This is a genomic window from Actinoplanes sp. NPDC019969 (assembly GCF_055562375.1).
Genome location: NZ_JBVHFK010000017.1, coordinates 57,672 through 149,006, shown reverse-complemented (window position 1 = coordinate 149,006; position 91,335 = coordinate 57,672). Strand labels below are relative to the sequence as shown.

Sequence of the window (91,335 nt, the reverse complement as noted above, 5' to 3'; positions counted from 1 at the left end):
GTTACATTCCGAACCCGGTAGCTAAGCCCTCCAGCGCCGATGGTACTGCACTCGGGAGGGTGTGGGAGAGTAGGACGCCGCCGGACTCAACGTGATCGGTCGAGGGCCGCCCCACCATGGGGTCGGCCCTCGACTGCGTTTGTGGGCAGATCCCCTAGTAACTTTGTGTGTCGAGAACAGCGTGTGTCGGAGCAGGGCCACTCGGGCCTCGGTAACCCGCCGCCGTACTGGAAGGAATGATCCGTGACTACAGGACCGCAGGACAGCGGCTCCAGCAACCGCGACGACGACCGTCGTTCCGGAGGCGGTCGCGACGGAGGCGGCGAGCGCCGGGGTGACCGTGGCGGCTATCAGGGTGGCGGTGACCGCGGCGGGTTCCGTGGTGGTGACCGGGACCGTGGCGGCTTCCGCAGTGACAGCCGGGGTGGTGACCGCGGCGGGTTCCGTGGTGGCGACCGTGACCGTGGCGGCTATCAGGGCGGTGGCGACCGGGGTGGATTCCGTGGTGGCGACCGCGACCGCGGGGGCTACCAGGGCGGTGGTGACCGCGGCGGATTCCGTGGTGGCGACCGGGACCGTGGCGGCGACCGCGGCGGTTACCAGGGTGGCGGTGACCGCGGTGGGTTCCGCGGTGGCGACCGTCGTCCGGGTGGTGACCGTCCGGGCTACCAGGGTGGCGGTGACCGGGGCGGGTTCCGTGGCGGTGACCGTGGCGTCGAGCGTGGCGGCTACCAGGGCGGTGGCGAGCGGGGCGGCTTCCGTGGTGGCGATCGTCCGCAGGGTGGCGGCTACCAGGGTGGCGGTGACCGCGGTGGGTTCCGTGGTGGCGACCGGGACCGTGGCGGCTACCAGGGCGGCGACCGTCGTCCGAGCGGTGACCGTCCGGGCTACCAGGGTGGCGGCTTCCGCAGTGACGACCGGGGACGCGCCGGCGGTGACCGTCCGGGTTACCAGGGCGGTGGCGACCGCGGCGGGTTCCGTGGTGGTGACCGTGACCGTGGCGGCTACCAGGGCGGCGACCGTCGTCCGAGCGGTGACCGTCCGGGTTATCAGGGTGGCGGTGACCGCGGTGGGTTCCGTGGTGGCGATCGTCCGCAGGGTGGCGGCTACCAGGGTGGCGGCGACCGCGGTGGGTTCCGCGGTGGCGACCGTCGTCCGGGTGGTGACCGTCCGGGTTACCAGGGTGGCGGTGACCGCGGTGGGTTCCGTGGCGGTGACCGTGACCGTGGCGGCTACCAGGGCGGTGGCGACCGGGGCGGCTTCCGTGGTGGCGACCGTCCGCAGGGTGGCGGCTACCAGGGCGGCGACCGTCGGCCGAGCGGTGACCGTCCGGGCTACCAGGGTGGCGGCGACCGCGGCGGGTTCCGCGGTGGCGACCGTCCGGGCTACCAGGGTGGCGGTGACCGCGGTGGGTTCCGTGGCGGTGACCGTGACCGTGGCGGCTACCAGGGCGGTGGCGACCGGGGCGGCTTCCGTGGCGGCGACCGTCCGCAGGGTGGCGGCTACCAGGGCGGCGACCGTCGGCCGAGCGGTGACCGTCCGGGCTACCAGGGTGGCGGCGACCGCGGTGGATTCCGCGGGGGTGACCGTGACCGGGGCGGCTACCAGGGTGGCGGCGACCGCGGCGGGTTCCGTGGTGGCGACCGCGACCGTGGCGGCTACCAGGGCCGTGACGACCGGGGTGGATTCCGCGGTGACAACGGTGAACGGCCGCAGGACCGGGACGACAGCGGGCAGGCGCCGTTCGAGGCTCCGGAGATCCCCGAGGAGATCACCGCGCTCGACCTCGACGAGGAGGTGCGCGGCGAGCTGGTGAGCCTGGCGCGGGACGTCTCCGACAAGGTCGCGCGGCACCTGGTCGCGGCCGGCACGATCATCGACGAGGACTCCGAGCTGGCGCTCAAGCACGCGATCGCGGCGCGGCGGCTCGCCTCGCGGATCGCGGTGGTGCGGGAGGCAGTCGGGCTTGCGGCGTACGCGGCCGGCGACTGGACGACCGCCATCGCGGAACTGCGCACCTACCACCGGATGACCGGACGGCAGACGCACCTGGCCGAGCTGGCCGACTGCGAGCGGGCGCTGGGCCGTCCGGAGCGGGCCATCGACCTGTTCCGTGGCGCGGACGTCGCGAAGCTGGAGAAGGCCGGCGCCATCGAGCTGCTGATCGTGGCGGCGGGCGCCCGGACCGACCTGGGCCAGCACGACGCGGCAGTGGCGATGCTGCAGGTCAAGGAGCTGACCGCGGACGAGGACGCCGAGTGGGCGGCGCGGCTGCGGTACGCGTACGCCGACGCTCTCCTGGCAGCCGGTCGTCGTGAGGAGGCGCGGGAGTGGTTCGCCCGGGCCGCCGCCGCTGACGAGGACCAGGTCACCGACGCGGCCGAGCGGCTGCTCGAGCTCGACGGCGTCACCATCGAGGGCGACGAGCCCGACGAGGACGAGGACGACGACGAGGCGGCCGGGAACGACGCGTCGGCCGAGGCCGGCGACCAGGACGAGGACGACCTCGACGCCGAGGACGACCTCGAGGACGACGAAGACGAGGACGACGAGGACGAGCGGGGTTCGGTGGGTGTCGCGGACACCGACGTGAACACCGACGGGCTCGACGGCGACGAGAAGGACGTCCCGGTGGTCACCGCATCGCCGGCCGCCGACGTCACGGTGGACAGGGACGAGGAGCAGAAGCCGCAGGCATGAGCGATCACCTCGCCGGCGGCTACGACCTGGTCATCTTCGACCTGGACGGTGTCGTCCTCCTGATCGACAAGCCGATCCCGGGTGCGGCGGAGGCGGTGGAGCGGCTGCGGGCCGGTTCGACGCCGATCGCCTACGCGACGAACAACGCGTCCCGCCGGGCCGGCGAGGTGGCCGATCTGCTGAACGGCATGGGTGTGAGCGCGGAACCGGCCGAGGTGCTGACCTCGGCCGGCGCCGCGGCCGCCCTGCTCGCCGAGCGCCTGCCGGCCGGTGCGAAAGTGCTGGTGGTGGGCGCTGCGGCGCTTCGGGACGAGGTCCGCGACGCGGGCCTCGTCCCGGTCACGGAGCTTTCGGACGAGCCGGTCGCGGTGGTCCAGGGGTACGGGCCCGAGGTCGGCTGGAAGATCCTGGCCGAGGCGGCGCTGGCGGTACGGGCCGGGGCGACCTGGTTCGCCACCAACACCGACCGCACCCTGCCGAGCCCGCGCGGCCCGCTGCCGGGTAACGGCTCGCTGGTCGCGGTGCTGCGGACCGCCCTGGACCGGGACCCGGACGTGGTCGTCGGCAAACCGCAGCCGGGACTGTTCCGGACCGCGGCGACCCTCTCCGGAGCCCAGCGGCCGCTCGCCGTCGGGGACCGGCTCGACACCGACATCCAGGGCGCCGTCACCGCCGGTGTCGACAGCCTGCTGGTGCTCACCGGTGTCAGCGGCCCGGCCGACCTGCTGGCCGCGCCCGCGGACCGGCGGCCGACGTTCGTGTCCGCCGACCTGTCCGGGCTGTTCCGCCCGGCCGACGACGCCCGGGTGCCCGCATCCGGTGGTGAGTCCGGCGGCTGGCGGGTCACCCGCGACGGCGACCGGGCGGTTCTCGCCGGCTCCGGTGACCCGGTGACGGCGTTGCGGCTGCTCTGCGCGGTCACCTGGGAGGGTGTGGCGCCGGAAGCGATCACCGGGGACTCCCCGGAGGCCGGTGAACTGCTCCACTCCTGGGGCCTCTGACCCGGAGATAGACGTACGGTGGCGCCGGTCCCTCCTGGTGGAGGGGCCGGCGCCATTGTCGTATCCGGTCGTTATCTTGTCGTTACCCGGATCCGAGAACCACCGCGTCTCCGGCCGCATCGCACCTGATGTCGAAGCGATCGGCCAAGCGGGGGGATCTCATGAAATTCAATGTCAAGGTGCTTGCCGTCGCGGGGGCGGTCGTCTCCTGCGCGTCGTTCCTGCCGGCGCCGGCTCAGGCCGCGGCCACGACGGCCGGGACCGCCCGGGTCGTCGACGGTGACGCGGTGCACTTCACTGCGGCCCGCGGGGTGGTCAACGACCTCGTCGTGACCCGTTCGGGGAAGGTCGTGACGCTCGACGACCGGGTCGCCATCAAGGCCGGCCCCGGATGTGTGGCGGTTCCGGGTGACGTGACCCGGGTGCGATGCACGGCGTCGAAGGCGGCCAGGTTCGCCATTCTTGATCTCTCCGACCGCGACGACCGGTTCGTCAACCGGGCCGGCATGTTCGCCGACGTCCGCGGTGGAGCGGGCAACGACCGGCTCACCGGCGGCGCGGGCTACGACCAGCTGGACGGCGGCAGCGGCAACGACGTCGTGACCGGAGGCGGCGGCAGCGACGCCCTGAGCGGCGGTGTGGGCAACGACTTCCTCGACGGCGGCGCCGGCGACGACAGTCTCAACGCCGACGCCGGCCGGGACGTGCTCCGCGGGGGGACCGGGCGGGACCTGGCCTACTACGGCTCCCGCACCACACCCGTGCACATCGACATGGACGGGGCCAAGGGTGACGACGGCGCCCGTGGCGAGGGGGACAGCGTCAGCGCGGACGTCGAGGACCTCATCGGCGGGCGCGGCGCGGACCGGCTGATCGGCAACGCCGCGGGCAACCGGATCTCCGGCGGGTACGGCAACGACTACATCGCCGGCGGTACGGGCCACGACATCCTCGTCGGCCAGTCCGGCAACGACACGATCCGGGGCGACGCCGGGGACGACCACCTCATCGGGGAGCAGGACCCGCGCGCGTCGGACCCGGAAGGCAACCTGTCCGACAACCCGAAGGCCCGCGACCACCTCCACGGGGGCACGCAGGCGCGGCGGGGCGACATCTGTGACGCCGGCGCCTACAGCAAGCAGGTGGGCTGCGAGATCCGCCGCTGATTCGCACAGGCGGGTGGAGTCCGGCGGGGGCGGCTCACGGCGTACCGGAGAAAGTCTTTGAACGGGGGGATGCGGCCCGGGCCTGTGCGGTCCGGGCCGCGTCGTTTGTCAGCGGTGGTGCATGCGGGTCAGGTCGGCCAGCAGATGGGAGGCGCTGTGGGCGCCGTCGTCCGCCGGATGCGCGGACGTGGGACCGGCCGGGCGCGGCTGATAGTGGCGGCGCTTCGGGAGCGGGGCGTCGCGGTCGATGTGCAGAAGACCGTCGACGAAGGCGAGGACGGGGCCGCTCATCCAGTCGAAGGCGGGTACGGACACCTGCTCGGCGCGCTCGTGCACGTTGGCGGTGGTCAGCGTGGCGTCGAAGCGCGGGAGACCGGGGTGGGCATGCTTCATGATCCCTCCCTGGGAAGGGCCGGCACGACCGCCGGCCGTCGGGTTCCCTCAATCCCATCGTGGCACCGTTCGTGGCGGGAAGGGCTCTCCTCGCGCCTTTTGCCTCACCGGGTCGAGCGGGATCGTTGAACTCTCCGGCCGGTTGTGCCCGTATCCCCGGGCACAACCGGTGACGCCGTCCGTCAGAGGAGCTTGCGGAGCTTGAGCAGATCGAACGGGTTCGCCTTGATGGAGATCTGCCGGGCGGCCAGCGCCCGGGTGATGTCCAGCTCGCCGCGGACCAGGGCGATCAGATTGTCACCGGTGGTGACCAGGGCGATCTTTGCTTTCGGGTCGTCGCCGTCGGCGATGTCGACCAGCCGGCCGCCGGTGATCCGCCCATGGAAGGCGGCGCCGAGATCGGTGATGCGGCAGGCGAGGGTACGGTCCAGATCGAGCTTGCCGCGCGCCTCGGCGTTGGCGTCGAGTTTCGCGGCGAGATCGTGCAGGGCTTGGCGGCAGTCGTCCACGGTGGTGGCCATGTGGCCATCCTCCCTCACGACACCAGCACGGTACCCCAGGAGAATCCCGGAGGTGCCCGGTAGCGTGGCACCCGACGCGGCGAGAGGAGGCGGGACATGCCTGAGGCATGGCGGGCTTATCTGGACCTGGCACTCGGCTTGACGGAGGCCCCCCGGAAGAGGGCGCAGCAGGTCGCCGGGGAGTTGCTGACCCGGGGCGGCGCCACGGCGGCGCAGGTGCAGGGCCTGGTGGAGGACCTGTTGTCGGCGAGCCTGGCGAACCGGGAGGCGCTGACGAACATCGTCCGCTACGAGGTGGACCGGGCGCTCGGGCGGGTGGGACTCGCCACCGCCGACGAGGTGTCCGATCTGACGTCGCGGGTGCACGACCTGGAGCGCCAGCTGCGGGAGGCGCGGTCGGGATCGCCGGCGCCGGCCCCCGTCACGAAGGCGGTGGCGAAGAAGGCCGTCACGCCGAAGCCGAACGCGATGCCGGCGGCGGCGCTCAGCCCGGCCGCCGAGCCGGCGCCGACGGTGGCGCCGGTCAAGCGGGCCCGGGCGAAGCAGGCCGCGGCTCCCGCTAAGAAAGCCCCGGCCCCGGCGGCCAAGAAGGCGCCGGCCTCGGCCGTTGAGCAGGCCCCGGCCACGAAGGCGCCGGCCAAGCGGGCGCCACGGAAGGCAGCCGGTCCGGTCGCGGAGGCGGCGTCTGCGCCGGTCCCCGAGGCTACGGCTCCGGCGAGAACAGCCTCTGCGGAAACGACATCGGCTCCCCTGAAGAAGGCTCCCGTCAAGAAGGCCGCCGTGAAGCAGGCGCCGGTGAAGCGGCCGCCCGTGACGGCTGTGCCGTTCGTCGAGCCGGTGCCGAGCGTGTCGCGGCCGGGCGGGACCGTGCCGGCGCCGAGCGTGTCGCAGCCGGGCGGGACCGTGCCGGCGCCGGTGAGCCCGGTGACCGCTGCCGCCGCCGCGACCGAGCTGCCGCCCGCGCCCCGGAAGACCGCGCCCCGTCGGCGGACCCCGGCGAAGGCCACCGAGCCCGAGCCGCGGAAGGCCACCGGACGGCGGGCCGCACCGCGGAAGACCGCGCAGGTGCCCGCGCAGCCGAAACCGGCCGGCGACAGCGTCAGTACGACCGAGAGCACGGAGGCGTGACGCCGTGACGTTCCCCAGCCCCGGCCCGCGCCCCGGGCCGCCGCCCGGTGGGTTCCGGCCCGCGCCCCCGCCGCCCGGTGGGTTCCGGCCCGGGCCGCCCCCGGAGGCGCCGCGGCCGGCCTACTCGATGGGTGCGGGCGGGGACGGCGAGGGGACCGGGCATCCCGCGGTGGACGCGGTGCTACGGTCGCTCGCCAACGCCGCGCGGCTGGCCCCGGCCGAGCAGATCGCCGAGTTCGAGGCCGCGCACCAGGTGCTCCAGGACACCCTGGCCAGCATCGACCGGTGAGCCGAACAGGCCGCTGAACACCCGTACCGGATAAAAGGATTTTGATGGCCCGCCGTGCGCGTCTCGACGCCGAGCTCGTCCGTCGCAAGCTCGCCCGCTCCCGGGAGCAGGCCGCCACGCTGGTCGCGGCCGGCCGGGTGCAGGTGCGCGGCACCGTCGCCCACAAGGTGGCGGCGATGGTCGACCCGGCCGACCCGATCCTGGTCACCGGGGAGGACCCGCAGACCGAGTACGTGTCGCGCGGCGGCCACAAGCTGGCCGGGGCGCTGGCGGCCTTCCAGCCGAAGGGGCTGACCGTGACCGGGCGGCGGTGTCTGGACGCCGGCGCGTCCACCGGCGGTTTCACCGACGTGCTGCTGCGCGCCGGGGCCCGGCAGGTGGTGGCGGTGGACGTCGGGTACGGGCAGCTGGCCTGGCCGATCCGCACCGACGAGCGGGTGGTGGTGCAGGAGCGCACCAACGTCCGTTCGATCACCGCCGAGTCGATCGGCGGCCCGGTGGACCTGACCGTGGCGGACCTGTCGTTCATCTCGCTGCGGCTGGTGCTGCCGGCGCTGGCCGGGTGCACCGCTGCCGACGGGGATCTGGCACTGATGGTGAAACCGCAGTTCGAGGTCGGCAAGGAGCGGGTCGGCGCGGGCGGGGTGGTCCGGGACTGGCGGCTGCGGGCCGAGGCGGTGCTGGACGTGGCGGCGGCCGCCGCGGAGCTCGGCCTCGGGGTCGCGGACGTGACCGCCAGCCCGCTGCCGGGCCCGAGCGGGAACGTGGAGTTCTTCGTGTGGTTCCGGCGGGACGCCCCGCCGGCTGATCCGGCCCGCGTCGAGGCAGTGGTCGAGGCCGGTCCGCATGCTGTCGAGCTCTTGGAGGAGAAATGACGCGCTCGGCCCTGCTGGTGACGCACACCGGGCGTCGGCAGAGCACGCAGCACGCCCGGGCGGTGGCGCTGGACCTGCTGGCCGCCGGGTTCGACGTGCGGGTGATCGCCGAGGAGGTCGATGACCTGGAGCTGCCGGAGGGTGTGCAGCCGGTGTACGGCCCGGACGCGGCCGAGGGCGCGGAGATCGTGCTGGCGCTCGGCGGTGACGGCACCTTCCTGCGCGCGGCCGAGCTGGCCCGGCCGTCGAAGGCCCCGCTGCTCGGGATCAACCTGGGCAAGGTCGGCTTCCTGGCGGAGGCCGAGATCGATCACATCGACCAGGCGGTCGCCGACGTGGTGGCCGGCGACTACACGGTCGACGAGCGGCTCACCCTGGACGTGCGGGCGGAGTACGACGGCCGCCTGATCGCCGAGTCGTGGGCGCTCAACGAGGTGACCGTGGAGAAGGGGCAGCGGGCGCAGATGCTCGAGCTGCTCGTGGACGTGGACGGGCGGCCGCTGTCCCGGTACGGCTGCGACGGTGTGGTGTGTGCCACACCGACGGGGTCGACGGCGTACGGTTTCTCGGCCGGCGGCCCGGTGGTCTGGCCCGAGGTGGAGGCGCTGATACTGGTGCCGATCAGTGCGCACGCGCTGTTCAGCCGGCCGATCGTGACGGCGCCGACGTCGACGTTCGTGGTGACCGTCGACCCGTACACGTCTTTTGCGGTGTTGTGCTGTGACGGCCGCCGCACCTGGGACCTGCCGCCGGGCTCGACGGTCACGGTGGAACGGGGGCAGCTGCCGGTTCGCCTGGTCCGGCTGGCGCCGCGCCCGTTCACCGACACGCTGGTGGCGAAGTTCGGATTGCCGGTCGTCGGCTGGCGCGGGAATCGACGCTGATCAGACACCCGCCGTTGGGCAATTGTCGGGGGGTCCCGATACTGTCTGGCTGTGCTGGAGGAACTGCGCATCACCGGGCTCGGCGTCATCGACGACACGACGCTTCGGCTCACGTCCGGAATGAATGTGATCACCGGCGAGACCGGAGCCGGCAAGACGATGGTGGTGACCGGCCTCGGGCTGCTGTTCGGCGGCAGGGCCGATGCCGGCCGGGTTCGCGCGGATCCCGGCCGGGCCGTGGTGGAGGGCCGGCTCAAACTGCGCGGCACCCTCGGTGACGCGGTGCGCACCCGGATCACCGACGCCGGTGGCGAGGCCGACGACGACGGCTCGATCCTGCTCAGCCGCACGGTGACGGCCGAGGGCCGGTCCCGGGCGCACGTCGGCGGCCGCAGCATGCCGGTGTCCACGCTGAGCGAGCTGGGCGAGCAGATCCTGGCCGTGCACGGGCAGTCCGACCAGCTGCGCCTGCTGCGCCCGTCGGAGCAGCGGTCCGCGCTCGACCGGTTCGCCGGCCCCGAGCACGAGAAACTGATCGAGACCTACCGGGAGGCGTTCGGCCGGTGGCGCGCGGTGGTCGAGGACCTGGCCGACCGCAAGCGCAACGCCCGGCAGCGCTCGCAGGAGGCCGACCTGCTCAAGCTCGGCCTCGACGAGATCACCCGGGTGGACCCGCAGCCCGGTGAGGACGAGGAGCTGCGCAACGAGGTGCAGCGCCTGGAGCACGCCGAGGGGCTGCGGGTCGCGGCCACCCTGGCGGCGCAGGCGCTGGCCGGTGGCGTCGAGGCGGCGGACGACACCCCGGACGCGACCCAGCTGCTCGGCCTGGCCCGGCGCACGCTGGAGGGCCAGTCGGGCGTCGACGCGTCGCTGGGCGACCTGGCCGCCCGGATCGAGGAGGCCGCGACCCTGGTCGGTGACGTCGCCTCGGAGCTGTCGGCCTACCTGAGCTCGCTGGACGCGGATCCGGCCCGGCTGGAGGCGATCTACGAGCGGCGGGCCGCGCTGCGCGCCCTGACCCGTAAGTACGCCGACGACGTCGACGGCGTGATCGCCTGGGCGGAGAACGCCCGCACCAAGCTGAGCGAGCTGGACACCTCCGACGAACTGCTGGAGGAGCTGGACAAGGAGCGGCAGCGCCTGGCGGCGACGGTCGGCGAGCTGGCCGGGCGGCTGACCGCGGCCCGGCGGGAGGCGGCCGGCCGGTTCTCCGAGGCGGTCAGCGTGGAGCTGGCCGGGCTGGCGATGCCGCACTCCCGGGTCGAGGTGGCGGTGCTGACCCGGGCCCCGTCGCGGGACGAGCCGGCCGTGACGGTCGACGGTGAGACCCTGGCCGCCGGGGCGGACGGGGCCGACGAGGTGGAGCTGCGGCTGCACGCGCACCCGGGCGCGCCGGCGCTGCCCCTGCAGAAGGGCGCCTCCGGTGGTGAGCTGTCCCGGGTGATGCTGGCGATCGAGGTGGTGTTCGCCGGAGCCGGTGGCCCGCCGACCCTGGTGTTCGACGAGGTCGACTCGGGGGTGGGCGGCGCGGCAGCGGTGGAGATCGGGCGGCGGCTGGCACGCTTGGCGCGTACGCATCAGGTGCTGGTCGTCACGCACCTGCCGCAGGTCGCCGCATTCGCCGATCGCCATCTGGTCGTCGCGAAGGACACCGGTGGCGCCATCACCACGAGTGGTGTGCGGATCGTGGAGGAGACCGAGCGGGCCCGGGAATTGTCCCGGATGCTGGCGGGTCTGCCCGATTCGGATCTGGGGATCGCGCATGCCGAGGAGCTACTCTCCGTGGCTGCTCGGGAGAAACGCGCCTGATTAAAGGTGAGCTGGCGCATGTCGCGGGGGGAACGGGTGCGAGGGCGTGTCAGGATGGCCGGGATGCGACTTCCCATTCCCACCCTGCGCCGGGCCAAGGGCACTGAGCCCGGCCCGGTCTCCGGTGTGGCCCGGCTGGACCGGCGCACCAAGCGGCTGACCGGCCGGCTGCGGCCCGGTGAGATCGCGGTCATCGACCACGTCGACCTCGACCGGGTCGCCGCCGACTCGCTGGTGGCGTCCGGGGTGATGGCCGTGCTCAACGCGAAGCCGTCGATCTCCGGCCGCTATCCGAACCTGGGCCCCGAGGTGCTCATCCAGGGCGGGGTGATCCTCGTCGACGACCTCGGCGAGGACGTGTTCGCCGGGCTGCGCGAGGGGCAGACGGTCAGCATCGACGGTGGCACCGTGCTGCTCGACGGCGAGCCGGTCGCGACCGGCGCCCGGCAGGACGCGGAGACCGTCGCCAAGGCGATGGCCGACGCCCGCGAGGGCCTGTCGGTGCAGCTCGAGGCGTTCGCCGCGAACACGATGGACTACCTGAAGCAGGAACGCGACCTCCTGCTCGACGGTGTCGGCGTGCCCGACGTGCAGACCCGCATCGGCGGCCGGCACGTGCTGATCGTGGTCCGGGGCTACGACTACAAGGAGGACCTGGAGGTTCTCCGGCCGTACATCCGGGAGTACAAGCCCGTTCTGATCGGGGTCGACGGCGGCGCCGACGCCCTGGTGGAGAACGGCTACACCCCCGACATGATCATCGGCGACATGGACTCGGTCACCGACGACGTGCTGCGCTGCGGCGCCGAGATCGTCGTGCACGCCTACCCCGACGGCCGCGCGCCCGGCCTCAAGCGGGTGGAGAACCTGGGCGTCGCCGCGCTGACCTTTCCGGCCGCGGCCACCAGCGAGGACCTGGCGATGCTGCTCGCCGACGAGAAGGGCGCGTCCCTGATCGTGGCCGTCGGCACGCACGCCAACCTGGTCGAGTTCCTCGACAAGGGCCGCGGCGGCATGGCGTCGACGTTCCTCACCCGGCTCAAGGTGGGCGGCAAGCTGGTCGACGCGAAAGGGGTGAGCCGGCTCTACCGGCAGAGCATCTCCGGGTCGGCCGTGCTGCTGCTGGTGCTGTCCGCGCTGGCCGCGATGACCGCTGCCGTGGCAGTCAGTACGGTGGGGAAGGCGTACCTCACCGTCGTGTCCGAGTGGTGGGACAATCTGCTCTTCCAGCTCGGCAATCTTTTCTGAGGGTCTCGGCGAGGGCATTGTGATCAACTTCCGGTACCACGTGGTGTCGCTCACCGCGGTCTTCCTCGCGCTCGCGATCGGCCTGGTCGTCGGCACCGCCGCGCTGAACGGCCCGGTCTCCGAGAACCTGCGTAACAACCTGGCCGCGCTCAACAAGGACAACAACGTGCGCCGGGAGCAGGTGAACAAGCTCAACGACGAGGTCAACCGCAACCAGGAGTTCGCCACCCAGATCGCCCCGATGCTGCTCGGCGGCAAACTGGCCGGCCGCAAGCTGGCCGTGGTGTCGCTGCCCGGCGTCGAGGACCCGGCGAAGGGCGTCGTCGACATGCTGACCGTGGCCGGCGCGACGATCACCGCCCGGATCGACGTCGAGGAGAAGTTCTTCGACCCGAACTTCGTCAACGAGCTGCTGGACCTGGCCGACCAGTCGTCGCGGCAGAGCATCCCGTCGGCCGGCCTGCCGATGAACAGCGACGGTGTGGAGACGGCCAGCGCGCTGCTGGCACTGACCCTGCAGCAGGGCGCCGCCACCACCCCGCTGCCGGACGACGTGACGGCGGTGCTGACCGCGTTCGGCAAGGCCGGTTACCTCACCGTCTCCGACGGGGCGACCGGGGGCGCCGAGGCGGTCGTGCTGGTCGCCGGAGTGCCCGCCACCGACAAGGAGGCCGAGCGGAAGAGCCGGTACGCCGTCACCATGGCCGACCAGTTCGGCAAGAACCGGCCGCTCGTGGTCGCCGGGGACGGCGCCGGCGAGGGCAACCTGGTCGCCGCGATCCGCAACGACCCCACCCTGGTGCAGAAGATCTCCACGGTGGACAACGTGAGCACCGTGCAGGGGCAGGTCGCCACCTCGCTGGTGACCGTCGAGCGCCTGGTGCAGAACAAGACCGGGCAGTACGGCCTGGCCGCCGGCGCCTCCTCGATCGTGCCGCCGGCCGCCCCCTAGATAGACTCTGCGCCCATGGCCTACCTCCGTTCCGCCGGTGTCGGCGCCCTGGTCGCGAGGACCGTGCTCGCCTGGATCCGGCAGGACCCGAAGGCGTCCCAGCTGGACCGGACCAACTTCCGCGGCCGGACCGTGACGCTCGCCGGCGGTCCCGCGCTGGCGGCCGGCGCCACGGTCGGCGCGGCGACCGGCGCGCCCACGGCCCGTCTGGCCGCCGCCGCGATCGCCGCGGGCGGGGTCAGCGGCGCGGTCGGCTTCTACGACGACCTGGTCGGCAACCGCCCCGACCAGAAGGCGTTCAAGGGGTTCGCCGGGCACCTCGGCGCGCTCCGCGAGGGCAAGGTCACCAGCGGCTTCCTCAAGATCGCGGGGGTGGGCGCGGCCGGGCTCGCGGCGTCGGCGCTGATCGGAAGCGGCCGCCGGTCCCGGTTCGGCCGGGGCGCGGACGTGCTGCTCGGCGCCGGTGTCATCGCCGGCACCGCCAACCTGCTCAACCTCTTCGACCTGCGGCCCGGCCGGGCGATCAAGGCCGCCGCGATCATCGGGACGCCGCTGGCCGCCGGCCGCAACGCGTCGATGACCGCCGGCACGCTCGGCGCGGGCGCGGCGCTGCTGCCGAGCGACCTGGACGAGGAGATCATGCTCGGCGACGCCGGGGCGAACGCGCTCGGCGCGCTGCTCGGCGTCGCCCTGGTCGCCCGCAGCGGCACGTCCGGCCGGGTGGCGGCGCTCGCGGTGCTGGCGTCGCTGACCGCGGCCAGCGAGAAGGTCAGCTTCACCAAGGTCATCCAGGACACCCCGTGGCTGCGCGCGATCGACGACCTCGGCCGCCGTCCCCGGTGACGAAACCCTTGAGTGGTACGGGCGTCAAGCTCGCCGGCGCCGCCGCGCTGATCTCCCTCCTCACCGTGCTGGCCCGGCTCGCCGGGTTCGGCCGGACCACCGTCTTCTTCTACACGGTCGGCAACGACGGCCTGGCCAGCCTCTACCTCGCCGCCAACCTGGTGCCGAACATCGTCTTCGAGCTGGTCGCCGGCGGCGCGCTGGCCAGCCTGGTGGTGCCGCTGCTGGCCGGGGCGGTCGCGGCCGGCGACCGGGAACGCGCCGGCCGGGTCGCCTCCGCGCTGCTCACCTGGGTGCTCGTGCTGACGGTTCCGCTGGGCGTGGCCGTGCTGCTGCTGGCGGGCCCGATCACCGGCCTGTTCAGCGGCGTGCCGCCGGAGCATCAGGAGGTCGCGGCCCGGATGCTGCGGATCTTCGCCCCGCAGCTCCCGCTGTACGGCATCGGGATCGTGCTGACCGGCGTGCTCCAGGCCCACCACCGGTTCGCCTGGCCGGTGATCGCGCCGCTGCTGTCCAGCGTGACGGTGATGACGGCGTACCTCACCTATGCCGGGATCGACGGCGCCCGCAGCGGTTTCGCCGGGCTCAGCCGGGCCGGTGAACTGACCCTGTCGATCGGCACCACGCTCGGTGTCGTCGCGCTCAGCCTGTGCCTGGTGATCCCGGTGACCCGGCTGCGTCTGCGGTTCCGGCCGGCGCTGACGTTCCCGGGCGGCGAGGGACGGCAGGCGGTACGGCTCGGCTGGGCGGGCGCGGTCACGGTCGGCGCGCAGCAGGCGGTCGCCGGGCTGATCATGGTGCTGGCGTCCCTGCAGATGGCCGCGTACACCGGCGCCCAGACGCTGTTCCTGCTGCCCTGGGCGGTGCTGGCGGTTCCGCTGGCGACCGCCGTCTACCCACGGCTGTCCGCGGCGTTCGCGTCCGGTGACGACACCGGGTACGCGACAGCGCTCGCCGGCACGGCCCGCTCGGTGGTGCTGCTCGCCGGGCTCGGCACCGCCGCGCTGGCCGGGCTCGCCGTGCCGATGGCCTTCCTGATGAACGCCTCCAACGCGGTTCCCGGTGTCGTCGGGTTCGCGCCCGGGCTGCTGGGATACGCGCTGTTCGCGCTGCTGTCCCGGGCTCTCTACGCGCGCGGCGCCACGGTCGCCGCCGCGGTCGCCTCGGCCGTGGGCTGGCTCACCGCCGGAGTCGCCGTGATCGTCGTCACCACGGTCGCTGACGGGGGCCGGGAGGTGTTCGGGCTGGGCCTGGCGAACACGATCGGCATGTCGGTCACCGGCCTGCTGCTGGTGCTGGCGGTCCGGCGGCACGCGGGCGGGGAAGCGCTGGCCGGACTGGGCCGGGCGATGTTCGCCGCGGTGCTGGCCGCGGTGGCCGCCGGGTTCGCCGGGTGGGCGGTGGTGGCGGCGCTGGAATCGGCATTCCGGCCCGTTCCGGGTGTGTTCGGCAGCCTCGTGCAGGGCATCGCCGGTGGGGTGACGGTCGCGGTGGTGTTCGCCGCGGTGGCCTGGGCCCTGGACCGCCGCGACATCACCCCTCTGGCCGCCACCCTGACCCGCCGCCTCCGCCGGTAGGTCCCGCGTTCTGTCCGGCTGGTTCTCAGGGCTGTCTCAACGCCGTCGAGACAGCCCTGAGAACCAGCCGGGGGTGACGGCGACGGCACGCATACCCGCACCCGCCGGTCGGCCGTGAGGCGGCGCCTGCCGGGGGAGCCCGAGGGTGTGTGGATTCGGGGTGCGATAGGCGGCGGAAGTACACACGTTGTCGGTGGGGTGTGCGATCGGTGGGTGGGCGGTGGTGTGACACTTGGCCGCGCGGGATCGGACCAGCGGCCGGGTGGAACGGCCGCCGGAGGAGAGGGGTGCACGGGGTCGTGAGCAGCGACGAGGGATGGCGCGGCTCGGTCGTGCTGGTGGTCGCGTCGAGTACCGGCGGGATCGGGCAGCACGTCGCCTCACTGGCCCGGGGCCTGGTCGCCGGTGGTTGCCGGGTGCTGGTGTGCGGGCCTGCGGCGGTCGACCAGCACTTCGGGTTCTCGGCGTCGGGGCTGGAGTTCGCGATCGTGGAGATCCCGGCCGACCCCGGCCCGCAGGACTCCGGCGCGATCCGTCAGCTGCGCCGCGCGGTCGCCGGGCGGGACGCCGAGGTGATCCACGCGCACGGGCTGCGGGCCGCGTTCGTGGCGTCGGTCGCGCGGACCGGTGTGCCCCTGGTGGTGACCTGGCACAACGCCGTCCTCGCACGCGGGTTGAAAGGCCAGGCCGGTGCCCTGCTGGAGCGGATCGTGGCGCGGAACGCCGCGCTGACCCTGGGCGCCTCGGACGATCTGGTGCAGCGGGCGACGGCGCTGGGCGCCCGCAACGCGCGGCTCGGGCCGGTGGCGGCGCCGCAGCTCGCGCCGCCGAAGCGGAGCCGCACGGCGGTGCGCGCCGAGTTCCAGGTGAAGGGTGACACCCCGCTGATCGTGTCGGTCGGGCGGCTGCACCCGCAGAAGAACTACGACATGCTCGTCGACGCGGCCGGCCGGTGGCGTGACCTGAGGCCGCAGCCGGTGGTGGTGATCGCCGGGTCGGGGCCGAGCTACATGCCGCTGGCGCAGCGGGCGTCCCGGGTGCACGCCCCGGTGCATCTGCTCGGGCACCGGGCCGACGTGCCGGACCTGCTGGCCGGCGCGGACCTCGCGGTGATCACCAGTGACTGGGAGGCGCGGCAGCTGTTCGCGCAGGAGGCGCTGCATGCCGGGGTGCCGTTGATCACCACGGCGGTCGGCGGGCTGCCCGGCCTGGTCGGGGACGCGGCGGTGCAGATTCCGCCGCGCGATCCGGACGCCCTGGACGCGGCGGTGCGGCGGTTGCTGGCCGACCCGGATCTGCGGGCGGACTACGCGGCCCGGGGCCCACGGCAGGCGGCGACCTGGCCGGGCGAGGAGGACGTGGTGGCCGACGTCCGCTCGGCGTACGCGGATGTAGCGGCGGTCCGCAAGTGAGGGCGGTGCGAGAGCTGGTGGACCGGCTGCGGCGGGTGCGGCGGCCCGGCACCCCGCGTGGCCCGATGGCCGCCGCCTGGGTGCCGTTCCTGCTGGTGGCGCTGGTGGTCGCGGCCAGCCTGGCGGCCCTGACGATGCGGCCGGCCGAGCAGAAGCACCGCGGCGAGGCCGACTACGTGGTGATCGCCGCCGCCGCCGGGCTGCGCTGGGAGGACCTGGACCCGGCGCGGACCCCCGCGCTGTGGCAGGAGGCGACCCGCGGGGCGGTGGGCTGGCTGTCGGTGCGGTCGGCGCACGCGGTGACCTGCCCGTCGGACGGCTGGCTGACGCTGGGCGCGGGCAACTACGCGGCCTGGGACACCCGGGCGGTGACCGGCCGCTGCCCGGACGCGGACCCGAAACTGACCCAGCCGGACGGCATCGGCGCGAACCTCACCGATCAGCCCACGGTGGTCCGCAACAATCAGGACCGGCTGCCGTACGGCGCGACGCCCGGCGCCCTGGTCGAGTCGGTGCGCTGCTCGGTGGCGGTCGGGCCGGGCGCCGCGATCGCCGCGGCCCGCCCGTTCGGCCGGGTCGACCGTTACGTGCCGGAGCTGCCGGAGGACCCGTCGGCGCTGCTCGGTGACTGTCTGCTGAGCATCGTCGACCTGGGCACTATCGCCGGGACGGGCGCCGAGCGGGTGGCGGCGGTGGAGGCCGCCGACCGTACCCTCGCCCGGGTCCTCACCGCCCGCCCGCCGAACTCGATGATCCTGATCGCCGGCCTGGCCGACACCGAGACCACCCCGCGCCTGCACGTGGCGATCGCCGAGGGGCCGGGCTGGTCGGGTGGCCGGCTCACCTCGGCCGGCACCGGCCGGGACGGTTACCTGCAACTGGTCGACCTGGCGCCCACGGTGTTGTCGGCGCTCGGCCGGGAGACCCCGGAGAAGCTTTTCGCGGGGTACGCCGCCACGGTCACCCCGGGCCGTCCGGCCGACCCGGCCGAGGCGATGCAGGGCGAACACGACGCCGACCGGCGGGCGATCGCCCAGCGGGGTGTCGCCGAGATCTTCTTCACCGTCCTGGCGATCGTGCAGATGCTGCTGTTCGCCGCGGTGGTGCCGGTGCTGATCCGGGCCCGCCGGCACGCCGGTCCGCTGGGGCCGCCGCTGCCGCCACGTCGTCTGGTGGTGCTGGCCGAGCTGGCGCTGATCGCGGCCGGCCTGGCGATCCCGGCGGCGCTGGTGGCGGACCTGGCGCCGTGGTGGAGCAGCGGGCATCCGGCGTGGACGTTCGGGTTCGCGACGGCGGTGCTGATGACGGCGGGGACGCTGGCGATCCGGCTGATCCCGCGGTACGAGCGGACGCTGTGGCCGATGGCCGCGGTGGCCGGGGTGAACGTGCTGGTGGTGGCGGTGGACCTGGTGACCGGGGCGCGGTTGCAGCTCAACGGCGTGGCCGGGTACTCGGCGATCCATGGGGTCCGGTACGCCGGTCTGGGCAGTGTCGGCCTGGGCGTGTTCGTGGCCGGGCTGCTCCTGCTGGCCGGGTCGCTGTCGCAGTGGGTGAGCCGTCGCTGGCGGCCGGTGATCGTGGTGACGTTCGGCGGGCTGGGTGTGGTCATGGTCGGCAGCCCGTACCTGGGCGCGGACCCGGTCGGCGCGATCGCGGTCACGGCCGGGGTGTGCGTCGCCGCGGTGATCAGCACCGGCGGCTGGCTGACGTTCCCGCGGTTCGCCTGGGCGGCGCTGACCGGGGTCGCGGTGACCATCGCGTTCGCGGTGCTGGACCTGAGCCGGGCGCCGCTGGAACAGGGCACGCTGGGACGGTTCCTGACCGCGCTGGGCGACGGCACGGCCGGCCCGGCGATGCAGCGGGCCGCCGCCGCGAACGGGCAGGCCCTCGTCGACAGCCCGCTGACGCTGCTGGCGGTGGCCGGGGCGGCGATGCTGGTGTTCTGCCAGTTCTCCCCATGGGGCGGCCTGAACCGGGTCTACGGCCTGCATCCGGCGGTCCGGGCCGGGATGGCCGGGACGGTGGTGGCCACGCTGATCGCGGGCATGCTGGGCGGCACGGCGCTGGGCGCGGCGGGCGCGGCGGCGGCAGCGGCGGTGCCGGTGGCGGTGCTGACGGCGTTGCGGGTGCTGCTGCACGCGGCGGACCGGACGCCGCCGCCGGGGGAGACCGACGGTCCCGGCGGCCCGCTGCTCCGCAAATCGGACGACGACCCGGTCCCGGTCCCGTAACCGCCCAAAAGACACGCAGGCCGAGCAGCCCGAACATGGCGGCCCCGGCAATCAGTGTTACGGTGAACTCCCGTGGATGGGGCTTGCCCCGGCCGCAAGAACCGATGAAACGGCGACCACGGGAGCGGGCCTTGGCCTCAACAGTGCGCGAAACGCGGCACATCTTCGTCACCGGGGGCGTCGCCTCCTCGCTGGGCAAGGGCCTCACCGCCTCCAGCCTCGGCAATCTGCTCACCGCCCGCGGCCTCCGTGTCGTGATGCAGAAGCTCGACCCCTACCTGAACGTCGACCCCGGGACGATGAACCCGTTCCAGCACGGTGAGGTCTTCGTCACCGAGGACGGCGCGGAGACCGACCTCGACGTCGGCCACTACGAGCGGTTCCTCGACCGGGACCTCTCCGGCAAGGCGAACGTCACCACCGGCCAGGTCTACTCGGCGGTCATCGCCCGGGAGCGGCGCGGCGAGTACCTGGGCGACACCGTGCAGGTCATCCCGCACATCACCAACGAGATCAAGTCGCGGATCTTCGCGATGGCCGACCCGGACGAGAACGGCAACGTCCCGGACGTGGTGATCACCGAGGTCGGCGGCACCGTCGGCGACATGGAGTCGCTGCCGTTCCTCGAGGCGATCCGCCAGGTCCGGCACGAGGTCGGCCGGGACCACGTCTTCTACCTGCACGTGTCGCTGGTGCCGTACCTGGCCCCGTCGGGTGAGCTGAAGACCAAGCCGACCCAGCACTCGGTGGCCGCGCTGCGCAACATCGGTATCCAGCCGGACGCGCTGATCTGCCGCAGCGACCGGGAGATCCCGGAGAAGATGAAGCACAAGCTGGCGCTGTACTGCGACGTCGACGCCGAGGCCGTCATCGCCTGCCCGGACGCGCCGAGCATCTACGACATCCCGAAGGTGCTGCACGACGAGGGGCTGGACGCGTACGTCGTACGCCGCCTGGGCCTGTCCTTCCGGGACGTCAACTGGAACACCTGGAACGATCTCCTGGAGCGGGTGCACCACCCGAAGCGGACCATCACCATCGCGCTGGTCGGCAAGTACGTGGACCTGCCGGACGCGTACCTCTCGGTCAGTGAGGCGATCCGGGCCGCCGGTTTCGGCAACACCGTGAAGATCAAGCTCCGGTGGGTGCCCAGCGACGACTGCGTGACCCCGGCCGGCGCGGCGGCCGCGCTCAAGGGCGCCGACGGCATCGTGATCCCCGGCGGGTTCGGTGTCCGCGGCATCGAGGGCAAGGTCAACACCTCGCGGTACGCCCGGGAGAACCGGATCCCGATCCTCGGCCTCTGCCTCGGCCTGCAGTGCATGACCATCGACGCGGCCCGCAACCTGGCCGGGCTGACCGGCGCCAACTCGGTCGAGTTCGACGAGAAGGCCACGTACCCGGTCATCTCCACGATGGCCGACCAGGAGGACATCGTCGCCGGTAAGGGCGACCTGGGCGGCACCATGCGGCTCGGGGCGTACCCGGCGAAGCTCAAGGACGGCTCGATCGTCGCCGAGGTGTATGGCGCGACGGAGATCTCCGAGCGGCACCGGCACCGCTACGAGGTGAACAACGACTTCCGCGACAAGCTGTCGCAGTCCGGCCTGGTCTTCTCCGGCACCTCGCCGGACGGGCGGCTGGTCGAGTTCATCGAGCTGGACCGGGAGGTGCACCCGTACTTCGTGGCCACCCAGGCCCACCCGGAGCTGAAGAGCCGCCCGACCCGGCCGCACCCGCTGTTCGACGGCCTCGTCAAGGCGGCCATCGCGTACGCGGCGGCGGACGAGCTGCCGGTCGAGATCGACGTCGAGGCCTGACATGGGGTTCGCCCACGAGACGGTGTCCCGGGCCGAGCGTTTCCACGGCGCGATCTTCTCGGTCTACAGCGACGAGGTGACCATGTCGGACGGCAGCACCGCCGTCCGTGACGTGGTGGAGAACCGGGGCGCCGTCGTCGTGGTCGCCCTCGACGACCGGGACCGGATCGTGCTGATCAAGCAGTACCGGCACGCGGTCGGCAAGCACCTGTGGGAGCTGCCGGCCGGCCTGCGTGACGTCGTCGGCGAGGACGAGGCGATCACCGCGGCCCGGGAGCTGGCCGAGGAGGCCGACCTGACGGCCGGGCGGATGGAGCCGCTGCTCGACCTGCACACCACGCCCGGGTTCGCCGACGAGTTCGTCCGGGTCTTCCTGGCCCGTGACCTCGCCCCGGTCGCCGCGGCGGAGCGGTACGAGCGCACCGGCGAGGAGGCCGACCTGGAGGTCCGCCGGGTTCCCCTGGACGAGGCCGTCGACATGGTGTTCCGCGGTGAGATCACCAACGCGGCCGCGGTCGGTGGCATCCTGGCCGCCGCCCGCGCCCGCGACACCGGTTGGGCCCCGCTGGGCTCCTGAGGTCCGCTGCCCGTCCCGGCCTTCGCGCCGGGGCGGGCTCAGCCCTTCACGTACTGCTTGAAGGCGTCGTAGTACTGCTTCGTGGTCGGGTCGCTGTGCACCACCGGCTTCTCGTTGCCCTTGACGAGCTTGATCAGCGGGCAGGTCTTGTCCGCCCCGTCGATGCGCACGGTGGCGATCTCCGCGCGGGTCCTGGCCTCGCGGAGCTTCACCTCCCAGACCCCGGTCTTCACCGGCGCCGTGACGCCGCTGTCGAACGTGCAGGTCCCGATCTCGGCGCCCTCGCCGACCCGCTCCGCGCAGCCGACGATCCGGACGTCCGCCTTGGCCGGTTCCCAGGCCTTGCGCTCGTTCGCCGGGATGTCCGGGCCGTACATCGGCAGAGCCCGGGCCCTCTCCTCGCCGAGGTCGTAGACGGCGATCGGGTGCGGCGCCTTCCCGCCGGTGTAGGCGGGCGCCTTCGTGTAGTACGTGTCCTCGCAGACCTTCACCAGCTGGTCGTCCAGGCTGACCGCCCAGTCGTTGGCGACGTCCCCGCGGATGGCCTTCCAGGCGAGGTTGCCGCCGTACCAGAGCCCGCCGATGACGAGCGCCAGCAGCAGGATGGTGGTCTGGCAGCCCAGCTTCTTCACGTCGATGTCCTCCCCGTTGATCGAAGTCAGATTATGGACATGTCTGGATCGCAGATGATCACGGCCCTCGGCGACCGGCGCGATCGTCCATAATGGGCGGATGCGAACGAGGGTCCTGACCGTCGCCGGGCTTGCGGTTCTGCTGGCCGCGCCGCTCCTGCTGCTGGCGACCGGGCACAGCCGGGTCAGCGTGTCGGCGGACGACGAGGCCGGGACCGTGCCGGTGGTCGCGGTCGTCACGCCGTACCTCATCGGTCTGCTTCTGATCCGTCTGGTGCCGCCGGTCCTGCCGGTGCTGGAGACGGCCGGGGGTGACGAACGGGCGGGCGTGCGGCGGCAGGCGTACGGGCTGATCGGGGTGGCGCTGCTGTTCGCCGCGATCGCCGTCGCGGTGCAGGCAGCCGGCGGCGGCGCTGTCTATCCGCTGGTCAAGGTGCTGGTGCTGCTCGGTGGTGGCTGGCTGGCGCTACGCCTGGGGCGGGGTCCGAGCCGGCCCGGCCGGGCACACCGCAGGGCGATCCCCCGGCTCTGGTACTGGCTCGGGCCGCTCGTGGTGATCGCGGTCTGGGGCTGGCTGGCGTTCGGGAGCCCGCTCGCCGCGGACACCGACCTGTCCGGTTATGCCGACTGGGGCCGGCTCGAGCTGGCCCTGGTGATGCTCTTCTCGCTGTTCACCGCGAGCATCCTGGAGGAGTACTTCTACCGGATGATGCTGCAGACCCGCCTCGAGCTGCTCTGGGGCCGCTGGCCGGCGATCACCGCGGCGGCGTGGCTGTTCGTGCTCATGCACAGCTACCGGCTGCTGAACGGGCCGGTGTGGGAGACCGCGCTCGCGGTGACCATGTCGACCGGGGCGCTCGGGCTGATGGCGGGGTACCTCTGGTCGCGGTACCGGAACCCGTGGGCGATCTTCGCCGTGCACGGCGCGATCAACGCGGTGCCGGTGTTACCGCTGCTGGTCTGACTGGCGGATCGCCTCGACCAGGTCCTCCGGCGGCGGCATGGCGGCGATCTCGGCGCTGACCTCCTTCGCCGCGGCCGCCACCACCGGGTCGGTGATCAGCCGGGTGAGCAATGCGGGGGAGATGTCCCGCTCGTCGGCGGCGAGCCCGGCGCCGCGGGCCGCCACCAGCTCGGCGTTGAACCGCCGGTCGCCGGCGCCGCGGACGACCAGCTGAGGGACGCCCGCGTGCAGCGCGGACAGCACGGTGCCCGCGCCGCCGTGATGCACGATGGCGGCGCCGGCCGCCAGCGCCGCCGGGATCGGGATCCAGTCCGTCGTCCGGACGTTCGGCGGCAGCCGCTTCGCCGACGAGCGGACCAGCACGAAGTCGGCGTCCACCGACGCGGCCGCCTCGATCAGCCGGGGCGTCAGCCGGTCCCGGCCCGGCTGCGGCAGGGTGCTGTGGCTGACCAGGACGCGGGGCCGGTCCGGCGGCGCGGCGAGCCGGTCCGGCAGCGGCTGGTCACCGCCGTACGGCACCGGCCGCATCGGCAGGTGGGTGCCGCGGCCGGCCACGCTCGCCGGGGCGATCCGGATCACCGCGGCCGGCGGGGCCACCTCGGGACGGCCGCGCATCCGGGTCACCGCGACCAGGGTGGGCCCGTCGAACAGCGAGTTCTCGTGCAGGATGCCGGGGATCCCGAACCGGGCCGCGGCCACCGCTCCGGCCGCCGCGTGCGGCTCGTAGACGATCCGGTCCGGCCGCCACTCCCGCGTGGTCTCCAGGACCGCCTCGAGCATCCGGTCGTTGACCGCGCCGAAGATGTGCCCGACCGCCCGGGTGCCGCCGGTCCCGGCCATCTCGGCGCGGATCAGCGTGGGATGCCGCAGCATGGTGCGCAGCGCCGTCGGCACGAACCGGAAGCCGGGCGCGACATCCCGCACCTCGACGCCGGACGAGGCCACCCGCATCCCGTCGGCGCCGGTCGCCACCAGCACGTCGTGGCCCGCCGCCCGCAGCGCCCGCGCGAGCGGCATCAGCGGGAAGACGTGCCCGACCAGCGGCGCGGCGACGAAGAGGACACGCATCAGCTCACAGTAGGTGGGTATTCATCACCGTCGCCACCCCGCTCGATCAGGAGGTATCGTGACCGTTCCCAGGCTTCAGTCGTTCGTGCTGGACACCACCGACGCGCGCCGGGCCGCCGAGTTCTACCGCGAGCTGCTCGGCCTGGAATACCGCAAGGGCGACGAGCCGCCGCCGGCGGGCGCCGACTACCCGCAGGGCCGCGACTGGCTGGTGCTGCTGCCGCCGGACGGTTCCTGGCGGCTGGCGTTCCAGCAGACCGCGGGGGTACGCCCGACGACCTGGCCCGGCGACGACATCCCCCAGCAGGCCCACCTGGACACCGTCGTCGACTCGATCGAGGAGCTGAACCGTCAGCACGAGCGGGTCCTGGCGCTCGGCGGCACGCTGCGTTTCGACCGCAGCGACGACCCCGAGGAGCCCCTGCGCGTGTACGCCGACCCCGACGGTCACCTGTTCTGCGTGTTCGTGGGTTGACCTCAATTCAGGTTGAGGTTGCAGGGTCGGGGACATGACCTTCACCACGACCGAGATCGATTACCTGACCGGGCAGCGGCTCGGCCGGCTGGCCACCGTGCAGCCGGACGGCACCCTGCAGAACAGCCCGGTGGGCTTCACCTACAACGCGGGGGAGGAGACGATCGACATCACCGGCTGGCACATGGCGGCCAGCCGCAAGTTCCGCAACGTCGCCGACAACGGGCGGGTCGCGTTCGTGGTCGACGACGTGCCGTCGGTGAACCCGTGGCGGGTGCGCTGCCTGGAGATCCGCGGCCGGGCCGAGGCGATCGACGGCCCCGACCCGATGATCCGGATCCACCCGGAACGGATCATCGCCTTCGGCCTGGACGGAACCGACCATTTCGTTGCGAACAAGCGGAACGTCGGCGGTCAGCGCAGCTCGACGTCCACACCCGAGTCGGCGAGATAGCCGAGCAGGTCGTCCATGGTCACGGCCGGCGTCCACCAGCGCCGGTCGTAACCGGGCGTCAGATGCGCCCGGGCCACCTCGGCGTCGTGCCAGACCAGCCGGAAACCGGGGGCCGCGCCCCAGCCGCCGTTGGCGCAGTCGTGCAGCGCGCCCAGGTTCCAGCCGAAGTAGCCGCCGGGGCCGTTGATCGCCTCCCCGATCGCGCAGAAGAACCCCTCCACGTCGGTGACGTGCCGCCCGGCCAGGTGGTACGTCGCGCCGGACGGGCGGTCGGGGCGGTGCTCGTGGTGGGCCAGGGCGACACCGGCCCACTCGTGGCGCAGGTCGGCGTCGTACTCGGCCCACTCGCCGATCACGTCGGGGCGGCCGGCCCGCCAGCGGTGCCACACGGTACGCGCGCCCGCCGGGCGGGGACCACCGATCGCGTCGCCGTACGTCGGCTCGAACGTCACGTCGACCAGGCCGTCGCCGAGCCGGGAGGCACGGACCTCGGCCACCTCGGCGCCCAGCGCCGCGCCCACCATGCCGACCGCCGTGCCGTCCCGGTCCACGCTGAAGATCGACGCCTGCACCCAGCGGCGCCGCCGCGCCCCGCCGCGGGCCAGCACGTCCAGGGCTCGTTGCAGCGGCGGCTCCGGCCGGCAGCCGATCAGGGTGGCGCCACGTGGCGGCGGCGCCGGCCGGGCCCGGAACACGCCGTCCACGTCCCGGCAGACCCCGAGGTCCTCCTCGCCGCGCCCGGTCACGCCGACCAGCCGGTACCCGTCGGCTTCCGGCGCCCGGTCGGCGCCCCGGGCGAACCGGGCCAGCTCCTCGATCCGCAGCCGGCCCTCCAGGGTCACGTCGAGCAGCCGGGGCCCGAGCGCGGACGGCAGCGCCGACAGCACCGTGATGTCCAGCAGCTCCTCGGCGCAGTGCCAGCAGTGCGGCGGATGCTTGGAATACGGCGGGTGGATCGCGTCCAGGCCGACGTTGCCGAGCCAGGCCGGACCGAGTCCGTCGCACGCGTCGAGCAGCCGCCCGGCCGGCTCGCAGCCGAGCAGTGTGTACCGCTCGACCGGCGGCTGCGGCGGGTCCACGAAGAGACCGTCGATTTCGGAGCAGGCGGCGATCACGAGTTCACCGTCGTCGGTGTTCTGGTCCACCAGAAGCCAGGGAAAGCCGCTCATCGGGTGGAACCGTACAGGCCGGACCCTCCGACGCGGGATACCGGTACACGATTCGGTAACTTTCCGCACTTCACCGGGCTCGCCGGACCGCGCCGGCTTTTCGTGAGCCGGGATGGATCAGCAGCTCAGGGGTACTCTCCGGCTATGAAGGTCGGGATTCCCACCGAGGTCAAGAACAACGAGCACCGGGTGGCGATCACCCCGTCCGGTGTCTACGAGTTCACCCGCGACGGTCACCAGGTGTTCGTCCAGTCCGGCGCGGGCGCCGGCTCGTCGATAACCGACGGTGACTACCGGTCCGCCGGGGCGACGATCCTGCCGGACGCCGACGACGTCTGGGCGACGGGCGAGCTGATCCTCAAGGTCAAGGAGCCGATCCCGGAGGAGCACCACCGGATGCGGCCCGGCCAGGTGCTCTTCACCTACCTGCACCTGGCCGCGTCCAAGGAGTGCACGGACGCGCTGCTGGAACGGGAGGTGACCGGCATCGCGTACGAGACGGTCGAGCTGCCGGACCGGTCGCTGCCGCTGCTCGCCCCGATGTCCGAGGTGGCCGGCCGGCTCGCCCCCCAGGTCGGGGCCTACCACCTGATGCGGCAGGGCGGCGGGCGCGGGGTGCTGATGGGCGGCGTCCCCGGGGTGTACGCGGCCAAGGTCGTCGTGATCGGCGCCGGCGTGTCCGGGCTCAACGCGGCCGCGATCGCGCTCGGCATGCAGGCCGAGGTGCTGCTGCTGGACAAGAACGTGGCCCGGCTCCGGGCCGTGGACGCCGACTATCGCGGCCACGTGCAGACGATCGCGTCGAACGCGTACGAGGTGGAGAAAGCCGTCCTCGACGCCGACCTGGTGATCGGCGCGGTCCTGGTGCCCGGCGCGAAAGCGCCGACGCTGATCTCCAACGAGCTGGTGTCCCGGATGAAACCGGGCAGCGTGCTCGTCGACATCTCGATCGACCAGGGCGGCTGCTTCGAGGACTCGCGTCCGACCACCCACGACGACCCGACCTACCGGGTGCACGAGTCGATGTTCTACTGCGTCGCCAACATGCCCGGCGCGGTGCCGCACACCAGCACCTACGCGCTCACCAACGTCACCCTGCCGTACGCTCTCGAACTGGCCGGCCTCGGCTGGCGCGGCGCGATGCGGGCCGACCCGGCGCTCGCGGCCGGCCTCAACACGTTCGGCGGCGACGTCGTCTACGGCCCGGTCGCCGAAGCGCACGGGCTGCGGCCGATACCCGTCACGGAGGTGCTGCACTGAGCCCGGACCACGCGATCAGGAGTTACCTCGACCATCTGAGTGTGGAACGCGGCCTCTCCCGCAACACGCTCGCCTCCTACCGCCGCGACCTGGAGCGGTACGCCGAACGGCTGGCCGCCGCCGGGATCACCGGCCTCGGCGAGGTGCGCGAGGCGGACGTCAGCGGGCACCTGGCCGCGCTGCGCGAGGAGGGCCTGGCGGCGGCGTCGGCGGCGCGGGCCATGTCGGCGGTGCGCGGCCTGCACCGGTTCGCGGTCCGGGAGCGGTTGATCCCGCACGACGTGGCTTCCGGCGTACGGCCACCGGCCCCGCCGCAACGCCTCCCCAAAGCCCTCGACGTGGACCAGGTCGGCCGGCTGCTCGCGGTGCCCGACCCGGACTCGCCGCTCGGGCTGCGCGACCGGGCGCTGCTGGAGTTCCTCTACGGCACCGGCGCCCGGATCTCCGAGGCGGTCGGCGCCGACATCGACGATGTCGATTTTGCTGGGGAGCCCGCCGTCACCCTCCGGGGCAAGGGCGGGAAGACGCGGGTGGTTCCGGTCGGCGGTTACGCGCGGGACGCGTTGCAGGCTTATCTGGTACGGGCCCGGCCCTCGCTGGTCACGCTCGGCAAGGGCACCCCGGCCGTGTTCCTCAACGCCCGTGGCGGCCGGCTGTCCCGGCAGAGCGCCTGGACCGTCCTGCACCGCTGCGCCGTCGCGGTCGGCCTGCCCGCCGACGGCCCGTACGCGGTCAGCCCGCACACCCTGCGTCACTCCTACGCGACGCATCTGCTCGACGGCGGCGCCGACGTGCGGGTGGTGCAAGAACTGCTGGGACACGCCTCGGTCACCACGACGCAGGTGTATACCCTGGTGACCGTCGAACGCCTCCGGGAGGTGTACGCGACCGCACACCCGCGCGCTCGTTAGAAGCTATGGATGCGTAGGTGCGACACGCCGAATGACCGACCCCGGCGTGGCGGCGCGTGTGGCGTACAGTCGAGCATCGGCTCCGGCTGTGAGTCGAAGGGGGGCGAGGTTGATGTCAGGGAACAGCGGGCGTGCAGAGGCCTGGACTTCCACGCTCCGCGAGCAGCAGAACTCCCTGGATCTCGGCGCCGATCTCGGCCCCGCCGACCCGACGGCGTACACGATGCGCCGTCCGATCCCCGAACCCATGCCGACCGACAAGCACGGTCCGGCCCGCATCATCGCCCTGGCGAACCAGAAGGGCGGCGTCGGCAAGACGACGACCACCATCAACCTGGGCGCCGCCCTCGCGGAGTACGGGCGCAAGGTCCTCCTCGTCGACTTCGACCCGCAGGGCGCCTGCTCGGTCGGCCTCGGGGTCAACCCGCACAACCTCGACCTCAGCGTCTACAACCTGCTCATGCAGGACGACGTCGCCACCGAGGACGTCATCATCAAGACCGATGTGGCCGGCCTGCACCTGCTGCCCGCCAACATCGACCTCTCCGCCGCCGAGATCCAGCTGGTCAACGAGGTCGCGCGGGAGATGGCGCTGGCCCGGGCGCTGCGCTCGGTCCGCAAGGAGTACGACTTCATCCTGATCGACTGCCAGCCCTCCCTGGGCCTGCTGGCGATCAACGCGCTCACCATCGCGCACGGCGTGCTCATCCCCCTGGAGTGCGAGTTCTTCTCCCTCCGCGGTGTGGCACTGCTCCTGGACACCATCGACAAGGTGCGCGAGCGGCTCAACTTCGACCTCGAACTCGAGGGCATCCTCGCCACGATGTACGACTCCCGCACCACCCACTGCCGCCAGGTGCTGCAGCGCGTGGTCGAGGCCTTCGGAGACAAGGTCTACCAGACCGTCATCACCAAGACGGTGAAGTTCCCCGAGTCGACCGTCGCCGGCGCTCCGATCACTACGCTGGATCCGGCGTCGTCCGGCGCCCGCAACTATCGGCAGCTCGCTCGCGAGGTCATCGCCTCCCAGACAGAACGGGACTAGGTCCACAACCCGTGCTCTTCGCACTCGGCGAGCCGGTGGCGTTCGTCGCCCTGGTCGTCGCCTTCCTGCTCGGCCTCGCGCTGCGCGCCGTCGCCATGCGTTTCACCGCGCGCGTCGTCGGCCTCGGCGAAAGTCGCGGACCGCTGCGGCCCCGCGAGGAGATCGACCCGTTCGGCGCCGTCTGCGCCGCGATCGGCGGCACCGGGTGGGGCCGCCAGGTCACCGTCGACGAGGTGCCCCGCTGGAAAGGCCGCGGCCGCGCCGCCGCCGTGTTCGCGGCCGGGCCGGTCGCCTGCATCCTCACCGGCGAACTCATCATCGCCGGATACGCCCTGGTCTTCTCCGGCGACTGGCTCGCCATGCTCGGCCCGGGGGTGATCCTGCGGGGATACCTTCCGCTGCCCTATGCCGAGCAGGCCGTTCTGTCGCTCGGTACCGGCCTGCTCGGGTTCGGTCTGCTCGCCCTGATCCCGATCCCACCACTGGACGGCTTCGGGATCCTGTGGCACGCGCTGCGGCGCCCGGGGCCGTCGATGGCGTGGCTGCGGTTGTGGTTCGAGGACAAGAACATCGGGGCGTTGATCCTGTTGATCTGCGCCTTCTTTCCGCTCGGATATCCCCTTCTTCTTCACGTCATCGATCTACTGGGCACCCTCTTTCTACGTATCTGGGCGTGACGGTCGCGGTTTCAGGCTGGGTTGATGCCGGATGCGGCTCAGGCCTTGTAGCGCCGATTGCCGCTCGTAGTGCCGGTTGTTGTGCGTGGGACTGCTCTCGGTGTGCCCGGGCTGCTGTCGGCTTGCCAGGCGGCGGTGTTGGTGGTTGAGGTCTGCCGCGCCTGTAGCGGTCGGCGAGACGTGATGTCGTCGACTGCGGTACCCGCCTCCGGTCTGATCCTGTGCGCTTGGGGGCGGCTTTTTGGGCACAAGATCTGAGGCGGGCCCGATCTTGGGTTTTTGGTACCGGGAAAGAGTCTTCTTCTTGGTTACTCAGATCCGTACCCGCCAGGCCCGAGCGGGTGAGTCCGTACGCACCCTTCACCCTCAGGATCGACGCGCCGCCAACGTTCTTGTGCGATTCGGTCCGGCACCTCCCGCCCAAGATCAATCAGGTTCGCGATCTTGGGCGGGAGGTGCCGGATTTCCGCAGCTCAGCGCACAAGAAGGGGCGGAAGTTGGATCTTGTGCGCTCGGCTCCGGCGTCGGGTCCACAAGATCGGGAACTGGCCCGGGGAGCCCTGGCCGCAGTCGTGACGGCAGCGCCCGGACGAGGGCTTGACCACTCGCCGTCCTGCACCCCAGAAGAAGACTCGAAAGTGGATGTGAACGACCAAGGTTGCCGGCTTTGGCGATCTTGGGTGGAGGTGGCCGGTGGGAAGTGCCCAAGATCGCGCGCGAGGGGACTGCGAGCGGCTGCTGATCCTGAGATCGGGTAGTGGCAGCCGGTGCCTGTGGGGCCTGAAACGGCGAACGGCCTCTCTCCGGGGAGAAAGACCGTGTGGCGGGACTGCCGAGGATCAGCCGGCCTCGGCGGGCCGTTGACTCTGTAGTTTGCGGTTCTGTTCGAGGGCGTCCTCGAGCTGATCCTCGAGGATGATGATGCGGCACGCCGCCTCCAGGGGTGTGCCCTGGTCCACCATCTCCCGGGCCCGGGCGGCGAGGCGCAGCTGGTAACGGGAGTAGCGGCGGTGGCCGCCGGCGGAGCGGAACGGGGTGATGAGTTTCGCCTCGTCGAGCCGCCGCAGGAAGTCCTGCGAGGCGCCGGTGATCTCCGCGGCGCGGCCCATCGTGTAGGCGGGATAGTCTTCGTCGCCGAACATGTCGTCGGGTTGGGCCACTTACACCTCCATGACGAGGGCCCCGGCGCGGATGCGCCGGGGCCCAGGGTAGTGGGTCAAGAACACCATCTGCCGGCAGGTTCGCCGGTTCTCGTATCCGCGCCGGCCGTCATAGACGGCGAATGGCGCGAGGATCGCATAAGCGTGACCGGAGACCACCTCTCTATCGATGGAAACTGCGGTGTCCGCCCGCCAGAGATGTCGAAACGATCTGGCCGCGGGCGATCCAACGGTGCTTTGTCCCTCCCTTTCCTCTTCTTACGGTGTTTCCTGGTGCTGTACCACGACCCGCCGATGGCGGAGCCCCACGCGACTTCATGGCCCCACACATGTGCGACGAGCTGCCCTGACCTGGACTTACGTCAGGGTCTTGCGAAAACTCGGACCTTGGTGCGGTCCGTTGAGCCGAGCGAGCCACGAACGATCCGGGCCCTGCTTGACGCTCGGTCTCTCGTCTGCGTCTTCGGTAGATCTCTTCGTTCGACAGGAGAAACGTTAACCCCCTCCGACAAAAAAGTCTAGTTCTGTGGGACCAGATTTTCTGGGTTCACGCCACGGAGGGTGGCGTCGGCGGAGGCGTCGTCGGCCTGGGTCTGGGCGGCCAGTTCGGCGATGACGCGGGACTCGTAGGCGGTGGCCTCGCGGGCGGCGTCGGCCTCGGACCAGCCCAGGGCCGGGGCGATCAGGGCGGCGGCGGCACGGGCGGCGGTGACGCCGCGGTCGGTGGTCTCGAAGGCGATCCGGGTACGGCGGGCGAGGACGTCGTCGAGGTGCCGGGCGCCCTCGTGGGTGACCGCGTAGACGATCTCGGCGCGCAGGTGGTCGGGGGCGCCGTCCAGGGGCAGGCCGAGGGACGGGTCGGCCTCGATCAGGGCGAGGATCTCGTCGAGCAGGGTGCCGTAGCGGCGCAGCAGGTGTTCGATGCGGGCGACGGTGAGGCCGGAGCGGCGGGCCAGGGCGGCGCGGCGGTTCCAGGCGGCGCGGTAGCCGTCGGCGCCGAGCAGCGGGACCTGGTCGGTGCAGGACTGCGGGACGCGGGCGAACAGTTCGCGGACGGCGGCGTCGACGGCGTCGCGGGCCATCACCCGGTAGGTGGTGTACTTGCCGCCGGCCACCACGATCAGGCCGGGGACGGGGTTGCCGACGGCGTGCTCGCGGGACAGCTTGGCGGTGCTGGCGGCCTCGGCGGACAGCAGCGGGCGCAGGCCGGCATAGACGCCCTGCACGTCGTCGCGGGTCAGCGGGGTGGCGAGGGCCTTGTTGACCTCGTCGAGCAGGTAGTCGACGTCCGTGCCGGATGCGGCCGGGTCGGACTTGTCCAGGTCCCACTTGGTGTCGGTGGTGCCGATGATCCAGTGCTGGTCCCACGGGATGACGAAGAGCACGCTTGTCGCCGTACGCAAGATCATGCCCGTGCTGCCGGCGATCCGGTCGCGCGGCACCACCAGGTGGATCCCCTTGCTCGCGGTGATTCTGAATTCGCCGCGCTCGCCGGTGAGCAGCGCCTGGCTGTCGCCGGTCCACACACCGGTCGCGTTGATCACGGTGCGGGCGCGGATCTCCAGTTCGGCGCCGGTCTCCAGGTCGCGGGCGCGGACGCCGACGACGCGGCGGCCCTCGCGGAGGAAACCGATCACCTCGGTACGGGAGGCGGCGTGCGCCCCGTGCGCCACCGCGGTCCGGACCAGGAACATGGTGTGCCGGGCGTCGTCGACCTGCGCGTCGTAGTAGCGGATCGCGCCGACCAGGCTCTCCGGGCGCAGCGCCGGGAACGCCTTGAGGGCCTCGACGCGGCTGAGGTGCCGGTGTACGGGCACCCCCGCCCCGCCGCCGGAGAGCGCCAGGACGTCGTAGAGGGCGATGCCGGCGCCCACGTAGATCCGCTCCCACGCGCGCTTCTGCAGCGGGTAGAGGAACGGCACCGGGCGTACCAGGTGCGGGGCGAGCTTCTGGATCAGCAGGCCGCGTTCCCGCAGCGCCTCCCGGACCAGGCTGAAGTCGAGCATCTCCAGGTAGCGCAGGCCGCCGTGGATGAGCTTGCTGGATCGGCTGGAGGTGCCGCTGGCGAAGTCGCGGGCCTCCAGGAGGCCGACGGAGAGGCCGCGGGTGGCGGCGTCCAGCGCCGAGCCGGCCCCGACCACCCCGGCGCCGACGACCAGCACGTCCAGTTCCTCGCCGGACGACATGGTTTCCAGGGCCCGGGTCCGGGTCTGGGGTGAGATCACTCCGGTGTTCATCATGGTCCTTCCGTCAGGTCAGCCGACGCTGACCCAGTCGAGGGTGCGGTCGATGGCCGCTCGCCAGCGGGTGATGCCTTCGGTACGCCGGGCCGCCGACCAGGACGGCTGCCAGCGCCGGTCCTCGTGCCGGTTGGCGCGCAGGTCGTCCAGGGAGTCCCAGAAGCCGACCGCGAGCCCGGCCGCGTAGGCGGCGCCGAGCGCGGTGGTCTCGGCGACGGCGGGCCGGCTGACCGGCACGCCGAGGATGTCGGCCTGCAACTGCATGCACAGCGCGTTCGCGGTGACCCCGCCGTCCACCTGCAGGCAGTCCAGGACGGTGCCGGAGTCCTGGGCCATCGCCTCGACCACGTCGCGGGTCTGGTGGCAGATCGCCTCCAGGGCGGCCCGGGTGATGTGGGCGGCGGTGTGGAAGCGGGACAGGCCGACGATGGCGGCGCGGGCGTCCGGCCGCCAGTAGGGCGCGAACAGGCCGGAGAACGCCGGGACGAAGCACACGCCGGCGCTGTCCTCGACCTGCCCGGCCAGGGTCTCGCTGTCGCCCGCGGTGTCCAGGACGCCGAGCTGGTCGCGCAGCCACTGGATGGCGGAGCCGCAGGCGGCGATCGAGCCCTCCAGCGCGAACACCGGCTTCTCGGCCCCGAACCGGTAGCCGACCGTGGTGATCAGCCCGTGCGACGACCGGACCGGGGTGGTGCCGGTGTTCATCAGCAGGAAACCGCCGGTGCCGTACGTGCACTTGGCCTCGCCCGGCTCGAAACACGTCTGCCCGAACAGGGCGGCCTGCTGGTCACCGATGGCCGCGGCGATGGGCACCCCGGGGAGTACGGCCTCCGCGGTCCCGTAGATCTCGGCGGACGATCTGATCTCCGGCAGCATGGCCCGGGGAATGCGGAATGTCCGAAGCAGATCGGGATCCCACTCCAGATCCGACAGATTCATCAGCATCGTACGGCTGGCGTTGGTCACGTCGGTCAGATGCCGGCCACCGGTCAGATTCCAGATCAGCCAGGTGTCGATCGTCCCGAACAGGATCTCCCCGTTCTCCGCCCGTCCCCGGAGCCCGTCGACGTCGTCCAGCAGCCATTGGATCTTCGTGGCCGAGAAGTAGGTGGCAGGCGGCAGCCCGGTCCGGTCCCGCACGAGGTCCGCGTCGATGTCGTGGAGAAGGTAGTCGGTGCGCGTGTCCTGCCAGACGATCGCGGGCGCCACCGGAACGCCGGTGGACCGGTCCCACAGGACGACGGTCTCCCGCTGGTTGGTGATGCCGATGGCGGCCAGGTCGGCCGGGGTAAGGCCGGTGTCGGCAAGCGCGACCCCGATGGTCTTGAGGGTGTTCTCCCAGATCTCCGTCGGGTCGTGCTCGACCCAGCCGGAGCGCGGCTGGATCTGCCGGTGCTCGAGCTGGTGCCGGCCGATCTCCGTACCGGACCGGTCGAAGATCATGAACCGCGTGCTGGTGGTGCCCTGATCGATCGCGCCGACGTACCGCGTCACAAGTGCCTCCTGTCCTCGACGCCGGGGACGTTAGGGGCCGATGTGCCACGCGACAACGTGCAGCGTGCGACAATGTCGCACGTGCCGGGGATGATCCAGTCGATCGAGCGGTCGTCCGCCGTGTTGCGGCTGCTCGCGGCGGATCCGGACCGGCTACGGGTCAAGGAGGTCGCCGACGCCCTCGGCCTGCCCAAGTCCACCGCGCACAGCATCCTGCGGACCCTCGAACACGTCGGCTTCGTCGAGCAGGACCCGCGGACCGCCCGGTACCGGGTCGGGCGCGGGCTGCTCGACCTCGGCAGCGCCGGGATCGACGCGAACGAGCTGCGCGGGCGGGCGCTCAACTGGGCCGACACGCTGGCGTCACGCAGCGGTGCGGAGGTACGCCTCGGCGTGCTCCGCGACGGCCGGGTCCTCGTCGTGCACCACGTGTTCCGGCCGGACGGCTCGGCGCAGGATCTGGACACCGGGGTACGCCTCCCCGCGCACGCCACCGCCCTCGGCAAGGTGCTGCTCGCCCACTCCGCGACGGCGGCCGAGGCGGTGCTGGCGGGTGGGCTGGACGCGTACACCCGAAGGACCGTGACCAGCGGCCCGCCGCTCGCCCGGATGCTCGCCGCGACCCGCGTCCAGGGCTGGGGCCTGTCGGTGGAGGAGTGGCGGCCCGGGCTCGCCGCGATCGCCGCCCCGGTGCGGACCTCCGGCGGCCTGGTCGTCGGCGCGATCGGCATCGCCGGCCCGGTGGAACGCCTCACCGACACCCGGCGCCAGGCCCGGCCCCAGATGGTGGAGCAGGTCGTCGCCGCGGCCCGGTCGATCTCCCGCGAGGTCCAGTCATGAGTTTCGTGCTGGCGATCGATCAGGGGACCACGTCGACGCGGTGCATCCTGTTCGATCGGCGCGCGACGGTGGTGTCGGTGGTGCGCGCCGAGCATCCGCAGTCCTATCCGCGGCCGGGCTGGGTGGAACATGACGCGGCCCGGATCTGGCGGGACGTGCGACGCCTGATGATCAAGGCGTTGCGGGCCGCCGACGTCGAGCCGTCGCAGGTCGCGGCGATCGGGATCGCGAGTCAGCGGGAGACGACGGTGCTGTGGGACCGGGCGACCGGTGTCCCGGTGGCGCCCGCGATCGTCTGGCAGGACACCCGCGCCGACATCGCGGGGTTGGACGCGGACTTCGTGCGAAGCCGGACAGGGTTGCCGCCGGCCACGTACTTCTCCGCGCTCAAGATCCAGTGGCTGCTGGACCACACTCCCGGGCTGCGCGCGAGAGCCGAGAGCGGCGAAGTGCTGTTCGGGACCATGGACTCCTGGCTGATCTGGAATCTGACCGGTGGCCGGCATCTGACCGACGTGACCAACGCCAGCCGTACGATGCTGATGAATCTGTCGGATCTGGAGTGGGATCCCGATCTGCTTCGGACATTCCGCATTCCCCGGGCCATGCTGCCGGAGATCAGATCGTCCGCCGAGATCTACGGGACCGCGGAGGCCGTACTCCCCGGGGTGCCCATCGCCGCGGCTATCGGTGACCAGCAGGCCGCCCTGTTCGGGCAGACGTGTTTCGAGCCGGGCGAGGCCAAGTGCACGTACGGCACCGGCGGTTTCCTGCTGATGAACACCGGCACCACCCCGGTCCGGTCGTCGCACGGGCTGATCACCACGGTCGGCTACCGGATCGGCGCGGAGAAACCGGTGTACGCACTGGAGGGCTCCATCGCGATCGCCGGCTCGCTGGTGCAGTGGGTCCGCGACGGCCTCGGCCTGATCGGCACCGCCTCGGAGATCGAGACCCTGGCCGGGACGGTGGACGACAACGGCGGCTGCTACATCGTCCCGGCGTTCTCCGGCCTGTTCGCGCCCTACTGGCACAGCGAGGCGCGCGGGGTGATCGTCGGGCTGACCTCGTACATCACCAAGGGACATCTGGCCCGCGCCGTCCTGGAGGCGACCGGCTGGCAGACCCGCGACGTGGTGGACGCCATGAACGCCGACTCCGGCCTCGCGCTGACCGCCCTCAACGTCGACGGCGGCATGACCGCCGACAACCTGCTGATGCAGATCGTGGCGGACTTCCTGCAGGTCCCGGTGGTCCGGCCGATGGTCGCCGAGACGGTGTCGCTGGGTGCGGCGTACGCGGCCGGCCTCGCCGTCGGGTACTGGTCGGACCTGCGGGACCTGCGCGCCAACCGGCACCGCGCGGGCAGCTGGAAACCGGCCCTGGACTCGGGCCGGCGCGCCAGCGAATACGCCGACTGGCGCCGTGCCGTCGAGTGCGCCGTCCTGTTCAGTCGCACCTGACGGGATGGTGAACTTCGCGCCAACGACAGATTTCCCATGAGCGATTACAGTCACGTCCACACGCGCGCCGGCCGGATCGCGTGAGTCGACGCGAAAGGAGGCCGACATGGCGAAGACCAAGGAAGCCGTCAAGGTGAAGGCCAAGGACGTCAAGGTCAAGGCCGCCAAGAAGGACGCCAAGAAGACGGCCAAGGCCGAGACCGCCCCCGCCGCGGTGAAGAAGGCGAAGAAGGTCGTCGCCGACGTCACCCCGGTCAAGGTGGAGAAGGTCAAGAAGTCCAAGAAGAAGTGATCGGCCGGGCCGCCGTGCGCGAGTGCGGCGGCCCGTGTCACCCGCCTGTCATGAACAGCAACCCCGCACCGATTGTGACGTTGGTAGGGAGTGCGCTCGGAGCAACTCGTCACAGGCATGGTCTACGGTCGGCACGTGCCTGAAGAGGAGCATGATGCCGCCGCGCTCGTCCCGGCGGAGGCGGAGACCGGCGGGTTCACCGTCCGGCTGGACAATTTCACCGGCCCGTTCGACCTGCTGCTGCAGCTCATCGGCAAGCACAAGCTGGACGTCACCGAGATCGCGCTGCACCAGGTCACCGACGACTTCATCGCCTACATCCGGGCGATGGGCGACGACTGGGACCTCGGCGAGACCAGCGAGTTCCTGCTCGTCGCGGCGACCCTGCTGGACCTCAAGGCGGCCCGGCTGCTGCCCGCCGCCGAGGTCGAGGACGAGGAGGATCTCGCCCTCCTCGAAGCGCGCGACCTGCTGTTCGCCCGGCTCCTGCAGTACAAGGCGTACAAGGAGGCCGCCGCGCACATCGCGGACCTCGAGGCCACCGGGGCTCGCCGCTGGCCGCGGCTGGTCTCCCTGGAGCCGAGGTACGCGGAAGCGCTGCCCGAGCTGGTCCTCGGCGTCGGACCGGAACGGCTGCTGAAACTCGCGCTCAAGAGCTTCCTGCCGAAACCCGGGCCGCCGCAGGTGTCCATCGCCCACATCCACCAGGTGCGGGTCAGCGTCCGGGAACACGCCAACCTGCTGCGCGACCGGTTGCGCCGGGCCGGCACCGCCACGTTCAGCCTGCTCGTCGCCGACTGTGACAACACCCTCGAAGTGGTGGCCCGGTTCCTGGCGCTCCTGGAGCTCTACCGGGAAGGGCTGATCGACTTCGAGCAGCCGGTGTCGCTGGACGAGCTGGTGGTCCGCTGGATCGGCGGGGACGGCGATGTCGAGCTGGATGTGGACGACTACGAGGGCAGCAAACCGGAGCCGGACGGCGCGGATGCCGCCGGTTCGGACGATCCTGCGGCGGCGCGGCTTGACTCACCCGCCCCGGATGGCGATCTTGACACGGGTGACCTGGCACCGGGAGACGGGCCGGCGGCCGTGGAGGAGAGATCGTGAGCAGCGAGGAACGTCCCGATTCACTGGCCGCGCAGGCGGCCTCGTGGGTGCCGCCGTGGGAACGGCGGCGGGAACCGGACCGCGACTTCCAGGAAGCTGCCACGCCGGCGGGCGAGGTTCCGGCGCCTACGGCGGCCGAAATCCACACACCAGAACCCGCCCCGGAAGCGTGTGAAGTTGCGGCGCATATAGCGGCCGAAATCCACACGCCAGAACCCGCCCCGGAGACCGCTCCGGAGACCGGGCCGGCGGCGGTGCCGGCGACCGGGCCGGCGGCGGTGCCGGCGCAGCAGGCACGGCGGGTACGGGAGAAGCCGGAACCCGCCGTCCCCGCCCCGGCGCCGATGGACGACGCGGAACTCGCGGCCGCCCTGGAGTCGATCATGCTGGTGGTCGACGAGCCGACCGGCGAGCTGCAGCTGGCGCAGGTGCTGGAGCAGCCGGTGGAGCGGATCGCGCGGGCGCTGGAGAACATCTCGGCGCGGTACACCGCGGCCGGGCACGGCATCGACCTGCGGCGGGTGGCCGGCGGGTGGCGGCTCTACACCCGCCCGGAGTACGCGGCGTACGTCGAACGCTTCGTCCTCGACGGCCAGTCGGTGCGGCTCACCCAGGCCGCCCTGGAGACACTCGCCGTGGTCGCCTACAAACAACCGGTGACCCGATCGCGCATCTCGGCCATCCGCGGTGTGAACTGTGACGGGGTCATGCGTACGCTGGTCACTCGCGGCCTGATCGAGGAGTGCGGCACCGAGCCGGAGACAGGAGCCCACCTGTACCGGACGACGCCCCTGTTCCTCGAGAAGCTCGGCCTCAACACGGTCGGCCAGCTGCCGCCGCTCGCTCCGTTTTTGCCCGACGATGTGGAAGAAGTGCTCGATGCCTCAGGCTGACACCGCCGAACGCCTCCAGAAAGTCCTGGCCTCTGCCGGTGTTGGATCCCGCCGCGCCTGCGAAGATCTGATCTTCCGGCGGCGCGTGACCGTCAACGGCCGGGTCGCCAAGCTCGGCGACAAGGTCGACCCCGCCACCGCGGAGATCCACGTCGACGGGCAGCGGGTGATCACCAACACCAAGCTCGTCTACGTGGCACTGAACAAGCCGCGGGGCGTCGTCTCCAGCCTCGACGACGAGAAGGGCCGCACCGAGCTGGCCGACTTCCTCGGGGCCAACTTCGAGCAGCGGCTGTTCCACGTGGGCCGGCTCGACGCCGACTCCGAGGGCCTGCTGCTGTTCACCAACGACGGCGGGCTGGCGCACAAGCTGATGCACCCGTCGTACGAGATCAACAAGACCTACCTGGCCGAGGTGGTCGGGCCGCTGCCGCGTACTGTCGGCCGGGCCCTGCAGAAGGGCGTCGAGCTGGAGGACGGCCCGGCGAAGGTGGACTCGTTCCGGCTGGTCGACGCGATCGGCAAGACCGCGCAGGTGGAGATCGTCCTGCACGAGGGCCGCAAGCACATCGTCCGCCGGATGATGGACGCGGTCGGGCACCCGGTCACCCGGCTGATCCGCACGGCGGTGGGCCCGATCCGCCTCGGCGACCTGCGGCCCGGTGGCTTCCGGCACCTGTCGGCGGCCGAGGTCGCCGCGCTGTTCAAGGCCGTCGGCGACTGATCCGGCACGGGCCGGCCGCGATCAGTATTCGCGGCCGGCTGCCAGGGCCGGTCCCGCCGAGTCCTTGTTGAAGACGTTCTTGTCGGACGTGATCCGCTTCTTGACCTCGCCGCCGAAGAACAGGTCGACGACGACGCTCATCAGGTCCTCGCCGATCAGCGGGCTGCACTCGACCACGAAGTTCAGCTTGCCGGCCACCAGCCCGTTCAGGCCGGCCTCGGTGGCGTCCACGGTGACGATCTTGATGTCGGTGCCGGGTTTCAGGCCCTCGGCCGCGAGCACCTCGGCCGCGCCCAGGCCCATGTCGTCGTTCTGGGCGAACACCGCGTCGATCTTCCGGGTGCGCTGCAGCACCTTGCGGATGGCCTGGGCGCCGCCGTCCTTGGTCCAGTCACCCGGCTCGCTGGCGATGATCTTCAGCTTGCCGGTCCGTTTCGCGGTCGCGGCGAAACCCTCGGAGCGCTGCTTGGTCGGGGTGGCGCCGATCGAACCCAGCAGCTCGACGACATTGACCGAGTTCTTCTTGACGTAGTCGTTCTCCAGATAGAGGGCGGCCAGATTGCCCTCGGCGACGAACTCCGCGCCGATCGAGCTGACGTACAGCGAGGGGTCGGAGTCGATCAGCCGGTCGGTGAGGATCACCGGGATGCCGGCGTCCCGGGCCCGCCGCAGCACGTCGTCGTAGCCCTTCTCGACCACCGGCGAGAAGGAGATCGCGGTGACCTTCGCGTCGATGAACGACTGGATGTGCTCGAGCTGCTTCTTCGGGTCTCCGGCGGCGTCCTCGAAGAGCAGCTTCACGCGGTTGCGCTCGGCCGCTCTCTTGATCGACTTGGTGTTGGCGACCCGCCAGCCGCCCTCCGCGCCCACCTGGGAGAAACCGAGCACGATCGGCCCGCTGGGCCGGGCCCGCGGCCCGGCACTGCCCGATTCGCCGCAGCCGGCCAGCGCCGAGGTCAGGCCCGCGGCGCCCAGGACCACGAAAGAACGTCTACGCATCAGCCGACCCCCGTCAGCGGTTCGATCGAATTGATCATTCCGGAACGGGTGTTGACGATAACAATCGACCAGACACCGAGCCACCCCGCAGAACGAATTGGCGGCGCTGATTGGTTACCCGGTGGTTGATATCTTTTCCGACATTGGCCGCAATCGCTCCCCCGATATCGGGTGGAACCCGGGCATCGTCGGCGACGGCTGATCAGCCGTCGCCGACGATGCCCGGGGCGGTCACGCCCGCATCACCGTGGCGATCGGGATCCCGGCGGCGCGCAGGGCCGGGACGAAACCGCCGAGCACGCCCGCGATCAGGCCGGCGATGATCCCGGCCAGCCCGGCGTCCCACGGGAACTGCAGCCCCTGCAGGATCGGCTCCGAGTCGGCGAACAGGGTGACCAGCAGTTTCAGGCCGGCGACGCTGGCGCCGATGGCCAGGCCGGCGGTGAGCAGACCGGTGATCAGCGTCTCGGCGAGGACGATGCCGGCCAGCAGGGCGCGGGGCGTGCCGACGGCCCGGCGCAGCGCGAACTCCTCCACCCGCTCGCCGACCGTGGCCAGTCCGACGTTGAGGATGCCGGCCACGCCGATCAGCAGCACCAGCCCGGCCATCGCGAGGAAGACCATCCGGAGCAGGGCCAGCTCCTTCTCCTGGTCCTTCTTCGAGTTGATCAGCTCGGTGGACGTCTCGACGTTGATCGCCCGGAGCTTCGTCGCCAGCACCTGCTCGACCGGTGTCGACGCGTCCAGCAGGACCTGCACCTCGCCGTAGTTGGGGTCGATCAGTTTGGTGGCCGGCAGCCAGTGGCTCAGCTCGTCGATCCGGACATAGGCCCGGGGCTGCTCCCCACCGTCGTCGACCACCCCGACGATCCGCGGGGTCAGGTGGGCCGACGCCCCGGAGACGCGCATCTCGGCCGGGACCCGGTGCATCTCGAAGCCCTTGGCGGCCTCCTTGTTCAGCACCAGGCCCGGGGCCAGCGCGGGCATCGTGCTGAAGTCCAGCCAGCTCCCGGAGACGTGCCGGTACGGCCGGAACTTGCGGACGTCGCCGGTGACCGCGGTGAGGCGTACCTCGATGGCCTGTCCCAGCGGGCCGGCCTCCTGCGCGGTCTGCTCCCGGCAGTTGCCCAGCGCGTCGCAGACCATCGGCACGTTCGAGCCCCAGGAGCCGTCGAACGGCAGGGCGCCCTCGTTGACCGGCCGGACCCCGGGCTCGCCGATGATCGCCGACATGCCGACCATGGCCATGCCGTCGTCGCGGCCCTTGACCGTGTTCATGATGATCGGCCCGATCTGGGGGGACGCGCCGTTCATGTTCATCACCTTGGTGCCGTCCAGGCCGACCAGCAGCTCCAGGTTCGCCAGCTGGGCGCGTTCGGCGATGCTGGCGCCGGCCTGCACGATCACCACGGCGAGCACGCCGAGGAAGAGGCTCACCATGGACAGCAGCGTGCGCGTCTTGCGGGCCCGGATGCCCTGGATGCCGATGATCAGGGCGGACCGGAACCGGCCGGAGAAGCGGATCATGTGCGCACCTGCTCGGTCAGCACGCCCGCGTCGAGGTGCACGACCCGGCTCATCCGGGCGGCGTGGTCCCGGTCGTGGGTGACCAGGATCAGCGCGCACCCGCGAGCGGTCACCGCGGACAGCGCGTCGATCACCAGGCCGCCGGTCTCGGTGTCCAGGGCGCCGGTCGGCTCGTCGGCCAGCAGGATCCGCGGCTGGCGGACCAGGGCGCGGGCGATCGCCACCCGCTGCTGCTCGCCACCGGACATCCGGGCCGGCCGGTTCTTCGCCAGGTGGGCGATGCCGACCTCCTCCAGCGCCGCCATCACCTTGGCCCGGCGCTGCCGGCGGGGCAGCCAGCCCTGGCCGTTGACCAGGGCCATCGCCACGTTCTGCGCCGCGGTCAGATGCTTGAGCAGGAAGAACCGCTGGAACACGAAACCGAAGTGCGAGCTGCGCAGCTTCGCCGCCCGGCGTTCCGGCAGGCGGCTGATGTCGTCGCCGGACAGCAGGTAACTGCCCTGGTCCGGGCGGTCGAACAGGCCCAGCACGCTGAGCAGGGTGCTCTTGCCGGAACCGGACCGGCCGACGATGGCGATGCTCTCACCGGCGTGCACGTCCAGGTTCACGCCGTCGAGGATGGTCCGCGGCTCCTTCTGGCCCTTGAGGACCTTGGTGATGCCGGCGAGCTGGATCAGGGCCGTCACCCGGTCACCTCGGGCGCCGGAGTCGGCAGGTTCGGCCCGGGCACCGCGATGGTCTCGTTGCCGACCAGGCCCTTCTTGATCTCGACGACCTTGCCGTCCGAGATGCCCAGCTCCACGTCGATCGTCTTGCGCCGCTTGTCCTGGCCGATGACCAGGTCGACCTTGCCCTTGCCCTGCAGCCCGGCGACCGCCTCCACCGGCAGCACCAGCGCGTTCGCCGCCCGGCCGGTGATCACGTCGAGGGTCACGTCGGAGCCGTTGATCAACTTGATCTGCTCCGGGGCGGAACAGACCAGCCGCAGACCGGTCGGCTCCGAGCCGTCGCCGCCGCCCTCGCTGCCCGTGCCCCCGGCCCCGGGGTCGATCTTGGCCGGCGGCGCGGGCGCGCCCGAGGCGCCGGCGGCCGGGGTGGTGGGGGCCGTGGTGGGCTCCGGCTCGGGCAGGGTGCCGGCCGGCAGCGCCGCGATGGTGCCGATCGGCTCGCACGCGAACGGGCCCGGCCCGTTCTTGATCTGCGCCTTCACCGACTCGACCGAGCCGGAGATCCGGTACGCCTGGGCGCTGTCGATGTCCGCCACGATGCCGTAGCCGACCTGCCGCGCCGACACCACCGGCATGCCCTTGGACACCGGCGAGCGGTCGGCCATCAGGCGCCCGGCCAGCACCGAGCCGATCGGGATCTCCACCCGGCGGGCAATGCCGTTCTCGTCCCACACCGACGCGACCCAGGTGCGCCGCTGGACCGGGCGGGTGCTCGGCTTCCGGTTGACGTAGCGGATCTCGCCCTCGGCCGGGGCCACGATCCCGAAGACCGGGTTGATGGTCACCTTGCCGGTCAGGCTGATCTGGTTGGTCAGATCCTGGCGGGCCGGCTGCACGGTGGTGAGCACGGTGCCCCGGGCCTCGAGATCCGGCGTCGTCGCGGGCTCGGCGTCCGACGTACAGCCACTGAGGACCACTGCGACGGCGGTGACCGCCACACCCATGCGTCTCTTCAACTCGGTTCCCGTCTCCGCTTAAGTCGGACATGCCGGCATCGACGTCGATGCGCGCGTGCCGGCGCGACGGAACGGTACCGGATGGTCGCAACCCCGCGACAGGGTCAGGCCCGATAGCCGTGGGCCTTCAGGACGGTCAGCAGCCGCCGGTCCCAGCCGGCCTCGTCGTCGTCGGGCCAGCGGTGGCCGGACGGGCACTGCCAGTGCGGTGGGCGGGTGGGCATGGCGCAGCCGCCCAGGGCCAGGTCACCGTTCTCCGCGGCCTGCCGGGCGGCGGGCACCGGGAGCCCGAAGATCAGCGGGACCCCGGCGGCCCCGCACTCGGGACAGGTACTGATCATGTCCGCACCGTACTCCCGGCCCTGGGGTCCACACCCCGGCTGGTTGTCATGGCTGTCTCAGCTCAGCTGAGACAGCCATCAGGACCAGCTCAGGAAAGCAGGACGGGCTGAGCCAGCATGGCGTCGATGTCGGCGGCCGGGACCGGGCGGGCGAAGAAGTACCCCTGGGCGTAGCGGTAACCCAGGGCGTGCAGGCGTTCGGCCTGGTCCCGGGTCTCCACGCCCTCGGCGACCGCGCGCAGCCCGAGCGTCGCCGCGATGGTGCTCAGCGACGAGGCGATGGCCTCCTGCTCGGCGGTGCCGTTCACGTCGTCGATGAACGACTTGTCCACCTTGAGGGTGGTGACCGGGCAGGTACGCAGCAGCGTGAGCGAGCTGTGCCCGGTGCCGAAGTCGTCCAGCGCCAGGCCGACACCCAGTTCCCGCAGCTCACGGACGGTGTCCAGGGCCGCGCCACCGGCGAAGACAGCGGTCTCGGTGATCTCGATGGTGATCCGGTCCGGGGTGAGTCCGTGCCGGTGCAGCGCCTCGGCGACCATGCCGGGCAGGTCCGGGTCGAGCAGCTGCCGGGCCGAGACGTTGATGTTGACGCGGGGGCCACCGGCGCCGTGCCGGCGCTGCCAGGCGGCCGCGTCCGCGCAGGCCGCGTCGATGATCCAGGCCCCCAGGTCGAGGATCAGGCCGCTGTGCTCGGCGACCGGGATGAACTCGGCCGGCGAGACCACCGGCTGGTCGGCGGGCTGCCAGCGGACCAGCGCCTCGACACCGGTCAGGACGCCGCCGGGCAGTTCCACGATCGGCTGGTACAGCAGCCGGAACTCGCCCCGATCCAGGCCGCGGCGCAGGGCGGCGGCGAGTTCGGCGTGGTGCGCGGCGGTCGCGTCCAGGGCGGTGCTGTGCTCGCGGGCCCGGTCGGCGCCGGTGTACTTGGCGGCCTGCAACGCCACCTCGGCGCGGCGCAGCAGGTCCGGGACCGCCTCGCCGTCACCGGTGGCGACGCCCGCGGTGACGGTCACCAGCAGGTCCCGGGCGTCCACCCGGAGCGGCGCCCGGAACGCCTCGACCAGCTTCTCGGCCAGGCCCGGCACGGCCCCGGGCGCCAGCACGCCGAACTCGTCGCCGAGCAGCCGCGCCACCACGGCGCCGTCGCCGGCGACCGCGCCGACCCGCTCGGCGGCGGCCCGCAGCAGCGCGTCCCCGGCCTCGTCACCGAGCCGGTCGTTGAGCGCGGCGAACCCGTCCAGGTCACAGACGGCGACAGTGCTCAGGGCGGTCCGGCGGGCCAGGGCGGCGGTGAAGAACCGCCGGTTCGGGCACCCGGTCAGGTCGTCGTGGTGGGCCTGGTCATCCAGCCGGTCCAGCAGGGTCGCGTTGTCGCGCAGCGCCAGGTACTGCCGGGTCACCACCAGCACGGTGATCACCACGGAGCCGCCGGCCAGGCCGGGGGAGAGGAAACCGGAGTCCAGGGTGACACCGATCAGCATGGCGGTGGTGACGGCGATGGCCGCGTACGGCACCCCGCTGATCCGGCTCCGGCGCGCGGTGGGCAGCGGCTGCACCGGCGGCGGGGCCAGGTTCGTGTGGGTCTGCAGCCAGACGGCCAGCGCGAACATGACGCCGAGCACCGGGATCACCGAGACCGTGCCGGTGAGGTGCGGCCACTGCCGCAGGACCGGCGCGGCCACCCACGACCCGGGCGCCAGCAGGCCCACCGGCGCGAGCGCCCACAGGGCCCGGCGCAGTGTCCGGCCGGTGCCGGTGATCCCCACCTTGACCAGGGCGACCACCGCCGCGCACGCGGTGACCAGGACGATCACCATCATCACCGCGGTGATCAGGTCGCTGTTCGCCGGCACCGAGGTGGTCCAGAGCAGGTGGCTGACGACCAGAGCGGCGGCGACCCCCACGATCGCGGTGTCCAGCAGCGCGGCGACGGTCGCCCGCCAGGTGCGCCGCCGGGTCGGCAGGCGCAGCAACGCCACCATCGCGACCAGCACCGCCACCATGTAGCAGCCGACGGTCACCGGGTTCAGCCGCACCGACGGGCCGGTGAGCACGACGTCCACCGCCTGGGTGACGGCCCCCGCGGTGACGGCGCCGGTGGCGGTGGTCAGGCGCCGCCAGAACACGCGGACCGGGCCGCTGCCGGTGACGGCCGCGACACGGCAGCCCAGCACCGTGGTCACGGACGCGGCGACGGTGACCGGCCAGAGCAGCCACGGCGGCACCGGGCGCTGCGTCCCGGCGATCCCGAGCACGACGGCGACCACGAGCCAGAACACCGCGACGATCAGGAGCGCGGTGGCGGTACGCGGAGAGGGTCTCGTCACGAGCCGTTCGATCGGCAGGGCCCGGCGCCGAGTTGAGTCATCCGGCGGTGAGCAAACTCTTCTGCACCTTTCCCATCCCGTTGCGCGGCAGGCTGTCCACCAGGTGCACCACCCGGGGCCGCTTGTGCACGGCCAGCCGCTGCGCCACGAAGTCGGTCAGCTCGGCGGGGCTCACCGCCTCGGCGACCACGTACGCCGTGATCTGCTCCCCCAGATCCGGGTGCGCGACACCGACCACCGCCGCCTCTCGCACCGCCGGGTGCAGCAGCAGCGCGTCCTCGACCTCCCCGGCGCCGACCCGGTACCCGCCGGTCTTGATCAGATCGGTGGAGGCGCGGCCGACGATCCGGTGCCAGCCGTCCGGGCCGATCGTGGCGACGTCACCGGTCGGGTACCAGCCGTCGACCAGGTCCGGCCGGCGTACCCCGCCGTCGCGCAGGTAGCCGTCGAGCAGCGTCGGGCCCTGCACCTGGAGGTGGCCGATGGTCGCGCCGTCCTCGGGCAGCGGCGCGCCGGCCTCGTCGACCAGCCGGGTGGTGACACCGGTCAGGGGTATGCCGACGTGGCCGGCACGGCGTTCCCCGCCGGCGCGGGCGCTGACCGTGATCAGGGTCTCGGTCATGCCGTACCGCTCGACCGGGGCCTGCCCGGTGAGATCGGCCAGCCGGTCGAACACCGGGACCGGCAGGGGAGCGCTGCCGGAGACCAGCAGCCGGGCCCCTTGCAGGGCCCGGGCGGCGGCGGGGTCGGCGGCGATCCGCGACCATACGGTGGGCACCCCGAAGTACATGGTTCCGGCCGTTCGGGCGTACGCCGCAGGGGTCGGTCTGTGGGTGTGCACCAGCCGGGAACCGAGCCGCAGCGGCCCGAGCACGCCGAGGACCAGCCCGTGCACGTGGTACAACGGCAGGCCGTGCACCAGGGTGTCGTCAGCGGTCCACCGCCAGGCCTCGGCGAGGGCGTCCAGGTCGGCGGCGATCGCGTCCCGGGAGATCACCACGCCTTTCGGGGCGCCCGTCGTGCCGCTGGTGTAGAGCACCAGCGCCGGCCCGTTCCCCGCGACCGGCGGCGGCACGCTGCCCGCGCGCATCGAGGGCCGGATCAGCGTCGCGCCGGAGTCCCGCAGGATGTGCTCGCGTTCCAGGTCGCCGGCGTCCGGCGGGATCGGCACGATCGGCACCCCGGCCAGCAGCGCCCCGGTCACGGCCACGATCGCCGGCAGCCCCGCCACCGCCTCCACCGCGACGATCGGCGCCCCGGCGATCTCCGCGGCCACCCCGCCGGCCAGGCCGAGCAGCTCGTGACGCGACAGCGTGCCGTCCGGGGTGACCACGGCGCCGGCCAGGTCGGCGGGGTCGTGCAGGGATGCGAGCAGAGGCATGACCGGATCCTACGAAAGGGCGACGGCTGCGCCCCTTGCCGCGCTCGGAACCGTCCCATGGTCATTGCCGCTGCCCGAAATGGGTGCCTACGGTCGGGACCTCCCGTCGAGAGGGGTTGCCATGGCGGATCTGGCCCGGTGGCGGGACCTGCGCCGGCTGACCCGCGGATACCGCCGCTCGATCCTCGGCGCCGCCGGGCTCAGCCTGTTCGGCACGCTGCTGGCGCTGACCCAGCCGCTGCTGGCCCGGGTCGCCGTCGACGGCGCCGCGGCCGGGCGCCTGCCGTGGCCGGTGATCGGGGCGCTGACCGCGCTGTTCACCGCGCAGGCCGCCGCGCTGGCGCTGGCCAGGTACGTGCAGGCGCACACCGGCGAGACGATGACCCGCGACCTGCGGCGGCATCTCACCGGCCATCTGCTGCGGGTCCGGATCGCGGCGCTGGACGCCGGCCGGATCGGCGACCTGATCGCCCGGGCCTGCGGCGACACCGCCGCCGTGAAGACCCTCATCGCGCAGAGCCTCGGCACCGGCCTGGCCGGGACCATCGGGCTGGCCGCCGCGCTGGGACTGCTCGGCTGGCTCGACCCGTGGCTGCTCGGCACGGTGGTGGTCCTGTTCGGCGGCTCGTTCGCGGCGCTGCTGGCGGTGGTACGGCGGGTCCGGACCGAGTCCCGGGCCGCCCAGACCGCCGAAGGGCTGCTCGCCGCCGACCTGGAACGGGCCCTCGGCGGGATCCGGCTGGTCCGGGCCTGCCGTGCCGAGGAGGCCGAGGAGGAGAGGCTGGAGTCGTCGGCGCGGGGCGCGTACCTGGCGAACCTGCGGATGGCCGGGATGGTCGCGCTCAGCGGCCCGGCCAACGACCTGGCGGTCAGCGGCGCGTTCCTGGCGGTGCTGCTGCTCGGCGCGACCCGGGTGTCGGCCGGGGTGATGACGCTCGGTGAGCTGGTCGCGTTCACGCTCGCCATGACGTACCTGGCCGCGCCCGTCTACGAGATCTTCCAGGCGGTCAGCGCGGTGCAGCAGGGCTCCGGCGCGCTGCACCGGATCAACGAGGTGCTGGCGATGCCCGTCGAGAAGGACCGCGCCGTCGGCGTCATCCCGTCCCCGCGTGGCGCCCGGACCGCGCCGGCGCTGGAGTTCCGGGACGTCTGGTTCGGGTACCGCCCGGGGCGCCCGGTGCTGCGCGGCGCCCGGTTCACGGTGCCGGCCCGCGGGCAGGTCGCGCTGGTCGGGCCGTCCGGGGCGGGCAAGTCGACGATCTTCGCGCTGGCCGAGCGGTTCTACGAGCCGGACCGGGGCGCGGTGCTGCTCGGCGGGCGGAATCTGCGGCTCATCCCGTACGGCCGCCTCCGCACCGCCGTCGGCCTCGTCGACCAGGACAGCCGCCTGCTCGCCGGAACGCTGCGGGACAACCTGCTCTACGGCGCCGGGCCCGCCGACGCCACCGAGATCCGCCGGGTGCTGGCGATGACCGGGCTGCACCGGGTGGTCACCGCGCTGCCGGACGGCCTCGACACCCCGGTCGGCGACGCCGGGCGGCGGCTCTCCGGCGGTCAGCGCCAGCGCGTCGCGATCGCCCGTTGCCTGCTGGCCCGCCCGGACGTGATCCTGCTCGACGAACCCACCGCCCACCTGGACCCGGACAGCGAACAGGCCCTGGCGGCGACCCTGCACGAGGTGGCGTCGGAGTGCGCGGTGCTGGTCATCGCCCACCGTTTCTCGACGGTCCGGGCCGCCGACCGGATCATGGTGGTCGACGGCGGCCGCATCACCGCCGACGGAACCCACGACGAGTTGTCCCGGTCCAGCCCTTACTACCAGCGCCTTTCCGACCCCTTCAACGGTACGCACGTGACCGTCCCGCCAACCGTGCCCCGTCCCGCCGGTCACTACGCGAGGTAGGCGGCACTCCCGCCTTCGCCGCCGGATCTCTCAACCGCACTGCCAGCGGGCCTCCAGGTGGTCCCACCAGCAGCGGTCGCATACGGGGTGCCCGCCGCCAAGGCCGGTCGTGTCCTCGCGGCGAACTGCGGCCGCTGGTTGAGTGGTGACTTCCCGGCGGGCCGTGACGTCCGGATGGGCCGGGGCTTTCGGGTGGGCGGCCGGGGTGGCGTCGGCGAAGGACTCCTCGGTGACCCAGGCGGCGTAGTCGTCGCCCATCGCGGCCATCAGCGCCTCGGTCTGGGTGCGCTGGGCGGCCAGGGCGCGGATCTTGCGTGCGAGGGTCGGCGGGTCGAGTTCGAGACGCAGGGCCAGCGCAGACTCCGGGCGCACCACCGGGAAACCGGGCTGGAACACCTCGAACCGGTCGTTGACGGCGCGCCAGCGTTCGGCCCAGTCGCCGGTCACGGCGCTCTGCAGCAGCCGGGTGCCGGCGGGGGCGGCCCAGTCGACGGCGGCGGCGGTCCAGCGGGCGACCGCACGGTGGTCCGGGTGGCCGGTGTTGCCGTCCGGGCCGAAGCTGACGACGGTGTCCGGGCGGATCTCGTCGATCAGCGCGCCGAGCCGGGCGATCGCCCCGCTCGCCGGCACGCTGTCGCAGCGCCCGTCCCGGTAGCCGAGCCAATGGTGTTCCGTGACGCCGAGAATGTGCAGGCAGTCGTCGAGTTCGGTGGCGCGGCGGGCGGCCAGGCGGCCGGGCGGCCAGCGTTCCGGGTCGCCGGTGCCGTGTTCGCCCCGGGTGGCGGTCACGCAGACCACCCGGGAGCCGGCGTCGCGGGCCAGGGCCATCAGGCCGCCGGACAGGTACGCCTCGTCGTCGGGATGCGCCCAGATCCCGAGGATGGTGCCGAGCGCGGCGATGTCCGGTGCTTTCGTCGTGGTGAGCATGCCGCCGACCATGCGGGTGCCCGCTTGCCGCGACCTTGCGGCAGGCTTGCACGCCCGGTCAGCGGGCCGCCCGCGGTTGCGGCCCCGCCGCGGCGGGCTACCGGGCTGCCGGCCGCGCGGGTCGCCGGGCCGCGCGGGTCGCCGGGCCGCGCGGGTCGCCGGGCCGCGCGGGTCGCCGGGTCGCGAGGGTCGCCGGGTCGCGAGGGTCAGCCGGGGAAGGTGGCGAGTTCCTTCACGGCGGTGGCGAGGCGCAGGTCGAAGCCGGTGTGGATCAGTTCGCGGCAGTCGTGGTCGCCGGCGGTGGCCAGGCGGCGGATGTCGTGGATGGCGGCGCTGATCCGGTCCCGGACCTCGCGGACCATGCCGGCGGCGGTGCCGCGCCAGCCGTACGCGTCGAGAAGCAACCGCAACCGTCGCGGACGGTCGGCCAGCGACGTCCAGCCTTCCGCGGCGGCGTCGCCGTGCGCGTTCAGCGGCACCCAGGCGAACGCGGTGAACGCGAGGTCGGCGTCCCGGGTGACGGGCCCGGCGAAGTCCCAGCCGACGAAACCGGTGAGGCGCTGGCCGGAGCGGGTGGCGTTGTACGGCGCCGCGTCGTTGTGCCCGATGATCAGCCCCGGTTCCCAGCTGCCGCCCTTGCGCCAGACCGCGCCGGCCGGCGGGACGAAGTCGGCGACGGCTTCGTGGTACTCCCGGAGCCATTGGGCGACCTGCCAGAGCGTGTCGTCCTCGCGGGCCCACTCCGGCCAGGGCTGGGCCGGTCCGGCCGGGTCGGCGCCGGCCGGTGGCGCGCCGTCGAATCCCGACTGCTCCAGATGCCGCAGCAGGGCCTGGACCGCGGGGGTCCACGGCTCACCCCCCGGGCCGCTGGGTAACTCCGGTTCCAAGTGCATGATCAACCTCCGGGGTGGACGATAGTCCGGAGATCATCAGGCATGCATCGTCCGGGCGTGTGTAGTTCGGGCGGCATACGCGCCCGAACTACACACGCTGAAGGTCACGCGAACGTCTCGCCCGCGTCGGCCTTGGCGAGCAGCAGTGGCGGCGGGGTGAACCGGTCACCGTACCGTTCGGCCAGCCGGCGGGCCCGGGCCACGAAACCGGGCAGGCCGCCCTCGTACTGGTTGATGTACTGCAGGACGCCGCCGGTCCAGCCGGGGTAGCCGATGCCGAGGATCGAGCCGATGTTCGCCTCGGCGACCGAGCCGAGCACCCCCTCGTCCAGGCACTTCACCGTCTCGATCGCCTCGATGAAGAGCATCCGCTCCTTCAGGTCCTCGAACGGGACGTCCACTCCGGGCTTGGCGAACGCGGACAGGCCCGGCCAGAGCCCGGTGCGCTTGCCGTCGGCGTACTCGTAGAAGCCCGCCCCGCCGGACCGGCCCGGCCGCTGGAACTCGTCGACCATCCGGTCGATGACCTCGTCGGCCGGGTGCGCCTCCCAGGACCGGCCCGCGGCCTCGGCCGCCACCCGGTACTCGTTGCGGATCTTGCGCGGCAGGGTGAGGGTCAGCTCGTCCATCAGCTGCAGCACCGGCGCGGGGTAGCCGGCCTGGCTGCTGGCCTGCTCGATGCTGGCCGGCGGGACGCCCTCGGCGAGCATCGCGATGCCCTCGTTGGTGAAGGTGCCGATCACCCGGCTGGTGAAGAAGCCGCGGCTGTCGCTGACCACGATCGGCGTCTTGCGCAGCTTGCGGACCACGTCGAGGGCACGGCGTACGGCGAGCTCTCCGGTCTTCTCGCCCTTGATGATCTCGACCAGGGGCATCTTGTCGACGGGGGAGAAGAAGTGCAGCCCGATGAAGTCGGCCTGGCGGCTCACACCCTCGGCGAGCAGCGTGATCGGCAGCGTCGAGGTGTTCGAGCAGAGCAGCGCGTCCGGCGCGACGATGCCCTCGATCTCGGCGAACACCTTGTGCTTGAGCGCCGGGTCCTCGAAGACGGCCTCGATCACCAGGTCCGCGCCGGCCAGATCGGACACCTGGTCGGTGGCGGTGATCAGGTCGAGCAGGGACTGCCCCTTGGCCTCGGTGATCCGGCCGCGGGCGACGTCCTTGGCGACCAGCTTCTCCGAGTAGCCCTTGCCGCGCCGCGCGCCCTCGAGGCTGACGTCGCGGAGGACGGTGGGAAGACCGGAGCGGGCGCAGACGTACGCGATCGCGGCGCCCATCATGCCGGCGCCGAGCACCGCGACCTTGGTGATCGGCGGGACCTCGCCGATGTCGCGCTGGCCGACCTCGTTGAGGTCGAAGAAGAACGCCTTGATCATGTTCTTCGAGACCGGGCCGGTGACCAGCTCGACGAAGTACCGGGTCTCGATGACGAACGCGGTGTCCACATCGACCTGGGCGCCCTCGACCGCGGCCGACAGGATGTTCTTCGGCGCCGGGTAGTTCGCGCCCTTGAGCTGCTTGCGCAGGTTGGCCGGGAAGGCCGGCAGCATCGCGGCGAGCGTCGGGGTCGACGGGGTGCCGCCGGGGATCCGGTAGCCCTTGGTGTCCCACGGCTGGGCGGCCGACGGGTTCGCCGCGATCCACTCCTTCGCCGCGGTGATCAGCTGCTCGGGAGTGTCCACGATCTCGTCGATCAGGCCGAGCTGCCGGGCTTTGGCGACCTTGTGGCGGGTGCCCTTGAGCAGCACCTCCATCAGCGCGGTGGCCAGGCCGAGCAGCCGGACCGTCCGCACCACGCCGCCGCCGGCCGGCAGCAGCCCGAGGGTGACCTCCGGCAGGCCGACCTCCAGCTTCGGGTTGTTCAGCGCGATCCGCCGGTGGGTGGCCAGCGCCAGCTCCAGGCCGCCGCCGAGGGCCGACCCGTTCAGCGCCGCGACCACCGGCTTGCCGAGCGTCTCCAGCCGGCGCAGCTGGCCCTTGACCTTGGTGGACGTCTCGAACACGTCCTGGCCGCGGTCGGCCGGCACCGAGCCGAGCTGGTCCAGGTCGCCGCCGGCGAACCAGGAGTTCTTCGCCGACGTGATGATCACGCCGGCGATCTCGTCGCGTTCGGCCTCGAGGCGGCTGATCGTCGCCTCCATGCTGGCGACGTACGCGTCGTTCATGGTGTTGGCGCCACGGCTCGGGTCGTCGAGCGTGAGGATGACGATGTTGTCGTCACCGCGGTCGTAACGGATGGTCTCAGACACGTTCGGTTATCCCCTCAGAGCCGTTCGACGATGGTGGCGATGCCCATGCCGCCGCCGATGCAGAGCGTGGCCAGGCCGTACCGGCCGCCGCGCCGCTCGAGCTCGTCGACGAGGGTGCCGAGGATCATGGCGCCGGTGGCGCCCAGCGGGTGGCCCATGGCGATCGCGCCGCCGTTGACGTTGACCTTCTCCGGGTCCAGCTTGAGGTCGTCGATGAAGTGCAGCACGACGGCTGCGAACGCCTCGTTGATCTCGACCAGGTCCAGGTCGTCGACGGTCAGCCCGGCCTTGTCCAGGGCCTTGCGGGCGGCCGGCGCCGGGCCGGTCAGCATGATGGTGGGGTCGGCGCCGCTGAGCGCGGCCGACACGATCCGGGCGCGCGGCCGGATGCCGGCCCGCTCGCCGGCCCGGGCCGAGCCGATCAGCACGAGGGCCGCGCCGTCCACGATGCCGGACGAGTTGCCCGGCGAGTGCACGTGGTTGATCTTCTCGACCCAGTGGTACTTCTGCAGCGCCACGGCGTCGAAACCGCCCTGGTCGCCGATGGCGGCGAAGGAGGCGGGCAGCTTGCCGAGGCTCTCCACCGTGCTGTCCGCGCGGATGTGCTCGTCACGGTCCAGGATCAGCAGGCCGTTGCGGTCGCGGACCGGGACGACCGAGCGGTCGAACCAGCCGTTCTGCCAGGCGCGGGCGGCTTTCTGCTGGGAGGCGACGGCGTACGCGTCGACGTGCTCCCGGCTGAACCCGTCGATCGTGGCGATCAGGTCGGCGCTGATGCCCTGCGGGATGAAGTCGGTGTTCAGCGCGGTCTCCGGGTCCATCGCCCAGGCGCCGCCGTCGGAGCCCATCGGCACCCGCGACATCGACTCCACACCACCGGCGAGGACCAGGTCCTCCCAGCCGGAGCGCACCTTCTGCGCGGCGATGTTGACCGCCTCCAGCCCGGAGCCGCAGAAGCGGTTGAGCTGCACGCCCGCCGTCTCGACCGGCAGGCCGGCGGCGAGCGCGGCGGTCTTGGCGATGTCGGAGCCCTGCTCGCCGATCGGGGACACGACGCCGAGCACCACGTCCTCGATGTCCTGCGGGTCGACGGTCGGGAAACGCCGCCGCAGCTCGTCGATCAGGCCCACCACGAGCGAGATGGGTTTCACCCCGTGCAGGGATCCGGTCTTCTTTCCCCGGCCGCGCGGTGTCCGCACGGCGTCGTACAGATAGGCCTCGGTCGTCATCGACTGCTCCCCTGGATGCGAATTGCGGCTAACTTTTGCCGATGTTTCCGCTAGGTGTCAAGGATACGAAGTCGAACGTCGGGCGAACCACAGATCACCCCTATGCTGGTGCAGGTGAGCATCGCAGCATCTGACGAACCGGCGCCCGCCGCGTTGCGGAAACGGCCGAAGAACCGCAAGGCGCAGCTCGCCCTGGCCGCTGCCGAGATGTTCTGCGAGCGCGGCTATCACGGCGTCAGCCTGGACGAGATCGCCACCGCGGTGGGCATCAGCGGCCCGGCGATCTACCGGCACTTCCCCAACAAGTACGCGATGCTCGTGGACGCCACCCGTCAGCTCGTCGCGACCGTGCTGGCCGCCACCGACCTGCCCCCGGCGGGCAGCCCGGAGCAGCGGCTCGACCGGTTGTTCGGGGTGCTGGCCCGGCTCGCCGTCGAGCACCGCCGAGTGGCCGGGCTCTATCAGTGGGAGTGGCGTTACCTGACGCCCGAGCACCGCGAGGAGTTCCTGGCCCAATTGCGGGTCCTGGCCCTGCGCCTGGCCGCGCCGTTGCGGGAGCTGCGCCCCGAGCTGGCCGCCCGGGACACGCACGCGCTGGTCCGCGCCGCGCTCAGCGTCTTCGGCAGCCTCGGCACGCACCGGGCCGCGATCGCCCGCGGCCGGGCCGAGGCGGTGCTGCGCCGGGTGGCCTGGGCGGTGCTGCGCGACGAGCCGGCCACGCCCCTGGCGCCCGAGCCGGAGTACCCCCGGCCGGAACCGGTCCTCGGCGTGACGGCCCGCCGGGAGATCCTGCTCGCCGAGTCGATCAAGCTGTTCCACCGGCACGGCTACCACGCCGTCGGCGTCGAGGACATCGGCCGGGCCGCGGGGATCAATGCATCGAGCGTCTATCGTTACTTTCCCGGCAAGGCCGACATCCTCGCCGCCGCCTTCTACCGGGCCTCCGAGCGGGTCGCCGAGTCGACGGCGGCCGCGCTGGCCGGCGCCACCGGCGACGAGGACGCGCTGCGCCGGATGGCCGAGTCCTACGTGGAGCTGACCTTCGAGCGCAGCGCGCTGGTCGCGGTCTACCTCGCGGAGAACAACAACCTGCCCGAGGCGGACCGGCATGAGCTGCGCAAGGTGCAGCGGCTGCACGTCGAGGAGTGGGTCAAGCTGCTCGCCCGGATGCGCCCCGGCCTGCCCGTCCCGGAGGCCCGGGTGCTGGTCCACGCCGGTCTCAACCTGGTCACCGACCTGAGCCGGCTGGTCCGTTTCGACCGCCGGTCCGGGATGGACAAGCACCTCGTCCGGCTCACTCTGACCGTCCTGCATGCCTGATCGCGGACGAAAAAGTTAGGCCAGATTCGCACGCCGCCTTCCCAGGAAGTTAGTGCGCGTTTACAGTCGCGCCATAGCCGCCCGTCTTCGGCTCCTTCCAGGAGGCAGCTCATGGATCCCGTTCTCGAACAGCGCTGTGCCGACATAGCCCGCGATCTGACGATTCCCGCACTGCTGCACCGCAACGCCACGGAATTCCCCGACCTTCCCGCGCTCAGCATGCTCGGCTCGCCGGAGACCCTCACCTGGCGGCAGCTGCGCGACGAGGTCACCGCCTACTCCCGCGGCCTCGCCGAGCTGGGCCTGCGCTCCGGCGACCGGATGCTGATCATGATGTCCAGCCGGCCCGAACACTGGCTGGCCGACCTCGCCGCCGTCCACCTCGGCGCGCTGCCGTCCACCGTGTACGCCACCCTCTCCACCGACCAGCTGCGCTACCTGGCCCGGCACAGCGGCGCCACGATCGTGGTGCTGGAGAACGACGCGGCGGTGGAACGCTGGGCGCCGATCCTCGACGACGTGCCGGAGATCAGCCGGGTCGTGGTCGCCGACCGTGACGGCGACACCGACACCGGCCGGATCGTCTCGCTGCGGCACGTGCGGGCCCGGGGCGCCGCCGCCCATCAGGCCGACCCCGGCGCCTTTGAGAAGACCTGGCGGGAGGTACGGCCGGAGCAGCCGGTCACGCTGCTCTACACCTCCGGGACCACCGGCGATCCGAAAGGCGTCGCCCTCACCCACCACAACGTCATCTACCAGACCGTCGTCATGCGGCACACCATCGAGACGCCGGACCACGCCGAATCCCTGGCGTACCTGCCGCTCGCGCACATCGCCGAACGGGTGCTCGGCGTCTACAACCCGATCTACCGGGCCGGGCACGTCGTCATCTGCCCCGACCCCGCGCAGCTCCTCGCCGGGCTCGTCAAGATCCGGCCGGTGTCGTTCTTCGGGGTGCCGCGGATCTGGGAGAAGATGGTCGCCGGTGTGCAGGGACAGCTCGCCGCCGCCGAGCCGCCGGTCAAGGCCGCCGTCGACGCCGCCCGCGAGGTGGCCCTCGAGGCGTACAAGCTGCGCGCCGCGGGAGAGCCGGTCCCGGCCGAGCTGGCAGCGAAGCGGGCCGCGATGGACGCCCAGATCCTCAAGCCGTTGCGGGCCAAGCTCGGCATGGACAACATGCTGTGGGCCGGCAGCGGGGCCGCGCCCATCCCCGTCGAGGTGCTGCTCTACCTCGCCAGCATCGGCATCGACGTGCTCGAGGTGTGGGGGATGACCGAGACCACCGGCACCGCGACGATCAACACCCCGGAATCCTTCCGGACCGGTACGGTCGGCAAGCCCAACGGCGGCATGGAGATCCGGCTCGCCGAGGACGGCGAGATCCTGGTCCGCGGGCCGCTGGTCTGCGCCGGATACCTGCGCGAGGACGGCGGGATCGACCCGGTCACCGACGCCGGCGGGTGGCTGGCGACCGGCGACGTCGGCGTCCTCGACGAGGCGGGCTTCCTGACCATCACCGACCGCAAGAAGGAACTGATCATCAACTCGAGCGGGAAGAACATCTCACCCGCCCAGATCGAGAACCTGCTGCGGGCACACCCGCTGATCGCCCAGGCGGTCGCGATCGGCGACCGGCGCCCGTACGTCACCGCCCTGATCGTCCTCGACGAGGAGATCGCGCCGCTCTGGGCCCGGTCCAAGGGACTGCCGTTCCGCACCGTCGCCGACCTCGCCGGCGACCCGGTGCTGCGCGCGGAGATCGAGGCCGCCGTCGCGGTGGCGAACCGGAAACTGTCCCGGCCCGAGCAGATCAAGACGTTCCGGATCCTGTCCCGCGGCTGGTCGCCGGAGACCGGTGAACTCACACCCACCCTGAAACTGCGCCGCCGGATCATCACCGATCGCTATGCCGAGGAGATCGGCAGCCTTTACCAGAACTGACGGGAACGCCGGCCGGGACGTGGTGTCCCGGCCGGCGTCCGCCGATTCGCTCAGTAGCAGTACTGCCGGTACCCGCGCTCGAATCCCTGACTGAAGCCGCGCTGGTAACCCTTGGCGTAGGCGTCCTCGTTGAACTGGCCGTACGCCTTCGCGCCGTACCCCATCATCTCCTTGCAGTCCCGGCGGGCCTGGTTCCATCCGGCCTGGTAGCCGGCGTCGAATCCGCGCTGGTAGCTCTGCGCGTAACCGCCCTGGCCGGGCGGCTTCGGCCACGGGTAGTAGGGCCCGGGGTTCGGCGGGTACGGCTTCGGCGGATAGGGCTTGGGCGGGTACGGCTTCGGCGGATACGGGTCGTAGTACGGGCCCGGCGGCGGTGGCGACACCGAGTCCGCCACGATCGCGGGATTCTTCTCGGCGGCCGCGGCGGCAGTGGCCGTCAGCGCGATTCCCGACGTCGCCAGAACGAACGCGCCGGCGGCGAGCACACAACGCTTTCCGATGTTCATCAGTGTTCTCTCCCCGTGTCCCCGGGACCCCGGAATGGCGCCCCGGTAATGACCGAAAACTACGCCCGGGAAAAGGGCGCCACCCCGGGAACGGCAGCGGCTGGGCCGATCAGCCAGAGTTACCGGCTTTTCCGGCAATCGTTGTGGCGTGCGTCATCATCCCCGCTGTGAGCTGCTGTTCCATCGGGCCGGCCTGGTGCATGATGGGGCCCGTTTCTCCAGGTTCCCGGTTCGGAAGGGGTGGCTGTCGTCGTGAAGCGCCGTCAGATGCTGACCCTGCTCGCTCTCAGCGGCGTGGCGGGCTGTGGCACCGCGGCGCCCGTTGCCCCGGCCGCCGCGCCGTCCCCGGCGCTCTCCCCGGCGCCGGCGACCGCTGCCGCGACCGCTCGGCTCGGGGCGGCGCCGAGCACCTCAGCCCCGGCCCCGCCCTCTCCGTCGCGCGCCCCGGTCCGCCGGGGCGGCCCGGTTCCGGCTCCGGACGGCACGGTGATGCTCGGGTCGTACCTCGCCCTGGGTGGGAAGACCCTCAAGCAGAGCCTCGCCCTGCGCCGGCGGCAGCTCGGCCGGGACCAGCGGATCGTGCACCGGTTCTACCCGTGGGACGGCTACGTGCCCACCGCCGAACCCGACGTGGCCGACAGCAGCGTCCTGATGGTCTCGTGGCACGGCGCCCCGTACGCCGGCATCCTCGACGGCGGCTCGGACACGAACATCCGCTCGGTCGCCCGCAAGCTCCGGCGCATGGACCGGCCGATCCTGCTCCGCTGGGGCTGGGAGATGAACGGCGACTGGTTCCCGTGGGGTGGCGCGCGGAACGGCCAGGACCCCGCCGATTACGTCACGGTCTGGAAGCGGCTGCACCGCATCTTCGCCGACGAGGGCGCCGGCAACGTGGCCTGGGTGTGGAGCCCCAACTGGAACAGCTCCCCGGACACCGGCTGGAACCGGGTGCAGCGCTATTACCCCGGCGACGACTACGTCGACTGGGTCGGCATCTCCGGCTACAACTTCTACGGCGAGTCCCCGTCGACCCTGTTCGACCCGGTCACGAAGCTCTACGGCGCCCGCAAGCCGATCATCCTGAGCGAGACCGCCGCGGTGCGGGACAAGGCGTCGTACATCAGGCGGTTGCAGACCTGGGTGGAGAAGACGCCGGCCGTGGGCGCCGTCGTCTGGTTCGACACCGACATCCAGGAGGGCACCGACCACGACTTCCGCTTCGACACGGACCCGGCCGCCCTCGCCGCCTACCGCACGATGTCCCGCAGCCCCCAGTTCGCCGGCTGAAGGGCCGATTGCCGTCTCTCAGAGCCAGGTGATCCCGTCCCGGTCCGGGACGTTCCCCGCCACGAGGATCTCGTCGAGGGCTTTGGCCAGGCGGTTCAGGCCGGAAGCCGTACGCGGAAAGCGCCGGCTGGAGACGAGCACCAGCCCGGCATGGGTGGAGCCCTGCTGCGCCAGCCGCATGAAGTCGCTGACGTTCTCGGTGACGACACAGCGATCGTTGCGGGCCGCCCAGGCCAGAACGTCCTCATCGGTCTTCGGGGCCAGGCCGACCTCGACATCCAGGACCGCGACCACGTCGTGACCGGCTGATCTGAGCCGCTCCGCCAGGGACGGCGGGTACATCTCGTCGAGGAGGATGCCCGTCACGGCTCCTGCTTCCGCAGGAGCCTCTGCTGGGCCTCCCACAGCTTCTCTTCGCGCTCGGCGGCCTCCCGGTTGAGGGCGATCCGCTCGTCGATCTCGTCGGGGTAGGCCGCGTAGTAGCGCAGCGCGACGCCGACCTGCACCGCGGTCAGCCCGGTGACCTCACCGAGTTGGGCTAGCAGCGCGGCTTGCTCGATCTGCGGATCCTCCTCGCGGATCGCCGTCAGCGCGCCGATGACCTCCCAGATGTCGGGCCCGCCGGCGAGCGCTGCCCGGCGGCCGGTGGGACCGGGCCGGAAGACGACACCCGGATGCTCATGGGCCCGGAGCGCCTCGTCGATGAACATGTTCGCCACCGACGACGAGGAGGCGCCGGGATGCTCCTTGACATAGCGATCCAGCCGGGCGAGCACCGCCTCGTCGAAACGAACCGAACGTGGAGCAGTCATGACTACATCGTAGTCGCCTGTAGTGACCTCTCGGGCCACCTGAAAATGCGAAGCGGAAAGGAGTATGGGCGGGCAGACTCTGCGGCCATGGACGAGGGGATTCGCAGTGTCGCCGACCTGCAGCGTGCCGTGGCGGAGAAGCAGCGGATCAAGTATCTGTTCTTCTGGGGGCACCAGGACGCCGGGCGTGGCTACCTGAGCCAGTGGTACCCGTCGGTGTTCACCGTCGACGGGGTGCGGTACGAGACGGCCGAGCACTACATGATGTGGCGTAAGGCTGTGCTGTTCGGCGACACCGTGATGGCGGGGAAGATCCTGGCGGCCGGGCATCCGCACGAGGCGAAGAAGCTCGGCGGCCGGGTCGAAGGTTTCGACCAGGAGGTGTGGGACGAGCACCGGATGCCGATCGTGGTCGCCGGGAACCTCGCCAAGTTCGCCGCCGACCCGGACATGCGCGACTACCTCCTCGACAGCGGCGACCGGGTGCTGGTCGAGGCCAGCCCGCTCGACCGGATCTGGGGCATCGGCCTGTCCCGCGACGACGAGCGCGCCGCGGACCCGTACCGCTGGCGTGGTCTCAACCTGCTCGGCTTCGCCCTGATGGAGGTACGCGCCCGGCTGCGGTAGGAGCGAGGCCGGTGTGTGGAGTTCGGGCGCGCATAGCGCCCGAACTCCACACACCGGGAACGGGGTCAGCCGCCGAGGGAGGTGGCCGCGGAGCGGATCGCGGAGGAGAAGTAGCTGACCTGGGTGTAGACGCCCGGCTTGTTCGGGCGGGCGCAGCCGTCGCCCCAGCTCACGATGCCGACCTGGACCCAGCCGGAGGCGCCCTGGCGGAACATCGGGCCGCCGGAGTCGCCCTGGCAGGTGTCGACGCCGCCGGCGGTGTAGCCGGCGCAGATCTCCTCGGCGGCGATCACCCCGCCGCCGTACATGCTGCTGGAGTTGCAGGTGGCGTCGCTGACGAACGGGACGGTCGCCTTGAGCAGGTAGCGCTGCTGTGCGCCGCCCTCACGGTTGGCGCCCCAGCCGGCGATGGTGAACGTGCCGGAGTCGTACGCGGTCGACGTGACGATCGGCAGCGTGGCGATGCCGGTGACCGGGCTGGCCAGGCGGATGAACGCCCAGTCGTCGCCGTTGCCGTTGTAGCCGGGAGCCCGGTAGACGTAGTTGCTCTTGCGGGTGATCCGGCTGGACGACTGCAGGTCGACGGCGCCGAGGGTGGCGGTGATCGACGTGTTCGCGCCGGTCCGGCTGACGCAGTGGGCGGCGGTCAGCACCAGGGTCGGGCTGTACAGGGCGCCGCCGCAGCCCATCGACAGCCGCACCATCCACGGGAACTCGCCCTGCGCGGCGCGGGTGCCGCCGACGACGTACGGGGTGACCGGGTCCCCGGCCGCCGCGGCCGGGTTCGGGGACATCGTGGCCGCCGTGACTGCCGCGGCCAGGATCGCCAGAAGGGTTCGCCATCTGCGCATGTGGGTTCTCCTCGGATCGGGGTGCACCGAGCGTCCCATTGATATCGATGGATATAAACATCCCGGGTGGCTTATATCGTGGTGCCGGTGAGCATTCCCGAGCTGAACCTCCTCCAGGAGTTCCAGGACCGTGACGGCTGGATCTCCTTAGGCTTCGAGCTGGAGGGGTGGAACGACACCACCGGCCTGGAGTCCTGGTCCACGGACCCCGCGTTCCTGTCCCGCCTGATCGCGTTCGCCACGGCCAGCGCAAGCGGTTCGTTCTACGCTTTCTGGCGCATCGACGACCGGGAGGACCTGGCGACCCTCCCGGTCGTGATCTTCGGTGACGAGGGCGGCGAGCTCGTGGTCGGCCGTGACCTGCGGGACCTGCTCCGGTTGCTCACCGCCGGCGGGGAACCGTACGTCTACCGGGGCGAGGTGCACTTCGCCACCGGCGAGGACATCGAACCCAACCTCGAATACCGCGCCTGGCTGGAGGAGAACTTCGGCCTGGCGGCCACCGACGACCCGAATGCGATCGTCAGGGCCGCGCAGGCCGAGTTCGGCGAGCGGTTCGCCGTCTGGAGCAAGCGGTTCTACGAGCAGTAGGTGGCCTGCTTGCCGATCACCTTGTACGGGCAGTCCGCCGCCTCGGCCAGCATCAGCGCCGCCGTCCGGTTGCGGGCCGTCTCGGCCGGGATCACGCTCGCCGGCGGGTAGAAGCCGCCGCCGCCCGAGCTGCCCGGGTACAGCTCGAAGGTGTACGCGAAGATCTTGTGCGTGCCCCACAGCCAGTCGAGCGAGTCACCGTCGGTGATGTAGAGGTCGCTGGACTGCTGCGGCGTGTACCCGTTGGTGGCCGCCATCTGCCGGCCCAGGGTGGCGAAGGTGCTGTTCTGGTCGGCGGTCATGCCGGTCGTGGTGTCCGCGGTGGTGTGCCCGAACGGCCAGAGCACCAGCTTCGAGTACGAGTGGAAGTCGATGGCCACCTTGATCTGCTGCACGCCGCCGACGACCCGGCTGTTCACGAAGTCCCGGATGACCCGGGTCTCCGGTGCGGAGAACGCCGACGGGCCGCGGTACGTGGCCGACGACGTGCTGCCGGACGAGCCACCGCAGCAGCCCCACTTGTAGCCGTAGTTGCGGTTGAGGTCGGTGCCGACGTAGCTGGACCCGCTGTTCGGCTGCCGGTTCTTGCGCCACGACCGGTAGCTGCCGGTCGCGATGTCGTACTCGACGCCGTCCGGGTTCACCATCGGGACGATCCAGATCTCCCGGGTGTCCACGATGTTCTTGACCCGGGAGTCGGACGCGTACGTCTTGGTGAACTGCCCGAGCAGGTACAGCGCCTGCTCCACGGTCAGGTGCTCACGGGCGTGGTGGTTGGCGTCGAACAGCACCTCGGGCTCGGACTCGTCGGTGCCGACGTTGTCGGAGATCTTGACGGCCACGATGTCGCGGCCCTGGTACGACTTGCCGATGACCCGCTTGCTGGCGATCGACGGGTACGCCGCCACCACCGAGTTGATCTCAGCGACCGTCTCGGCGTAGTCGTGGTAGGCCGCGTCGGCCGGCGGGAACGCGAGCGTGCGCAGCGCCGGTTCGACGGTGAAGCCGAGCCGCTTGAGCCGGGCCACCTCGGCGCCGGTGGCGGTGACCGTGGCGACGCCGTGCTCGATGTCGTCGATGGCCACGCCGGTGCGGGCGATGACGTTGCGCTGCGCGACCGTCCGTACGTCGTAGATCTCGTATTCCGCGGCGGCGTCGAACTGTTCCGCGCCGGCGGGGGCGGAGGCGGCGACCGCCGCGGTCACGCAGAGCGCTACCGCGGCGAACACCGAGAAGGACCGTCGTCTCATGAACGACCTCCGGATCTGGGGGAGTCGAGTGCTCACAGCAAACCCCCAGGTATCGAAGGACGGCAATACATCAGGGCATGTCAATATCCTCCGGACCCCGACGTGATGACCGGCGGAGCGCGGCCGGAAGATCGTCCGGCGGGGGAGGGGCGCCCAGGTCGGACGGCTGGAGGCCGCCCGGGTAGCCGGGGTATGTCCGGTTGCGCTTCGACTCGCCGAGGATGGACTTCCGGCGCGGCGGGAAGAATCGCAGCGCGTACGCCCGGGCCTGCAAGCCTTTCGAGGCGGCGGCGCCCACCCAGGCCGGCGCGGGGTCGAAGCCGAAAGCCCTGGTCATCCGCTCGTCGAGCATGCCGCGGACGCCGAGTCGTACAGCGGGCCGCAGTGGCTGGGGAAACCACCCCGCGAACAGGTCGACGGTGTACTGTCCAATCTCACGATTTGTCTCGGTGAAGACGAAATTTCGGACTTCGTAGTCCAGCTTGAAGGCGAGGAAGTCCTGGTAGTTGTCCGGAATGTCCCGGATACCCATTCGCTTTCCGACGGCACGGTAGTAGTGATAAGCCGCCAGCTTCTCGTGGGGATGCAGAGCGCGCCACCCGTAAGCCGACAACCAGTCGATCGGGTCATAGACGAAAGTGGACAACACGTACAGCATGTCGTCATTGCTGATGGCATACCGGCCGTGCGCCCGGTTCACCACCTTCAGCGCCTCCTTGCCGCGCGGCGAGTCGTACCCGTGTGCCGCCATCTCACCCATCAGCAGCGCCGTGTCGTCGTAGCGCCGCTGCGGCCGGTCCCGGAACTCGCCGGTCGCCGCGAGCAGCGTCGAGATGCTCGGCACGCAGTACGTCCGGAACAGCGCGAACTCCAGCGCCCGGGTGTAGTCCCAGGGGAACTCCTGCCCCGACGAGATCTGGTAGATCTCCAGGTGATCCCGCTCCGGATCGAGCGACGCGATCCGTTTCGCCAGGTCGTAACGGCCCATGTCAGCTGATCATCTCCTTGACCTTCGTCAGGTTCCGCACCGGATCATCGATCGGCGCCACGTTGAGCATGGTCACGCCGGCCTCCCGGTACGCGGCGATCCGCTCCCGCACGTACGACTCCGGGCCGATCAGGCTGCTCATCTCCAGCAGCTTCCCGGGCACCGCGGCGGCGGCCTCCGCCTTGCGGCCGGACAGGTAGAGGTCCTGGATGAGGTCGGCCTCGGCGGCGAAACCGTACCGGCTGACCACGTCGTGATAGAAGTTGCGGCCCTTCGCGCCCATCCCGCCGACGTAGAGCGCGACCATCGGGCGGAACAGGTCCCGCAGCCCGGTCACGTCGTCGCCGATGGCCAGAGGGCCGCCCGCCACGATCTCCAGGGGGCCCAGTTCCGGGGGCCGTTTCGCGGCGCCGGCGGCCAGGTCCGCGCCCCAGACGGCGGCGGCGTACTCGGGCACGTACAGGAACGGCAGCCATCCGTCGGCGACCTCGGCGGTCATCCGCACGTTGGCCGCGCCCAGCGCCGCCACGTAGACCGGGATCCGGTCGCGGACCGGATGGGTCAGGATCTTCAGCGGTTTGCCCAGGCCGGTGCCCTGCCCCGGAGGCAGCGGCAGACGGTAGAGGCCGTCCCGCTCGATCACCTCGCGACGCCAGATCGCCCGGCAGATGTCGATGATCTCGCGGGTCCGGCCGACAGGTCTGTCGTACGCGACCCCGTGCCACCCCTCGACCACCTGCGGGCCGGACGCCCCGAGCCCGAGGATCGCCCGCCCGCCGGACATCGCGTCCAGCCCCGCCGCGGTCTGCGCGATCAGCGCCGGAGTACGCGAGTAGATCGGCAGGATCGCCGAGCCGATCTCCACCCGTTCGGTTCTCGCGGCCAGATAGCCCATGATCGTCGGGGCGTCGAAGCCGTACGCCTCCGCCACCCACAGCACGTCGAGGCCGGCCCGTTCCCATCCGGCCACCTCGTCGGCCGTCGCCCGGGGATCACCGGCATACATCAGCGTCGTTGCGAGCCGCATCGGGTCACCTCCTTCTTTTTTGATATTTGATACGGTGACGGCCGATAAAGCGAGAGGTGGAGGGCATGCTTTCCGAGGAGGTCGCCGGCGCTCTGCGCGGTCGGATCATGTCCGGTGAGCTACGTCCCGGCGCCCGCATCCGGCTCGAAGAGGTGGCCGCCGGCCTCGGCGTCAGCATCACCCCGGTCCGCGAGGCGCTGCTCACCCTGCGCGGCGAGGACATGGTCGAACTCGAACCCCGCAAGGGGTACGTGGTGGCGCCGCTCTCCCGTCAGGACATCCTCGACGTGTTCCAGTTGCAGGGCGACATCGCGGGCGAGCTGGCCGCCCGGGTCGCGGCCGCGATCAGCGAGGCCCAGCTGGCCGAGCTGCGGGTGGCGCACAACAAGGTGGCCCGGGCGCGCCGGGCCGCCGACGTCGAGACGTACGAGTACGAGTTCCACCGCGCCGTGAACCGGATGGCCCGTTCCCGCAAACTGAGCTGGTTCCTGCACACCGCCACCCGGTACACCCCGGCGCGGGTCTACTCGGCCGACCCCGGCTGGCGCGACGGCATGCGCGCCGACCACGAGGCGCTGCTCGACGCGTTCGCCGCGGCCGACGCGGACACCGCCCGCACGGCGATGACCAGGCACTTCACCGACGGGGCGGAGCGCTTGGTCAAACACCTCGACGACCTGGGCATCTGGGCCACCTGACGCGTGTTGAGTTCGGCCGTCATGCGCGCCCCAATTCCACACGCCGGGTTCACTGCGGGCGTGTTGAGTTCGGCCGTCATGCGCGCCCCAAATCGACACGCGGGGTCAGCGGCCGTGGCGCAGCCGGAAGACCTTCAGGGCGCGGGCCATCGTGTGCGGGTCGCGGTCCAGGCGCATCAGGTCCATCGGCGGGCTGAACCGCTGCCGGGTCACCGACTGCGCCCGGGCGAACTCACGTAACCCGTCCGCCCCGTGGATCCGGCCGAACCCGCTGTCGCCCACCCCGCCGAACGGCAGCGCCGGCACACTGGCGAACCCGAGCACCGCGTTGATCGACGCCGCCCCGGTCCGCAGCCGCCGGGCGATGCCGGTCGCCGCGTGCGTGTCCCGGGAGAAGATCGAGGCCGCCAATCCGTACTTGGAGGCATTTGCCCGGAAAATAGCTTCTTCTACGTCTTCAACCGGGTTGACGACGAGCGTCGGCCCGAACGTTTCCTCGGTCACCGCGATGCTGTCCTCAGGAACGTCCGCCAGAACGACCGGGGTGATAAATCCGGACATGATGGAATCGGGACCGCCCACCGTGGCGCGCCCGCCCCGGGCCAGAGCATCCTCGACATGGGCTCGCACGATCCCCGGCTGCTCCGGCGTCGTCATCTCGAACGACCCCACCGCCAGCGCGGACAATGTGGACAAGAAGGCGTCGTAAACCTCGCGAACCACATAGACCCGCTCGACCCCGGCACACGTCTGCCCGGCATTCCCGAACCCCCCGAACGCCGCCGCCCGTGCCGCCGCGTCCAGGTCCGCATCCGCCGCCACGATCAGCGCATCCTTGCCCCCACCCTCGACCACCAGCGGCGTCAGCGTCTCCGCACAGATCGCCATCACCTTCCGCGCCGTCGCCGCCGACCCGGTGAACGCGATCTTGTCGAGCCCCGCCCAGACCAGCGCCGCCCCGGTCGACCCGTCGCCGAGAACCGCCTGCAGCACCGGAACCTCCGGCACCGCATGCGACCACGCGTCCGCGAGCCAGGCGCCGGTCTGCGGTGTGTGCTCGCTCGGCTTGAAGACCACAGCGTTGCCGGCGGCGAGGGCGTACGACACCGAGCCGAGCGGCGTGTACACCGGATAGTTCCACGGCCCGATCACTCCGACCACGCCGAGCGGCAGGTACTCCAGGGTGGCCGCGTGGTTGGCGGCGAGCATCCCGGACGGCACCTTGCGGCGCCCGAGCACCTTGGCGGCGTTGCGGGCGGCCCAGTCCAGGTGCTCGACGGCGAGCATCACCTCGAGGGCCGCGTCGTCGTGCGGCTTGCGGGTCTCGGCGGCGATCACGCCGGCCAGCTCCCCGATGTGCCGGGCGATGTGCCGCTTCCAGGCCAGCAGATGAACCTTGCGCTCCTTGAAGCCCAGCCCGCCCCACCAGGTGGCGGCCGGCCGGGCCCGATCGGCGGCTGCGCCGACGACGTCCGTGGCGGTACCCATGACGGCTCCCTTGCCAAGATTTGATATTTGATATGTTACGGTCGCTGTCAATGTAGCGATTCACCTGCAATAACTCCAGGAAGGTGATGACATGAGCATCGATCTCAGCGACGAGCAGAAGGCCTTCGTCGAGGCTGTCGACGACTTCTGCCGCCGCGAGGCCGGCACTCGCGAGCAGCGCGGCGACACCCCGCACCACGCCGGCCTCTACCAGAAGATGGCCGACCTCGGCTGGCTCGGCATCACCGTCCCCGACGAGTACGGCGGTTCCGGCGCCGGCATGCTCGACACCTGCCTCTTCCTGGAGCGGGTCGGCTACGGTCAGGCCCCGGTCGGTGGCTTCACCACCAGCGCGATCGTCGCCGCCGCCGTGGAACGGTCCGGCAGCGAGGAGCAGAAGAAGACGGTCCTCGGCGGGCTCGTCGACGGCCGCGTCTACTCGATCGCGATGAGCGAACCGGAGGCCGGCTCCGACGTCGCCAACCTGTCCTGCCGGGCCGTCCGCACCGGCGACGGCTGGGTGATCAACGGCCAGAAGACGTGGATCTCCAACGCCCACCTCGCCGACACGATCCTGCTCGTCGCCCGGACCAGCGGCAGCGCCGGCGACCACGCCGGCCTCACCATGCTGCTGGTCCCCGCCGACAGCCCGGGCCTGCGGGTCAGCGGCATCGAGACGATGGGCGGCAAGGAGGTCAACGACGTCTACTTCACCGACGTACGGGTTCCCGCTGACGCCGTGGTCGGCGCCGTCGACCGGGGCTGGCAGCAGTTGATGGCCGGCCTCAACGTGGAACGCCTCATCCTCGCCGCCCTGATGCTCGGCACCGCGCAGCGCGCCTTCGACGACGCCCTCGGCTTCATCCGCGAACGCAAGCAGTTCGGCCGCCCGGTCGGCACGTTCCAGGCCCTGCGCCACCGGATCGCCGACCTCGCCACCGAGATCGAGTGTGTCCGCCTGCTGGTCCACCGGGTCGCCACCCTCACCGACCGGGACCCCGGCAAGGTCCTCCCGCGGGAGAGTTCGATGGTGAAACTGAAGGCCACCGAGGTCGCCCGGGAGGTCGCGCTGGCCGGCATGCAGATGATGGGCGGGTACGGCTACGCCACCGAATACGACATGGAACGCCACGTCCGCGCCACCCTGGTCAGCACGATCTACGGCGGCACCAGCGAGATCCAGCGGGACATCATCGGGAAAACCTACGGGCTCTAGCCGTACGGGGCCCCGGTACGCTCCACCTCATGATGATCATCGGGAACGCCCTCGCCGCGGTCGTGGCACTGATCCACGTGTACATCGCGGTCCTGGAGATGTTCCTGTGGACCAAGCCGCAGGGCCGGAAAGCGTTCAACCTGACGCCGGAGTTCGCCGCCCAGACCCGCGTCCTCGGCCTGAACCAGGGCCTCTACAACGGTTTCCTCGCCGCCGGCCTGTTCTGGGGCCTGCTCGGCGGCGGCTTCGCCGTCATCGTCTTCTTCCTGACGTGCGTAGCCGTCGCCGGCGTCGTCGGCGCCCTCACCGCCAGCCGCCGCATCCTCTACGTCCAGACCGTCCCCGCCGTCCTGGCCCTGATCCCGGTCCTGCTCGCCCACTGACTCTTCGCGAGCCGTCGCCCACGCCGGTTCCCAGCCGCCCGAAGGGCGTCTGCGCGACGGCCGGCGAGCTGAGCCGTCGCTCGCGCCGGTTTCCGGCGGCCTGAAGGCTGTCTGGGCGACGGCCGGCGAGCTGAGCCGTCGCCCACGCCGGTTTCCGGCGGCCTGAAGGCTGTCTGCGCGACGGCCGGCGAACTCAGCCGTCGCTCGCGCCGGTTTTCGGGGTCCGAAGGCCGTCTGTGCGACGGCTGGCGGGCGGGAGCTATTTGAGGGCGACGCCGCCGTACATGAACACCGCGGCGTCGTCGACGCCCTCGTCCTCGGCCGTGGGGTGCCAGTGGTGGACCGGGACGACGCCCGGCTCGATCAGGGTGAAACCGGTGAACAGGGCCTCGACGCCGGCGCGCGGCCGGGCGGCGACCGGAACCCCGTTCTGGTTGTACGTGTTGACGGTGCCCTGGCCGGCCTCGTCGTTGTCGATGGTCACCACCGACAGGGCGAGCGCGCTGCCCGCCGGGAACGGGGCCATCAGCTGGCTGATGATGTCGCGCGCCTCGTCGTCGTCGATCACGTGCTGGAGGACGGCGATCAGTGTGACCGCGACCGGCTGCGCCGGGTCGAAGCCCTCACGGACGGCGTCGGACTCCAGGATCGTGCGGGGTTCGCGCAGGTCGGCGTCCAGGTAGGACACGGCGCCGGTGCCGACCGGGGTGAGCAGCGCCCGCGCGTGGGTGAGCACGAGCGGGTCGTTGTCGACGTACACGATCGTCGCGTCGGGGGCCTCGCGCTGGACGACCTCGTGCAGGTTCGGTGACGTGGGCAGGCCGGTCCCGACGTCGAGGAACTGGCGGATGCCGCGCCCGGCGAGATGGGTGACGGCCTTCGCCATGAACCGGCGGTTGGCCTTCATCGAGATCGGCAGCAGCGGCGTGTGCTTGAGGGCCTGTTCGGCGGCGCGCCGGTCGGCCTCGAAGTTGTCCTTGCCGCCCAGCAGGTAGTCGTAGATGCGCGCCGAGTGGGGACGATCGGTCTGCAGGTCGCCGGGTGGCATGGGGGGCTCCTCGAGAACGGTCAGCGGGGCTTCAACATGACACATCGGACACCGTGAGGGCTAGCCCCGGAGGCGTACGGCGTACCGGAAATCGATCTAGCATGGGGTGATGCGGCTGACCGCGAGAGAGCAGAAGATCGCTGGCGAAGCCGGCATCGCCGTGTTCGGGAACCGGCTGATCCTGGGCGCGCAGCCGCCGGTCGACGACGACACGCTGCGTGCGGTGGCCGCCCGCTGCACCGGCGCGCTCCCGCCGGGGCTTGTCGCCCTGTGGAGGACCACTTTCGGGGGCGCGATCGACTACCGGCTGGACGATCAGATCTCGTTCACCGAGCTGTTCTATCCCGATTCCGACGGATATCAGGATCTCTGGGGCTGGATCGATCATGAGGCGGAGATCGGTCGGGCCGAGCGGCTGCGATACCTGCCGTTCGGTGGCTTCGAATACCTGGAACGGGTCTATGTGGACACCGCGGACGGGCCGGCGCACGGCGCCGTCGTCTACTGGCAGCAGGGACTGCCGCCGGGCTGGGAGCTGACCGAGGGTGACCGCGGGGGCGCGCTGGCCGCCGATGTGCCGGAGCTGTTCGGGCGCCTCGCGCTGGAGGACGACCCGTGGGACGGCGACGCGGACACCGGCGCGGAGCTGCGTGACGCCGTCGACGAGCTGGCGGAGGGAGAGCCGGAGGTCGCCGCGAAGCTTCGTGACCTGGTCCGGTCCGCGGTGCTGGACTGGCGCGGCGCCGTGGACGACGGCTCTGTCGCCACCGACCCGAGGTTGCGGCGGCTGGCGATCGACCGGGTCGCCGCGGCCGGGGACACGGGCATGCTGGAGCGTCTCGCCGCGATCGGCTGCGACCTGGCCGAACCGGTGCGCAGTGGGCTGACCGCGATCGACATCGCCCTGCTCGGCACGCGCCTGGACACCGTCGAGTGGCTGCTCGCCCGGAACGTCCCCGTCGTCAACACGCTGCGGGTGGGCTCGCACGCTGTCGGGCCCGACCTGGCCCGGCGCCTGATCGACCGGGGCGCCGTGGTCACCGCGGACGCGGTCGGCCGGGCTCTCGACGACGGCGACCCGGACGTGATCCGGTTGCTGGCCGGCGCCCTGCCCGCGACGGACGGGCTGCGCGACGCGGCGATGCGGATCCGGATGCTCGCCGCCCAGGCCCGGCACGCCGCCGAGAAGTCCGGCGAGGACCGGGACCGGCGCCGGGCGGAGGTGCTGACCGAACTCGCCTCACGGCTGTAGGTCGAGCGCAGCCTTCCCGGTGGCCGCGTCGAACGGCACCGACTCGTGGTCGTGGACGATCAGCCATCGGCCGTCGATCCGGCGGCAGCCGAGCGTGGCCCGGACCCACATGTCGACTTCGCCGCCGGTCTTCAGGGTGCCGCTGACGTGGTAGAGGAACGAGCAGAACCCGACGTCACCGTCCACGGTGACGTTCAGGTCCCGTACCTCGTAGCCGATGTCGGAGGCGTAGGAGCCGAACCAGGCCCGGGTGGCCTCCTCGACCGCCTCGTTGCCGCGCGCGTGCAGCGGCGGCAACACGTTGAACGTGATGATGTCCGGGTGCTGCCGTGCGGCCAGGGGTACGGGGTCCTTCGCCGCCACCGCCGCCACCCGTTCGGCCACGAGTTCACGGAGTTCCGCTTCACCGTCCATGGAACCGGGTCGTACCCGGGGGCGGCGAGACCAATCGTTAGACTCCTCGATCGGGTGAGGGTCGTAGCGCAGAGGTCGTCGCGCCATCTTGTCAGGAGGGAAGACGCCGGTTCGAATCCGGCCGGCCCTCACCCACCCGGTGGCGATCAGGTAGAGCGCGGCCGCGTACGTCGTCATCACCAGCACGCCGTGCGCCGGCGGCCGGAGACCCGCCGCGCCCAGCCCGATCAGCAGGTCCGACACGAGGAACAACGCGCCGCCGGCGGCGATCCGCCGGGACACCCCCGCTGCCGCCGCGGCCATCGCGGTCAGCGCCAGGCTGTAGACCATCACCGGTACGCGCAGATCACCGAGCCGTTCCCACAGCAGCAGGTTCGCCAGCACCCAGAGCAGCCCGTAGCCGAGCAGGTACATCCTGGTGAACGGGCGGAACGCCAGGATCAGGCAGATCTGCGTGCCGAGGAAGAATCCCATCCCGATCAGGAACGCGGTCGGGGAGTCGACGAGCAGGGCGATGTCCCCGGCGGTGGCGAACACGAGCGCCAGGGCGACCAGGTCACGGTGCCCGCGTTGCAGCAGGTACGCGATGAGAAGCGGCCCGAGCAGCGGTTTCGCGACCCATTGCACCGCCGTCCAGTCCGCCGCCACCGCGATCACCTCGATCGCGGCGACGGCCAAGAAGATCCGGCGGATCATGCGGCGGGCTGCCAGCCGGGGCGGCCGAAGAGGTAACCGGCCCGGTCCCGCCAGCTCGTCGCGCCGCGCAGGTCCCGCCAGATCGCCGCGTACTCGTGCGTGGCCACCTTGAGCGGGTTGTACGTCTCGAGGTTCGTGGTCAGCCCGTACATCACCCGTTCGCCCTCGGGCTCGAAACTGCGGAACATCCGATCCCAGACGATCAGGATGCCGCCGTAGTTGCGATCCAGGTACGGGTCGTTCGAGCCGTGGTGCACCCGGTGGTGCGACGGCGTGTTGAAGAACCACTCGACCGGCCTGGGCAGACGGTCGATCCGCTCGGTGTGCAGGAAGAACTGGTACGCCAGGCTGATCGACTGCTGCAGGAAGATCATCCACGGGGGGAAGCCGAGCGCGGCCAGCCCGAGCCAGAACGGCAGCGCGGTCATCGGCGTCCAGCTCTGCCGCAGCGCCGTCGACAGGTTGAAGAACCGGCTGGAATGGTGCACCACGTGCCCGGCCCAGAACACCCGTACCTCGTGGTGCAGCCGGTGGAACCAGTAGTAGGCGAGGTCGTCGAGGAAGAACAGCAGCACCCAGACCCACCAGTCGTGCGGGTCCAGCTTCAGCGGGCTGACCACGTACAGGCCGGCGAACAGGACCGCCGTGACCAGCTTCCACGGGACGCCGATGATCTGGCTGCCCAGGCCCATCGACAGGCTGGTGGCGGTGTCGCGGGCCTCGTACCCGCGCTCCTCGTCGTCCGGCAGGAACCGGAACGACAGGAACTCCATGACGATCAGGAGCAGGAACGCCGGTACGGCGTAGAGCACGGCGGGGATCACGAGCGCTCGGCCTTCGCGCTGGGAACGAGCGGGGTGAGCAGCGCCCGGGCCGCCTGCTCCGCGCCGGCGCTGTCACCGCCGTCGATGAGAGCGGCGAGGCGGCGGTGCGCGGCGACGTCGAGCAGCTCGGCGGCCCGCAGGTGCGGCGGCACGTGGCCGACGGCCAGGTCGCCGGAGGTGAGGCTGTTGTACGCCAGCAGGTACGCGATGTTGCCGGAGCCCTCGATGATCCGACGCCACACGGCCAGGTCGGCCACGCCCATCGCGGTCAGATCGGGAACCGCCGCCGCGTACGCCTCGACGGCCCCGGCCACGGCGGCCTTCGCCTCCGGGGTGGCGCGCAGGGCGCACAGCCGGGCCGCGTCGGCGCCGATGCTGACCCGCATCTCCATCACGTCGCGGGCCAGCGACGGCACCGGCAGCACGTCACCGGCCCGGGTCAGCGCCATCGCCAGGTCCAGGCCGGCGGTGGCCCGCCAGTCCTGGGCCCGGGTGGCGCCGCCCTGGCTGACCTTGACCAGGCCGAGCTGCTGCAGGCGGCGCAGCGCCTCCCGGACGGCGTGCCGGTTGACGCCGAAGGAGGCGGCCAGGTCCCGCTCGCTGGGGAGGGGGTCGCCGGCTGCGTAACGGCCGCCGAGAACGGCGTCACGCAGCCGGCCGAACACCTGATCGGAGACGGATTGCCGGTCGAGCGGTGCGAACGTCATGACGGGCAGTGTGCCCGCCCTCACATCAACCCGTCAACTGGTTGGACCAGTTCAAGACCCGGCTGGGACGGGCATGCATGGCCCGCACCCGGGGGCGGTCGTGAGGTGACGCCTGCCGTAGCCGCCGCGAGGCACGGGACCCTGCGTGGCCCGTACGACAAAGGTGTTTTCCCGCAACGCCTCAGGAGGCGCGCCGCATCGCCGATGTGTCGACCCGGACGGCACGCGCGGCGGGCCGCCAGGCGGAGGGGCGGACATGGGCGCGACCGGAGAACGCTGGTTCGGAGTCGGACGCAGCCTGGCGGCGGACCCTGCCGAAGCCGGCGCGCAAGCCTGCCGGGAGGCGCTCGGCGGGCGCAAAGCCGGCCTGCTCGTGGTGTTCGCGTCGCTGACCCACGCCACCCTCGAGATGGCGCAGGCGGTGCACGCCGAAGCCGGCGGCGACGTGCTCATGATCGGCTGCTCGACGTCGGGGGAGTACACCACCGACGGCCTCGGCGCGGGCGTCGTCGTCAACGCGCTCGGCGGCTACTCCACGGCGGTCCGCGCGGTGCCGCGCGAGGTCGACGACCTGTACGAGGCCGGCATCACCGCCGCCTCCTGCCTCGACGACATCGCCGGCGAACACAAGGTCGTGCTGCTGCTCGGCGACGGCCGCAGCAGCGACCAGCAGGAGATGGTGCGCGGCGCCTACACCGTCGCCGGCGCCTCCGTGCCGCTCGTCGGCGGATGTGCCGGCGACAACGTCACCCAGACCGGCACCTTCCACTTCTTCAGCGACGGCACGACGGTCCGGCTGATGCCGAACGCGGTGCTCGGCGCGGCCCTCGGCGCACCCGTGCCGTTCGGCATCGCCGCCGCGCACGGCTGGCACAAGGTCGGCGACCCGATGGTCGTCACCCGCAGCGAGTCCGGCACCATCTACGAACTCGACGGCGAACCGGCCCTCGACGTCTACCTGCGCCGCACCGGCGCCGCCCCCGGCCTGGAGACCGACCCGGACGCGTTCCTGCAGTTCGCGACGGTACGCCCGCTCGGGATGGCCCGCCGCAGCGGCGAGGACATCCGGATCATCTTCGCCGCCGACCCGGCCGAACGGTCCCTCTCCGGCCTCGCCGACACCCCGGAAGGCGCGATGGTCTGGTTCATGGAGGCCGACGCCGACGAGATCGTCGACGCGTCGGCGGTCGCGGCGGTCGCGGCGGTCTCGCAGGTCACCGACCCGCTGGGGGTGCTGGTCTTCGACTGCTGCGTACGGCCCATCGCGCTCGGCCCCGACCGCACCGACCTGGCCGTAGCCCGGCTGCGGGACGCGATCGAGCCCCTGCCGTACGGCGGATTCTGGTCCAACGGCGAGATCGTCCGGAAACCGCAGGCCAAAGGCATGCACCACCTGACCGTCGTCGCGCTCGCCGTCGGCTGACCATGTCCGGCTGGTCCACCCTCCAGCTCGCCGAGTTCTTCAGCGCCATCACCCGCGCCGGAACCATCGGCAGCGCCGCCCGGATCGCCGTTCAGCGTGCCGCCGAATCCACCGACGCCGAGGTGGCGGCAGTGGTGTGCGACGACGGCGTGCCCGCGGCGATCGGCCTCGGCCGGAACCCGTCCCCGTCCGCGTTCACCGGCCTGCTCCCCGGAACCGTCGCGCTCCCCGGCATCGGGCTGATGCACGTGATCGTTCAGCCCCTCGACCGCGACACCGAGGACCGGCTGATCGTCGCGCGCGCCGACGAGCCGTTCGCCGCCGAGGAACGCCAGATGCTGCAGGGCATGGCCCGGGTCCTCGGGCTGGCTCTGCGCAGCCTGCGCACCCTCGCCGCGGAACGCCAGGTGCGGGAGGCCCTGGAACGCCGGGAACGCCTCCTCGAGACGTTGCTGCGCGTGCAGCGTTCGGCGAACCAGCGGGTCCCCCTCGACGACGTCCTCCACATGATCACGTCGGGCGCCGCCGAACTGCTGGACGACGTGACGGTGGCGCTGGTCATCCGCGACGCGGTCGCGTCGATGAGCGGCGCCCCCGTCGACAGCACCGCCCTGACCGACGCCGCCCACCACGCGATGACGGCATGCGGGCCGGCGTCCGGGGACCGTTCCCTCGCCACCCCGGTCCTGATCGAGGGCACCGTCGCCGGCGCCCTCGTCTTCACCGGCTCCGCCGACGTGGCCGACCACCAGGACGTTCTCCTCGCCTTCGCCGAGCAGGCCAGCCTGGCCCTCACCGGCGCGCACACGCTCGCCGCCGTGCACGAGGCCCACCATGACCCACTGACCCGCCTGCCCAACCGCGGCCTGTTCCTGCAGCGCGTCGAGGACTCCCTGGCCGCCGACCCGACCCCCGCCGCCTCCGCCCTGCTCTACCTCGACCTGGACCTGTTCAAACAGGTCAACGACACCCTGGGCCACGCCGCCGGCGACGAGCTGCTGCGGGCCGTGGCCGGCCGCCTCCGCGCCGCCGTCCGCGACATCGACATGGCCGCCCGCCTCGGCGGCGACGAGTTCGCCGTCCTCCTCGACGGCATCGCCCACGAGGGCCAGGCCCGCGACATCGCCCAGCGCGTCATCGACTCCATCGGCCTGCCGTACGACATCGCCGGCCGCACCATCGTCACCCGCGCCAGCGTCGGCATCGCCTACAGCGGCGGCCGCTCCGCCGAGCGGCTGATCGAGGAGGCGGACCTCGCCATGTACCGCGCCAAGAAATCGCGCAAGGGCACCTTCCAGGAGTTCGAGCCGCACATGCGCCTCGATCTCTCGCAGGCCTGCTGACGCCGACGAGGGACGCGAGGTCCGAATTCCGCTAGCGGAGGTGGCGCGTGGCGCGGTTTGCTGGCGGGCATGACCGGAGATGTCGTACGTTCCTCGCGCGCCGCCATGGCCGCCGCCACCGTCACGGTCGTTCTGTGGGCGTCCGCGTTCGTGGGGATCCGGGCCGCCGCACCGTACTTCTCGCCGGGATCGCTCGCGCTCGGCCGGCTGCTCGCCGGCTCCGTGACGTTGCTGATCTTCCTGGCCGTACGCCGCCAGGGTCTGCCCCCGCGGGCCGCCTGGCCCGGCATCCTGATCTCCGGGGTGATCTGGTTCGGTCTCTATATGGTCGCCCTGAACTGGGGCGAGCAGCTCGTCGATGCCGGCACCGCCGCCATGCTGGTGAACGTCGGCCCGGCAGTGATGGCCCTGCTGGCTGGTTGGCTGCTGCACGAGGGCTTCCCGCCGCGCCTGCTCGCCGGGATCGCGGTCTCGTTCGCCGGCACCGTGATCGTCGGCCTCTCGATGTCCGGAAGCGGTCACTCCTCCGTACTCGGTGTGGTGCTCTGCCTGATCGCCGCGGTCACCTACGCCGGCGGGGTGGTCGCCCAGAAACCCGCGCTGAAGCACGCGACGGCGCTGCAGGCGACCACGTTCGGCTGCGTGATCGGCGCGGTCGCCTGCCTCCCGTTCGCGGGCCAGCTGATCGCGGACGTCCGGTCCGCCCCGTGGACGATCACCCTGAACGTCGTGTACCTCGGCGTCTTCCCGACCGCCATCGCGTTCACCACCTGGGCGTACGCGCTGGCCCGCACGACCGCCGGGAAGATGGGCTCCACCACGTACGCCGTACCCGCCGTGGTGGTCCTGATGTCCTGGCTCCTGCTCGACGAGATCCCCGGCTGGCTGACCCTGCTCGGTGGGGCGCTGTGCCTGGCCGGGGTCGCGGTGTCCCGGAGCCGTCCGAAAACGGTCACTCAGCCGGAGGAGCGTACCGCCGTCAGATCTGGGGTGACCGCAACGCCTGGAGAACCTGAGGGTAGAGACGGGCCTTGATCGTGCCGAGCCCATCGCCGGCCTTGCCGAGGTGGGCCTTGGCCAGGGCGATCGCGGTCGGCAGCACGTCGTCGGCGGCGACCGCCCGGTCGATGATGTGGCGTTCCGCGGCTTCTGCGCCACCGTAACGGCGGGCGGTGACCATCGCCTCGTGGGCGTTCTGCGGGGTCAGGCGGGCCTGGATGAGGGCGCTCATGCCGGGTGTGAAGGGCAGGCCGATGTCCGCTTCCGGCAGGCACCAGAAGCCGCGGTCGGCGCGCATCACGCGCAGATCATGGGCGAGCGACACCATGGCGCCTCCGGCGAAGCAGTGGCCTCCGATGGCGGCGACGGTCACCATGGGCAGGGTCAGCAGGCGGGCGAGGAGCTGCTGTACGGAGATGACGTACGCCACCCGCTGCTCCGGGTGTTCGCCGAGCCAGTCCAGGTCGAGCCCCAGGCTGTAGTGCTTGCCGGTGGCGGTGGTGACGAGCGCGGCCGGGGCCTTCTCGACGTCGTCGAGCAGGGTGTTGACGGTGGTGATGAAGTCGGGGTGGAGCCGGTTCTCGTCGTCGCCGAGGTCGAGAACGTAGACGTCGTCGTGGCGGTCCAGGGTCGGCATGGCAGGCCTCCTTAGTTACTTGCCAGTAACATACTGGACGAGCCCCGGTTCGTCGATGACTGCGTACCCGGGCACAATGGGAGGGTTGGTTTGCCGGAGACCCTCAGGAGGAACGGTGGCGCTTCAGGAACGGCCGGAGAAGTGCGTGGTGGCCGTCGACGGCCCGTCCGGGTCGGGCAAGTCCACCGTCTCCCGGCGGCTGGCCACCGCGGTCGACGGCGTCTACCTCGACACCGGCGCCATGTACCGGGCGGTGACCTGGGCCGTCCTCCAGGCCGGCGCCGACCTCGCGGACCCCGACGCCATCGCCAAGATCGCGTTGGAGACCGAGCTGTCGATCGGCACCGACCCCCTCGCCCCGCACTTCGCCGCCAACGGGACCAACGTCGACGCCCCGATCCGCGGCGCCGAGGTCACCGGCGCCGTCTCCGCGGTCGCCGCCGTCCCGGCCGTCCGCAAACACCTGGTCCTGCTCCAGCAGGCGATCATCGCCGCGCACCCGCGGATCATCGTCGAGGGCCGCGACATCGCCTCCGTGGTCGCCCCCGACGCCGACCTCAAGGTCTACCTGACGGCGTCCGCCGCCGCCCGCGCCGCCCGGCGCAGCGCCGAGGACGCCACCGACGTCGCCGCCACCGAGGCCGACCTGGCCCGCCGCGACGAACTCGACTCCACCCGGGCCGTCGACCCGCTCAAGCAGGCGTCCGACGCCCTTGAGGTCGACACGACCGGCATGGGCATCGACGAGGTCGTTGCCCACCTCCTGCATCTGCTGAACAGCAAGGTAAGTAAGTGACTGAGCTTCCCGCCGGCCTCGACCTCAACGACTTCGAAGGAGGGTTCGACCTTTCTTCTTTCGGGGGCGAATCGCCTTCCGAGGAATTCACCGGCCCCGTCCCCGTCGTCGCCGTCGTCGGCCGCCCCAACGTGGGCAAGTCGACCCTGGTCAACCGCATCATCGGCCGCCGCCAGGCGGTCGTCGAGGACAAACCCGGCGTGACCCGCGACCGGGTCCCCTACGACGCCCAGTGGAGCGGCCGCCGGTTCACCGTCGTCGACACCGGCGGCTGGGAACCCGACGCCCGCGACCGCGCCGCCGCCATCGCCGCCCAGGCCGAGATCGCCGTGCAGACCGCCGACGTGGTCGTCTTCGTGGTGGACGTCTCCGTCGGCGCCACCGACGTCGACGAGGCCGCGGTCAAGATGCTGCGCCGCAGCCACAAGCCGGTCATCCTGGTCGCCAACAAGGCCGACAACCAGAACCTGGAACTCGAAGCCGTCTCCCTGTGGTCCCTGGGCCTCGGCGAGCCGCACCCGATCTCCGCCCTGCACGGCCGCGGCTCCGGCGACCTGCTCGACGACATCCTCAACGCGCTGCCGCCGACCCCGCCGGTCACCGAGGGCGGTCCCCGCGGCCCCCGCCGTGTCGCGCTGGTCGGCCGCCCCAACGTCGGCAAGTCCAGCCTGCTCAACCGTCTCGCCAAGGAGGAGCGCGCGGTCGTCGACTCGGTCGCCGGCACCACCGTCGACCCGGTCGACAGCCTGGTCGAGATGGCCGGCGAGGTGTGGCAGTTCGTCGACACGGCAGGCCTGCGCAAACGCGTCCACCAGGCGTCCGGCACGGAGTACTACGCCTCCCTGCGCACCGCAGGCGCCGTCGAAGCCGCCGAGGTCGCCGTCGTCCTGCTGGACTCCGGCGAGGTCATCAGCGAACAGGACCAGCGCGTCATCACCCAGGTCATCGAGTCCGGCCGCGCCCTGGTCATCGCGTTCAACAAATGGGACCTGGTCGACGAGGACCGCCGGTTCTACCTGGACAAGGAGATCGACCGCGACCTCAAACGGGTGACGTGGGCCGTACGGGTCAACATCTCCGCCAAGACCGGTCGCGCCGTCGACAAACTGGCCCCTGCCATCCGCCGCGCCCTGGCCTCGTGGGAGACCCGCGTCCCCACCGGCGCCCTGAACCAGTGGCTCACCGCCCTGACCCAGGCCACCCCCCACCCGGTCCGCGGCGGCCGTGCCCCCCGCGTCCTGTTCGCCACCCAGGCCGGCGCGGCCCCGCCCCGCTTCGTGCTCTTCACGACCGGCCCGTTCGACGCCGGGTACCTCCGGTTCATCGAACGCAAGCTGCGCGAGGAGTTCGGCTTCGAGGGCACACCCATCGAGATCTCGGTGAAACCCCGCAAGAAGCTCGGGCCGGGGGGTCGCGGAAAAGCCCACGGGTGAGGTTGGTAGTCTTTAGGAGATGTCGCGCGGGGCTGAGGCTCCGGGCGGGATCGGGCTGTAGCGCAGCTTGGTAGCGCACTTGACTGGGGGTCAAGGGGTCGCAGGTTCAAATCCTGTCAGCCCGACCATTGAAAAGCCCTGACCAGCACGAATGCTGGTCAGGGCTTTTGTTTTGGCCTATTGAGTTTTGAACCGTCCCCCGAAAACCCCTGATTCACCCGAATCGGCGGGCGGGATCGTCATCATTGATCACCGGTTGTCAGCCGCCGATCATGACCCGGGGCTGAGCCAAGGGCGGCGGACGCATCTCGCCCGCGGCCCTCTGATCTCGCGACTCCCCTCGTCTGTGCCGACTTCGTGCGGAACATGAGCGAGCAGTGAACCCAGGGCTCGCCATCGGCGTGTACCGCATCGAGGAGCTACGACAGCGCTGATCGGAGAGTCCGTCTTCCGGTACCGGCTGGTTCGGCTCTGCCGGTTCGGATATCCCTGGGCTCTTCGTGCTTCGGAGGTGGTCAGGTACCAAGAGAACAGCCGGCGTTGAGTCGCGGGCCGTAATCCCAGCCAGGTGGCAGCGGTTCATGATCGGTGACGTTTTGGCTCGTGGAGAACAGCTTCAGTCAGATCAACAATTGCATTCCTCGATCGCTGGCGCTTGGCACGTGACCAGCCAGGAGGAGACGAAGCAATCACGGGGAGGACGACGTGGCCGGCGGCATCATCTATGACACCAACTTCTACGCCGCGCTCGAAGCCGAGGTGAACGCGTTCCGCAAGGCCTTGACGAAGCGCTGGCGTGAAGAGGTGGCGACCGCTGTCCGGCAAGGCGGTTCGTTCAGGACTGCGTTCCACCGCTACCAGCATCCCTATGACGGGGCGGACCTCTGGGACTACTGGGATCCGATCAGCCAGGTCCATCTGTTCTGGGGCTCGTGCGAGGTCATCAAGTGGGTGCAGGGCGGCCAGCAGGGCGGCGTTCCCTCCTGTCCAGGCCGTACCTTCAGCCCGGAGATGGGCTACCCGCCGATCACGGTCACCGATCGCAACGGCGTCGAAGTGGCCACGCCGAGCGAGATCACCTGTGGCATGAATTCGATCATGCAGCACGTCGAGTACTGGGCGTACGCCGAAGGCACCGCGGTTCTCGGCAAGCTGCCGCACTTCGACAGGCATGACCAGCGCGCGATCGAGGCAGCGCAGCAGGCACTCATTGCGATCGGCGGTCCGCTGGGCCTGGAGTCCGCGCCTTCCGACGCCGGCTTCACGCCCGCAAGCAATGCCGATCTGAGCAACAAGATCCGAAAGCTCATCGGCGAGGACGGTCGGGATGCGGGTTGGTTCGTCGGCTGGACCGGACTGGCCGCCGGCAAACTCAAAGGCGGCTTCTTCGCCTCGATCGCTCCGACCCTGCACAACCAGGCGGGGATCGCCGCGAGCCTCCACAACCTCTACAGTGCCCGAGGCACCATCATCCAGGAGATGCGGTCCGGCTCGCTCAAGATCCTCAGCGACGCCGGCAAGGCACTCGATGCGACTAAAGAGATCACCACCGACCTCAACCCCGTCTGGCAGACATTCCAGGGAATGGGCACGGCGCTCAGCATCGCCGGCGGCTGGAACCCTCCTCTGGGAGCCTTCGGTGCCAGTGTCCAGCTCATCGGCATCATCGGGCAGAACTTCGCACCGAAAATCAAGCAAACTACGTACGCCCACGACGTCGAGGCGGTGATGACCGCCCTCTGGAACCATCTCGACGAGCAAGCCTTCGACCTGCTCGACCGGGAGAACGACTACAACAATGGCATCCACAGCCTCCGCGACACCGTCTTCGGCTACCACAGCTTCAACCTGGAGTTGTACGACCTGACCGAGAACACCGCCACCGGCGATCCCGGCGGCAGGGACGACGGATTCCACATGGCCGTCGACACCGTCCTGGAACTCGCCGACACCTGCTACGAATGCGCGGAGTTCTTCGAGCGGCAGCTCATTCCGAAGATCGCCGACGTCCAAGCGGCCGATGCCTCACTGGCCACTGCGGACGGCTCTGTTGGCATGGCCGACCCGAAGGTCAAGGCCATGGTCGCGGAGTACGGTGAGTATCTGAGGACCGCATGCGGGCGCCTCTATCTTGCGGGCGAGCAGATCAAGGCGGCAGCGCAGGCCTACTCGGCGACCGACTCGGACGCCGGTAAGGCCTTCACGTCGGTCATGCAGGACTGGGACGAGCCCCCCGCTCCGAGTCACGCCGGCGCCTGGGCAGGCGACACCGATCGCAGCGGCTGGCAGGTACACATTCCGGGCGCGCCCCCGTATGTCAACGACACGACCCCCGGCGGCAACGACACGGGCGACCAGGACTACGAGACGGAGGCCAACCGGTGATGAGACGAGCAACGATGACCGGCATCGTCGCCACGCTTCTTCTGGCGGGCTGCGACTCGTCAACCGACCCTGGCAAGGACGAGCCGAGGACGCTGCCTCCGTCGCCGGCCCAGTCGCCATACCCGGCAGCGTCCACTGCCCAGCAAGCCACGGAGGCCGAGCTCAAGGCGGTCTGCGACGAATTGGACAGGACCGTGACGCTGCCCGGCGAGACGACCGTCCAATACGCTGCCGAGTTCAACTACACAGTGCTCGCGACGAATGCGCCGATGTGCGGCATCGAACCGGACGGCGAGTACTACGAGGTGGCCACCAAAGTGCCTGTTTTCGGCCGGGCCGGGTTCAACTACGGCAGATACTCAGACGCGGACATGCGGAAGGTCGGATATTCGAAGTACACGCCCGAGACGGCGGGGGAGCTCCTCACCCTCGATGAAGAGGATGCCTTGACCGACGAGTTGCCGTGCGCGGCCGAGCCCTGCAAGAACGACATCCACGGATACCAGTACAACTTCCGCTTCGAGGCCGTCATGGGCAACGTCTCGGTGAACGCGAAGTTCGACTACATCACCACGGACGTCAAGGGCGACAAGAAGCCGCAGTACCGAGCGCAGGCGATCGAGGCGTTCAAGACTTCGATGGAAACCATCAACGCCGGCCTCACCTGAAGATGTCCGGCCGTAGGCGGCCTCGCTGGTGTTGATCATGCGGTGGGAAAAGCTCGGCATCGCCGGACGCGGTCGCGCATCCGCAGCCACCGCCAGCAGCGCAGATCACGATGGCGGCGGCTGAACCCCGGCCGCCAGGCTCTGCTGGCGCTGGCCCATCTGCGCAACGGCGACACCTACACTCGCCTCGCCGCCGGCTTCGAGATCGGCATTGCGACTGCTTGGCGTTACGTTCAGGAAGCGATTGCCCTGCTCAGCGCAGCGGCCGAGGACCTGGACACGGCCATGCGGCGCATCCGGCTGCCGGCGTACGCGATCCTCGACGGCACCCTGATCCCGATCGACCGCGTCGCTGATCAGAAGCCGTACTACTCCGGCAAGCACCAGCGCCACGGCGTGAACGTGCAGGTCATCGCTGACGCACTCGGACGCCTGGTCTGGGCCTCGGCTGCGCTGCCCGGCGCCACCCACGACCTGACCGCTGCCCGCCGCCATGGCATCATCGACGCGCTGACCAGCGCAGACGTCACGACTTTCGCTGATAAGAGTTACCAAGGCGCGCGCGGCAGCGTGCGCACCCCGTTCAAGCGGCGCGGCTTCCGGCCGAAGCTGTCACGCCGGCAGAAGACGGTCAACCGAGCGCACGCCAAGATCCGCGCCCGCGGCGAGCGGGCGATCGCCACCCTCAAGACCTGGAAGATCCGTAGCGCACCTTGACCGCTGGTACCGAAACCCGCCAAAAGCAAGTGTTACTGCCGACCGGGCCTTCAGATGGACTTCGGCCGGCGGCAGTCCTGCGGACCTTGGAAGGCGCGAGCGACAACTCGGTCGGCCTCCCCTCTCGCCTCTCTGGTCCTGAGCGAACGGCACCTCGGTGCTGGTGAGGGCTCTTGAGAAGGGCCGGCAGAAGAGGCGTTGGCACTGCGACGACCAATTCGGCCGTTCTTGGTGGTGATGAACAGGTCGGCGTGCGGATCGCCGCTCTGTTGTAGGGGTTCGGCGCTGTGGCGTAGCTGGGCCGCGCGGACGTGGGCGCGACGATGCTGGCGGCTGCACGCCTCGGGAGTAACGTTAAAGAAGCTTTAAGGAAAGCTTGCTCAGCGTCATGAACTACTGCCACATCACTGCTCGTATATCTCGGCACAAGCAGTACCGAGACGAAGAGGGGCCGTGCATGTATCGACGCGGAGTCAGCAGCCGGACGCGCAAGCTGGTGATTGGAGGTGCCGCCGCAGCGCTGCTCGGCTCGGCGCTCGCGGTCGGCACGGGGATGGGCCAGGCCGCCGAACAGGGCAACGCCGGAGCTAGTTCCGGTAACGTCGACGCTTTGGTGCCGGCGCTGGGTTTCAGCCCGGGTAATCCGAACGCGACGGCCGACCGCGTTGGCCCTACCGGGGTGAATGTTCCCGGTCGCTGCCCGCCCACTCAGGCCCAAGTGAACGCGCAGGTTGCGCTCAAGAATGCGGAGTTTCCGAGTGGAACGGACCTTGAAAGCCGTATCCAACGTTTTGAGAAGACCTTGTCGGCGATTCAGGACTTGAAATGCCCGGCATCTTCCACGACTTTGCTGGGCCGCTTGAATTCCTTGACCGCGCTGCGCGGTAACGCGAACCGCGACAACGTCCTGCGTGGTTTGGGTTTGAACGAAACGCCAGCGGATAGAGCCGCCGCCACAGGATCCGGTGACGCGGCCGGGGGTGGGGCGACGGGGAACGCCGGAGCTAGTTCCGGTAACGTCGACGCTTTGGTGCCGGCGCTGGGTTTCAGCCCGGGTAATCCGAACGCGACGGCCGACCGCGTTGGCCCTACCGGGGTGAATGTTCCCGGTCGCTGCCCGCCCACTCAGGCCCAAGTGAACGCGCAGGTTGCGCTCAAGAATGCGGAGTTTCCGAGTGGAACGGACCTTGAAAGCCGTATCCAACGTTTTGAGAAGACCTTGTCGGCGATTCAGGACTTGAAATGCCCGGCATCTTCCACGACTTTGCTGGGCCGCTTGAATTCCTTGACCGCGCTGCGCGGTAACGCGAACCGCGACAACGTCCTGCGTGGTTTGGGTTTGAACAAAACGCCAGCCGGATAAGCCGCGGGGGAATGCGGCGCCGCAAAACGCGCCAGCGAAATAAGCGGCTCGCAGAGCGACGTCGCGGACAACGGCAACCTGATCCACAACACGGAACCGCCTCGCCGGAGGCCCTCGTGCCACGGGGGTCTCCGGCGCGTCAGTGTGTGGATCATGCGCGCGGTGATCTTCGGCTACGTCGGCACGCTGACCGACCCCTGCGCCGAGGAGTATCGCGAGACCTTCGCGCACCGCACCGGCGAGCTGTTCGGCGGCTACCGGCCTAGGTTCTGGGAGGCGCTGGCCGGGGGCTTCGGCGAGCGCACCATCGGGGTCCTCGGCGGAACGGAGAGCATGCTGAGGGTGGTGGCGCTTTCCTGCGGAGCGAACCCGTCATCCGCGCAGCTCCCCGTCGCGCTCGCGCATCACCGGAGCGGTCATGCCCGCCTCCGCAAGCCGTGGCATTACGCGCTCGGCGTCCTGGCGGAACTCCGGCGGCGAGGGCTTCGGATCGGCCTGCTGAGCGACTGCGGTGCCGAGTTGGTGGAGTGCTGGAGCCCCACCGCGTTCGTCCCGCTCGTCTTCTCCTGGCGGGGCGATGCCGTAGGCCCGATCCGGGGCTCCATGTGCCGGTGGCGCGGCGCCTCGCCGGCCATCTTGAGAAGTGTTGGCGGGAGTCGTCAGCGCTGACTTTCATATCCGCATCGATGACGTCCTGGAACTCGCCGACACCTGCTTCGAATGCGCGGCGATCTACGAGAAACAGCTCATACCGAGCATCGCCGCGGTCCAGGCAGCTGACGCCTCGCTGGCCACTGCGGACGGATCGGAAGGCATGGCTGATCCGAAGGTCAAGGCTATGGTCGTTGAGTACGGCGAGTATCTGAGGACCGCCTGCGGACGCCTTTATCTCGCGGGCGAGCAGATCAAGACGGCGGCGCAGTTCTACGCGGCGACCGATACGGAGGCCGGGGCCGCCCTCGACTCCGCAATGACGGACTGGGACGAACCCCCCGCTCCCGGCCAGGCTCGTGACTGGGCGGGGGACACCGACCGCAGCGGTTGGAAGGTGCCCATCCCGGGGGCCCCTGGTTCGTCAACGACACGATCCCGGGCGACAACGACACCAGCGGGCAGGGCTACGAGACGGAGGCGACTCGATGATGAGACGAGTGATGACCGGTGCCGTGGCCATGGTTCTGCTGGCGGGCTGCGACTCGTCAGCTGAACCCGGAGCTGTCGAGTCTCAGCCGCCATCCGAGCCGCCGCCCTCGGCGTCCGCGGCGGCAGCCGGTGTCCAGCGGGCCTCGGAGGCCGAACTCGCCGCGGTTTGTGAAGCGCTGGGCAGGACGGTGACGCTGCCTGGCAACGGGACAGTCCAGTACAGTCCCGCGTTCCATTACTCAGTAGGGGCGACCAATGTGCCGTTGTGCGGCATCGAGCCGGTCGGCGAGTACCACGACGTTGCTGCCAAGGTGCCTGTCTTCGGTCGTGCCAGATTCGACTACGGTCGATACACAGACGAAGAGATGCAGACGATCCCCTCACCGAAGTACACGCCCGAAGCCGCGGAGGAACTGCTCACCCTCGACCAAGCAGATCCATTGACGGACGAGCTGCCGTGCGCGGCCAAGCCCTGCAAGAACGGCATCCATGGGTACCAGTACAACTTCCGCTTCCAGGCCGTCATGGGTGACAACATTTCGGTGATCGTGAAGTTCGACTACATCACCACGGACGTGAAGGGCGACAAGAAGCCGCAGTACCGAGCGCAGGCGATCGAGGCGTTCCAAACCTCGATGGAAACCATCAACGCCGGCCTCACCTGAAGATCTCCGGCTGTAGGCGAGGCCGGCGTTGATCAAGTCGAGCCAGAAATCGGCAACTCCGCTCTTGGTCGAACGCTCATTTCAGTTGCTCGATCATCATCAAGATCATCGACGGCGGCGGTGACAAGGATGTTTCCTGCGCCTGGCTGTTCTCGAAGAGACGGTCGCCAGTCGTCAACGCGGTGTCACTACTGTCAGTGGTGTCACTCGATGGTGCTCCGCCGGCGAAAACCTGCAGTGCCACGTGGGTCCGGTGTCGTGCAAGCGTGCGATCGGTACGGAACGAGGCGAGGCAATCAACTCATCCGCGTATGGCGTCCGGTTGGCTCAAGGCGGTCTACGCCGTAACCTGAGCGATCGTGGACGCAGCAGGAATCTCAGCACTGGCTTCCGTGGGCAGCTTTGCGGCTGCGGCCGGAGCTCTCGGTGTTGCAGTCGCAGCATGGAAGGCATCGCACCGATCGGCGGTCGCGACCGCAGCGTTGAGCGATGTTGAGAGACGTAGAGAGCTGGCGGAACTTCGTCCGCAGTTCGAGGCCACCTTAGACGAGGAAAACCCGAACCACGTCGTCCTTCGCCTGCAACTCGCCGGCCCTCTTAACTTGAGCAAGCTTGACAACGTCAAGGTGTCCTTTCGGGATGACGTCGGTCGGCAGGTAGTAGTGCAGTCGAGCGTCAGTCAGGCCGATATACAAGCGCACGTGTGGGGTCCGTACCGCTTCAAGGAAGGCGCCGAAGGCACCGACAAGAACGGTCGGTCGACCGCAGCTTTCGCGCTCCCGCTCGGGGAGGATCGGATCCTCCTACTGCGCGAGCAGCAATCCCCTTACTGGGAGCAGTCCGGCCAAACGGAGTCATGGAGAGAGCGGTACGCCAAGCAGCCCATAAAGCTAAGGATCGAGTGCGAAGCGATGGGTATCGGCACGTGGGTGTTGCCGCTTGTGGTTCAACGAAAGAACTCTTTCGTTGTTGGCGAGAATTACACCTTCGGCGCTAACTCCTGGACCTATCCGAGTGGAATCCAGATCTTCAACGCGGAAACAGTAAGTGTGAGAACGCTGGACTCGGAAAAGTCTGACGGCTCGGGGGGATAAGCAAGCCGTAGCGGCATTACCGTTTCTCGCAGGATCGATTACACCTTCCAGCGATGTGCGGAAAGTCGGATCACGAAAGCGGCCATGCCCGAAGTCTTCGGGTTTTTGGACGTCAAGGGTTCATAGGTGCAAATCCCGTCAGCCCGACGTGGGTCAACGGCACTTTACCGGTAGTCACTGGTAGATTGCCGTTTCCGGTTCGGGGGCACGGAACGAGCATGCCGTCCTCACCTCAACGAGGCGATCCATCCACAGCGAGCCGTACGCCAAGCACACCGCAAAGCGCATGACAGCGTCGGCCCCAGCCCATGGGACTTCGAGTTCGCCTTCGGCCGGACACCCGAGCGGTCGTTGACCTGAAGGTGCGCCGCTACGTCCCGAGCGGCAAGTTGACGGCTTTACCGGGCCACCGGGAGCTGCCAGGCATCCACGGTTGGCCGACTTCTGGGGCTTCGCCCGGTCGCGGCAGGGGCACGTCACCTGTTCGGGGGCCGGCGGCGCCTTTCGGCCCGGCACGCGGTCGGGTCCCTGACAATTGTCGTGCAGATTCATTGGCGCAGGGCGACCGCATGGAGGTCGATGACGCATGCTGTTCCGTCTGGACGGTCGCAAGGCGCTTGCCTTTGCCGCCGTGCCGATATTCGCCGTCCCGAATATCTGTGATATTGAATCCCGGGCGTCTGGGGAAAGCGCCACCGTGCCGCCGGCGGTGAACAAATCGGATAAACCGAAGCGCCACCGGCCGGGCTGGATTTGGAACCTGTTCGGGCTCGGGGGAGTCCCGGGCGACTGCACATCATGGTTGCGCGCCGGGGACGTAGCTGCGCCGATGAAAGTCCAGCGGTATGAGGAGATCTCGCTCTGCTTCAAGGGATTCAAATCGAGCGATGCGCCGCGGTTGCAGGTCTTCGGACCCGACGGCGAACGGGCTCAGGGCCCCACGAAGGCGACTACGGCGGTCGACGGCGGCTTGCAGTGGTTCTGGC

84 protein-coding genes, 2 tRNA genes, 1 rRNA gene and 3 pseudogenes (1 of these 90 cut by a window edge) are annotated in these 91,335 nt (G+C 71.0%); 56 read left to right on the top strand and 34 right to left on the bottom strand.

The features are described from left to right. The 4 genes from rrf to ACZ3II_RS38570 form a co-directional block, all read left to right on the top strand. Positions 1-86, top strand: a 5S ribosomal RNA gene (gene rrf, locus ACZ3II_RS38585); the annotation flags it as partial. 1,726 nt (positions 87-1,812) lie between these two features. Next, on the top strand, positions 1,813-2,700 hold the full coding sequence (locus ACZ3II_RS38580) for a tetratricopeptide repeat protein (protein ID WP_465524871.1): 888 nt from the start codon (positions 1,813-1,815) through the stop codon (positions 2,698-2,700). Further along, positions 2,697-3,701: an HAD-IIA family hydrolase gene (locus ACZ3II_RS38575; RefSeq protein WP_465524853.1), complete on the top strand. Its 1,005-nt coding sequence runs from the start codon at positions 2,697-2,699 to the stop codon at positions 3,699-3,701. The genes ACZ3II_RS38580 and ACZ3II_RS38575 overlap by 4 nt, the downstream gene beginning before the upstream one ends. Positions 3,702-3,862: 161 nt before the next feature. After that, positions 3,863-4,867 carry a calcium-binding protein gene (locus ACZ3II_RS38570; RefSeq protein WP_465524851.1) on the top strand — a complete coding sequence of 335 codons (1,005 nt, stop codon included), beginning with the start codon at positions 3,863-3,865 and terminating at the stop codon, positions 4,865-4,867. A 108-nt stretch (positions 4,868-4,975) separates the two neighbouring features. On the opposite strand, the gene ACZ3II_RS38565 is transcribed toward ACZ3II_RS38570, so the two are convergent. Then, positions 4,976-5,260: a hypothetical protein gene (locus ACZ3II_RS38565; protein ID WP_465524849.1), complete on the bottom strand. Its 285-nt coding sequence runs from the start codon at positions 5,258-5,260 to the stop codon at positions 4,976-4,978. A gap of 182 nt (positions 5,261-5,442) precedes the next feature. Further along, positions 5,443-5,781 carry an SCP2 sterol-binding domain-containing protein gene (locus ACZ3II_RS38560; RefSeq protein WP_465524847.1) on the bottom strand — a complete coding sequence of 113 codons (339 nt, stop codon included), beginning with the start codon at positions 5,779-5,781 and terminating at the stop codon, positions 5,443-5,445. Positions 5,782-5,877: 96 nt separating this feature from the next. On the opposite strand from ACZ3II_RS38560, the gene ACZ3II_RS38555 reads away from it, so the two are divergent. The 13 genes from ACZ3II_RS38555 (at position 5,878) to ACZ3II_RS38495 (ending at position 21,426) form a co-directional block, all read left to right on the top strand. Continuing rightward, entirely contained in the window at positions 5,878-6,909 is a 1,032-nt protein-coding gene (locus ACZ3II_RS38555; protein ID WP_465524845.1) for a phasin family protein, read from the top strand. Positions 6,910-6,913: 4 nt separating this feature from the next. Next, on the top strand, positions 6,914-7,198 hold the full coding sequence (locus tag ACZ3II_RS38550) for a hypothetical protein (RefSeq protein ID WP_465524843.1): 285 nt from the start codon (positions 6,914-6,916) through the stop codon (positions 7,196-7,198). 44 nt (positions 7,199-7,242) lie between these two features. Beyond that, the gene (locus ACZ3II_RS38545; RefSeq protein WP_465524841.1) at positions 7,243-8,073 is read left to right on the top strand and encodes a TlyA family RNA methyltransferase; all 831 of its coding nucleotides are present in this window, start codon (positions 7,243-7,245) and stop codon (positions 8,071-8,073) included. Next, entirely contained in the window at positions 8,070-8,957 is an 888-nt protein-coding gene (locus ACZ3II_RS38540) for an NAD kinase (protein ID WP_465524839.1), read from the top strand. The genes ACZ3II_RS38545 and ACZ3II_RS38540 overlap by 4 nt, the downstream gene beginning before the upstream one ends. A 51-nt stretch (positions 8,958-9,008) precedes the next feature. Next, the gene (recN, locus tag ACZ3II_RS38535) at positions 9,009-10,766 is read left to right on the top strand and encodes a DNA repair protein RecN (RefSeq protein ID WP_465524837.1); all 1,758 of its coding nucleotides are present in this window, start codon (positions 9,009-9,011) and stop codon (positions 10,764-10,766) included. A 54-nt stretch (positions 10,767-10,820) separates the two neighbouring features. Then, complete coding sequence (gene steA, locus ACZ3II_RS38530) at positions 10,821-12,014, top strand: putative cytokinetic ring protein SteA (protein ID WP_465524835.1); 1,194 nt, start codon at positions 10,821-10,823, stop codon at positions 12,012-12,014. 19 nt (positions 12,015-12,033) lie between these two features. Beyond that, on the top strand, positions 12,034-12,966 hold the full coding sequence (locus tag ACZ3II_RS38525) for a copper transporter (RefSeq protein WP_465524833.1): 933 nt from the start codon (positions 12,034-12,036) through the stop codon (positions 12,964-12,966). Between the two features lie 15 nt (positions 12,967-12,981). Then, positions 12,982-13,809, top strand: a complete 828-nt coding sequence (locus ACZ3II_RS38520) for a hypothetical protein (RefSeq protein ID WP_465524831.1) — start codon at positions 12,982-12,984, stop codon at positions 13,807-13,809. Beyond that, on the top strand, positions 13,806-15,386 hold the full coding sequence (murJ, locus tag ACZ3II_RS38515) for a murein biosynthesis integral membrane protein MurJ (protein ID WP_465524829.1): 1,581 nt from the start codon (positions 13,806-13,808) through the stop codon (positions 15,384-15,386). Before ACZ3II_RS38520 ends, murJ begins: the two co-directional genes overlap by 4 nt. A gap of 299 nt (positions 15,387-15,685) precedes the next feature. Further along, positions 15,686-16,798 (top strand): glycosyltransferase family 4 protein, encoded by a 1,113-nt coding sequence (locus ACZ3II_RS38510; RefSeq protein ID WP_465524827.1) that lies wholly within the window; start codon positions 15,686-15,688, stop codon positions 16,796-16,798. Between the two features lie 65 nt (positions 16,799-16,863). Continuing rightward, positions 16,864-19,029, top strand: coding sequence for a hypothetical protein (locus ACZ3II_RS38505; RefSeq protein WP_465524869.1), 2,166 nt, complete (start codon positions 16,864-16,866; stop codon positions 19,027-19,029). 104 nt (positions 19,030-19,133) lie between these two features. Next, positions 19,134-20,849: a CTP synthase gene (locus ACZ3II_RS38500; protein ID WP_465524825.1), complete on the top strand. Its 1,716-nt coding sequence runs from the start codon at positions 19,134-19,136 to the stop codon at positions 20,847-20,849. Between the two features lies 1 nt (position 20,850). Further along, positions 20,851-21,426, top strand: coding sequence for an NUDIX domain-containing protein (locus ACZ3II_RS38495; protein WP_465524823.1), 576 nt, complete (start codon positions 20,851-20,853; stop codon positions 21,424-21,426). A gap of 38 nt (positions 21,427-21,464) precedes the next feature. Here ACZ3II_RS38495 and ACZ3II_RS38490 read toward each other — a convergent pair whose 3' ends face one another. Then, the gene (locus tag ACZ3II_RS38490) at positions 21,465-22,058 is read right to left on the bottom strand and encodes a hypothetical protein (RefSeq protein WP_465524821.1); all 594 of its coding nucleotides are present in this window, start codon (positions 22,056-22,058) and stop codon (positions 21,465-21,467) included. Between the two features lie 100 nt (positions 22,059-22,158). On the opposite strand from ACZ3II_RS38490, the gene ACZ3II_RS38485 reads away from it, so the two are divergent. Further along, on the top strand, positions 22,159-23,022 hold the full coding sequence (locus ACZ3II_RS38485; RefSeq protein WP_465524819.1) for a lysostaphin resistance A-like protein: 864 nt from the start codon (positions 22,159-22,161) through the stop codon (positions 23,020-23,022). Here ACZ3II_RS38485 and ACZ3II_RS38480 read toward each other — a convergent pair. After that, positions 23,005-24,090: a nucleotide disphospho-sugar-binding domain-containing protein gene (locus ACZ3II_RS38480; RefSeq protein WP_465524817.1), complete on the bottom strand. Its 1,086-nt coding sequence runs from the start codon at positions 24,088-24,090 to the stop codon at positions 23,005-23,007. The two genes, ACZ3II_RS38485 and ACZ3II_RS38480, sit on opposite strands and share 18 nt — an antisense overlap. A gap of 58 nt (positions 24,091-24,148) precedes the next feature. On the opposite strand from ACZ3II_RS38480, the gene ACZ3II_RS38475 reads away from it, so the two are divergent. Both ACZ3II_RS38475 and ACZ3II_RS38470 read left to right on the top strand, forming a co-directional pair. After that, a complete protein-coding gene (locus ACZ3II_RS38475) occupies positions 24,149-24,565 on the top strand; it encodes a VOC family protein (RefSeq protein ID WP_465524815.1) in 417 nt (138 codons plus the stop codon). Between the two features lie 34 nt (positions 24,566-24,599). Next, positions 24,600-25,019 carry a PPOX class F420-dependent oxidoreductase gene (locus ACZ3II_RS38470; RefSeq protein ID WP_465524813.1) on the top strand — a complete coding sequence of 140 codons (420 nt, stop codon included), beginning with the start codon at positions 24,600-24,602 and terminating at the stop codon, positions 25,017-25,019. Here ACZ3II_RS38470 and ACZ3II_RS38465 read toward each other — a convergent pair. Next, a complete protein-coding gene (locus ACZ3II_RS38465) occupies positions 24,980-26,188 on the bottom strand; it encodes a barstar family protein (RefSeq protein ID WP_465524811.1) in 1,209 nt (402 codons plus the stop codon). The two genes, ACZ3II_RS38470 and ACZ3II_RS38465, sit on opposite strands and share 40 nt — an antisense overlap. 144 nt (positions 26,189-26,332) lie before the next feature. On the opposite strand from ACZ3II_RS38465, the gene ald reads away from it, so the two are divergent. The 4 genes from ald to ACZ3II_RS38445 all read left to right on the top strand — a co-directional run bounded on the left by ald (position 26,333) and on the right by ACZ3II_RS38445 (position 30,081). Beyond that, the gene (ald, locus tag ACZ3II_RS38460; protein WP_465524809.1) at positions 26,333-27,448 is read left to right on the top strand and encodes an alanine dehydrogenase; all 1,116 of its coding nucleotides are present in this window, start codon (positions 26,333-26,335) and stop codon (positions 27,446-27,448) included. Further along, on the top strand, positions 27,445-28,359 hold the full coding sequence (locus tag ACZ3II_RS38455; RefSeq protein ID WP_465524867.1) for a site-specific tyrosine recombinase XerD: 915 nt from the start codon (positions 27,445-27,447) through the stop codon (positions 28,357-28,359). The genes ald and ACZ3II_RS38455 overlap by 4 nt, the downstream gene beginning before the upstream one ends. Positions 28,360-28,471: 112 nt before the next feature. Beyond that, a complete protein-coding gene (locus ACZ3II_RS38450; RefSeq protein ID WP_465524807.1) occupies positions 28,472-29,404 on the top strand; it encodes a ParA family protein in 933 nt (310 codons plus the stop codon). Between the two features lie 11 nt (positions 29,405-29,415). After that, complete coding sequence (locus ACZ3II_RS38445) at positions 29,416-30,081, top strand: zinc metalloprotease (RefSeq protein WP_465524805.1); 666 nt, start codon at positions 29,416-29,418, stop codon at positions 30,079-30,081. A gap of 839 nt (positions 30,082-30,920) precedes the next feature. Here the strand turns inward: ACZ3II_RS38445 and ACZ3II_RS38440 are convergent. From ACZ3II_RS38440 to glpK (ACZ3II_RS38430), 3 genes are all read right to left on the bottom strand, one after another. Continuing rightward, positions 30,921-31,223: a helix-turn-helix domain-containing protein gene (locus ACZ3II_RS38440; RefSeq protein ID WP_465524865.1), complete on the bottom strand. Its 303-nt coding sequence runs from the start codon at positions 31,221-31,223 to the stop codon at positions 30,921-30,923. A gap of 536 nt (positions 31,224-31,759) precedes the next feature. Next, positions 31,760-33,478 (bottom strand): glycerol-3-phosphate dehydrogenase/oxidase, encoded by a 1,719-nt coding sequence (locus tag ACZ3II_RS38435; RefSeq protein ID WP_465524863.1) that lies wholly within the window; start codon positions 33,476-33,478, stop codon positions 31,760-31,762. Positions 33,479-33,496: 18 nt separating this feature from the next. Further along, on the bottom strand, positions 33,497-34,975 hold the full coding sequence (gene glpK, locus ACZ3II_RS38430) for a glycerol kinase GlpK (protein ID WP_465524803.1): 1,479 nt from the start codon (positions 34,973-34,975) through the stop codon (positions 33,497-33,499). A gap of 81 nt (positions 34,976-35,056) precedes the next feature. On the opposite strand from glpK (ACZ3II_RS38430), the gene ACZ3II_RS38425 reads away from it, so the two are divergent. The 6 genes from ACZ3II_RS38425 to ACZ3II_RS38400 all read left to right on the top strand — a co-directional run bounded on the left by ACZ3II_RS38425 (position 35,057) and on the right by ACZ3II_RS38400 (position 40,294). Beyond that, a complete protein-coding gene (locus ACZ3II_RS38425; RefSeq protein ID WP_465524861.1) occupies positions 35,057-35,815 on the top strand; it encodes an IclR family transcriptional regulator in 759 nt (252 codons plus the stop codon). Further along, on the top strand, positions 35,812-37,278 hold the full coding sequence (gene glpK, locus ACZ3II_RS38420; protein WP_465524801.1) for a glycerol kinase GlpK: 1,467 nt from the start codon (positions 35,812-35,814) through the stop codon (positions 37,276-37,278). Before ACZ3II_RS38425 ends, glpK (ACZ3II_RS38420) begins: the two co-directional genes overlap by 4 nt. A gap of 106 nt (positions 37,279-37,384) precedes the next feature. Further along, entirely contained in the window at positions 37,385-37,570 is a 186-nt protein-coding gene (locus tag ACZ3II_RS38415) for a hypothetical protein (RefSeq protein WP_465524799.1), read from the top strand. Between the two features lie 117 nt (positions 37,571-37,687). Next, positions 37,688-38,677 carry a segregation and condensation protein A gene (locus tag ACZ3II_RS38410; protein WP_465524797.1) on the top strand — a complete coding sequence of 330 codons (990 nt, stop codon included), beginning with the start codon at positions 37,688-37,690 and terminating at the stop codon, positions 38,675-38,677. Continuing rightward, entirely contained in the window at positions 38,674-39,570 is an 897-nt protein-coding gene (gene scpB / locus ACZ3II_RS38405) for an SMC-Scp complex subunit ScpB (protein WP_465524795.1), read from the top strand. Before ACZ3II_RS38410 ends, scpB begins: the two co-directional genes overlap by 4 nt. Next, the gene (locus ACZ3II_RS38400; RefSeq protein WP_465524793.1) at positions 39,539-40,294 is read left to right on the top strand and encodes a pseudouridine synthase; all 756 of its coding nucleotides are present in this window, start codon (positions 39,539-39,541) and stop codon (positions 40,292-40,294) included. Before scpB ends, ACZ3II_RS38400 begins: the two co-directional genes overlap by 32 nt. Before the next feature lie 21 nt (positions 40,295-40,315). On the opposite strand, the gene ACZ3II_RS38395 is transcribed toward ACZ3II_RS38400, so the two are convergent. The 7 genes from ACZ3II_RS38395 to ACZ3II_RS38365 form a co-directional block, all read right to left on the bottom strand. Continuing rightward, positions 40,316-41,293 carry an ABC transporter substrate-binding protein gene (locus ACZ3II_RS38395; protein ID WP_465524791.1) on the bottom strand — a complete coding sequence of 326 codons (978 nt, stop codon included), beginning with the start codon at positions 41,291-41,293 and terminating at the stop codon, positions 40,316-40,318. 231 nt (positions 41,294-41,524) lie between these two features. After that, positions 41,525-42,820, bottom strand: a complete 1,296-nt coding sequence (locus ACZ3II_RS38390) for an ABC transporter permease (RefSeq protein WP_465524789.1) — start codon at positions 42,818-42,820, stop codon at positions 41,525-41,527. Next, positions 42,817-43,506: an ABC transporter ATP-binding protein gene (locus ACZ3II_RS38385; protein ID WP_465524787.1), complete on the bottom strand. Its 690-nt coding sequence runs from the start codon at positions 43,504-43,506 to the stop codon at positions 42,817-42,819. The genes ACZ3II_RS38390 and ACZ3II_RS38385 overlap by 4 nt, the downstream gene beginning before the upstream one ends. After that, positions 43,503-44,492 (bottom strand): efflux RND transporter periplasmic adaptor subunit, encoded by a 990-nt coding sequence (locus ACZ3II_RS38380; protein WP_465524785.1) that lies wholly within the window; start codon positions 44,490-44,492, stop codon positions 43,503-43,505. Before ACZ3II_RS38380 ends, ACZ3II_RS38385 begins: the two co-directional genes overlap by 4 nt. Before the next feature lie 116 nt (positions 44,493-44,608). Beyond that, on the bottom strand, positions 44,609-44,845 hold the full coding sequence (locus tag ACZ3II_RS38375; RefSeq protein WP_465524783.1) for a hypothetical protein: 237 nt from the start codon (positions 44,843-44,845) through the stop codon (positions 44,609-44,611). An 89-nt stretch (positions 44,846-44,934) separates the two neighbouring features. After that, positions 44,935-47,175, bottom strand: a complete 2,241-nt coding sequence (locus tag ACZ3II_RS38370; protein ID WP_465524781.1) for a putative bifunctional diguanylate cyclase/phosphodiesterase — start codon at positions 47,173-47,175, stop codon at positions 44,935-44,937. A gap of 37 nt (positions 47,176-47,212) precedes the next feature. After that, positions 47,213-48,556 carry an AMP-binding protein gene (locus tag ACZ3II_RS38365; protein ID WP_465524779.1) on the bottom strand — a complete coding sequence of 448 codons (1,344 nt, stop codon included), beginning with the start codon at positions 48,554-48,556 and terminating at the stop codon, positions 47,213-47,215. 121 nt (positions 48,557-48,677) lie between these two features. Here ACZ3II_RS38365 and ACZ3II_RS38360 point away from each other — a divergent pair, with 121 nt between their 5' ends. Beyond that, positions 48,678-50,459 (top strand): ABC transporter ATP-binding protein, encoded by a 1,782-nt coding sequence (locus tag ACZ3II_RS38360; RefSeq protein ID WP_465524777.1) that lies wholly within the window; start codon positions 48,678-48,680, stop codon positions 50,457-50,459. Positions 50,460-50,489: 30 nt separating this feature from the next. Here the strand turns inward: ACZ3II_RS38360 and ACZ3II_RS38355 are convergent, their stop codons facing one another. The 4 genes from ACZ3II_RS38355 to ACZ3II_RS38340 all read right to left on the bottom strand — a co-directional run bounded on the left by ACZ3II_RS38355 (position 50,490) and on the right by ACZ3II_RS38340 (position 55,757). Next, the gene (locus ACZ3II_RS38355) at positions 50,490-51,386 is read right to left on the bottom strand and encodes a PIG-L family deacetylase (RefSeq protein ID WP_465524775.1); all 897 of its coding nucleotides are present in this window, start codon (positions 51,384-51,386) and stop codon (positions 50,490-50,492) included. Between the two features lie 206 nt (positions 51,387-51,592). Next, complete coding sequence (locus ACZ3II_RS38350; protein WP_465524773.1) at positions 51,593-52,279, bottom strand: aminoglycoside phosphotransferase family protein; 687 nt, start codon at positions 52,277-52,279, stop codon at positions 51,593-51,595. Between the two features lie 104 nt (positions 52,280-52,383). Next, positions 52,384-54,528, bottom strand: a complete 2,145-nt coding sequence (locus tag ACZ3II_RS38345; protein WP_465524771.1) for a 3-hydroxyacyl-CoA dehydrogenase NAD-binding domain-containing protein — start codon at positions 54,526-54,528, stop codon at positions 52,384-52,386. Between the two features lie 14 nt (positions 54,529-54,542). Next, a complete protein-coding gene (locus ACZ3II_RS38340) occupies positions 54,543-55,757 on the bottom strand; it encodes an acetyl-CoA C-acetyltransferase (protein ID WP_465524769.1) in 1,215 nt (404 codons plus the stop codon). Between the two features lie 114 nt (positions 55,758-55,871). Between ACZ3II_RS38340 and ACZ3II_RS38335 the strand changes: the two genes are divergently transcribed. Beyond that, a complete protein-coding gene (locus tag ACZ3II_RS38335; RefSeq protein WP_465524767.1) occupies positions 55,872-57,077 on the top strand; it encodes a TetR/AcrR family transcriptional regulator in 1,206 nt (401 codons plus the stop codon). Between the two features lie 111 nt (positions 57,078-57,188). After that, entirely contained in the window at positions 57,189-59,018 is a 1,830-nt protein-coding gene (locus ACZ3II_RS38330) for an AMP-dependent synthetase/ligase (protein WP_465524765.1), read from the top strand. A 50-nt stretch (positions 59,019-59,068) separates the two neighbouring features. Here the strand turns inward: ACZ3II_RS38330 and ACZ3II_RS38325 are convergent, their stop codons facing one another. Beyond that, positions 59,069-59,524, bottom strand: coding sequence for a hypothetical protein (locus ACZ3II_RS38325; RefSeq protein WP_465524763.1), 456 nt, complete (start codon positions 59,522-59,524; stop codon positions 59,069-59,071). Between the two features lie 252 nt (positions 59,525-59,776). Between ACZ3II_RS38325 and ACZ3II_RS38320 the strand changes: the two genes are divergently transcribed. Then, entirely contained in the window at positions 59,777-60,811 is a 1,035-nt protein-coding gene (locus ACZ3II_RS38320) for a glycoside hydrolase family 26 protein (RefSeq protein WP_465524761.1), read from the top strand. A gap of 18 nt (positions 60,812-60,829) precedes the next feature. Here ACZ3II_RS38320 and ACZ3II_RS38315 read toward each other — a convergent pair whose 3' ends face one another. Next, a complete protein-coding gene (locus ACZ3II_RS38315; protein ID WP_465524759.1) occupies positions 60,830-61,177 on the bottom strand; it encodes a DUF5615 family PIN-like protein in 348 nt (115 codons plus the stop codon). After that, positions 61,174-61,623, bottom strand: coding sequence for a hypothetical protein (locus ACZ3II_RS38310; RefSeq protein WP_465524757.1), 450 nt, complete (start codon positions 61,621-61,623; stop codon positions 61,174-61,176). The genes ACZ3II_RS38315 and ACZ3II_RS38310 overlap by 4 nt, the downstream gene beginning before the upstream one ends. Positions 61,624-61,710: 87 nt before the next feature. Between ACZ3II_RS38310 and ACZ3II_RS38305 the strand changes: the two genes are divergently transcribed. After that, complete coding sequence (locus ACZ3II_RS38305; RefSeq protein ID WP_465524755.1) at positions 61,711-62,250, top strand: NADAR family protein; 540 nt, start codon at positions 61,711-61,713, stop codon at positions 62,248-62,250. Positions 62,251-62,315: 65 nt separating this feature from the next. Here the strand turns inward: ACZ3II_RS38305 and ACZ3II_RS38300 are convergent, their stop codons facing one another. Beyond that, on the bottom strand, positions 62,316-63,101 hold the full coding sequence (locus ACZ3II_RS38300) for a S1 family peptidase (RefSeq protein WP_465524753.1): 786 nt from the start codon (positions 63,099-63,101) through the stop codon (positions 62,316-62,318). 87 nt (positions 63,102-63,188) lie between these two features. On the opposite strand from ACZ3II_RS38300, the gene ACZ3II_RS38295 reads away from it, so the two are divergent. Further along, positions 63,189-63,692 carry a hypothetical protein gene (locus ACZ3II_RS38295; RefSeq protein ID WP_465524751.1) on the top strand — a complete coding sequence of 168 codons (504 nt, stop codon included), beginning with the start codon at positions 63,189-63,191 and terminating at the stop codon, positions 63,690-63,692. Here the strand turns inward: ACZ3II_RS38295 and ACZ3II_RS38290 are convergent. The 3 genes and pseudogenes from ACZ3II_RS38290 to ACZ3II_RS38280 form a co-directional block, all read right to left on the bottom strand. Next, a pseudogene (locus ACZ3II_RS38290) lies at positions 63,686-64,978 on the bottom strand (M14 family metallopeptidase); the annotation flags it as partial. The gene ACZ3II_RS38295 and the pseudogene ACZ3II_RS38290 overlap by 7 nt on opposite strands. Positions 64,979-65,012: 34 nt before the next feature. After that, positions 65,013-65,930 carry an oxygenase MpaB family protein gene (locus ACZ3II_RS38285; RefSeq protein ID WP_465524749.1) on the bottom strand — a complete coding sequence of 306 codons (918 nt, stop codon included), beginning with the start codon at positions 65,928-65,930 and terminating at the stop codon, positions 65,013-65,015. Position 65,931: 1 nt separating this feature from the next. Beyond that, the gene (locus ACZ3II_RS38280) at positions 65,932-66,957 is read right to left on the bottom strand and encodes an LLM class F420-dependent oxidoreductase (protein ID WP_465524747.1); all 1,026 of its coding nucleotides are present in this window, start codon (positions 66,955-66,957) and stop codon (positions 65,932-65,934) included. Positions 66,958-67,022: 65 nt separating this feature from the next. Between ACZ3II_RS38280 and ACZ3II_RS38275 the strand changes: the two genes are divergently transcribed. Continuing rightward, positions 67,023-67,655 (top strand): GntR family transcriptional regulator, encoded by a 633-nt coding sequence (locus ACZ3II_RS38275; protein ID WP_465524745.1) that lies wholly within the window; start codon positions 67,023-67,025, stop codon positions 67,653-67,655. Between the two features lie 105 nt (positions 67,656-67,760). Here the strand turns inward: ACZ3II_RS38275 and ACZ3II_RS38270 are convergent, their stop codons facing one another. Next, positions 67,761-69,143 (bottom strand): aldehyde dehydrogenase family protein, encoded by a 1,383-nt coding sequence (locus ACZ3II_RS38270; RefSeq protein WP_465524743.1) that lies wholly within the window; start codon positions 69,141-69,143, stop codon positions 67,761-67,763. Positions 69,144-69,234: 91 nt separating this feature from the next. On the opposite strand from ACZ3II_RS38270, the gene ACZ3II_RS38265 reads away from it, so the two are divergent. Together ACZ3II_RS38265 and ACZ3II_RS38260 are read left to right on the top strand one after the other, a co-directional pair. Beyond that, entirely contained in the window at positions 69,235-70,359 is a 1,125-nt protein-coding gene (locus ACZ3II_RS38265; protein ID WP_465524741.1) for an acyl-CoA dehydrogenase family protein, read from the top strand. Between the two features lie 29 nt (positions 70,360-70,388). After that, positions 70,389-70,742, top strand: a complete 354-nt coding sequence (locus ACZ3II_RS38260) for a DUF1304 domain-containing protein (RefSeq protein WP_465524739.1) — start codon at positions 70,389-70,391, stop codon at positions 70,740-70,742. Between the two features lie 259 nt (positions 70,743-71,001). Here ACZ3II_RS38260 and ACZ3II_RS38255 read toward each other — a convergent pair whose 3' ends face one another. Further along, a complete protein-coding gene (locus ACZ3II_RS38255; RefSeq protein WP_465524737.1) occupies positions 71,002-71,790 on the bottom strand; it encodes an SAM-dependent methyltransferase in 789 nt (262 codons plus the stop codon). A 109-nt stretch (positions 71,791-71,899) separates the two neighbouring features. Between ACZ3II_RS38255 and ACZ3II_RS38250 the strand changes: the two genes are divergently transcribed. Then, positions 71,900-73,042, top strand: a complete 1,143-nt coding sequence (locus ACZ3II_RS38250) for a hypothetical protein (RefSeq protein ID WP_465524735.1) — start codon at positions 71,900-71,902, stop codon at positions 73,040-73,042. On the opposite strand, the gene ACZ3II_RS38245 is transcribed toward ACZ3II_RS38250, so the two are convergent. After that, entirely contained in the window at positions 73,031-73,456 is a 426-nt protein-coding gene (locus ACZ3II_RS38245) for a YybH family protein (RefSeq protein WP_465524859.1), read from the bottom strand. The two genes, ACZ3II_RS38250 and ACZ3II_RS38245, sit on opposite strands and share 12 nt — an antisense overlap. A 57-nt stretch (positions 73,457-73,513) precedes the next feature. On the opposite strand from ACZ3II_RS38245, the gene ACZ3II_RS38240 reads away from it, so the two are divergent. Further along, positions 73,514-73,586, top strand: a tRNA-Asp gene (locus tag ACZ3II_RS38240). 65 nt (positions 73,587-73,651) lie between these two features. Here the strand turns inward: ACZ3II_RS38240 and ACZ3II_RS38235 are convergent. From ACZ3II_RS38235 to ACZ3II_RS38225, 3 genes and pseudogenes are all read right to left on the bottom strand, one after another. Further along, a pseudogene (locus tag ACZ3II_RS38235) lies at positions 73,652-74,152 on the bottom strand (lysoplasmalogenase family protein); the annotation flags it as partial. Further along, entirely contained in the window at positions 74,149-74,976 is an 828-nt protein-coding gene (locus ACZ3II_RS38230) for a sterol desaturase family protein (RefSeq protein ID WP_465524733.1), read from the bottom strand. The gene ACZ3II_RS38230 and the pseudogene ACZ3II_RS38235, both read right to left, overlap by 4 nt. Then, the gene (locus ACZ3II_RS38225) at positions 74,973-75,683 is read right to left on the bottom strand and encodes a FadR/GntR family transcriptional regulator (RefSeq protein ID WP_465524731.1); all 711 of its coding nucleotides are present in this window, start codon (positions 75,681-75,683) and stop codon (positions 74,973-74,975) included. The genes ACZ3II_RS38230 and ACZ3II_RS38225 overlap by 4 nt, the downstream gene beginning before the upstream one ends. Positions 75,684-75,939: 256 nt before the next feature. On the opposite strand from ACZ3II_RS38225, the gene ACZ3II_RS38220 reads away from it, so the two are divergent. The 3 genes from ACZ3II_RS38220 (at position 75,940) to ACZ3II_RS38210 (ending at position 79,484) form a co-directional block, all read left to right on the top strand. Next, positions 75,940-77,106, top strand: a complete 1,167-nt coding sequence (locus ACZ3II_RS38220; RefSeq protein ID WP_465524729.1) for an FIST signal transduction protein — start codon at positions 75,940-75,942, stop codon at positions 77,104-77,106. A gap of 2 nt (positions 77,107-77,108) precedes the next feature. Beyond that, the gene (locus ACZ3II_RS38215) at positions 77,109-78,449 is read left to right on the top strand and encodes a diguanylate cyclase domain-containing protein (RefSeq protein WP_465524727.1); all 1,341 of its coding nucleotides are present in this window, start codon (positions 77,109-77,111) and stop codon (positions 78,447-78,449) included. Between the two features lie 69 nt (positions 78,450-78,518). Continuing rightward, positions 78,519-79,484, top strand: a complete 966-nt coding sequence (locus ACZ3II_RS38210) for a DMT family transporter (protein ID WP_465524725.1) — start codon at positions 78,519-78,521, stop codon at positions 79,482-79,484. On the opposite strand, the gene ACZ3II_RS38205 is transcribed toward ACZ3II_RS38210, so the two are convergent. Next, positions 79,429-80,085 (bottom strand): enoyl-CoA hydratase-related protein, encoded by a 657-nt coding sequence (locus ACZ3II_RS38205; RefSeq protein WP_465524723.1) that lies wholly within the window; start codon positions 80,083-80,085, stop codon positions 79,429-79,431. The genes ACZ3II_RS38210 and ACZ3II_RS38205 overlap by 56 nt on opposite strands. A gap of 115 nt (positions 80,086-80,200) precedes the next feature. Between ACZ3II_RS38205 and cmk the strand changes: the two genes are divergently transcribed. From cmk to ACZ3II_RS38155, 10 genes and pseudogenes are all read left to right on the top strand, one after another. Continuing rightward, entirely contained in the window at positions 80,201-80,881 is a 681-nt protein-coding gene (gene cmk, locus ACZ3II_RS38200) for a (d)CMP kinase (protein ID WP_465524721.1), read from the top strand. Further along, positions 80,878-82,314 (top strand): ribosome biogenesis GTPase Der, encoded by a 1,437-nt coding sequence (gene der / locus ACZ3II_RS38195; protein ID WP_465524719.1) that lies wholly within the window; start codon positions 80,878-80,880, stop codon positions 82,312-82,314. The genes cmk and der overlap by 4 nt, the downstream gene beginning before the upstream one ends. Before the next feature lie 51 nt (positions 82,315-82,365). Then, a tRNA-Pro gene (locus ACZ3II_RS38190) sits at positions 82,366-82,442 on the top strand. Positions 82,443-83,019: 577 nt separating this feature from the next. Next, positions 83,020-84,699: a hypothetical protein gene (locus ACZ3II_RS38185; protein ID WP_465524717.1), complete on the top strand. Its 1,680-nt coding sequence runs from the start codon at positions 83,020-83,022 to the stop codon at positions 84,697-84,699. A gap of 14 nt (positions 84,700-84,713) precedes the next feature. Beyond that, a complete protein-coding gene (locus ACZ3II_RS38180; protein WP_465524715.1) occupies positions 84,714-85,367 on the top strand; it encodes a hypothetical protein in 654 nt (217 codons plus the stop codon). A gap of 42 nt (positions 85,368-85,409) precedes the next feature. Next, positions 85,410-86,069 (top strand): annotated as a pseudogene (locus tag ACZ3II_RS38175) (transposase family protein); the annotation flags it as partial. Between the two features lie 472 nt (positions 86,070-86,541). Next, complete coding sequence (locus ACZ3II_RS38170) at positions 86,542-87,447, top strand: hypothetical protein (RefSeq protein WP_465524713.1); 906 nt, start codon at positions 86,542-86,544, stop codon at positions 87,445-87,447. Between the two features lie 153 nt (positions 87,448-87,600). Then, complete coding sequence (locus tag ACZ3II_RS38165; RefSeq protein WP_465524711.1) at positions 87,601-88,116, top strand: HAD family hydrolase; 516 nt, start codon at positions 87,601-87,603, stop codon at positions 88,114-88,116. Further along, a complete protein-coding gene (locus ACZ3II_RS38160) occupies positions 88,094-88,654 on the top strand; it encodes a hypothetical protein (protein WP_465524709.1) in 561 nt (186 codons plus the stop codon). Before ACZ3II_RS38165 ends, ACZ3II_RS38160 begins: the two co-directional genes overlap by 23 nt. After that, entirely contained in the window at positions 88,599-89,255 is a 657-nt protein-coding gene (locus ACZ3II_RS38155; protein ID WP_465524707.1) for a hypothetical protein, read from the top strand. The genes ACZ3II_RS38160 and ACZ3II_RS38155 overlap by 56 nt, the downstream gene beginning before the upstream one ends. A 76-nt stretch (positions 89,256-89,331) precedes the next feature. Here ACZ3II_RS38155 and ACZ3II_RS38150 read toward each other — a convergent pair whose 3' ends face one another. Continuing rightward, the gene (locus tag ACZ3II_RS38150) at positions 89,332-89,499 is read right to left on the bottom strand and encodes a hypothetical protein (RefSeq protein WP_465524705.1); all 168 of its coding nucleotides are present in this window, start codon (positions 89,497-89,499) and stop codon (positions 89,332-89,334) included. A gap of 115 nt (positions 89,500-89,614) precedes the next feature. On the opposite strand from ACZ3II_RS38150, the gene ACZ3II_RS38145 reads away from it, so the two are divergent. Together ACZ3II_RS38145 and ACZ3II_RS38140 are read left to right on the top strand one after the other, a co-directional pair. After that, the gene (locus tag ACZ3II_RS38145) at positions 89,615-90,349 is read left to right on the top strand and encodes a hypothetical protein (RefSeq protein ID WP_465524703.1); all 735 of its coding nucleotides are present in this window, start codon (positions 89,615-89,617) and stop codon (positions 90,347-90,349) included. 586 nt (positions 90,350-90,935) lie between these two features. Continuing rightward, on the top strand, positions 90,936-91,335 hold the 5' portion of the coding sequence (locus ACZ3II_RS38140; protein ID WP_465524701.1) for a hypothetical protein. 416 nt of this gene lie beyond the right edge of the window; the window shows 400 of its 816 coding nt (coding positions 1-400); the start codon lies at positions 90,936-90,938; the stop codon falls past the right edge of the window.

Bases quoted from the DNA above. Each gene is read 5' to 3' on its own strand.
- ACZ3II_RS38480 (WP_465524817.1), bottom strand. From the start codon at position 24,090: ATGCGTGTCCTCTTCGTCGCCGCGCCGCTGGTCGGGCACGTCTTCCCG.
- glpK (WP_465524801.1), top strand. From the start codon at position 35,812: ATGAGTTTCGTGCTGGCGATCGATCAGGGGACCACGTCGACGCGGTGC.
- ACZ3II_RS38365 (WP_465524779.1), bottom strand. From the start codon at position 48,556: ATGCCTCTGCTCGCATCCCTGCACGACCCCGCCGACCTGGCCGGCGCC.
- ACZ3II_RS38545 (WP_465524841.1), top strand. From the start codon at position 7,243: ATGGCCCGCCGTGCGCGTCTCGACGCCGAGCTCGTCCGTCGCAAGCTC.
- steA (WP_465524835.1), top strand. From the start codon at position 10,821: ATGGCCGGGATGCGACTTCCCATTCCCACCCTGCGCCGGGCCAAGGGC.
- ACZ3II_RS38280 (WP_465524747.1), bottom strand. From the start codon at position 66,957: ATGCGGCTCGCAACGACGCTGATGTATGCCGGTGATCCCCGGGCGACG.
- ACZ3II_RS38555 (WP_465524845.1), top strand. From the start codon at position 5,878: ATGCCTGAGGCATGGCGGGCTTATCTGGACCTGGCACTCGGCTTGACG.
- ACZ3II_RS38255 (WP_465524737.1), bottom strand. From the start codon at position 71,790: ATGCCACCCGGCGACCTGCAGACCGATCGTCCCCACTCGGCGCGCATC.
- ACZ3II_RS38300 (WP_465524753.1), bottom strand. From the start codon at position 63,101: ATGCGCAGATGGCGAACCCTTCTGGCGATCCTGGCCGCGGCAGTCACG.
- ACZ3II_RS38360 (WP_465524777.1), top strand. From the start codon at position 48,678: ATGGCGGATCTGGCCCGGTGGCGGGACCTGCGCCGGCTGACCCGCGGA.
- ACZ3II_RS38520 (WP_465524831.1), top strand. From the start codon at position 12,982: ATGGCCTACCTCCGTTCCGCCGGTGTCGGCGCCCTGGTCGCGAGGACC.
- ACZ3II_RS38450 (WP_465524807.1), top strand. From the start codon at position 28,472: ATGTCAGGGAACAGCGGGCGTGCAGAGGCCTGGACTTCCACGCTCCGC.
- ACZ3II_RS38395 (WP_465524791.1), bottom strand. From the start codon at position 41,293: ATGCGTAGACGTTCTTTCGTGGTCCTGGGCGCCGCGGGCCTGACCTCG.
- ACZ3II_RS38400 (WP_465524793.1), top strand. From the start codon at position 39,539: ATGTGGAAGAAGTGCTCGATGCCTCAGGCTGACACCGCCGAACGCCTC.
- ACZ3II_RS38435 (WP_465524863.1), bottom strand. From the start codon at position 33,478: ATGAACACCGGAGTGATCTCACCCCAGACCCGGACCCGGGCCCTGGAA.
- ACZ3II_RS38325 (WP_465524763.1), bottom strand. From the start codon at position 59,524: ATGAACATCGGAAAGCGTTGTGTGCTCGCCGCCGGCGCGTTCGTTCTG.
- ald (WP_465524809.1), top strand. From the start codon at position 26,333: ATGAAGGTCGGGATTCCCACCGAGGTCAAGAACAACGAGCACCGGGTG.
- ACZ3II_RS38485 (WP_465524819.1), top strand. From the start codon at position 22,159: ATGCGAACGAGGGTCCTGACCGTCGCCGGGCTTGCGGTTCTGCTGGCC.
- ACZ3II_RS38390 (WP_465524789.1), bottom strand. From the start codon at position 42,820: ATGATCCGCTTCTCCGGCCGGTTCCGGTCCGCCCTGATCATCGGCATC.
- ACZ3II_RS38245 (WP_465524859.1), bottom strand. From the start codon at position 73,456: ATGGACGGTGAAGCGGAACTCCGTGAACTCGTGGCCGAACGGGTGGCG.
- ACZ3II_RS38180 (WP_465524715.1), top strand. From the start codon at position 84,714: ATGACCGGCATCGTCGCCACGCTTCTTCTGGCGGGCTGCGACTCGTCA.
- ACZ3II_RS38560 (WP_465524847.1), bottom strand. From the start codon at position 5,781: ATGGCCACCACCGTGGACGACTGCCGCCAAGCCCTGCACGATCTCGCC.
- ACZ3II_RS38310 (WP_465524757.1), bottom strand. From the start codon at position 61,623: ATGACTGCTCCACGTTCGGTTCGTTTCGACGAGGCGGTGCTCGCCCGG.
- ACZ3II_RS38340 (WP_465524769.1), bottom strand. From the start codon at position 55,757: ATGACGACCGAGGCCTATCTGTACGACGCCGTGCGGACACCGCGCGGC.
- ACZ3II_RS38570 (WP_465524851.1), top strand. From the start codon at position 3,863: ATGAAATTCAATGTCAAGGTGCTTGCCGTCGCGGGGGCGGTCGTCTCC.
- ACZ3II_RS38205 (WP_465524723.1), bottom strand. From the start codon at position 80,085: ATGCCGACCCTGGACCGCCACGACGACGTCTACGTTCTCGACCTCGGC.
- ACZ3II_RS38220 (WP_465524729.1), top strand. From the start codon at position 75,940: ATGGGCGCGACCGGAGAACGCTGGTTCGGAGTCGGACGCAGCCTGGCG.
- ACZ3II_RS38380 (WP_465524785.1), bottom strand. From the start codon at position 44,492: ATGGGTGTGGCGGTCACCGCCGTCGCAGTGGTCCTCAGTGGCTGTACG.
- ACZ3II_RS38410 (WP_465524797.1), top strand. From the start codon at position 37,688: ATGGTCTACGGTCGGCACGTGCCTGAAGAGGAGCATGATGCCGCCGCG.
- ACZ3II_RS38565 (WP_465524849.1), bottom strand. From the start codon at position 5,260: ATGAAGCATGCCCACCCCGGTCTCCCGCGCTTCGACGCCACGCTGACC.
- ACZ3II_RS38470 (WP_465524813.1), top strand. From the start codon at position 24,600: ATGACCTTCACCACGACCGAGATCGATTACCTGACCGGGCAGCGGCTC.
- ACZ3II_RS38225 (WP_465524731.1), bottom strand. From the start codon at position 75,683: ATGACGTTCGCACCGCTCGACCGGCAATCCGTCTCCGATCAGGTGTTC.
- ACZ3II_RS38540 (WP_465524839.1), top strand. From the start codon at position 8,070: ATGACGCGCTCGGCCCTGCTGGTGACGCACACCGGGCGTCGGCAGAGC.
- ACZ3II_RS38210 (WP_465524725.1), top strand. From the start codon at position 78,519: ATGACCGGAGATGTCGTACGTTCCTCGCGCGCCGCCATGGCCGCCGCC.
- ACZ3II_RS38165 (WP_465524711.1), top strand. From the start codon at position 87,601: ATGCGCGCGGTGATCTTCGGCTACGTCGGCACGCTGACCGACCCCTGC.
- ACZ3II_RS38375 (WP_465524783.1), bottom strand. From the start codon at position 44,845: ATGATCAGTACCTGTCCCGAGTGCGGGGCCGCCGGGGTCCCGCTGATC.
- ACZ3II_RS38215 (WP_465524727.1), top strand. From the start codon at position 77,109: ATGTCCGGCTGGTCCACCCTCCAGCTCGCCGAGTTCTTCAGCGCCATC.
- ACZ3II_RS38170 (WP_465524713.1), top strand. From the start codon at position 86,542: ATGTATCGACGCGGAGTCAGCAGCCGGACGCGCAAGCTGGTGATTGGA.
- ACZ3II_RS38495 (WP_465524823.1), top strand. From the start codon at position 20,851: ATGGGGTTCGCCCACGAGACGGTGTCCCGGGCCGAGCGTTTCCACGGC.
- ACZ3II_RS38465 (WP_465524811.1), bottom strand. From the start codon at position 26,188: ATGAGCGGCTTTCCCTGGCTTCTGGTGGACCAGAACACCGACGACGGT.
- ACZ3II_RS38505 (WP_465524869.1), top strand. From the start codon at position 16,864: ATGGCCGCCGCCTGGGTGCCGTTCCTGCTGGTGGCGCTGGTGGTCGCG.
- ACZ3II_RS38575 (WP_465524853.1), top strand. From the start codon at position 2,697: ATGAGCGATCACCTCGCCGGCGGCTACGACCTGGTCATCTTCGACCTG.
- ACZ3II_RS38330 (WP_465524765.1), top strand. From the start codon at position 57,189: ATGGATCCCGTTCTCGAACAGCGCTGTGCCGACATAGCCCGCGATCTG.
- ACZ3II_RS38440 (WP_465524865.1), bottom strand. From the start codon at position 31,223: ATGTTCGGCGACGAAGACTATCCCGCCTACACGATGGGCCGCGCCGCG.
- ACZ3II_RS38305 (WP_465524755.1), top strand. From the start codon at position 61,711: ATGGACGAGGGGATTCGCAGTGTCGCCGACCTGCAGCGTGCCGTGGCG.
- ACZ3II_RS38270 (WP_465524743.1), bottom strand. From the start codon at position 69,143: ATGGGTACCGCCACGGACGTCGTCGGCGCAGCCGCCGATCGGGCCCGG.
- ACZ3II_RS38250 (WP_465524735.1), top strand. From the start codon at position 71,900: ATGCGGCTGACCGCGAGAGAGCAGAAGATCGCTGGCGAAGCCGGCATC.
- ACZ3II_RS38285 (WP_465524749.1), bottom strand. From the start codon at position 65,930: ATGGGCCGTTACGACCTGGCGAAACGGATCGCGTCGCTCGATCCGGAG.
- ACZ3II_RS38265 (WP_465524741.1), top strand. From the start codon at position 69,235: ATGAGCATCGATCTCAGCGACGAGCAGAAGGCCTTCGTCGAGGCTGTC.
- ACZ3II_RS38415 (WP_465524799.1), top strand. From the start codon at position 37,385: ATGGCGAAGACCAAGGAAGCCGTCAAGGTGAAGGCCAAGGACGTCAAG.
- ACZ3II_RS38355 (WP_465524775.1), bottom strand. From the start codon at position 51,386: ATGCTCACCACGACGAAAGCACCGGACATCGCCGCGCTCGGCACCATC.
- ACZ3II_RS38275 (WP_465524745.1), top strand. From the start codon at position 67,023: ATGCTTTCCGAGGAGGTCGCCGGCGCTCTGCGCGGTCGGATCATGTCC.
- ACZ3II_RS38260 (WP_465524739.1), top strand. From the start codon at position 70,389: ATGATGATCATCGGGAACGCCCTCGCCGCGGTCGTGGCACTGATCCAC.
- ACZ3II_RS38500 (WP_465524825.1), top strand. From the start codon at position 19,134: ATGAAACGGCGACCACGGGAGCGGGCCTTGGCCTCAACAGTGCGCGAA.
- ACZ3II_RS38350 (WP_465524773.1), bottom strand. From the start codon at position 52,279: ATGCACTTGGAACCGGAGTTACCCAGCGGCCCGGGGGGTGAGCCGTGG.